General features: G+C 71.5%; 109 protein-coding genes and 2 pseudogenes (1 of these 111 running past the window's edge). 45 read left to right on the top strand and 66 right to left on the bottom strand.

Annotation, left to right across the window (positions count from 1 at the left end; all coding sequences use genetic code 11):
- The 12 genes from PSH03_RS09365 to PSH03_RS09310 all read right to left on the bottom strand — a co-directional run.
- Positions 1-975, bottom strand: partial view of a hypothetical protein gene (locus PSH03_RS09365; protein ID WP_238688871.1) — the 5' portion only. It extends 384 nt beyond the left edge of the window; the window shows 975 of its 1,359 coding nt (coding positions 1-975); it begins with the start codon at positions 973-975; its stop codon lies off the left edge, out of view.
- The gene (locus tag PSH03_RS09360; protein ID WP_238688870.1) at positions 972-1,940 is read right to left on the bottom strand and encodes an alpha-ketoacid dehydrogenase subunit beta; all 969 of its coding nucleotides are present in this window, start codon (positions 1,938-1,940) and stop codon (positions 972-974) included. The genes PSH03_RS09365 and PSH03_RS09360 overlap by 4 nt, the downstream gene beginning before the upstream one ends.
- 1 nt (position 1,941) lies before the next feature.
- Positions 1,942-2,916, bottom strand: a complete 975-nt coding sequence (locus PSH03_RS09355) for a thiamine pyrophosphate-dependent dehydrogenase E1 component subunit alpha (protein ID WP_210784838.1) — start codon at positions 2,914-2,916, stop codon at positions 1,942-1,944.
- Positions 2,913-3,704 (bottom strand): DUF3050 domain-containing protein, encoded by a 792-nt coding sequence (locus tag PSH03_RS09350; protein ID WP_210784837.1) that lies wholly within the window; start codon positions 3,702-3,704, stop codon positions 2,913-2,915. Before PSH03_RS09350 ends, PSH03_RS09355 begins: the two co-directional genes overlap by 4 nt.
- A gap of 1 nt (position 3,705) precedes the next feature.
- Entirely contained in the window at positions 3,706-4,635 is a 930-nt protein-coding gene (locus tag PSH03_RS09345) for a phytanoyl-CoA dioxygenase family protein (RefSeq protein WP_210784836.1), read from the bottom strand.
- Positions 4,632-5,723: a 4-hydroxyphenylpyruvate dioxygenase gene (gene hppD, locus PSH03_RS09340; protein WP_210784835.1), complete on the bottom strand. Its 1,092-nt coding sequence runs from the start codon at positions 5,721-5,723 to the stop codon at positions 4,632-4,634. Before hppD ends, PSH03_RS09345 begins: the two co-directional genes overlap by 4 nt.
- A 75-nt stretch (positions 5,724-5,798) precedes the next feature.
- Entirely contained in the window at positions 5,799-7,037 is a 1,239-nt protein-coding gene (locus tag PSH03_RS09335; protein ID WP_238688869.1) for a beta-ketoacyl-[acyl-carrier-protein] synthase family protein, read from the bottom strand.
- Between the two features lie 22 nt (positions 7,038-7,059).
- Complete coding sequence (locus PSH03_RS09330) at positions 7,060-8,676, bottom strand: class I adenylate-forming enzyme family protein (protein WP_238688868.1); 1,617 nt, start codon at positions 8,674-8,676, stop codon at positions 7,060-7,062.
- On the bottom strand, positions 8,673-9,110 hold the full coding sequence (locus tag PSH03_RS09325; protein WP_238688867.1) for a beta-ketoacyl synthase chain length factor: 438 nt from the start codon (positions 9,108-9,110) through the stop codon (positions 8,673-8,675). Before PSH03_RS09325 ends, PSH03_RS09330 begins: the two co-directional genes overlap by 4 nt.
- Positions 9,111-9,295: 185 nt before the next feature.
- The gene (locus PSH03_RS09320) at positions 9,296-10,399 is read right to left on the bottom strand and encodes a beta-ketoacyl synthase N-terminal-like domain-containing protein (RefSeq protein ID WP_238688866.1); all 1,104 of its coding nucleotides are present in this window, start codon (positions 10,397-10,399) and stop codon (positions 9,296-9,298) included.
- Positions 10,392-10,637 (bottom strand): acyl carrier protein, encoded by a 246-nt coding sequence (locus PSH03_RS09315; RefSeq protein ID WP_210781760.1) that lies wholly within the window; start codon positions 10,635-10,637, stop codon positions 10,392-10,394. Before PSH03_RS09315 ends, PSH03_RS09320 begins: the two co-directional genes overlap by 8 nt.
- Positions 10,637-10,903 carry an acyl carrier protein gene (locus PSH03_RS09310; protein ID WP_210781759.1) on the bottom strand — a complete coding sequence of 89 codons (267 nt, stop codon included), beginning with the start codon at positions 10,901-10,903 and terminating at the stop codon, positions 10,637-10,639. The genes PSH03_RS09315 and PSH03_RS09310 overlap by 1 nt, the downstream gene beginning before the upstream one ends.
- A 15-nt stretch (positions 10,904-10,918) precedes the next feature.
- Between PSH03_RS09310 and PSH03_RS09305 the strand changes: the two genes are divergently transcribed.
- Complete coding sequence (locus PSH03_RS09305; protein ID WP_238688865.1) at positions 10,919-11,605, top strand: 4'-phosphopantetheinyl transferase family protein; 687 nt, start codon at positions 10,919-10,921, stop codon at positions 11,603-11,605.
- On the opposite strand, the gene PSH03_RS09300 is transcribed toward PSH03_RS09305, so the two are convergent.
- A complete protein-coding gene (locus PSH03_RS09300; RefSeq protein ID WP_238688864.1) occupies positions 11,533-12,918 on the bottom strand; it encodes a class I adenylate-forming enzyme family protein in 1,386 nt (461 codons plus the stop codon). The genes PSH03_RS09305 and PSH03_RS09300 overlap by 73 nt on opposite strands.
- 609 nt (positions 12,919-13,527) lie before the next feature.
- On the opposite strand from PSH03_RS09300, the gene PSH03_RS09295 reads away from it, so the two are divergent.
- Positions 13,528-14,037: a hypothetical protein gene (locus tag PSH03_RS09295; RefSeq protein ID WP_210781757.1), complete on the top strand. Its 510-nt coding sequence runs from the start codon at positions 13,528-13,530 to the stop codon at positions 14,035-14,037.
- Positions 14,038-14,301: 264 nt separating this feature from the next.
- Here the strand turns inward: PSH03_RS09295 and PSH03_RS09290 are convergent, their stop codons facing one another.
- From PSH03_RS09290 to PSH03_RS09250, 9 genes are read right to left on the bottom strand one after another with little or no spacing between them, the layout of a single operon-like run.
- Positions 14,302-14,619 carry an antibiotic biosynthesis monooxygenase family protein gene (locus PSH03_RS09290; protein ID WP_210781756.1) on the bottom strand — a complete coding sequence of 106 codons (318 nt, stop codon included), beginning with the start codon at positions 14,617-14,619 and terminating at the stop codon, positions 14,302-14,304.
- On the bottom strand, positions 14,616-15,890 hold the full coding sequence (locus tag PSH03_RS09285) for a beta-ketoacyl synthase N-terminal-like domain-containing protein (RefSeq protein WP_238688863.1): 1,275 nt from the start codon (positions 15,888-15,890) through the stop codon (positions 14,616-14,618). The genes PSH03_RS09290 and PSH03_RS09285 overlap by 4 nt, the downstream gene beginning before the upstream one ends.
- Positions 15,887-17,161: a beta-ketoacyl-[acyl-carrier-protein] synthase family protein gene (locus PSH03_RS09280; protein WP_238688862.1), complete on the bottom strand. Its 1,275-nt coding sequence runs from the start codon at positions 17,159-17,161 to the stop codon at positions 15,887-15,889. The genes PSH03_RS09285 and PSH03_RS09280 overlap by 4 nt, the downstream gene beginning before the upstream one ends.
- The gene (locus PSH03_RS09275) at positions 17,158-17,562 is read right to left on the bottom strand and encodes a cupin domain-containing protein (protein WP_112587250.1); all 405 of its coding nucleotides are present in this window, start codon (positions 17,560-17,562) and stop codon (positions 17,158-17,160) included. The genes PSH03_RS09280 and PSH03_RS09275 overlap by 4 nt, the downstream gene beginning before the upstream one ends.
- Positions 17,555-18,310: an SRPBCC family protein gene (locus PSH03_RS09270; RefSeq protein ID WP_210781753.1), complete on the bottom strand. Its 756-nt coding sequence runs from the start codon at positions 18,308-18,310 to the stop codon at positions 17,555-17,557. The genes PSH03_RS09275 and PSH03_RS09270 overlap by 8 nt, the downstream gene beginning before the upstream one ends.
- A complete protein-coding gene (locus tag PSH03_RS09265) occupies positions 18,307-19,737 on the bottom strand; it encodes an acetyl-CoA carboxylase biotin carboxylase subunit (protein ID WP_238688861.1) in 1,431 nt (476 codons plus the stop codon). Before PSH03_RS09265 ends, PSH03_RS09270 begins: the two co-directional genes overlap by 4 nt.
- A gap of 19 nt (positions 19,738-19,756) precedes the next feature.
- Positions 19,757-20,275: an acetyl-CoA carboxylase biotin carboxyl carrier protein gene (locus PSH03_RS09260; protein ID WP_210781751.1), complete on the bottom strand. Its 519-nt coding sequence runs from the start codon at positions 20,273-20,275 to the stop codon at positions 19,757-19,759.
- Positions 20,272-22,020: an acetyl-CoA carboxylase carboxyltransferase subunit alpha gene (locus PSH03_RS09255; protein ID WP_210781750.1), complete on the bottom strand. Its 1,749-nt coding sequence runs from the start codon at positions 22,018-22,020 to the stop codon at positions 20,272-20,274. Before PSH03_RS09255 ends, PSH03_RS09260 begins: the two co-directional genes overlap by 4 nt.
- Positions 22,017-22,355 (bottom strand): TcmI family type II polyketide cyclase, encoded by a 339-nt coding sequence (locus tag PSH03_RS09250; RefSeq protein WP_091408771.1) that lies wholly within the window; start codon positions 22,353-22,355, stop codon positions 22,017-22,019. Before PSH03_RS09250 ends, PSH03_RS09255 begins: the two co-directional genes overlap by 4 nt.
- Positions 22,356-22,779: 424 nt before the next feature.
- Here PSH03_RS09250 and PSH03_RS09245 point away from each other — a divergent pair, with 424 nt between their 5' ends.
- The 4 genes and pseudogenes from PSH03_RS09245 to PSH03_RS33000 all read left to right on the top strand — a co-directional run bounded on the left by PSH03_RS09245 (position 22,780) and on the right by PSH03_RS33000 (position 26,882).
- Complete coding sequence (locus PSH03_RS09245) at positions 22,780-23,577, top strand: AfsR/SARP family transcriptional regulator (protein ID WP_238688860.1); 798 nt, start codon at positions 22,780-22,782, stop codon at positions 23,575-23,577.
- Between the two features lie 129 nt (positions 23,578-23,706).
- Positions 23,707-24,054 (top strand): annotated as a pseudogene (locus PSH03_RS09240) (TcmI family type II polyketide cyclase); the annotation flags it as partial.
- A 94-nt stretch (positions 24,055-24,148) separates the two neighbouring features.
- The gene (locus PSH03_RS09235) at positions 24,149-25,498 is read left to right on the top strand and encodes an FAD-dependent oxidoreductase (protein WP_238688859.1); all 1,350 of its coding nucleotides are present in this window, start codon (positions 24,149-24,151) and stop codon (positions 25,496-25,498) included.
- 277 nt (positions 25,499-25,775) lie between these two features.
- Positions 25,776-26,882, top strand: coding sequence for a helix-hairpin-helix domain-containing protein (locus PSH03_RS33000; protein WP_238688858.1), 1,107 nt, complete (start codon positions 25,776-25,778; stop codon positions 26,880-26,882).
- 155 nt (positions 26,883-27,037) lie between these two features.
- Here the strand turns inward: PSH03_RS33000 and PSH03_RS09225 are convergent, their stop codons facing one another.
- Positions 27,038-27,754 (bottom strand): isocitrate lyase/PEP mutase family protein, encoded by a 717-nt coding sequence (locus tag PSH03_RS09225; protein WP_238688857.1) that lies wholly within the window; start codon positions 27,752-27,754, stop codon positions 27,038-27,040.
- 183 nt (positions 27,755-27,937) lie between these two features.
- Between PSH03_RS09225 and PSH03_RS09220 the strand changes: the two genes are divergently transcribed.
- Positions 27,938-28,528 carry a TetR/AcrR family transcriptional regulator gene (locus PSH03_RS09220; RefSeq protein WP_210781745.1) on the top strand — a complete coding sequence of 197 codons (591 nt, stop codon included), beginning with the start codon at positions 27,938-27,940 and terminating at the stop codon, positions 28,526-28,528.
- 26 nt (positions 28,529-28,554) lie between these two features.
- Here PSH03_RS09220 and PSH03_RS09215 read toward each other — a convergent pair whose 3' ends face one another.
- Positions 28,555-28,857: a GNAT family N-acetyltransferase gene (locus PSH03_RS09215; protein ID WP_238688856.1), complete on the bottom strand. Its 303-nt coding sequence runs from the start codon at positions 28,855-28,857 to the stop codon at positions 28,555-28,557.
- A 158-nt stretch (positions 28,858-29,015) separates the two neighbouring features.
- Between PSH03_RS09215 and PSH03_RS09210 the strand changes: the two genes are divergently transcribed.
- The 3 genes from PSH03_RS09210 (at position 29,016) to PSH03_RS09200 (ending at position 33,194) form a co-directional block, all read left to right on the top strand.
- Positions 29,016-29,711 carry a DUF1223 domain-containing protein gene (locus tag PSH03_RS09210; protein ID WP_238688855.1) on the top strand — a complete coding sequence of 232 codons (696 nt, stop codon included), beginning with the start codon at positions 29,016-29,018 and terminating at the stop codon, positions 29,709-29,711.
- Positions 29,712-29,752: 41 nt separating this feature from the next.
- Positions 29,753-30,169 carry an MmcQ/YjbR family DNA-binding protein gene (locus tag PSH03_RS09205; protein ID WP_238688854.1) on the top strand — a complete coding sequence of 139 codons (417 nt, stop codon included), beginning with the start codon at positions 29,753-29,755 and terminating at the stop codon, positions 30,167-30,169.
- A 157-nt stretch (positions 30,170-30,326) separates the two neighbouring features.
- Positions 30,327-33,194, top strand: coding sequence for a glycosyl hydrolase (locus PSH03_RS09200; RefSeq protein ID WP_238688853.1), 2,868 nt, complete (start codon positions 30,327-30,329; stop codon positions 33,192-33,194).
- Between the two features lie 45 nt (positions 33,195-33,239).
- Here the strand turns inward: PSH03_RS09200 and PSH03_RS09195 are convergent, their stop codons facing one another.
- Positions 33,240-34,607, bottom strand: coding sequence for an endo-1,4-beta-xylanase (locus tag PSH03_RS09195; protein WP_238688852.1), 1,368 nt, complete (start codon positions 34,605-34,607; stop codon positions 33,240-33,242).
- A gap of 339 nt (positions 34,608-34,946) precedes the next feature.
- A complete protein-coding gene (locus PSH03_RS09190; protein ID WP_210781739.1) occupies positions 34,947-36,722 on the bottom strand; it encodes a family 43 glycosylhydrolase in 1,776 nt (591 codons plus the stop codon).
- 690 nt (positions 36,723-37,412) lie between these two features.
- Between PSH03_RS09190 and PSH03_RS09185 the strand changes: the two genes are divergently transcribed.
- From PSH03_RS09185 to PSH03_RS09175, 3 genes are all read left to right on the top strand, one after another.
- Positions 37,413-39,746 (top strand): beta-L-arabinofuranosidase domain-containing protein, encoded by a 2,334-nt coding sequence (locus PSH03_RS09185; RefSeq protein WP_238688851.1) that lies wholly within the window; start codon positions 37,413-37,415, stop codon positions 39,744-39,746.
- Positions 39,747-39,905: 159 nt separating this feature from the next.
- Entirely contained in the window at positions 39,906-40,844 is a 939-nt protein-coding gene (locus tag PSH03_RS09180; RefSeq protein ID WP_238688850.1) for an NHL repeat-containing protein, read from the top strand.
- Positions 40,845-40,977: 133 nt separating this feature from the next.
- Positions 40,978-41,847: an endonuclease/exonuclease/phosphatase family protein gene (locus PSH03_RS09175; protein ID WP_238688849.1), complete on the top strand. Its 870-nt coding sequence runs from the start codon at positions 40,978-40,980 to the stop codon at positions 41,845-41,847.
- Positions 41,848-41,924: 77 nt separating this feature from the next.
- Here the strand turns inward: PSH03_RS09175 and PSH03_RS09170 are convergent, their stop codons facing one another.
- Positions 41,925-42,809: an MHYT domain-containing protein gene (locus PSH03_RS09170; RefSeq protein WP_210781735.1), complete on the bottom strand. Its 885-nt coding sequence runs from the start codon at positions 42,807-42,809 to the stop codon at positions 41,925-41,927.
- Between the two features lie 166 nt (positions 42,810-42,975).
- Positions 42,976-45,777 (bottom strand): DEAD/DEAH box helicase, encoded by a 2,802-nt coding sequence (locus tag PSH03_RS09165; protein ID WP_210781734.1) that lies wholly within the window; start codon positions 45,775-45,777, stop codon positions 42,976-42,978.
- An 86-nt stretch (positions 45,778-45,863) separates the two neighbouring features.
- Here PSH03_RS09165 and PSH03_RS09160 point away from each other — a divergent pair, with 86 nt between their 5' ends.
- Both PSH03_RS09160 and PSH03_RS09155 read left to right on the top strand, forming a co-directional pair.
- On the top strand, positions 45,864-46,634 hold the full coding sequence (locus PSH03_RS09160) for an HAD family hydrolase (protein ID WP_210781733.1): 771 nt from the start codon (positions 45,864-45,866) through the stop codon (positions 46,632-46,634).
- A gap of 67 nt (positions 46,635-46,701) precedes the next feature.
- Complete coding sequence (locus PSH03_RS09155; protein WP_238688848.1) at positions 46,702-47,619, top strand: EamA family transporter; 918 nt, start codon at positions 46,702-46,704, stop codon at positions 47,617-47,619.
- Here the strand turns inward: PSH03_RS09155 and PSH03_RS09150 are convergent.
- The 6 genes from PSH03_RS09150 to PSH03_RS09125 all read right to left on the bottom strand — a co-directional run bounded on the left by PSH03_RS09150 (position 47,582) and on the right by PSH03_RS09125 (position 52,395).
- The gene (locus tag PSH03_RS09150) at positions 47,582-48,505 is read right to left on the bottom strand and encodes a diacylglycerol kinase (RefSeq protein ID WP_210781732.1); all 924 of its coding nucleotides are present in this window, start codon (positions 48,503-48,505) and stop codon (positions 47,582-47,584) included. The two genes, PSH03_RS09155 and PSH03_RS09150, sit on opposite strands and share 38 nt — an antisense overlap.
- Before the next feature lie 137 nt (positions 48,506-48,642).
- Positions 48,643-49,596 carry a twin-arginine translocase subunit TatC gene (tatC, locus tag PSH03_RS09145; RefSeq protein WP_210781731.1) on the bottom strand — a complete coding sequence of 318 codons (954 nt, stop codon included), beginning with the start codon at positions 49,594-49,596 and terminating at the stop codon, positions 48,643-48,645.
- An 18-nt stretch (positions 49,597-49,614) separates the two neighbouring features.
- The gene (tatA, locus tag PSH03_RS09140; protein WP_124855346.1) at positions 49,615-49,929 is read right to left on the bottom strand and encodes a Sec-independent protein translocase subunit TatA; all 315 of its coding nucleotides are present in this window, start codon (positions 49,927-49,929) and stop codon (positions 49,615-49,617) included.
- Positions 49,930-50,088: 159 nt separating this feature from the next.
- A complete protein-coding gene (locus tag PSH03_RS09135) occupies positions 50,089-50,334 on the bottom strand; it encodes a hypothetical protein (protein ID WP_210781729.1) in 246 nt (81 codons plus the stop codon).
- Positions 50,335-50,344: 10 nt separating this feature from the next.
- Positions 50,345-51,400, bottom strand: a complete 1,056-nt coding sequence (locus PSH03_RS09130; protein WP_210781728.1) for a helix-turn-helix transcriptional regulator — start codon at positions 51,398-51,400, stop codon at positions 50,345-50,347.
- Positions 51,397-52,395 carry a helix-turn-helix transcriptional regulator gene (locus PSH03_RS09125; protein ID WP_210781727.1) on the bottom strand — a complete coding sequence of 333 codons (999 nt, stop codon included), beginning with the start codon at positions 52,393-52,395 and terminating at the stop codon, positions 51,397-51,399. Before PSH03_RS09125 ends, PSH03_RS09130 begins: the two co-directional genes overlap by 4 nt.
- 117 nt (positions 52,396-52,512) lie before the next feature.
- Here PSH03_RS09125 and PSH03_RS09120 point away from each other — a divergent pair, with 117 nt between their 5' ends.
- Together PSH03_RS09120 and PSH03_RS09115 are read left to right on the top strand one after the other, a co-directional pair.
- Positions 52,513-53,517, top strand: a complete 1,005-nt coding sequence (locus PSH03_RS09120) for a cation diffusion facilitator family transporter (RefSeq protein ID WP_238688847.1) — start codon at positions 52,513-52,515, stop codon at positions 53,515-53,517.
- Between the two features lie 48 nt (positions 53,518-53,565).
- Positions 53,566-54,651, top strand: a complete 1,086-nt coding sequence (locus PSH03_RS09115) for a DUF3866 family protein (RefSeq protein ID WP_238688846.1) — start codon at positions 53,566-53,568, stop codon at positions 54,649-54,651.
- Positions 54,652-54,779: 128 nt separating this feature from the next.
- Here PSH03_RS09115 and PSH03_RS09110 read toward each other — a convergent pair whose 3' ends face one another.
- The 4 genes from PSH03_RS09110 to rfbA all read right to left on the bottom strand — a co-directional run bounded on the left by PSH03_RS09110 (position 54,780) and on the right by rfbA (position 57,999).
- Entirely contained in the window at positions 54,780-54,983 is a 204-nt protein-coding gene (locus PSH03_RS09110; protein WP_210781724.1) for a hypothetical protein, read from the bottom strand.
- Positions 54,984-55,061: 78 nt separating this feature from the next.
- A complete protein-coding gene (pafA, locus tag PSH03_RS09105) occupies positions 55,062-56,420 on the bottom strand; it encodes a Pup--protein ligase (protein ID WP_210781723.1) in 1,359 nt (452 codons plus the stop codon).
- 68 nt (positions 56,421-56,488) lie between these two features.
- On the bottom strand, positions 56,489-57,112 hold the full coding sequence (gene rfbC, locus PSH03_RS09100) for a dTDP-4-dehydrorhamnose 3,5-epimerase (RefSeq protein WP_238688845.1): 624 nt from the start codon (positions 57,110-57,112) through the stop codon (positions 56,489-56,491).
- Positions 57,109-57,999, bottom strand: coding sequence for a glucose-1-phosphate thymidylyltransferase RfbA (rfbA, locus tag PSH03_RS09095; RefSeq protein ID WP_210781721.1), 891 nt, complete (start codon positions 57,997-57,999; stop codon positions 57,109-57,111). Before rfbA ends, rfbC begins: the two co-directional genes overlap by 4 nt.
- Positions 58,000-58,084: 85 nt before the next feature.
- On the opposite strand from rfbA, the gene rfbB reads away from it, so the two are divergent.
- The 6 genes from rfbB to PSH03_RS09065 are packed head-to-tail and all read left to right on the top strand — an operon-like array spanning position 58,085 to position 63,364.
- Positions 58,085-59,086: a dTDP-glucose 4,6-dehydratase gene (gene rfbB / locus PSH03_RS09090; protein ID WP_210781720.1), complete on the top strand. Its 1,002-nt coding sequence runs from the start codon at positions 58,085-58,087 to the stop codon at positions 59,084-59,086.
- Complete coding sequence (gene rfbD, locus PSH03_RS09085) at positions 59,083-59,970, top strand: dTDP-4-dehydrorhamnose reductase (protein WP_238688844.1); 888 nt, start codon at positions 59,083-59,085, stop codon at positions 59,968-59,970. The genes rfbB and rfbD overlap by 4 nt, the downstream gene beginning before the upstream one ends.
- Complete coding sequence (locus tag PSH03_RS09080; protein ID WP_112587313.1) at positions 59,967-60,338, top strand: DUF2304 domain-containing protein; 372 nt, start codon at positions 59,967-59,969, stop codon at positions 60,336-60,338. Before rfbD ends, PSH03_RS09080 begins: the two co-directional genes overlap by 4 nt.
- A complete protein-coding gene (locus PSH03_RS09075) occupies positions 60,331-61,032 on the top strand; it encodes a glycosyltransferase family 2 protein (protein WP_210781718.1) in 702 nt (233 codons plus the stop codon). Before PSH03_RS09080 ends, PSH03_RS09075 begins: the two co-directional genes overlap by 8 nt.
- Complete coding sequence (locus tag PSH03_RS09070) at positions 61,029-62,339, top strand: lipopolysaccharide biosynthesis protein (protein ID WP_238688843.1); 1,311 nt, start codon at positions 61,029-61,031, stop codon at positions 62,337-62,339. Before PSH03_RS09075 ends, PSH03_RS09070 begins: the two co-directional genes overlap by 4 nt.
- Positions 62,336-63,364: a glycosyltransferase family 2 protein gene (locus PSH03_RS09065; protein ID WP_238688842.1), complete on the top strand. Its 1,029-nt coding sequence runs from the start codon at positions 62,336-62,338 to the stop codon at positions 63,362-63,364. Before PSH03_RS09070 ends, PSH03_RS09065 begins: the two co-directional genes overlap by 4 nt.
- Positions 63,365-63,412: 48 nt before the next feature.
- Here the strand turns inward: PSH03_RS09065 and prcA are convergent, their stop codons facing one another.
- The 7 genes from prcA to PSH03_RS09030 all read right to left on the bottom strand — a co-directional run bounded on the left by prcA (position 63,413) and on the right by PSH03_RS09030 (position 69,641).
- Positions 63,413-64,252 (bottom strand): proteasome subunit alpha, encoded by an 840-nt coding sequence (gene prcA / locus PSH03_RS09060; RefSeq protein ID WP_210781715.1) that lies wholly within the window; start codon positions 64,250-64,252, stop codon positions 63,413-63,415.
- Positions 64,253-64,310: 58 nt separating this feature from the next.
- Entirely contained in the window at positions 64,311-65,150 is an 840-nt protein-coding gene (gene prcB, locus PSH03_RS09055) for a proteasome subunit beta (protein WP_210781714.1), read from the bottom strand.
- Positions 65,069-65,770, bottom strand: a complete 702-nt coding sequence (locus tag PSH03_RS09050) for an endonuclease VII domain-containing protein (protein WP_238688841.1) — start codon at positions 65,768-65,770, stop codon at positions 65,069-65,071. The genes prcB and PSH03_RS09050 overlap by 82 nt, the downstream gene beginning before the upstream one ends.
- A gap of 7 nt (positions 65,771-65,777) precedes the next feature.
- Positions 65,778-65,993 (bottom strand): ubiquitin-like protein Pup, encoded by a 216-nt coding sequence (locus PSH03_RS09045; protein WP_088948111.1) that lies wholly within the window; start codon positions 65,991-65,993, stop codon positions 65,778-65,780.
- A 130-nt stretch (positions 65,994-66,123) separates the two neighbouring features.
- Positions 66,124-66,291 carry a hypothetical protein gene (locus PSH03_RS09040; protein ID WP_238688840.1) on the bottom strand — a complete coding sequence of 56 codons (168 nt, stop codon included), beginning with the start codon at positions 66,289-66,291 and terminating at the stop codon, positions 66,124-66,126.
- A 226-nt stretch (positions 66,292-66,517) separates the two neighbouring features.
- The gene (dop, locus tag PSH03_RS09035; RefSeq protein ID WP_357518515.1) at positions 66,518-68,035 is read right to left on the bottom strand and encodes a depupylase/deamidase Dop; all 1,518 of its coding nucleotides are present in this window, start codon (positions 68,033-68,035) and stop codon (positions 66,518-66,520) included.
- A gap of 37 nt (positions 68,036-68,072) precedes the next feature.
- Entirely contained in the window at positions 68,073-69,641 is a 1,569-nt protein-coding gene (locus PSH03_RS09030; RefSeq protein WP_238688839.1) for a DUF2142 domain-containing protein, read from the bottom strand.
- Here PSH03_RS09030 and PSH03_RS32805 point away from each other — a divergent pair.
- Positions 69,531-70,205: a GtrA family protein gene (locus tag PSH03_RS32805; RefSeq protein WP_308194363.1), complete on the top strand. Its 675-nt coding sequence runs from the start codon at positions 69,531-69,533 to the stop codon at positions 70,203-70,205. The genes PSH03_RS09030 and PSH03_RS32805 overlap by 111 nt on opposite strands.
- A gap of 65 nt (positions 70,206-70,270) precedes the next feature.
- On the opposite strand, the gene arc is transcribed toward PSH03_RS32805, so the two are convergent.
- Complete coding sequence (arc, locus tag PSH03_RS09020; RefSeq protein WP_210781710.1) at positions 70,271-72,055, bottom strand: proteasome ATPase; 1,785 nt, start codon at positions 72,053-72,055, stop codon at positions 70,271-70,273.
- Between the two features lie 178 nt (positions 72,056-72,233).
- Here arc and PSH03_RS09015 point away from each other — a divergent pair, with 178 nt between their 5' ends.
- Positions 72,234-72,527: a ferredoxin gene (locus PSH03_RS09015; RefSeq protein ID WP_091408893.1), complete on the top strand. Its 294-nt coding sequence runs from the start codon at positions 72,234-72,236 to the stop codon at positions 72,525-72,527.
- A gap of 49 nt (positions 72,528-72,576) precedes the next feature.
- Here PSH03_RS09015 and PSH03_RS09010 read toward each other — a convergent pair whose 3' ends face one another.
- From PSH03_RS09010 to PSH03_RS09000, 3 genes are read right to left on the bottom strand one after another with little or no spacing between them, the layout of a single operon-like run.
- Positions 72,577-73,149, bottom strand: a complete 573-nt coding sequence (locus PSH03_RS09010; RefSeq protein ID WP_091408625.1) for a hypothetical protein — start codon at positions 73,147-73,149, stop codon at positions 72,577-72,579.
- A 46-nt stretch (positions 73,150-73,195) separates the two neighbouring features.
- The gene (locus PSH03_RS09005) at positions 73,196-74,197 is read right to left on the bottom strand and encodes a tRNA (adenine-N1)-methyltransferase (RefSeq protein ID WP_372494722.1); all 1,002 of its coding nucleotides are present in this window, start codon (positions 74,195-74,197) and stop codon (positions 73,196-73,198) included.
- Positions 74,194-75,285, bottom strand: coding sequence for a site-2 protease family protein (locus tag PSH03_RS09000; RefSeq protein ID WP_372494731.1), 1,092 nt, complete (start codon positions 75,283-75,285; stop codon positions 74,194-74,196). Before PSH03_RS09000 ends, PSH03_RS09005 begins: the two co-directional genes overlap by 4 nt.
- Before the next feature lie 140 nt (positions 75,286-75,425).
- Between PSH03_RS09000 and PSH03_RS08995 the strand changes: the two genes are divergently transcribed.
- From PSH03_RS08995 to PSH03_RS08975, 5 genes are all read left to right on the top strand, one after another.
- A complete protein-coding gene (locus tag PSH03_RS08995) occupies positions 75,426-76,340 on the top strand; it encodes a RecB family exonuclease (protein ID WP_210781708.1) in 915 nt (304 codons plus the stop codon).
- Between the two features lie 210 nt (positions 76,341-76,550).
- Positions 76,551-77,237, top strand: coding sequence for a response regulator (locus tag PSH03_RS08990; RefSeq protein WP_210781707.1), 687 nt, complete (start codon positions 76,551-76,553; stop codon positions 77,235-77,237).
- 355 nt (positions 77,238-77,592) lie between these two features.
- Positions 77,593-78,360, top strand: a complete 768-nt coding sequence (locus PSH03_RS08985) for an ABC transporter ATP-binding protein (RefSeq protein WP_210781706.1) — start codon at positions 77,593-77,595, stop codon at positions 78,358-78,360.
- Complete coding sequence (locus PSH03_RS08980) at positions 78,360-80,915, top strand: ABC transporter permease (protein WP_238688838.1); 2,556 nt, start codon at positions 78,360-78,362, stop codon at positions 80,913-80,915. Before PSH03_RS08985 ends, PSH03_RS08980 begins: the two co-directional genes overlap by 1 nt.
- Before the next feature lie 156 nt (positions 80,916-81,071).
- Positions 81,072-81,449 (top strand): carboxymuconolactone decarboxylase family protein, encoded by a 378-nt coding sequence (locus PSH03_RS08975; protein ID WP_238688837.1) that lies wholly within the window; start codon positions 81,072-81,074, stop codon positions 81,447-81,449.
- Between the two features lie 48 nt (positions 81,450-81,497).
- Here PSH03_RS08975 and PSH03_RS08970 read toward each other — a convergent pair whose 3' ends face one another.
- Together PSH03_RS08970 and PSH03_RS08965 are read right to left on the bottom strand one after the other, a co-directional pair.
- On the bottom strand, positions 81,498-82,154 hold the full coding sequence (locus PSH03_RS08970; RefSeq protein WP_238688984.1) for an HAD family hydrolase: 657 nt from the start codon (positions 82,152-82,154) through the stop codon (positions 81,498-81,500).
- Positions 82,155-82,275: 121 nt separating this feature from the next.
- Positions 82,276-83,019, bottom strand: a complete 744-nt coding sequence (locus PSH03_RS08965; protein WP_238688836.1) for a neutral zinc metallopeptidase — start codon at positions 83,017-83,019, stop codon at positions 82,276-82,278.
- 117 nt (positions 83,020-83,136) lie between these two features.
- On the opposite strand from PSH03_RS08965, the gene PSH03_RS08960 reads away from it, so the two are divergent.
- Positions 83,137-83,376, top strand: coding sequence for a hypothetical protein (locus PSH03_RS08960; RefSeq protein WP_238688835.1), 240 nt, complete (start codon positions 83,137-83,139; stop codon positions 83,374-83,376).
- A gap of 6 nt (positions 83,377-83,382) precedes the next feature.
- Here the strand turns inward: PSH03_RS08960 and PSH03_RS08955 are convergent, their stop codons facing one another.
- On the bottom strand, positions 83,383-83,592 hold the full coding sequence (locus PSH03_RS08955) for a hypothetical protein (protein ID WP_238688834.1): 210 nt from the start codon (positions 83,590-83,592) through the stop codon (positions 83,383-83,385).
- Positions 83,593-83,797: 205 nt separating this feature from the next.
- On the opposite strand from PSH03_RS08955, the gene PSH03_RS08950 reads away from it, so the two are divergent.
- Together PSH03_RS08950 and PSH03_RS08945 are read left to right on the top strand one after the other, a co-directional pair.
- Positions 83,798-84,190 carry a YciI family protein gene (locus PSH03_RS08950; RefSeq protein WP_238661275.1) on the top strand — a complete coding sequence of 131 codons (393 nt, stop codon included), beginning with the start codon at positions 83,798-83,800 and terminating at the stop codon, positions 84,188-84,190.
- 4 nt (positions 84,191-84,194) lie between these two features.
- Positions 84,195-85,451, top strand: a complete 1,257-nt coding sequence (locus tag PSH03_RS08945) for an RNA polymerase sigma factor (RefSeq protein ID WP_372494730.1) — start codon at positions 84,195-84,197, stop codon at positions 85,449-85,451.
- Between the two features lie 78 nt (positions 85,452-85,529).
- Here PSH03_RS08945 and PSH03_RS08940 read toward each other — a convergent pair whose 3' ends face one another.
- Positions 85,530-86,630 carry a calcium:cation antiporter gene (locus tag PSH03_RS08940; RefSeq protein ID WP_210781698.1) on the bottom strand — a complete coding sequence of 367 codons (1,101 nt, stop codon included), beginning with the start codon at positions 86,628-86,630 and terminating at the stop codon, positions 85,530-85,532.
- A 110-nt stretch (positions 86,631-86,740) separates the two neighbouring features.
- Between PSH03_RS08940 and PSH03_RS08935 the strand changes: the two genes are divergently transcribed.
- The gene (locus PSH03_RS08935; protein WP_238688832.1) at positions 86,741-87,103 is read left to right on the top strand and encodes an ArsR/SmtB family transcription factor; all 363 of its coding nucleotides are present in this window, start codon (positions 86,741-86,743) and stop codon (positions 87,101-87,103) included.
- Positions 87,100-87,603 (top strand): SRPBCC family protein, encoded by a 504-nt coding sequence (locus PSH03_RS08930; protein WP_210781696.1) that lies wholly within the window; start codon positions 87,100-87,102, stop codon positions 87,601-87,603. Before PSH03_RS08935 ends, PSH03_RS08930 begins: the two co-directional genes overlap by 4 nt.
- Here PSH03_RS08930 and mug read toward each other — a convergent pair.
- Complete coding sequence (gene mug, locus PSH03_RS08925; protein WP_210781695.1) at positions 87,600-88,169, bottom strand: G/U mismatch-specific DNA glycosylase; 570 nt, start codon at positions 88,167-88,169, stop codon at positions 87,600-87,602. The two genes, PSH03_RS08930 and mug, sit on opposite strands and share 4 nt — an antisense overlap.
- Positions 88,170-88,231: 62 nt before the next feature.
- Here mug and PSH03_RS08920 point away from each other — a divergent pair, with 62 nt between their 5' ends.
- The 5 genes from PSH03_RS08920 to PSH03_RS08900 all read left to right on the top strand — a co-directional run bounded on the left by PSH03_RS08920 (position 88,232) and on the right by PSH03_RS08900 (position 95,162).
- Positions 88,232-88,975: an SAM-dependent methyltransferase gene (locus PSH03_RS08920; protein WP_238688831.1), complete on the top strand. Its 744-nt coding sequence runs from the start codon at positions 88,232-88,234 to the stop codon at positions 88,973-88,975.
- A 37-nt stretch (positions 88,976-89,012) separates the two neighbouring features.
- The gene (locus PSH03_RS08915; RefSeq protein WP_238688830.1) at positions 89,013-89,822 is read left to right on the top strand and encodes a CPBP family intramembrane glutamic endopeptidase; all 810 of its coding nucleotides are present in this window, start codon (positions 89,013-89,015) and stop codon (positions 89,820-89,822) included.
- A gap of 113 nt (positions 89,823-89,935) precedes the next feature.
- Positions 89,936-90,649, top strand: coding sequence for an alpha/beta fold hydrolase (locus PSH03_RS08910; protein WP_210781692.1), 714 nt, complete (start codon positions 89,936-89,938; stop codon positions 90,647-90,649).
- A 406-nt stretch (positions 90,650-91,055) separates the two neighbouring features.
- Positions 91,056-92,243 (top strand): ThuA domain-containing protein, encoded by a 1,188-nt coding sequence (locus tag PSH03_RS08905; protein WP_372494720.1) that lies wholly within the window; start codon positions 91,056-91,058, stop codon positions 92,241-92,243.
- An 87-nt stretch (positions 92,244-92,330) separates the two neighbouring features.
- A complete protein-coding gene (locus PSH03_RS08900; RefSeq protein WP_210781690.1) occupies positions 92,331-95,162 on the top strand; it encodes a PQQ-dependent sugar dehydrogenase in 2,832 nt (943 codons plus the stop codon).
- Between the two features lie 44 nt (positions 95,163-95,206).
- On the opposite strand, the gene PSH03_RS08895 is transcribed toward PSH03_RS08900, so the two are convergent.
- Positions 95,207-95,974, bottom strand: a complete 768-nt coding sequence (locus PSH03_RS08895) for a helix-turn-helix domain-containing protein (RefSeq protein ID WP_210781689.1) — start codon at positions 95,972-95,974, stop codon at positions 95,207-95,209.
- Between the two features lie 81 nt (positions 95,975-96,055).
- Here PSH03_RS08895 and PSH03_RS08890 point away from each other — a divergent pair, with 81 nt between their 5' ends.
- On the top strand, positions 96,056-96,442 hold the full coding sequence (locus PSH03_RS08890) for a nuclear transport factor 2 family protein (RefSeq protein ID WP_210781688.1): 387 nt from the start codon (positions 96,056-96,058) through the stop codon (positions 96,440-96,442).
- On the opposite strand, the gene PSH03_RS08885 is transcribed toward PSH03_RS08890, so the two are convergent.
- The 3 genes from PSH03_RS08885 to PSH03_RS33155 form a co-directional block, all read right to left on the bottom strand.
- Entirely contained in the window at positions 96,439-97,383 is a 945-nt protein-coding gene (locus PSH03_RS08885; protein WP_210781687.1) for an acyltransferase domain-containing protein, read from the bottom strand. The two genes, PSH03_RS08890 and PSH03_RS08885, sit on opposite strands and share 4 nt — an antisense overlap.
- A gap of 29 nt (positions 97,384-97,412) precedes the next feature.
- Positions 97,413-97,997, bottom strand: coding sequence for a hypothetical protein (locus PSH03_RS08880; protein ID WP_238688829.1), 585 nt, complete (start codon positions 97,995-97,997; stop codon positions 97,413-97,415).
- 120 nt (positions 97,998-98,117) lie between these two features.
- Positions 98,118-98,234, bottom strand: a complete 117-nt coding sequence (locus PSH03_RS33155; RefSeq protein WP_441005696.1) for a VOC family protein — start codon at positions 98,232-98,234, stop codon at positions 98,118-98,120.
- A gap of 82 nt (positions 98,235-98,316) precedes the next feature.
- Here PSH03_RS33155 and PSH03_RS08875 point away from each other — a divergent pair, with 82 nt between their 5' ends.
- Positions 98,317-99,237, top strand: coding sequence for an NAD-dependent epimerase/dehydratase family protein (locus PSH03_RS08875; RefSeq protein ID WP_238688828.1), 921 nt, complete (start codon positions 98,317-98,319; stop codon positions 99,235-99,237).
- A gap of 83 nt (positions 99,238-99,320) precedes the next feature.
- Here PSH03_RS08875 and PSH03_RS08870 read toward each other — a convergent pair whose 3' ends face one another.
- A complete protein-coding gene (locus PSH03_RS08870; RefSeq protein WP_238688827.1) occupies positions 99,321-99,761 on the bottom strand; it encodes a VOC family protein in 441 nt (146 codons plus the stop codon).
- A 195-nt stretch (positions 99,762-99,956) separates the two neighbouring features.
- Here PSH03_RS08870 and PSH03_RS08865 point away from each other — a divergent pair, with 195 nt between their 5' ends.
- On the top strand, positions 99,957-101,465 hold the full coding sequence (locus PSH03_RS08865; RefSeq protein ID WP_238688826.1) for a cellulose binding domain-containing protein: 1,509 nt from the start codon (positions 99,957-99,959) through the stop codon (positions 101,463-101,465).
- A 57-nt stretch (positions 101,466-101,522) separates the two neighbouring features.
- Here the strand turns inward: PSH03_RS08865 and PSH03_RS08860 are convergent, their stop codons facing one another.
- The 3 genes and pseudogenes from PSH03_RS08860 to metH form a co-directional block, all read right to left on the bottom strand.
- Positions 101,523-103,163 (bottom strand): hypothetical protein, encoded by a 1,641-nt coding sequence (locus tag PSH03_RS08860; RefSeq protein ID WP_238688825.1) that lies wholly within the window; start codon positions 103,161-103,163, stop codon positions 101,523-101,525.
- 580 nt (positions 103,164-103,743) lie between these two features.
- A pseudogene (locus tag PSH03_RS32995) lies at positions 103,744-103,950 on the bottom strand (helix-turn-helix domain-containing protein); the annotation flags it as partial.
- Positions 103,951-104,394: 444 nt separating this feature from the next.
- A complete protein-coding gene (gene metH / locus PSH03_RS08855) occupies positions 104,395-107,895 on the bottom strand; it encodes a methionine synthase (protein ID WP_247668985.1) in 3,501 nt (1,166 codons plus the stop codon).
- A gap of 276 nt (positions 107,896-108,171) precedes the next feature.
- Between metH and PSH03_RS08850 the strand changes: the two genes are divergently transcribed.
- Both PSH03_RS08850 and PSH03_RS08845 read left to right on the top strand, forming a co-directional pair.
- A complete protein-coding gene (locus PSH03_RS08850) occupies positions 108,172-109,041 on the top strand; it encodes a PAC2 family protein (protein WP_030332815.1) in 870 nt (289 codons plus the stop codon).
- Positions 109,042-109,164: 123 nt separating this feature from the next.
- Positions 109,165-109,956 carry a GntR family transcriptional regulator gene (locus PSH03_RS08845; RefSeq protein ID WP_091408867.1) on the top strand — a complete coding sequence of 264 codons (792 nt, stop codon included), beginning with the start codon at positions 109,165-109,167 and terminating at the stop codon, positions 109,954-109,956.
- A gap of 314 nt (positions 109,957-110,270) precedes the next feature.
- On the opposite strand, the gene mshC is transcribed toward PSH03_RS08845, so the two are convergent.
- The 4 genes from mshC to PSH03_RS08825 form a co-directional block, all read right to left on the bottom strand.
- Entirely contained in the window at positions 110,271-111,509 is a 1,239-nt protein-coding gene (gene mshC / locus PSH03_RS08840) for a cysteine--1-D-myo-inosityl 2-amino-2-deoxy-alpha-D-glucopyranoside ligase (protein WP_238688824.1), read from the bottom strand.
- A 66-nt stretch (positions 111,510-111,575) separates the two neighbouring features.
- Positions 111,576-112,394 (bottom strand): SCO1664 family protein, encoded by an 819-nt coding sequence (locus tag PSH03_RS08835; protein WP_238688823.1) that lies wholly within the window; start codon positions 112,392-112,394, stop codon positions 111,576-111,578.
- Entirely contained in the window at positions 112,391-112,975 is a 585-nt protein-coding gene (locus PSH03_RS08830; RefSeq protein WP_179778971.1) for a DUF3090 domain-containing protein, read from the bottom strand. The genes PSH03_RS08835 and PSH03_RS08830 overlap by 4 nt, the downstream gene beginning before the upstream one ends.
- A gap of 157 nt (positions 112,976-113,132) precedes the next feature.
- On the bottom strand, positions 113,133-113,837 hold the full coding sequence (locus PSH03_RS08825) for an MSMEG_4193 family putative phosphomutase (RefSeq protein WP_238688822.1): 705 nt from the start codon (positions 113,835-113,837) through the stop codon (positions 113,133-113,135).
- Positions 113,838-113,876: the final 39 nt, after the last annotated feature.

Raw genomic sequence — 113,876 nt, 5'->3', positions numbered from 1 at the left:
CGTGTACGGCACGTGCCGGCGGATCAGTGCCTGGTCGTCGGCGGGCAGCCCGGCCACGTCCTCCCACAGCCAGGCGAACGTGGTCTTGTTGCCGAGCAGCCAGGCCGCCGCCGACACGAACATCGGCAGGGTGCCGGCGGCGAGGGCCACGGCCACCGCGTCCAGACCGGCGGTCGGGGTGACCCGGTTGGGCACGAACAACCGGAACAGCGCGTCGACCGGGGCGCCGTCGACGACCAGACGGTTGTCGGCGTCCACTGTGGCGGTGGCGACCGGGGCGATGACCAGGTCGATGCCGAAGTCCCGGGCCCGTACGGCGAGGGGGTCGAGGATCCGGATGAACGTCTGCGGGTCGTCGAGGCCCGGGTAGTCGCCGTCGAAGTCCATCAGCAGCGCCACCCGGGCGCCCTCGGGCAGCCGCAGCTCCTCGCGGATCGCGACGAACCGCTGGTCCAGCAGCGACGGCGCGGCCCGCACCGGCAGGTCGTCGAGGATGCCGTGCTCCCGGTAGAGGCCCTCGTACCGCTGGATGACGGTGTCGGCGTCGAACCCACCGCCGAGGCTGCTGTCGATGTTGTACTCGACGAACTTCGGCACCCCGGCGGAGAAGATCACGTCCGGGCGGTACGCGGCCAGCAGCGCCTCGGTCAGCGGCTCGGCCTCGTCCAGCAGCCGGGTCTCCCCCGCCGGTACGCCGAGCAGCCGGCGCAGCTCGCCGGCGGTGCCGGCCCGCCGACGGCAGGCGTCGAGGATGAGCTGGGCGAGCCGGTCGCAGACCTCGTTGAGTTCCCGCCAGGCGTCGGCGGTGAGCACCGGGGGTCGGGCCAACCGCCACTGCTTGTTGTAGGTGGCCCGGCCGTGGAAGAGCTGCTCCCAGGCCGCCGCCCCACTGGCCACCATGGCCCGACGGCCCGGCTCCGGAAGGTCGGTCCAGGCCCGGTCGGCCGCCGGCCACGGATAGTTCGGGTCGATCATGATCCGTCCTTCACGGTCAGGTGGATGGCGGTGGCGAGCTGGTCCCGGCCGGGTTGGACGGCCCGGTCCAGTGCCGGGGCGAACGGCAGCACCGCCCCGTCCGGGCGGGTGACCCGGCGCGGCGGCGCGAGCAACCGGACCCGCTCCACCACGCTCGCGATGATCTCGGCGGCCATTCCGCAGGAACGGTTGCCGTCGTCGAGCACCACGAGGCGTCCGGTGCGGGCCACCGACTCGGTGAGACCGTCGATGTCGAACGGGTACAGGGTGCGCGGGTCGAACACCTCCACCGAGACCTGGTCGGCCAACTCCTCGGCGACGGCGAGCGCGTCGTGCACCAGGTGCCCGATCGCGACCACCGTCACGTCGTCGCCGAAGCGGTGGATCCGGCCCCGGCCCAGCGGCACCGGCGTCAGGTCGTCGACGTCGTCGCGCAGGTCCATCGCGCCGGCCGGCGCGAACACCACCACCGGGTCGTCGTGGCGGATCGCGGTGACCAGCAGCCCGTACGCGTCGGCCGGGGTGGCCGGCACGACGGTGACCACGCCGACGTGGGAGAAGAGGCTGTACGGGTGGTCGGAGTGCTGCCCGGCCCACCCGGTACGCGAGCCGGAGCCGGGCACCAGGTAGGTGACGGGGACACTGCACTGCCCGCCGGTCATCAACGGGAACTTGTGCGCGTGGTTGACGATCTGCTCGAAGACCAGGAACAGCAGCGACGGGATCTGGAACTCGACCACCGGCCGCAGCCCGGCCAGCGCGGCACCGGTGGCGAAGCTGGTGAACGCCTGCTCCGACAGGGGGGTGTCGCGGACCCGTTCGGCGCCGAACCGCTTGGCCAGCCCGGTGGTCACCAGCGACGCCCCGACCCGAACGTCCTCGCCGAGCAGGAACACCGCCTCGTCACGGGCCAACTCGTCACCGAGGGCCCGGGTCAGCGCCCGGCGGTACGACAGTCGGGGCACCTCAGCCACCTCCGGTGCGGGCGGTCAGGCCGCTGGCGTACAGGTAGGTCAACGCCTCGGCCGGGTCGGGTTCCGGGCTGTCCAGGGCGAACCGCACCGCCGCGTCGAGGGTCGCCTCGACCTCGGCGTCCACGGCGGCGCGATCGGCGTCGGCGAGGCGTTCACCCTGGATGCGCACCGGGTCACGGACCCGACCACGGGTCACCTCGTCGGGTGGGCGATAGTCGTCGAGGCGTACCGCGTGTTCGAAGGTGTGGTGGACGTCGAAGCGGTAGGTCCGGGCCTCGATCAGCTCGGGGCCGCCGCCGGCGCGCATCCGGTCGACGGCGGCGCACGCGGCGACGCGTACCGTCTCGGGGTCCTGGCCGTCGACGCGCACGGCCGGGATGTCGAACGCGGCGGCCCGCCCGGCGATGCTGCCGGCCACCGCGCCGGCGACCGGCATGGTGGTGGCGTAACCGTTGTTCTCGCAGACGAACAGCACCGGCACCCGCCAGAGCGCGGCCAGGTTGAACGCCTCCAGCAGCATCCCCTCGTTGACCGCGCCGTCGCCGAAGAAGCTCACCCCGACGGTGTCGCGGCCCCGGCGGCGGTGGGCCCAGACCGCGCCCGTGATGATCGCCCCGGAGGCGCCGACGATCGCGTTGGCGCCGAGCACGCCGATACTCAGGTCGGCGGCGTGCATCGAACCGCCCCGGCCGGCGTTGAGGCCGGTGACCCGGCCGCACAACTCGGCGAGCATCCGGGCCGGGTCGGCCCCGCGGGCCAGGACGTGCCCGTGCCCCCGATGGGTGCCGGCGAGCACGTCGTCGGCGCCCAGCGCGGCGCAGACGCCGGCGGCGATCCCCTCCTGACCGAGGTACGGGTGGATGCCGCCGACGATCTGCCCGCCGTGGACCAGCTCCACCGCCCGTTCCTCGAACCGGCGGATCAGCCGGACCGTGCGGTAGAGCCGGACCGGGTCGGCGTCGGTCACGCGGGCCCCTTGATGGCGGCCAGGATGTCGTCCCAGAGCCGGGCCCTGGCGGCGAGGGCGGTGTTGACCGTGTCGGCGCACTCCTGCCACTTGGTGTCGTCGTCGCCGCACAGGTCGGCGAGCATCTGCATGGCCATCGGGGTGTGCTGCTCGCCGTCGACCTCGATGTGCCGCTCCAGGTAGTCGACGAACGTGTGCAGCCGGTTGCTGTGCTCGTTGACCGAGACGACCTGGGTGAACATGTCCGGGATCAGGTCCTCCCGGCCGAACGCGAAGGCCGCCGCCTGGCAGTGCACCGGGGTGGACTCGATGATCTGCCAGGTGGTCGCGGCGAACCTCGCCGACGCGGCCGGCACCCCGGCCTCGGCGAGCGCCTCGGTGACCGGCCGGCCGGCGCGCAGCAGGTCGATGAGCGCGTTCACCGCCGTGGTGTCCGCGCCGGCCTCGGCCATGCCCTGCACGTACAGCTCGAAGTGGCTGATGTAGCCGCCGCCCAGCTCGTCGCTCTCCTCGACCATGACGATGTCGTTGATGAGGCGGCGGCTGCCGGTCGGGCCGGTCGGGATCCACGGCACGCTGACGCAGGTCAGCTGTCGTTGCAGCGACTTCAGCAGGGACATGAAGTCCCAGACCGCGAAGACGTGGTGCCGCATGAAGGTGACCAGCGCCTCGTGGGTGTCGAGGTTGGCGTAGAGCGGGTGTTTGACCACGGCGTCGCGCCTGTCGGTCACCGCCCGCTCCAACCGCTCGATGCCCGGGTGCGTCTTACCCCAGTCGTACCGTGACATGTCAGCCTCCCTGCTGGGCGCGGTGGCGCCAGATGATCGGGCAGTAGTCCGGGTCCGCGTAGTCCGGCCGCCCGTCGTGGGTGCGGCGGACCAGCACGTCGTGGTTGTACGCGGCGAGCGTGCCGTCGGAGAGCGGATACTCCCGCCAGGCGTTGTCGCCGTCCTGCAGGTGCAGCGAGATCGCCTGTCGGGGGCGACCGCTGACGTTGGGGCCGCTGCCGTGGTAGGTGCGGCAGTGGTGGAAGCTCACGTGTCCCTTGGGGATCACCATCGGGATCTTGCGGATCTCCGCGCCGTTGTACGCGGCGTTCTCGGCCAGCATCTCCTCCAGCTGGCTGCGCTCCCGGTCGGCGAAGTGGCGCACCACCGTGTCGTCCGCGCCGATCTCCTTCCACCGGTGCGAACCGTCGACCATGGTGATGGTGCCCATCTCCTCCCCGCAGTCGTGGAAGGGGATGAACGCGGTGAGCATCTTCTCCGACGACGAGGACGCCCAGTAGTGCTTGTCGAAGTGCCAGGGCACTATGTTGCTCGGTTCGCCGGAGATCGGCGGCTTGTAGATCAGAGTGGACTGGAAGACCCGGATCTCGTCGGCCTGGGCGAGCCGGGCGGCGACCGCGCCGAGCAGCGGCTTGCGCAGGATCGCGCCGAGCCCGTCGTGTTCGTGGTGGACGTAGTCGTTGTGCCGCTGCACCGGGCCCTTCGATGGCTCCCAGTAGGCCAGCTTCGGTGGGCGTACCGGCAGCCGCCGGTCCCGCTCCCCGTCGTAGTAGCGCTGCGTGGCGGCGGCGAGGGCGTCCACCTCGTCGTCGGTGAGCACCTTTTTCGACAGGTACCAGCCGTGCTCGGCGTAGTGCCGCACGTCGTCGTCGGACGGCAGCAGCGCCCGCTCCTCGGCGGTCAACGTCGGCTCGTACTCCGTGACGGTCATGCCCCCACCCCCTGTGGTGTGGCCGCCACGGCGGCCAGTTCCCGCTCCTTGGCCTCGTAGAGCGCCTTGATGTTGCCGCTGCCGAAGCCGCGCGCGCCGCGTCGCTCGATCAGCTCCAGGAAGAGCGTGCGACGCACGTGCATCGACTCGGCGAAGATCTGCAACAGCTGGCCGTCGTGGTCGGAGTCGACGAGCACACCCAGCTCGCGCAGCCGGTGCAGTGGGGCGTCGATCCGACCGACCCGCGCCTCCAGGGCGTCGTAGTAGCTGGCGGGGGTGCCGGCGAAGCGCACCCCGCGCCGGCCCAGCGCCTCGACCGCGCCGACGATGTCGTCGGTGCGCAGCCCCAGGTGCTGCACTCCCCCACCGGCGTGCTGGTCGAGGAACGCGTCGATCTGCCCAGGCCGCCGGGTGCGGTCCGGTTCGAGCAACACCACTGTGACCCGCCCGGACGGGCTCTGCACCACCTTGGAGTTCATTCCCTGTCCGTCGACCTCGATGTGCTCCTCGAAGATCTGCGCGAAGCCGAACAGCGCCTCGAAGTGCCGGACCGTCTCGTCGAGCTGGCCGGGCGGCACGCAGACCGCCAGGTGGTCGATCTCGGCGAGCACCGGCGGATGACCGTCCGTCGTGGACGCCGCCGCGGTGATGGCGCCGGGCAGGAACTCGCCCCCCTCGCCCCGGCGCTGCACCAGCCGGTGCCGCACGTCGGCGAAACCGTCCACCTCGGCGATCACCACCTCGGCGTCCGCGCCGGTGCGGGTGGTCGGCGGCGTCACCCCGGTCGCGCCCCGGGCCACCAGCTCGGCGTACGCGGCCGGCACGTCGTCGACCTCGACCGCGACGACCCCGATGCCGTCACCGTGGCGTTGCACGTACCGCGACGCCGGATGCTCGGCGCTCAGCCCGGAGGTGAGCAGCAACCGGATGTCGCCGTGGCAGAGCAGCAGCGAGCGCTGCCCCGCCAGCCCGGTCTCCGGACCACCCTGGCCACAGATCTCGAAGCCGACGGCGGTGCTGAAGTAGAAGGCCGCCTGTCGGGCGTCCCCCACGTAGAGTTCGATGTGATCGATACCACGGATGTCCATGTCCCCTGAAACCCTTCCCACCCGATTCCCCTGCTTGCCCCGTCCGGGCACAACCCGCCCGGAATGCCGCCTCGATCACCCCCTCGGCTCGGCGACCCGGGCCAGCAGCAGGCTCACGTTCTGGCCGCCGAACCCGAACGAGTTGGTGACCGCGTACTCCAGGTCCGCCTTGCGGGGCGTGCCACGGACGTGGTCCGCCGGGCAGGCCGGATCCGGGTCGTCGAGGTGGTACGTCGGCGGCAGCAGCCCCCGACCGAGCGCCAACGCGGTGGCCGCCGCCTCCAGCACCCCGGAGGCACCGAGCAGGTGACCGGTGAGCGCCTTGGTGGAGCTGACCGGCACACCGCCGACGCCGAAGACGTCGGCCAGCGCGGTGGCCTCCGCGATGTCACCGAGCTTCGTGCCGGTGCCGTGCGCGTTGACGTAACCGACCGCCGCCGCCGGCACACCGGCGCTGCGCAGCGCCCGGCGGATGCACGCCGCCGCGCCGGCGCCGTCCGGGCGGGGGGCCGTCGGGTGGTACGCGTCCGTCGTCGCGCCGTGCCCGGCCACCTCGGCATACCCGGCGACGCCGCGCGCCGCGGCGTGCTCGGCGCGTTCGAGCACCAGCAGCGCGGCACCCTCGGACAGGACGAACCCGCTGCGGGAGGTGTCGAACGGCCGACTCGCCCGCCCCGGGTCGGTGCCGGCGCGCGCCAACGCCCGCGCGTTGCCGAAGGTGTCGGCGAAGGTCGGGAAGAGCGGAGCCTCGCTGGCCCCACAGAGCACCACGTCGACCTCTCCGGTCGCGATGAGCCGCGCCCCGTCGGCGACCGCCTGGGCGCCGGAGGCGCAGGCCGTGCCCACCGACGAGCTGTAGCCTCGGATGCCGTGCGCGATGGCGATCCGCGCCGCCGGCATGTTCGGCAGGATCCCGGTGAGCAGGTACGGGCTGACCGCCGCCCGACCCCGGGCCGCCCGGGCCAGCACCTGCGACTCCAGGGTGGCCATCCCGCCGACCCCACCGACGATCACACCGATCCGGTCGGGGTCGACGTCGCGGCCCACCTCGATGCCGGCATCGGTGAGAGCGTCGACGGCGGCGAGCAGGGCGAGGACGACGATCCGGTCCAGCACCCGGGCCTCCGGCCCGGACGCGACGGTACGTGGGTCGATGTCGGGCAGCAGACCGGCCACGTCCAGCGACCTGCTCGCCGGGTGCCCCTCGGGCGGGCGGGTCAGCCCGGACCGGCCGGTGGTCAGCGCGTCGAAGGTTTCCTCGACACCCCGCCCGACCGGTGTGAACAGACCCATCCCCGTTATCAACGCGGTCACGCCGCCGCTCCGCTTCGCTCGCTCATGACGTGGCCTCGGTGAGGTAGCGCTCGCGCAGGACCACCTTGCGGACCTTGCCGGTCACGGTGACCGGGATGTCGGCGGAGCGCACCGGCACGACCCGGCGCAGCGTGGCGCCGACGTCCGGGCCGAGGGCGGCGCGGACCCGCTCGGTGCGGTCCTCGTCCTCGTCGGCGCCGGCGGCCAACTCCAGCAGCACGTCGGTGACGACAGCGCCGGCCTCGGCGACGATCACCACAGTGCAGTCGGTGACGTCCGGGCAGGCGGCGAGGATGCGCTCCTCGGACAGCGCGGTGTAGAAGCGCCGCCCGTCACCGGCGTCGACCGAGTCCACCGCCCGGTCCAGGTGGTAGTAGCGGCCGTCGGTGTCGGCGCGGACCAGGTCACCGGTGAGGTACCAGCCGCGCTGGCGGAAGCGGTAGGTGGTGACCGAGTCGTTCCAGTAGCCCCGGAACAGCGACGGCGAGTCGATGCCCAGGAAACCCACCTCGCCGACCGGCACCGGCTCGCCGTCGGCGTCGAGCACCGCGACCTTGGCGAACCGGTACGGGCGGCCGATGCAGCGGCCGTACCGGTCGGTGTCGGCGCGGTGGGTGATGTGGAACATCGAGTGCCCCATCTCGCTGGAGCCCAACCCGTCGATGAAGACCGAGCCGGGCACCTTCGCCACCCCGTCGCGGGTGACGGTGTCGTGCCAACCGACAGCGACCAGGCGGCGGATGTGCGGCTCGTGCGAGGCGTCGCCGGTGTTGAACCACAGCCGCACCGAGTCCAGGTCGTACCCGGACAGGTCGAAGCGGGCCAGCTCCGCCCAGGTGACCGAGAAACCGAACACCCCGTCGGGGCGCCAGCGTTGGATGGCGTCCAGCACCCGCTCGCCGCCCTGCTCGGAGAGCAGGAACATCTGCGCGCGGTTGCCCAGCGCCTGGTTGACCATCAGCACCGTGGCGGTGTGCGGTGCGGGCAGCGCGTTGAGGATCCGGGTGGTGCCCTGCGCCTGCGGCATGGTGAGCAGGTGCCGGGTGGCCGCGAAGAGGCTGGCGTGCGAGTGCAGCACCGCCTTGGGCACCCCGGTCGTCCCGGAGGTGTGGGTGATCACGATCGGGTCGTCCGGGTGGTGCCGGTAGTGCGCCGGGGCCGTGGCCGGGTCGCCCGTGCCTGCCTGCGCGGGGGTGCCGAGCAGCGGTACGCCCAGGTCGTGCCCGGCCAGCAATGCGGTGTGCGCGTCGTCGGCCAGCACACCGACGCCCCGCAGGCGGCGGATGTACTCGGCGGCGATCTCCGGGCGGAGTTTGCCGTTCATCAGCGCCGGGATCGCCCCGAGCCGGGCCAGCGCCAGGTAACTGAGCACCATGTCGGCGGCGGCGGTGGCCCAGACCGCGACCGGGTCGCGGGGGCGTACCCCCTGTTCGTGCAGCCAGGCGGCGCGGGCGGCGACCCGCTCGTCGAGCCGCCCCAGCGTCAGTGGCGTCTCGGCGGGGTGCCCGTCGACTGCGGTGTCGAAGGTCAGGCCGGGCCCGTCCGGGTCGGCGTCGTGCGCCAGCACCCGGGCCAGGACGTTGCCCGCACCCAGCTCGGTGTCGGCGGCCAGTGCGCCGCGCAGTCCTCGTGTCCTCATGGTCGTGCTCCTCCCCCCAGCAGCACCGCGACCGCCTCGGTCGGCCCGTCGGGTGCCTGTTCGATCAGGATCAGCAACACCTCGTCGGCGTCGCCGTCGTCGCGCAGCAGGTCGGCCTCGGCGACGCCGTCGGTGTACGGGTCGCCGGTCGGGCTGAGGCAGACCACCGGGCCGCGTAGGTCCCAGCGAGCCGCGAGGTGCCCGGCGACGCTGTTGGGCACGGACTGGAAGAAGAACAGCGGGCCGATCCGCCCGCCGGTCTCGACGGTGGCCCGTACGTGCTGCGCGCTGGCGAGGTCACCGCTGGCGCTGACCAGCACGATCCCCGTCCGCACCCCGGCGGGCACTCCCGCCGGCCCGTACGCCAGTCGCAGACACCGTTCCGCGACGGCCACCACCACCGGCGCGAAGTCCGAGTGCACAAACCCCGGCACCCCCGCCGCGCCGCCCCCGCCCTCCCCACCCTCAGGCCAGAAAGCCCGAGCCCTCTCCCCGCCCCTCTCCCCGCCCCTCTCCCCGGCCCTCTCCCCCGCCGATCTTGCGGTTTCGGTCGTCGTTTCGTGTGCTTGGTCGGAATCGTCGGGGCAGAAAGTGCAAGATCGCGGGGAGTGGGGGGCGGTCATCCGACGCCGACCAGGAGAGCGGTGTTGGCGCCGCCGAAGGCGGCGTTGAGGGTCAGGGCGTGGGTGGCTTCCGTCTTTTGGGGGCGGTCCTTGACCACGTTCAGGGGGCAGGAGTCGTCGGGCGCCAGCCAGCCGGCGTTGACCGGCAGTACGCCGTGGCGCAGCGCGAGCACTGTGACCACCAGTTCGAGCAATCCGGACGCCTCCAGCGCGTGCCCGTGCACCGACTTGGTCGAGCTGACCGGGACCCGGGTGCCATGCCCGCCGAGAGCCCGACGCAGGGCGGCCGCCTCGGCGGCGTCGCTCTGTGCGGTACCGGTGGCGTTGGCGTTGACATAGCCGACGGACTGCGGTGGCAGCCCGGCCCGGCGCAGCGCCGCGTCGACCGCGCGGGCCAGCCCGGTGCCACCGGGCTCCGGCTGGCAGGGATGGAACGCGTCACCGGCCCGTCCCCAACCGGCCACTGTGGCCACCGGATCGACACCGCGTCGTCGGACGGTGCTCGACTCCAGCACCACCGCGGCCACGCCGTCACCCAGCAGCAACCCGCGGCGGCCGGCGCTGAACGGGCGGACCGCCCCGTCGACCGCGAGGGCGCGGCCGGCGTCGAAGAGCGCGAACTGGTCCGACTCCACCAGGTAGCCGGCCGCGACCACCACCCGCTCGACGTCACCCCGGGTGATCCGGGCGGCGGCGTCGGCCACCGCCGTGCTCGCCGACACGCAGGCGCTGGTGTAGACCCGGGTGTGACCCGAGAGCCCACATCGAGCCGCGAGCTGACCGGCCAGCACGGCCGGCACCGGGCCCGAGACTGGGCCGCCATGTACGGCGAGCAGCAGGGCGCACCCGGTGCGCTGCGCGCGGTCCAGGCCGGCCGCCCGACAGGCCGCGTCGATAGCGGCGGCCAACTCGTCGGGGAGTGTGCCGACCTCGGGCAGGGTTGCCGCCACGGTGACCCGGCGGGCGGCGGTGTCGAATCGGCCCACCGGTCCGAACGCCGGCACCCCGGCCAGCACACCGGCGAGCTGCGCGTCGGCGCCCCGCCCCAGGGCGCTGACCGCGTACACACCGGTGAGCTGGGCGACGCGCGCCTCAACCATCTGCGGAGGCGGTCAGCGACGCCCGGAACACCACCAGGGCGTCGTCGACGGTGCGGATGCCGGCCAGTTCGTCGTCGGTGAGGTCGAGCCGGCATTCGTAGCGCTGCTCGACGAGGTGCACCAGCCAGGCAAGCTCCATCGAGCCGATCCGGTCGGACACCTCGGCAGCCGGTTTCGCGGTGAGTTCGGCGAGCATGGTCATCAGGTCAGCTCGCCCCAGATCGGGCTGACCGCTCATCAGGCTTTGTCGCTCGTCGCCTCGGTGACGCGGCTGGCGACCATTGTGGTGAACTCGCCGACCGTCATGAGGGCCAGCTGCTCCGACTCGTCGTCGGCGAACGTCAGGCCATACCGGTCCTCGACCCGGACGGACAGGTCGGCCAGGGCGAGAGACTCCAGGTCGACGCCGGACGGGCCGAGCGTGGTGTCGTCGTCGAGCCCCTCGACGTCGTAGTTCATGTCGGCGAGCTGCTCGACGACGAAGGCACGGACCTCGGCTCTCATGGATACCCTCTCTGCGTGGCTCAGCTGACGGTGTCCGGTCGCGACACCGTCTACGTGTGGGTCGGCCGGGACACCGGCGGTCAGCCGGATCCGGCCGCTGTGCTGGTGCGGCGGGCGGGTGCTCTGCTGCTCGGTCGCGCGGACAGCGAGGTGGTGCTGACGCACGACCGCGAGGGACGGCCGGTCGTGCGGGTCGACGAGGTGGCCGGGTCGGTCGAGTTGGCGGTCAGCGTCAGCCGCACCGCCGGACTGGTGGTGATCGCGGCCCGTCGGGCCGGCGCGGTCGGTGTGGACGTGGAGCGGATCCGCCCGCTGCCGGCGCTCGCGCTGGCCCGCCGCTGGTTCCCGCCCGGCGAGCTGGCCTGGTTGGGCGATCGACCCGAGGCCGGCCGGACGGTGGACTTCCTGCGGCTGTGGACCGCGAAGGAGGCGGTCGGCAAGGCGCTCGGGCGGGGGTTGCGTGACGGCGGGCTGCACCGGCTGATGCCGCCGCCGGGGCTGCCGTTGCGGCCGGTGCCCGGCGTCGAGCACCTGCGGGTCGGTCACCCGCGGCTGGGCGAGGGCCTCGTCCTGGCGGTCGCCGCGCGGGCGAGCGCGCAGGTCGACGTCGAGGTGGTGCAGCGGCCCGGTCATCGGGTGACCGCCGAGCGCAGCGCGTCGGTCGAGCGGACCAGCTTGCCGGTGGTGGTACGGGGCAACTGATCGAGCAGGTGCAATGCCCGGGGCCGTTTGTAGCCGGCCAACCGCTCGGCGAGCAGCTTGTCCAGCGTCTCCTCCGACAGCGGGCCGTCGGGTTGGACGTACGCGGTGATGCCGTCGTCCCAGACCACCACGGCGGCGGCCACCCCGGTCAGCTCGGCGACGGTGGCCTCCACCTCGGTCAGGTCGACCTTCATCCCGCCGACGGAGACCTGCGAGTCGAGTCGACCGCGCACCGTGACCAGGCCGGTGTCCTCATCGACGGTGCCGGCGTCGCGGGTGTGCAGCCAGCCGTCGGACCAGCGGGTCGGGTCGCTCAGGCCGACGTACGGCGACGCCGGGCAGGACACCCACAGCTCACCGCCGGACTCGCGGACCTCGATTCCGGGCACGGGGGAGATCGACGGTCGGTGCGACCCGTACAGGTCGGTGCCGATCACCCCGACCTCGGTCATCCCGTACATGTTGCCCAGCGGCACCCCGTACCGGTCGGTGAACGCCCGCGCGACGGCGGCCGGGACCAGCTCACCCCCGGTGGTCATCCGCCGCAACTGCGGCAGTGGACCGGTCGGGCGGGTGGAGGCGAGCAGTCCGATGTGGAACGGCACACCGAGGACGGTGGCCGGTGTGCTGCCGGCGCTGATCGCGGCCAGCACGGCGTCGCCGCTGAGCCGCTCCGGCGGCACCAGCTCCACCCCGGCGTGCAGCCCGTAGAGCAGGCCACCGACCAGGCCGAGCACGTGCACCATCGAGGGCAGCAGGATGATCCGCTCGCCGGGCAGCGCCACCCCGTCGATCCGGGTGTAGCGGTGCACTTCGGCGACCAGGTCGGCGGCGGTGCGGCCGATCACCTTGGACGGGCCGGTGGAGCCGGAGCTGAGCTGGATCACGGCGTGGCCGCTGACCGCGGGACGGTCGGCGTACCGGGTGACGCCCTCGGTGACGTCGACGAAGATCTTCAGCGCGCCGCCACCGGTGCGCACCGGTGCGACCACGACCTGCGGGGTCAACCGGGCCAGCGCCCGGTCCACCTCGTGGTCGGTGAGTCGGTGGTCGAGCAGGATCGCCTGCCCCCCGCAGCGCCAGGTGGCCAGCAGATTCACCACGTACGCCAGCGACGGCGGCAGCCGCAGCGCCGCAGCGCCACCGGGGCGCAGTCCGGCGGCGGTCAACCGGTCCTGCGCGGCGGTGACCAACCGGTGCAGGGTGGCCCGGTCGACGGGCTCGGGCAGACGGAGACAAACGTCGGTCGGGTGGCCGGCGAAGAGGACTTCGTCCACCCAGCCGGGGTCGGTCGCCGTAGGATCTTCTGCCATCGCTGCCGTTCACCGCCCAGCATGAAAGAGGGCGAATCCGCCCATCACGTACGCCTGTCGGGGTGCTGCGGGGAACCATACGACGCCCGCAGGACCATTGCTAGATGCGAATGGATGGATCAAAAGCAGCGGCCAGCCGGATTGCCCACAGCCCGTTCGGCGGACAGGATCGGGCGGGCGACTTGGCAGAGCGTCACCGAGACATGACCCCTCGTACAACCGTCGCGCGGTGCCAGCCGGACGGCCGATGGCGTCGCCGTTGTCGGCCGAGCCCGACGACTCTCGGGCGCTAGTGCGTTGTCCATGAACGTTCACCGGGCCTGAGCGGTCAGGCGGCCTTGAGCCGTGGCCGGCCCGTCCGCAGCGGACGCCAGCACCATTGGGGCCGATCCCGCACCAGGGCCGCCTGACGCTCAAACGTGCCGGGCGGCGTGTGCCGTCCGTTTGCGCTCCCGGGGGTAACGGGGTTCTCGTCGGCAGACGCGAACGCGCGTTCGGGACCGTTCGGGCCCGTTCGGAATCGTTCGGAATCGTTGCCGGGATGACCGCCCCTACCGATGATGAGTGAGTTCGCGACGAGTTAGCGCAAACGATGAGGCGGAGGTGCACGTGAAGAGAGCATTTGCCATTACGGCGGTAGTCCTCGCCATTCTGCTGGGCGGACAGGGTCCCGCCCTGGCCGCAGATTTCGCGAAGTCGTTCGAGGACGACATCTCTACCTTCACCTACGAGTCAGGCGGCGAGTCCTGTTCGGAGAGCTGGGCGCTCGTTCCGAGCGTCGGATGGGTCATGACCGCCAAGGGCTGCTTCACCAGGTACGGCGACGTCTGGCGTATCCAGGACAGCTTCGCCGATGGAAGCCAAACCTTCATCTACTGGGAGAACTGGCTCAAGGACGGCTCCACGTGGCGGCCATATCGTCACGGCGAGTGCAACAACAATTTGAGCTCCCCGAGCTGGGGCAGGTGCAACAAGGACTATTACGAGTCCGCCAGCAACAATAACTACGGCGACAAGGGCAGCCGAATTCGCTTTCAGACCTGTCGTCGATCCCCCGGTGACAACATATGCACCCCCTCCACCATCGAGGAAGCACCCTGGATCCAGAACAACAGCTGATCGCTGAGGTAGCAGCGAGTGCCGTACCGCGTGGCCAGACGGAGCGGTCGTGCCCCGAGCATGATCGAGCGTCGCCATGCGGTACGGCGTTCGCTGACGATTCTCACCACCTCATCCGTACGCACGCCACCCGGCGTGTCACCGACCCTGCGGATGCAGGGCCACCGCGGCGATCTTGCACTTTCGGTGGTTTAAATGCGTTAAATGCCCCCCCATGTCGCGACAGTAAGAGCAAGATCGCGGAAAGCGGGGCGAGCGCGGACCTCAGGCCAGGGCCGGGGTCTGGGCGTGGATGTGGAAGCGCAGCGAACGGGCGTCGGTGAAGCACTCCCGCATCGGGCGCACCAACTCCCGGTGCTCCGGGCTGTGCTCCCAGTCCTCGAAGTCGGCCAGGCTCGCCCACTCACTGGTGATCAACCATTGCTCCGGATCGGTCGACGACCGGCACACCTGGTCGACCAGGTGCCCCGGCACGCCGCCGGCGACCAGGTGCCGCACCTTCTCGTACGCGGCGAGGAACTGCTCGGTGCGCGGCACCGGCACCCGTACCAGAAAGACCACCCGGGCCCGTTTGTCGCTCATGACGCCTCTCCCATCGTCGGCACGGCCCCGCGCAGGACCAGCGCGCTGTTGAACCCGTCGAAGCCTCGTGCGCAGATCAGAGCGAGACGGCTTCGCGGTCGGCGGTGCTCGCGCAGGAAGTCCAGCTCGCAGCCCTCGGCCACCTCGTCCGGTCCCGCCGACGCGGGCAACGTGTCGTGGGCGAAGGCGAGCAACGCGGTGGCCACGTCCAACGCCGAGCCGCCCTGGTACGCCCGACCGGTCAGCGGTTTCTGCGTGGTAACCGGGGGCGGCCGGTCGGCGAACACGGCCCGTAGCGCCTCGGCCTCGCTGCGGTCGTAGCGGGGCACGCCGAGAGCGTCCGGCAGCACCACGTCGATTCCTGCGGCGGCGACGCCCGCCCGGTCCAGGGCCAGCCGCATCGCCCGCGCGTACTGGGCCGGGTCGCCGCTGCTCTCCGCCGTGGTGTGCGCGGCGTCGTGGGTGGAGCCCCACCCGCTCACCTCGCCGTAGACCCGGGCACCCCGCGCCAGGGCGTGCCCCAACTCCTCCACCACGAACACCGCTCCACCCTCGGCCGGCAGGTAACCGCTGGCCGTGGCGTCGAACGGCCGGTACGCCCGCTCCGGGTCGGCCACGTCACTGAGCAGCCCCGAGCGCAGCTGGCAGGCGAGCGCGTACGGGCTCAACGGGCACTCGGTGGCCCCGGCGATCACGACCGGGGTGCCCCGGCGCACCGCGCGGGCGGCGTGCGCCAAACTGTCCAGCCCGCCGGCCGACTCCGCGACCAGCACCCCGCTCGGGCCCTTGAACTGGTGGTGGATGGAGAGCTGCCCGACGCTGGCCGCGTAGAACCAGGCGATCGACTGGTACGCCCCGACCGTCCGCGACGTGCCGCCCCACAGCCGTTGCAGTTCCCGCTGGCCGAACAGGTTTCCCCCGGACGAGCTGGCCAGGGTCACCGCGTAGCCGTACGGGTCGGGGGCCCGGTCGGGCAGACCGGCGTCGGCCAGCGCCAGCCGGGTGGCGGCGAAGCCGAGGTGCGTCCAGCGGTCGGTCTGCACCAACTGGCGACTGTCGGCGTAGGAGTCGGCGGTGAAGCCGGGCACCTCCCCGCCGAAGCGGGTCGGATAGCCGGCCGGGTCGAACAACGTGATCGGCCCGGTCCGGCGGGTGCCGGCGAGGACCGTGCGCCAGTGCGCGTCCGCGCCGATGCCGCTCGGTGCGACCACCCCGATGCCGGTCACCACCGCCCGGGCCGTCGCGCCGCCACTGTGCGACGGGGCGCTCACGCCGCCACCGCGCCGAGCATCCGACGGAAGACCATCGCCGACTGGAACCCGCCGAACCCGCTGCCGACCGAGAGGGCCACGTCCACCGGGACCTCCCGTGCCTCATTGGGTACGTAGTCCAGGTCGCACTCCGGGTCCCTGGTGCTCCAGTTCGCCGTCGGTGGCACCACACCGAACTCGATGGCGAGGGCGCACGCCGCCATCTCGATCGACCCGATCGCGCCGAGCGAGTGCCCGACCATCGACTTGATCGAGCTGATCGGTACCCGGTACGCGGCCTGGCCCAGCGCCCGCTTGAACGCGGCCGTCTCGTGCCGGTCGTTCTGCCGGGTGCCCGAGCCGTGCGCGCTGATGTAGGAGACCTGCTCGGGCAGGATCCGGCCCTGCCGGAGCGCGTCGGTGACGGCGAGGCCCATCTCCAGCCCGTCCGGCCGCAGCCCGGTCATGTGGAAGCCGTTGCTGCGGCTGGCGTAGCCGGCAACCTCGCAGTAGATGTGCGCTCCCCGCCGCCGGGCGTGTCCGGCCTCCTCCAGCACCAGCACCGCCCCGCCCTCGGCCAGCACGAACCCGTGCCGGTCGGCGTCGAACGGGCGGGAGGCGTGCTCCGGGTCGTCGTTGTCCGGGCTGGTCGCCTTGATCGCGTCGAACGAGGCGACAGTGACCGGCGAGATCGGCGAGTCGGACGCGCCGGCCAGCATCACGTCCGCCTCACCGTCCACGATCATCTGGTGGGCGTACCCGATGGCGTCGATGCCGGAGGTGCAGCCGGTGGACACCACCTGGGCCGGGCCGTGCAGCCCGTGCCGGCAGGCCACGTCCGCCGCGAGGCTGCTGGGCACCAGCGCCTGATAGAGGTACGGGCCACCGCGGTTCCCGTCCACCAGCCACCGTCGGCCGTGCTCGCTCACTGTGACGTACTCCTGCTCCAACGCCATCGTGCCGCCCACCGCCGTGCCCAGCACCACCCCGGCCCGGTCCCGTTCCGCGTCGGTGAGCACCAACTGGGCGTCGGCCACCGCCTCCGCGGAGCAGGCCAGCGCGAACTGCACGTACCGGTCGGCCCGGCGTCGCTCGGCCTCGCTGAGCCCCGCCGCGACCGGGTCGAAGTCGCACTCCGCCGCGATCTGCGACCGGAACGCCGACGGGTCGAAGAAACTGATCCGCCGGGTGGCGGTCCGCCCCTCGGTGATGGTCTTCCAGAAGCGGTCCCGGCTGGCGCCGCCCGGGGCGACCACACCGATCCCGGTCACCACCGTGCGGCGCCCGGTCATGACCCGCCCCGTTGCTCGACCAGCTCGGTGTCGACGTGGCCCAGTTCGGGCCGGGGGGCGAGCGGGCCCAGGTGGAAGACCACCTCGGCCGGTTCGACGCCGGTGTTGCGCAGCCGGTGCCGCACGTTCACCGGTACGAACAGCCCCTCACCGGCGGCCAGCAGCGTCGGCTGGTCGTCCAGGTCGACGGTGATCGCGCCCCGCACCAGGTACAGGAACTCCTCGCTGTACGGGTGGTAGTGCTCGGCGATCCGCTCCCCCGGCTCGAGCGTTGCCACCCCGAGGAAACCCGAGGTGCTGCCGACGGTGCGGGGGCCGAGCAGCACCCGCAGCTCACCGCCGCGCCGGCGGTCGGCGGGTACGTCCCGGGCGGCGATCGGGCGGGTGCTCAGGTCACTCATCGTCGGCTCCCGTCGGTGCGTCGCTGGCGGTCGGGCTGCCCTGGTCGGCACGCTGCCAGGCGATCCGCTCCACCCGGTCCTTGATCACCGCGAGTTGGATCACGCTGTTGGTGTTGATCCGCTCGGTCATCGCGGCGTTGTCGACCGGCGCGGTCGGCTTCATCGCGAAGTCCTGCGTCCAGGTCATCCGGGTGCCACCGGCCTCCTCGGTGTAGCGCCAGTGGATGCGCATGTGCTCGAACGGCCCGGTCTCCACCCGGTGCGCCCGGACCTGCCTGCTCACCGGGTCGGCGGTGCGCTCGCTGACCCAGCTCCAGGACACCCCGTTCTCGTCGGGGTACATGGTGAGGCGGAACCGCACCGTGTGCCCCTCGCGGTGCAGGATCTCCACCACTGCGTACTCGGTGAACAGCTCGGTCCAGTTCGCCACGTCGTTGGTGACCTCCCAGACCAGCCCCAGCGGCGCGTCGATGACCACGCTGTTCTCGGTGTGCCCGGGTGGGTCGGCGCGGCGGGCGACCAGGTCGGCCACCGCCGGGATGCTCAACTGCCCGGCCTGCTCGGGGATGGCCACCTGCCAGCGGTCGGCGACGACAGCCGACAGTTCCAGCAGGGCGAGCGAGTCCATGCCCAGCTCCTCCAGCGACGCGGCGGGCGCCCGGGCCGCGGCGTCGGCGTCCAGCCCGCAGTGCGCCACCAGGATGTCGGTGATCTCGGCGGTCATCGGGCGACCATGGGTGACGGTCATCGGGTCCTCCTGTGGGTTGCGTCGGGATCTGCGGCGGGCGCGGTGCGCGGTGCGGGAGTGGCCGTCGGCCCCGGCGCGGGCGCGGCGAGCAGGCGGTCGACCAGGCCGGTGGTGTAGCGGCCCTTGCGGAATGCGGCGTCGTCGAGCACCCGGCGGACGAACGGGATGGTGGTGCGCACGCCCGGACCGGCGATGTCGAACTCGTCCAGGGCACGTTCCAGCCGGTTGAGGGCCAACTCCCGGTCGGGCGCCCAGACGATCACCTTGGCGAGCAGCGAGTCGTACCAGGGGCCGACCAGGTAACCGGCGCTGGCGTGGGTGTCCACCCGGGTGAACGGGCCGCCGGGTGGGGTGAACCGCTCCAACCGGCCGGGGGTGGGGGCGAAGCCGCGCGCGGGGTCCTCGGTGTTGACCCGGCACTCCACAGCGACGCCGTGCAGACGGATCTCCTCCTGCCGCCACCGCAGCGGCACCCCGGCGGCGATGTGAAGTTGCTCGTGCACCAGGTCGATGCCGGTGACCATCTCGGTCACCGGATGCTCCACCTGGATCCGGCAGTTGATCTCCAGGAAGTGGAACTTCTCCTCGGCGTCGACCAGGAACTCCAGCGTGCCGGCGCCGACGAAACCGACCTGGAGCGCACCCCGCAGGGCGGTCTCGGCGATGGTGTCGAGAACGGCGGCGGGCAGCGCCGGGGCGGGCGCCTCCTCGACCAGTTTCTGGTGCCGGCGCTGCACCGAGCAGTCCCGGGTGCCCAGGTGGATCCCGTTGCCGTGGGCGTCGCAGAGCACCTGCACCTCGACATGGCGCGCCTCGGTGAGGTACCGCTCGACGTACACCCGGTCGTCGCCGAAGGCGGCCTGCGCGGCGGCCCGGGTCCGGGTGTACGCGCGGCGCAGCTCGCCCGGGGTGTGCACCACTGTCATCCCCCGGCCCCCGCCACCGGCGGCGGCCTTCACGATCACCGGGTAGCCGACAGCGTCGGCCACCTCGGCCGCCGCGGCGGCGGTCGGCACCGGCGCGACACTGCCCGGCGACAGCGGCAGGCCGGCACGGCTCATCAGTGCCCGGGCCGAGGACTTGTCGGCCAGCGCGGCCATCACCGCCGGTGGCGGGCCGATGAACGTCAGCCCGTTGTCGGCGCAGATCTCGGCGAAGTCGGCGTCCTCGGAGAGGAAGCCGTAGCCGGGGTGCACGGCCTGCGCCCCCACCTGTCGGGCCGCCTCCACGATGGCCGCGGCGTTGAGGTAGCTGCGCCGACTCGACGCCGGTCCGATTCGGACGGCCTGGTCGGCGAGGCGGACCACCGCCGAGTCGGCGTCGGCGGCGGAGTAGACCACCGCCGTTCGCACGCCGAGCTCCTTGCAGGCGCGCAGCACCCGCAGCGCGATCTCGCCCCGGTTGGCGATCAGCACGGTCTCGAACATGGTCAACCACCCCGCGCCGTCACGCCGGGTCCAGTTCGACGAGCGGCTGGTCGTACTCGACCGGCTGGCCGTCCTCGAGGAGGATCGCGGCCACCCGGCCGGCCCGGTCGGCGGTCACCTCGTTCATCAGCTTCATCGCCTCGACGATGGCCACCGGCTGGCCGGGGCGGACCAGGTCGCCCACCGCGACGAACGGCCGCGCGCCGGGCTCCGGCGCCCGGTAGAAGGTGCCGACGATCGGTGCCCGCACCGCGGCGCGCCCAGGCACCGGCGGCCGGAGCACCGCAGGTGGGGCGTCGGCCGCCGGTGCCGCCTCGGCGCGCGGTAGCGGTACGTCCGGTCGGGTCGCGTCCTCGGGGTGCCACTCGACCTCCAGCACCGCCGGCCCGCTGCGCAGCCGGATCCGCCGCACCGGCCCGGCCAGCTCGGCGATCAGGTGCTGCGCCTGCCGCCGCAGCCCGGCCAGCGCCTCCTCGCCGTCCACCCCGACGTCGTCGGACGCGTCGACTGTCGACAGCGCCCCTTCGCCGGCGGTCATCGCAGGCCCGCGCGAGCGCCGACGCGGTTCGCGCCGAACCGTCGGAAGCGTTGCCGACGCAGGCGGACCAGCATGGCCGGCGGCACGTCCAGCAGCGGCAGAAGGTTGGCCAGCAGGGCCGCACGCAGGCGGTGGGCGGTCTCCGCCGGGTCGTCGTGCGCGGCACTCGACGGCTCCGACACGACCTCGTCGACCACCCCGAGCCGGCGCAGGTCGGGCGCGGTCAGCCGCAACGCGCGAGCCGCCTGCGGGGCCGCGGACCGGTCCGGCCAGAGGATCGCCGCACACCCCTCGGGGCTTATCACCGAGTAGACGGCGTTCTCCAGCATCAGCACCCGGTCGGCCACCGCCAGCGCCAGCGCGCCGCCGCTGCCGCCCTCGCCGGTGATGACCGCGAGCACGGGGGTGGGCAGCACGGTGAGGGTGAGGATGTTCTCGGCGATGGCCGCCGCCTGGCCCTGCTCCTCGGCGCTCACCCCGGGGTCGGCGCCGGGGGTGTCCACCAGGGTGACCACTGGCAGGCCGAGGCGGGCCGCGAGGCGCATGAGCCGCAGCGCCTTGCGGTGCCCGGCGGGGCTGGCCATGCCGAAGTTGCGGGCGACCAGCTCGGCGGTGGTGTGCCCCTTCTGGTGACCGATGACCATCACGTGCCGACCGGCCAACCGCGCCACCCCACCCACGACGGCCGGGCAGTCCGCGCCGAGCCGATCGCCGTGCAGCTCCACGAACCCGTCGAAGACCGAGTCCAGGTAGTCCAGTGTGGTGGGCCGTCCGGGGTGCCGCGCCATCCGGACGGTGTCCCACGCGTCGCGTACCGCCGGGGTGCCGGCGTCCCCCTCGGCCGCCGGGTCCGTCGGCCGCGCCAGGGCCGCGCCGTCGTCGGCGAGGCGCTCGCGGTGCGACGCCGGCTCCTGCCGGGGTACGGGCGAACGCGCCGGACGGCCGACGCGGGTCGCGGCGAGCAGCGCCGTCAGCCGTCCGCGCAGTGACCGGCGCTGCACCACCATGTCGACCTGCCCGTGTCGGAGCAGGAAGTCGGCGGTCTGGAAGCCCTCCGGCAGGGCCCGTCCGGTGATCTGGCGGATCACCCGAGGGCCGGCGAAGCCCATCCGCGCACCACTCTCGGCGAGCACCAGGTCGGTGTTGGTGGCGAACGAGGCGGCCACCCCGCCGTACGTCGGGTCGGTGAGGACGCTCACGGTGAGCAGCCCCGCCTCGCGCAACGCGGCGATGGCCTGACTGACGGTCGCCATCTGCATCAACGACAGCGCGCCCTCCTGCATCCGCGCCCCGCCGGAGGCGGTGATCAGGACGAGCGGCGTGCGGTCGTCCAGTGCCCGTTCGGCCGCCCGGGTGATCAGCTCGCCCACCGCGCAGCCCAGGCTGCCCCCGAGGAAGCGGAAGTCCATCACCGCCAGGACCACCGGGTGCCCACCGATGGTGGCAGTGGCGCAGACGACCCCCTCGGCAAGACCGGTGCTGGCCCGCGCGCCGGTGAGCCGGTGCGGGTACGGCAGCACGTCGACGAAGTCGAGCGGGTCCGCCTCCGGCAACCGGTCGGGCAGCAGGCACAGCGAACCCGGGTCGACCAGTTGGCGCAGGCGTTCCGGCGCGCCGAGTCGGGCATGCTCCCCGCATTCCGGGCAGACGTCGAGGTTGCGGCGCAGCCGTTTGCGGTAGAGCAGGCTGGCGCAGCCGGCGCAGCGGGACCAGAGCTGCTCCTCGCGCGGCGCGGTGGCCGTCACGACCGCCGCCCGGTGTCCGGGGCGTCGAACCGGTAGAAGCACCGCGCCATCGCGTCGCGCGGCGAGCGCCAGGTCGACAGGTACGGCGACACGTACGGGCGTAGGCGGTCACTGACCCGGATGAACTCGGGGTGGTCACGAGCTGCCTCCACCGCGCCCTCCGCCGGCTGCGCGGTCTCGAGCAGGTGCACGTAGAGGTCGTGTAGTCGGTACAGCGAGCGGTGCCGGACACCGACCAGGCGCGGCAGCTCCGTCGCGTCCGACTCGGCGAAGATCTCGGCGACCCGCTCCTCGGCGGTCGGATCGACCTTCGCGACGATCAGCGATCGGTCCATACTGGGCCTCCCCCCACAGCGTCCGGCCGGCGACGGGTGGCCCCCGGACGCGCTGGACGACTGCCGCCACGATGCGCCGATCCTCGTCACGGCGGCGTCACCGCGCCGGGTCGGTCAGCGACGGATGATGGTGACGCTGCGTTGACGCAACCTGTGTATCAGCTATGCGTCCGGTCCACTTCACGCGATAATGTTTATGCAGTTCAGAACCGATCTCGGGTTGACTGTCGGCAATAGAAGGTCCACCCTGACATTGACGCAACGTGACCGTTATTGATAATCTTCAGCGTGGTCAGTTCGGCGGCCTCGGCGGGCGGGGCCGCGCCCGGCCACGCCGTGATCGGCGGGGTCGACAGTGGCGTCGAGGCAACCGATCCGGGACACAGCAGACAGTCGGGACGAGCGTTCCGCAGGGGGTGCCGCCGTGGCCGCTGATCCGTCCGTGCCGACCGCCGGAGACCCGCCCGAGAAGGGCGTCTCACTGCATCTGCTCGGCGGCTTCCGACTCCTCCGGGAGGCGGTGCCGATCGTGGTGCCGCGCGGGCTGCAACGGGTGATCGCGCTGATCGGGCTCCGCCCCGGCGCCACCCGCAGCCAGCTCGCCGGGCTGCTCTGGCCCGACGCGTCGGAGGAACGGGCGCTGTCCTCACTGCGTACCGCCCTGTGGCGGCTGCGACAGGACCCGTGCTGCCCGATGACAGTGGCCAGCGACACCGTACGCCTCGGCCCGGCGGTCCGGCTCGACGTGGACGACCTGGTCGGCACCGCGGCCCGGGTCCGGGACGGCGACGACCCACGCACCGCGGCCGGTGCGCTCGCCGCCGGGCGGCACGACCTCCTGCCCGGCTGGTACGACGACTGGGTGCTGCTGGACCGGGAACGCCTGCGCCAACTCCGCCTGCACATGCTGGAACAGGTGGCCGGGCACCACCTGGCCGCGGGACGGCACGGCGAGGCCCTCGAGGCCGCGTTGGAGGCGATGGCCGCCGAGCCGTTACGGGAGACACCACACCGACTGGTGGTCCGCATCCACCTGGCCGAGGGCAACGCCTTCGAAGCCGTGCACGCCTTCTACGTCTACCGGGACCTGTTGCGTCGGGAGCTGCGGCTGGAGCCGAGCCCGGCCATGAGCGCCCTGCTCGACGACACCCTCGCCCCGATCCGCCAGGCCAGCCGCGAGGCCATCACCGACCGCCCGTCACCCGCCGCTCGGCGTACCTGACGACGGCGCCCGTCACCGCCCGGTCGGCGTACGTGACGGTGATGTGACAGGCGCTGCGGCACGGTGGGCGCACGGAGCACGTGGCACCGATCCCCGAGGGGTCGGAAGGCCACCGGCGGAAGGGGTCCCATGAGTCGTCTACTGATCGTCAGCCGGATCATCCCGGGAGCGGAGGGGCGGGTCGCGCAGATCTTCGCCGAGTCCGACGCCACCGAACTGCCCAGCCTGACCGGTGTCACGCACCGATCCCTCTACTGCCTGCACGACCTGTGCGTACACCTGCTGGAGACCTCGGACGACGTCGACCCGGACGCGCTCGCGGCGGCCCGCAACCACCCGCTCTTCCGACAGGTCAACGAGCGGCTCTCCGCGCACACGTCGCCGTACCTGCCGACCTGGCGTTCCCCCCGGGACGCGATCGCCGGCTGCTTCTACCGCTGGGACGCGCCCGACGCGCCCGCTCCACGCCCGGCCGGCACCGACGTGCCTGCGGCGCGCCCGGCCAGCACCGAGGCGCCCGCTGCGCGCCCGGCCGTTTCCGAGGCGCCCGCCGCGCACCCGGCCGGCTGACATGTCCGCCGCGCCGCCGCACGTCCTGATCATCGGCGCGGGCACGGGCGGGCTGTGCCTGGCCCACGGCCTGCGCCGCGCCGGGATCAGCGTCGCCGTCTACGAACGGCACCGCGACCGCGCCGAGGGGCTGCTCGGCTACCGGGTCGGCATCGGCCCCACCGGTAGCCGGGCGCTGCGGGAGTGTCTGCCTCCGGAGCTGTTCGCCACCTTCCTGGCCACCTGCGCCCGGCCGCCGCACTACTTCAACGTCGTCACCCAGGGACTCCGCCAGACCGCGTCGTTCGCGCTGCGGCCGAGCGCCGACCCGGTACGCACCGAACACTCGGTGGCCCGGATGGTGCTGCGCCAGGTGCTGCTGACCGGCCTGGAGGACGTGGTGCACTTCGACAAGACCTTCACCCGGTACGAGCAGCGCGACGACGGCACTGTCACCGCGCACTTCGCCGACGGCACCAGCGCCACCGGCGACCTGCTGGTGGCGGCCGACGGCACCCATTCCGCCGTACGCCGCCAGTACCTGCCGCACGCCGTCACCCGCGACGCCGGGACGATCAACATCGCCACCCGGATCCCGCTGACCCCGCACACCCGCGGTCTCGTTCCGGAGCGGGTCCAGCAGGGCATCTCGCTGATCTTCGGCGTCGGCGGGATGATGGGCGTGCTGCACGTCATGGAGTTCAAGTGGGACGCCGAACGCGCGATCAAGCCCGGCGTCAGCGAGCCCGACGCCGCCCTGCTCCGAGACTGGCCCGGGCTGGCCCACGACACCACCACCGACAACATCAACCTGATCATCTGGAGCGCGGCCAACCGGTTCCCGACCGACATCATGGAACGCCGCGGTGAGGATCTGGTGCAGGTCGCCCTGGATCTCACCGCGAACTGGCACCCGCACCTACGGGAACTGCTCGCCCACGCGGACCCGGCCAGCGCCCTACCGATCAAAGTGTCCACGTCCGAGCCGGTGCCGCCCTGGAAGAGCAGCACCGTCACCATGCTCGGCGACGCCATCCACACCATGACCCCGGGTCGGGGCGTGGGCGCGAACACCGCGCTGCGTGACGCCCGTCTGCTCTGCGCACAGCTCAGCCGCGCCACCGCCGGCGACAAGACGCTGCTCCAGGCGGTCGCCGACTACGAGGCCGTGATGGCGCCGTACGGCTTCGCCCGGGTCGCCGAATCGCTGAACCGCAGCGGCACCAGCGGTGACGACCGGATGTACCGGCCGGTGGTGGGTCGGCTCGCGTTGCTCGGCGCGCGCGGCTACTTCGGAGTGACCAGCCGGGTACCACGGCTCCGTCGCAAGTTCGTCGACGACTTCCACACCTACGAGGGCGACCGGGACTGAACTCCGCATCGCCCGACCCGGGCTCGGCGTTCAACGCCGGGCCCGGGTCTTTTCGTGTCCGGACCTCACCCGGTCCCGGTGTCATCCGGGTAGCGGTCTTCTCGGGTCGGTTTCGGGTGATCGGGCGACGCTGTGTCACCCGGCAGGCACCGGCTGAGGTGGCTGTCCCACCCGTAACGCTGACGGCCGATCCTGCCTGTCGTCCGCAATACGCGTGTGCGAAGCTGCGGCGAGTTTTTCTCGTGACTTTTCCAACGACCTGAGAGGGAGGTTCGCCGTGGCGTGGTCTTTCGGACACTCGCTGATAGTGGTACTGGCACTGTTGCTGGGCTTGGCCGCCGGGTGGCTGCTGCGCGGCCGACGGGGCGTACCGGGCAATTCGATTGTGGATGGTGACCCCGTCGCCGGTCTGGCCGTGATCACCACGCCCACGCCGGCTGCCACCACCGACGAGGCCCGGCCTGCGGCCGCCGTCGACCCGGCACCCACCGCGGTCGCCGACGAGCCGGTGCCGGTCGACACGGTCAGCGCGCCAGCCGCGCTGACCGAACCGGACGGTCCCACCCCGGTGCCCGTGCCGGCAGACGCTCCGAGCAGCCTCGACCCGGCGGACATGGCGCTGACCGAGGACCCGCCGACCGTACCGGCCACCGAGCAGTCCGACGCCGCTGAGCTGCGGCAGGAGCCGGCCCTGGACTCGGCCCCCGAGCCGGTCACTGTCGACGACCAGCCCGCCCCGGCGACCGTGGTCGCTCCCCGCCAGCCCGCGGACGACCTCCCGCCGGTCGGCGCGGCACCGCTCGACACGACGCCGCTCGACACGACGCCGCTCGACACCACGCCCGCCGAGGACGTGCCGGCCTCCGTCGGTCCGGCCGAGGACGCGGAGACCAAGGCCACGGCGGTCGACGCCACGCCGGCAGAGGCGGTGGCGAGCGCAGGACCGTCCGATGCCGAGCCGGCGCAGGCCGACTCCGTGAACGCTGAGCCGGCGCAGGCCGACTCCGTGAACGCCGAGCCTGCGGGCGCCGAGCGGTCGACGGTGGCCGCGCCTCCGGTCCGTCCGACCACCGCCGCGACCCCTCCGGTCCGTTCGGCCGCCGACACGGCGATCAGCAGCGTCGACGCCGACCCGACGGGCCCGGCCGACGACTTCCGTCGGATCCAGGGGATCGGGCCGAAGATGGCGGCCGCGTTGCAGGACGCTGGCGTGCGCACGTACGGCCAGCTCGGCGAGTTGGACGAGCCGGCGCTGCGCGACCTGATCCGGGCCGCCGGCCTGCGCGCCGCACCTGGGCTGGCCAGTTGGCCGCAGCAGGCACGCGTGCTCGCCGGCGCCGGCGACGAGATGGCAGCGGTGCTGCCGAGCGGCAACCAGGCCTGACCGCCTGCAAACGAGCCCCCGGCGTGCCGTCCACCGCGACGGCACCCCGGGGGCTCGGCGGTAGCTGCCGAAACTCCTCCGACGCCCACCGCGCCGAGTGATCGACTCGGCATTGGTGTCGGGTGCGGCGGATGCCACCGGGGCGGCGCCCAGCCTCAGGCGCGCAGCTTGGCCGCGAGGTCGCCGATCGACGCCATCGCGTACCGCTGCATTCCTGGACCGAAGGTGATGCGTGTGGCGCCCTGCCGGCCCAGCTCGGCCACGGACTCCCGGTCCGGTCCGGCGGCCATGTTGATCGGTCCGGAGATGCCCTCCCGCAGCTGCGGGAGCACCTGCGGCGGCGCCAGGATCGGGTAGACGCAGTCGGCGCCGGCAGCGACGTACAGGCGAGCGCGTTCCACCGCGTCGGCCGGGTCACCCGTTCCGAACAGGAAGGTGTCGACGCGGGCGTTGACGAAGAGAGCGTCGCCCGCCTCCGCGCGCACCTCGGCCAGCCAGTCGGCGTGCCGCCGGGGGTCCTTGAGGGTGGCGTCCCGCTCCGAGTCCTCCAGGTTGCAGCCGACGGCGCCGGCCTCCAACAGCCGTCCGACCAGCTCGCGGGGGGCGAGGCCGTAACCGCCCTCGACGTCGGCGGACACCGGAACGGACACGGCGCGGACGATGCGCGCGACCGCCGCGAACATCTCGTCCGGCGGGGTCGAGCCGTCCTCGTAGCCGAGCGAGGCGGCGACACCCGCGCTCGGGGTCGCGAGCGCCGGGTAACCGGCGTCGGCCAGCACCCGGGCGCTGGCCGCGTCCCAGGGGCCCGGCAGGACGAGCGGGTCACCGACGGCGCGGTCGTGGTGCAGGGCACGGAAGGTGGAGGCTGTCATCGTTGTGGTCTCCCGACGGGGCTGCGGAGGGCAGGGCTCGGGCGGTGTACCCGCCGTCGGAGTCAAGCACGACGCCGGTGATGTACGAGGCCGCGGGCTTGTCCCCCGCTGGTCTGATTATGGATCGTTCGGTCCACCATACGTTTGGTGGACCGGACGGTCAAAAATTGCTACGCTGGTCAGATGGCCAGACCACGGCAGTTCGACGAGGAGCAGGTGATCCGCGCCGTCCGGGACCAGTTCTGGGACGCCGGCTACGCGGCGACCTCACTGGAGGACCTGGTGCGCGTCAGCGGGCTGGGCAAGGGCAGCCTCTACGGCGCCTTCGGCGACAAACACCGGCTGTTCCTGCGGGCGCTGCGGGAATACACCGACACCAGCGGCGGCTACCTGCGCGAGATGCTCACCTCCGCTCCCCGCGCCCTGGACGCGCTGCGCGCGTTCGTCATGGCGCCGGTGAACGACCCGGGTGGTGCCGCCGCCCGGCGCGGCTGCCTCATGGCCAACAGCACCTACGAACTCGCCACCAGCGACCCCGACGTCCTCGCCGAGGCGCGGCGCACCTACGAGGCGACGACCGCCCTGGTCGCCGAGAGCGTCGGGCGGGCCCAGGACGAGGGCGACCTGCCGCGCGACGTCGACCCGGTCGGGACGGCGCGCGCCCTGCTCGCCGCGCAGCAGGGCCTGGTGTTCATGGGGCGGACGGGGCTGGACATCGACACCCTGACCGCCACGGCCGGCACCCTCGCCGCCAAGCTCCTACCGGACGCCTGACACCAACACCACCGACCGGGGCACGGTTATTTGATCTTGCGGGTGGACCGGACCACGATGCTCTCGTACTCGGGGTGCTTGACCACCCAGTCGGCGATGAACGGGCAGATCGGCACGACGGTCCGGCCGCGGCTCCGCGCGTCGTCCAGCACGGCCCGCGCCAGCGTCGACCCGACGCCCTTGCCCTCGTACGCCGGATCGACCTCGGTGTGGGTGTAGGCGATGATCGGCCCGGTCAGCTGGTAGGTGACGAACCCGACGACCGCGCCCGCCTCGTCGCGCGCCTCGAAACGCTCCCGCGTCGGCGCGTCTGTCACGGTGAACTGCACCCGACCATCCAACCACCCGGCCCGGCAGCGCTCGCTGCGAGGCCGGCCGGGGACGTGACCCCACGCGCATTGTCTCGGCCGAAACGGGAAACGCAACGCCGCCGGGCAGCGGGAGTACGCGACGCCGCCGGGCACACCGTGGGAGGAGACACGCCACCATGACGAACCCATCGACGGACGGCGGCTTCGCCGTCGTGGAGATGTTCACGTCCCAGGGCTGCAACAGTTGCCCTCCCGCGGAGGAGTTGCTGAGCGAGATCGAGCGCGACGCCCGGGAGCGGGGACAGAACGTCTTCGCCCTCGGATTCCACGTCGACTACTGGGACGACCTCGGCTGGCCCGACCAGTTCGCGGACGCGGCGTACACCGCGCGGCAGGAGTCGTACGCCCGCGCGTTCGGCACCCGAGGTCTGTACACCCCGCAGATGGTCGTCAACGGCACCGTCGAGTTCGTCGGTTCCGATCGCCGCCGGGCGGCCGCCGCGATCATGTCCGCCATGGCCTCGACCCCCGCCACACCACTGGCGCTCTCCATCGCCAACCTGGGCAATGACCGCGTGATGGTGGACTACCGGACCGAACAGCCGCCGCAGCGCGCGGTATTGCACGTGGCGGTCGTGGAACGGGAGCTGACCAGCGACATCGCCCGGGGGGAGAACGCCGGGCGGACGCTGCGGCAGGACAACGTCGTACGCGCCTTCAGGTCGGTGGGCCTGGACGCCGAGCGGGGGCAGGTGGAGCTGGCGACACCACCGGGTCTCGACCCGCGACGCGCCAGCGTGGTCGGCTATGTCCAGGAGAACGGCGAACGGGCGATCGTCGGCGCCACGGCCACCGAGCTGTCCACCGCGTAATCTCAGCCCCATGCGGATGGTGCGGGGTGCGAGGGAATTCGGTGGCTGACGCGGACGACGTACGCCGGGTGGCGTTGGCCCTGCCGCACGCGGTGGAGATCGCCAGTGACGGCTTCGACTTCCGGGTGGCCGACAAGGGCTTCGTCTGGTCCTATCCGGAGCGGACACCGGGCAAGCCTCGGGTGATCCGGCTCGACGTCGCGGTGCTGTTCGTGGGCGACGAGGCCGAGAAGCAGGCTCTCCTGCTCGGGGAGCCCGAGATCTTCTTCACCACGCCCGGCTACCAATGCCTGCCCCTGGTGCTGCTGCGCCTGGCGGCGGTCGACCTGGACCGGTTGACCGAGCTGGTGACCGACGCGTGGCGGATGCGCGTGCCGCACGCGCTGTTGAACGAAGGCGAGCCACCGGGCGACCGTGCGGGCGAAGCGCTGGGCGACCGTGCGGGCGCCGGCAAATAGCGACATCAGCACGCAACGGGTTGGACACATTGACGGGGATCTCGGTACTCCATTACGGTGGCCGAGAGAGCGCTCTCTCACCCGACCTTCCCCCCAATTCAGACGCAAAGCGCTGGACCCGGCAAGGGCCGCACCCGGCGCGCGCGATGGAGGCACGATGAAACCTCCCGTCCCCCACCGCCGATGGGCCCTGGCCGCCGCCACCGCGCTGGCCCTGGTCGTCGGCGGCCTCGCCATCCCCGTCACCCCCGCGGCCGTGGCCGCACCCGTCGGCGCCGGCAGCTACACCACCACCCCGGTCGGCCCGCTTCCCAGCGGCTGCGGCGCGATGTCCAGCAACCCCCGGCAGTTCGCCACCGCCAACGCGCCCGCCGGGCCGATCCCCACCAACGACTGGTGGTCCTCGCTGCTGTGGAAGCGCACCGACTGCTCGTTCAGTGAGCCGCTGCACGCCCACCCGATCTCGTACGACACCTTCGGCGACGGGCTCGGCTTCTCCGCCAACTCCACGCCCTCCATCAGCGGCACCGCCACCGGCGTCGGTGAGTTCCACTACCCGTACGTGCAGGACATCCGGGTCGGTGTGGCCGGGCTCGCCGCACCACTGGTGAAGGTCGACGGCTGGACCGACTGGACGGTCAGCCCGCACTGGAGCGACGGCACGCGCACCATGCGCGCGACCATCGGCCACGGTCTGCCCTTCGCGTACTTCCAGACCACCGGCGGGAACGCGCAGATCAGCACCGCCGGCACCCCCGACGTCTGGTCCAACAGCGGCGCGACCATCGGCTTCCGGGTCAACGGCCACGACTACGTCGGGTACGCGCCCGGCGGTGCCAGCTGGACCGTCGCGTCCGGCCGGATCTCCTCCACCCTGGCCGGTCGGGGTTACTTCTCCGTCGCGCTGCTGCCGCCGACGGCCAGCGCGACCGAGCGCGCCGCGCTGGCCGCGACCTACGGTCAGTACGCGCACGCGCACGTGACCGGCACCCAGGTGTCGTACGCGTACAACCCGGCGACCAGCGGCCTGACCACCACGTACGCGTTCACCACGACCGCCCGGGAGGGCACCGCCACGCAGACCGTGGTCAGCCTCTACCCGCACCAGTGGAAGTCGCTGAGCGGTTCCACCGCCATCACGCCGACCTACCCGTCGGCGCGTGGCCGGATGAAGGTGCTCACCGGCGTCAACCAGTTCCGCACCGCCATGAAGTTCCAGGGCATCCTGCCGGAACTGCCGGCCGTCGGCGACGGCAGCGGTGGTGACCTGTCGACGCTCACCGGGCACCTGGCCGCCGCCCGCGCCAACCCGATGGACCAACGCGGCAACGACACCTACTGGACCGGCAAGGGGCTCGGCCGCGCCGCGCGGATCGCCGAGATCGCCGATCAGGTCAACGACACCGCGACGCGCGACAGCGCGCTGAACGCGATCCGCAGCACGCTCACCGACTGGTTCACCGCGTCCAGCGGCAAGACCAGCCGGGTTTTCTACTACGACAACAACTGGGGCACCCTGATCGGCTACCCGGCGTCGTACGGGTCGGACCAGGAGCTCAACGACCACCACTTCCACTACGGCTACTACATCGCCGCCGCCGCGACGCTGGCGAAGTTCGACCCGGCCTGGGCGGCCACCAGCCGCTACGGCGGCATGGTCGACCTGCTGATCCGCGACGCCAACAACTACCGCCGCGGCGACACCCAGTTTCCGTACCTGCGCGACTTCGACATCTACGCCGGGCACGACTGGGCGTCCGGGCACGGCTCGTTCGGCTCCGGCAACAACCAGGAGTCCTCGTCGGAGGGGATGAACTTCGCGAGCGCCCTCATCCAGTGGGGGCAGACGACGGGTAACACCGCCGTCCGCGACGCCGGCGTCTTCCTCTACACCACCCAGGCCGCCGCCATCCAGGAGTACTGGTTCGACGTCAGCGACCAGAACTTCCCCGCCGCCTTCGGGCACTCGACGGTCGGCATGGTCTGGGGTGACGGCGGCGCGTACGCCACCTGGTTCAGTGGCGAGCCGGAAATGATCCAGGGCATCAACCTGCTGCCGATCACCGGTGGACACCTCTATCTCGGCAACAACCCGGCGTACGTGCGGACGAACTACGCCGAACTGGTCCGCAACAACGGCGGGCAACCGACGGTGTGGCAGGACATCCTCTGGCAGTTCCAGGCCCTCGGCGACCCCGACGCGGCGCTGGCGAACCTCCGCGCGAACCCGGGCTACACCCCGGAGGAGGGAGAGAGTCGGGCGCACACGTTCCACTGGATCCGTAACCTCGCCGCCCTCGGCAATGTCGACACGACGGTGACCGGCAACCATCCGCTGTCCGCGGTCTTCTCCCGCAACGGGGCCCGCACCTACGTGGCGTCGAACCCGACGGCGACGCCGATCACCGTGACGTTCTCCAACGGCACCACGCTCACCGTGGGCGCCGGCAAGACGGCCACCACCGGGGCGTACACCTGGAGTGGTGGCAACGCGGCCGGCGGCGTCCCCCCGACGACGCCGACGGACCCCCCGCCGACGACCGACCCGCCGACGACCCCGGGCACCCCGACGCGGTACCTGCTGCCCGGGGGTGGGTTGGGCGCCGCCGGTAGCGCGGCCACGACGACTGTCGCGGCGGCGAACGGCAACCACGACGGTACGCCCACCAACGCCCGGGTCTTCACGGCGACCGGCCTCAACCTCGCCTACGCCGGCGGGCAGACGGCGTTCGACCTGTTCGTGGACGCCGGGACGGCGGTTGGCAACGGCGTACAGGTGCGGATCTCCTACGACCTCACCGGCAACGGCAGTTGGGAACGGGTGGAGACACTGCGCTACTTCGCCACCGACCCGGTCACCGGCTACGAGCACTACACGCAGAACGCCGGCCTCTCCTCGGCCACCGGCACGTTGGGCGCGCTGAGCAACGGCACGGTCCGGGTGGAGGTCTGGTCGGCGATCGGCAACAACCCGACCACGCTGGGCATCGGCAACCAGTCGGTGCTGCGGCTTCCGTACTCCTGATCGACAGGGCACGGCACGACATGACGTCGGCCGGTCATCGGATGATCACGAGGCGGTGCAGGTCGGCGTGACGCCGGAGGCGCTGCCGGTGCCCTGGAATCCGAACTCGGTGACCTGGCCCGCGCCGAGGCGGCCGTTGTAGTTCACGTTGGTGAACCGCACAGTGCCGGTGGAGCCACTGGCCGTCGCGCTCCAGGTGTTTGTGACGCTGGCACCACTCGGGAGCGTGAAGCCGACGTTCCACCCGCTCGTGCCGGCGGAGCCGGCGGTCACCTTCACGGTGGCCACGAATCCACCGGTCCACGAGTTCAGTGACACCGATGCCGAACAACCAACCGTTGGCGGGTCCGTCGGCGGGTCCGTCGGCGGATCGGTCGGCGGGTCCGTCGGCGGATCGCTGGGGATGGCGGGGCCGGCGTTGAGGGCGTTCAGAACATTCGTGTACGCGGCCTTCTTGTTGCCGTTGCAGTCGAACAGCAGAGCGTTGTCGGAACCACGCCACGAGTCGCAGTCCCGTACACCCCACACCGTGATGCCGGTGCAGCGCGAGACGTTCATGCAGGCGCGGGTGACGGCGCCGTAGATGTTGGCCTGGTTGCCGCCGGTCATCACGTCCAGCTCGGTGATCTGCACATCCACACCGAGATCGGCGAACCGCTGGAGGTTGGCCTGGTAGTCACCGGCCAGCGAGGTGCCCAGGTGCGACTGGAAGCCCACGCAGTCGATCGGCACGCCACGGGACCTGAAGTCCCGCACCATGTTGTAGATGCCCGTCGACTTCGCGTTGATCCCGTCGGTGTTGTAGTCGTTGTAACACAACTTCGCGCCCGGATCCGCAGCCCGCGCCGCCCGGAACGCCGCCTCGATCCAGTCGTTGCCGGTGCGCTGCAGGTTCGAGTCACGACGCCCACCGCTACCACCGTCGGCGAACGCCTCGTTCACCACATCCCACGAGTGGATCTTCCCTCGGAAATGCGTCGCCACCTGGGTGACGTGGTTGATGGCCGCGTTGCGCAACGCGCTGCCCGACATGCCCTGCGCCCAGCCCGGCTGCTGCTGATGCCACAGCAACGCATGGCCCCGCACGCTCATACCGTTGGCCTGCGCGTGACTGACCAGACGATCACCACCGGTGTAGCTGAACCGACCCTGCTGCGGCTCGGTGGCGTCCCACTTCATCTCGTTCTCGGCCACGACACTGTTGAACTCACGGTTCAGAATCGTCGCGTACACGCTGGTGGAGAGCTTGCCGGTTGCCACGGCCGCGCCGAAGTAACGGCCCTTCTCGGCCGCCGATGCCCGCAGGGTCGTGCCGGCGCTGGCCGTGGAGGTCAGGGTCATCGTCATAGCGGCGGCGAGGGCGCCGGTAACGGCGACGGTCACCGCCGCTCGCAGGGCTCTTCTGTGATTCATGCGGATTCCTTCTCTGTGGTGGTGCAGCGATGGAGACGCACGCCCGAATCCGCTCCTGCGACATGGGGACGTCAGCAACGGTCGCCGTCGCGGCAGCGATGCGGGGAGTCCTGACCCGACGTCCGGCATGCCCTGGGCGGACGTCGCGGGTCGAGGTGCCACAGCAGGTTCGCCCGGTGAACCACAGGTGCGGCTGCCCTCAACCATCGACTGTGAGCGATAACATGCCGTTCGTCAAGTCGTAACCAACCGCGCCGGGCAACCTGTCGCTCCGTCGCAGTGGTGGGGCACGCCGCCGTGCTGCCGGAGCCGCGCCGAGCACGGCTCCGGCAGCAACCGTCACTGGAACGAGGCGTCGTCGACGAGGAGGCTGTCGGTGCCCTCAGCCGTCTCCACGTAGAAGGCGGCGCTGGTCAGGGTGCCGCTCCACGAAACGGTCGTGGTGCCGGTGAGCACTGTCCAGCCGTTGACGTTCACCCCCACCGCCGGGGTCAGCTGGAGGTAGTTCGTCGTGCCGTTCGCGGTCAGCGACAGCGTCGCCTTCGCCGACGGGGTGCCGCTCTGCGCTCGTACCCAGACGTTTGTGGTGTAGCTCTTGCCATTGGTGAGTTTGCTGGTCACGTCCTGACTGGGGCCGTTCCAGGCACCGGTCCGGCCGGTGATCGACAGCGATCCGCTGCCACCGTGCGCGACCGCGGTGTTCCTGGCTAGCGTTCCGCTGCCGTGCACACCCCAGCCCGTCGTGCCGTTCTCCACGTCGCCGTTGGTGATCAGGTTGGCGCTGCCGCCGCCGGTGCCGCCGAACTGCCACCAGTTGATGTTGAGCAGGTTGCCGCTGCCGCCGGCGAACCGCAGGTAGAGATCATGGGTGCCGGTCGCTCCGCTCACCGCGCAGGTGCTGGTGGTCCAGGTCTGCCAGCCGCCGGTGCCACCCACCGTGCAGGTGCCCACGGTGGGGCCGTTGGCGCTGTCGAGGCGTACCTCGATCCGGCCGCCGCTGGTGGCCGACGCGACCCGGGCGCTGAACGAGGTCGCACCCGCGCCGAAGGCGACGCCCTTGACCTTGATGTAGTCGCCGTTCTCGATCCAACCGACGTTCATCCCGCCCTCGCTGGACGCCTCGGTCTCGATCCCCGAGCCCCACGCGATCGTCTCGGCCTCCTGTCGCACGTACGGGTTCAGCGTGCCCACCTGTGGCGCACCGGCGTTCGTCATCGTGATCGTCGGGAACAGGCCATTGCTGGTGTAACTGAACTTCTCCACCGCGACCGAGCGGGTGTAACCACTACCACCCGGCAATGCTCCGTTGTGGTAGAAGAAATACGAACCACCTTGGAAATCAATCACACCCGCGTGATTGGTGAAGCTGGCACCCTGCCGCGGCATGATCGTTCCCCGATATGTCCACGGCCCCGTCGGCCCGGTGGCCGTGGAGTACGCGATGAACTCCGAGCAGCACTCCGCCGCGAACACGTTGTAGTACAACCCGTTGCGCTTGAAAACCCACGGCCCCTCCTCATACAGGGTCGGCCGACTCGCATTACCGTTACGGGTACCGAACCCCGCCGTCGTGAGTGGAATACGTGTCGCGCTGCCGGAGAACGAAATCATGTCCGGGTTCAACTTCACGTACCACAGACCCGGGTTACCCCAGTACAGATACGCCTGTCCGTCGTCGTCGATGAACGCGTGCGGGTCGATTTCGTTGTTGCCGACCAATGGTCGACCGAGCGCGTCGCGGAACGGTCCGGTCGGGCTGTCGGCCACCCCGACGCCGATGACCATCTGCCCGTTGGAGCGCTGGCGCACCGGCACGTACCAGTAGAACTTCCCGTTACGCGGAACGACGTGCCCGGCCCACGCGTTGGCATCCGCCCACGCGAACGTCGCCAGATTCATCGGCGATCCGTGATCGGTCCAGTTCACCATGTCGGCGGACGAGTAGACCCGCCACTCGCGCATTGTGAAATAGGTGGAACCGTCCTCGTCGTGTCCGGTGTAGAGGTAGACCCTGCCGTTGTGCACCATCGGCGCCGGGTCGGCGGTGTAGATGTTCTGGACGATGGGGTTGTCGGCCTTGGCCGTACCCGGGATCAGTGCGAATAGACAGGCCATGCTTGCCAGCCAGGCGATGGCGCGCCTGGTCCGGCGAGCGGCCCGGGTTGTGGTCCGATCCTTCACGTTCACGATTACTCCCACAGAGAGTGCGCCGTGCGCGATGTTTGACTGGGCGTGCCACCGCCGTCCTGGCGGCCACTCGAACGGGCTTTGTCGTTCGCTCGCGGGCAGCACGGCCGGCGGCCGTGTTAGCGCTAACAGCTTTCCGTGAATGCCCCCTCCCCCTTCTGACCTGGAATTTTGTGAGGCGCGGGATGACAGTCGTAACCACGTCGCAGCATTGAGGTATCGACTATGACATCGAAGATTTACGATGCACGGTACTGAGCGACCGGAGGGGCGTCAACGGAGGGGAAGTTGCCGCCAACCGTCACGCACGGTAATGACTCGGTGATGGCGAGCCCGGTGATGTCCTTGTCGGACCACGGCCGCCACCGGACCCGGTGGGCCCGGGCCAGCTCGTCGCGGGAACGGGTCGGCGAGGTGCCCCGGGGGTTGCGGGCATGTTAACGACGAACTATGTTAGCGATCACATCGATGTGCCGCGATAAGCGCAGGGGTGGGCACCCGGCGTCCACGGCGACCACGTCCCACCCACCACACCGCACCCGGCGTCGGCCCCCTTGCGCCGACGACCCACCGCCGTCGATGGCGGCCCCGACGTACCCGGCCACCTGGAGGTTCCCCATGCCACCCCTGCCCCTCAGCCGCCGCCACCTGCTTCAGGCCGCCGGAGCCACCGTGGTGGTCTCCGCGACCGGCGTCGCCGTCGCCCCCGGGAGCGCCTCCGCGGCCGTCGTGCCCCCCGCCCGGTCCGACATCGGCGTCTCGGCGTACGCATTCGACCCGGGTCAGGTACGACTCAGCTCCGGCCGTTGGATGGACAACCAGACCCGGACGCTGAACTACCTGCGGTTCGTCGACGTCGACCGGATGCTCTACAACTTCCGCGCCAACCACCGGCTGTCCACCAACGGCGCCGCCACCAACGGGGGCTGGGACGCGCCGAACTTCCCGTTCCGGACCCACATGCAGGGCCACTTCCTGAGCGCGTGGGCGTACGCGTACGCGGTGCTGGGCGACACCACCTGCCGGGACAAGGCCAACTACATGGTGGCCGAGTTGGCCAAGTGCCAGGCCAACAACTCCGCCGCCGGGTTCGGCGCGGGTTACCTCTCCGGTTTCCCGGAGTCCGACTTCACAGCGCTCGAGGCACGGACGCTCTCCAACGGCAACGTGCCCTACTACTGCATCCACAAGACCCTCGCCGGCCTGCTCGACGTCTGGCGCTACACCGGAAACACCCAGGCCCGTACGGTGCTGCTGTCCCTCGCCGGCTGGGTCGACACCCGGACGAGCCGGCTGAGCTCCAGCCAGATGCAGTCGATGCTGGGCACCGAGTTCGGGGGCATGAACGACGTGCTCACCGACATCTACCAGCAGACCGGTGACTCCCGCTGGCTCACCGCCGCCCAGCGGTTCGACCACGCCGCCGTGTTCGACCCGCTGGCCAACAACCAGGACCAGCTCAACGGCCGGCACGCCAACACGCAGGTGCCCAAGTGGATCGGCGCGGCCCGGGAGTTCAAGGCCACCGGGACCACCCGTTACCGGAACATCGCCAGCAACGCGTGGAACATCACCGTCGGCGCGCACACCTACGTCATCGGCGGCAACAGTCAGGCCGAGCACTTCCGGCCGCCGAACGCCATCGCCGGCTACCTCAGCAACGACACCTGCGAGCAGTGCAACACGTTCAACATGCTCAAGCTGACGCGCGAGCTGTGGCTGCTCGACCCGAACCGGGCGGACTACTTCGACTTCTACGAGCGCGCGCTGATCAACCACCTGATCGGCGGGCAGAACCCGGCCGACAGCCACGGTCACATCACCTACTTCACCCCGCTGCGGCCGGGCGGACGCCGTGGTGTGGGCCCGGCGTGGGGTGGCGGCACCTGGAGCACCGACTACAACTCGTTCTGGTGCTGCCAGGGCACCGGCCTGGAGATCAACACGAGGTTGATGGACTCCATCTACTTCTACAACGGCACCACACTGAGCGTGAACCTGTTCACGCCGTCGGTGCTGAACTGGACGCAGCGCGGCATCACTGTCACCCAGACCACCAGCTTCCCGGTCAGTGACACCACAACGCTGACCCTGTCCGGCTCGATGAGCGGGTCGTGGAGCATCCGGGTGCGGATCCCGTCCTGGACCAGCGGCGCGACGATCGCCGTCAACGGCACTGTGGAGAACGTCGCCACCACACCGGGCAGCTACGCCACTGTCACGCGCACCTGGGCCGCGGGCGACACCATCACCGTGCGGCTGCCGATGCAGGTCGCCGTCAAGGCCGCCAACGACAACGCCAACGTCGGCGCGGTCACGTACGGCCCGACGGTGCTGGCCGGCAACTACGGCAACACGGCCCTGAGCACCCTGCCCACCCTCACCGCCTCCTCGGTCACCCGGACCAGCACCAGCTCGCTCGCATTCACCGCCAGCGCCAACGGGTCCACCGTGAACCTCGCCCCCTTCTACGACGCCCACGGCTACAACTACACGGTCTACTGGAACACCACCGGCAGCGGCGGCCCCACCGGCAGCTACCGCCTGGTCAACGTCGGCACCGGGCTGGTCCTCGGTGTCCAGAACATGTCCACCGCCGACGGTGGTCTGGCCGTGCAGTGGGGCGACAGCGGCACGGCGGACCACAACTGGGTGGTCATCACCGACGGCAACGCGGTCCGGTTCCGCAACGTCCACAGCGGCAAGGTCCTGGGCGTGGAGAACATGTCCACCGCCGACAACGCCCGGGTCCTGCAGTGGGCCGACAACGGCACCGCCGATCACCGCTGGATCCTGGTGGACAACGGCGACGGCACCTACAAGATCCGCAACGTCAACAGCAACAAACTGCTCGGGATCCTGAACGGGTCGACCGCCTGGGGAGCGCAGGCCGTACAGGATCCGGACAACGGCAGCGCGGACAACCGGTGGAGGCTGGTCCGCAACGCCTGATTCCGCCCCGCTCGACGGGCTCACCGGCGCGGTCACCCGAAGGCCGCGCCGGTGACGCCGAGCGGGCGCCCGCCAGCGGTCGTACAGTGGGGAGGGTCCTGGCCCCAGTGAACGTGGCGGACGTGTCGGCTCGTGCCGCTTCCGCCCGGAAGGAGCACAGTGAACCGCCCCCTCCGCACCACGCTCGGCGGCGCGTTGACCGCCGTCATGCTGGCCACCGTCGCCGTCGCGCCGGCGCAGGCGCACCCCGCGAACCGGCCGCCGACCGTCCTCGCCCTCCCCGACGGGTTCCAGCCCGAGGGCATCGCCACCGCCGGCCGGTACGCCTACTTCGGCTCCCGCGCAACCGGTGCCATCCAGCGCGTCGACCTGGTCACCGGCCGGGGCACGACGATCGGCGCGGCCACCGGCACGCCGTCGCTCGGCCTCAAGGTCGACCCACGTGGCCGGCTCTTCGTCTCCGGTGGCACGGCTGGCGACGCTCGGGTGCTCGACACCCGCACCGGCGAGGTGCTGGCCCGCTACCAGTTCGCCACCGCCCCGACGTTCGTCAACGACGTCGTGCTGACCCGCGACGCGGCGTACTTCACCGACTCGAACCGGCCGGTGCTCTACCGGCTGCCGCTCGGTCGCCGTGGGGCGCTGCCGCCCGCCGACGCCTTCACCACGATCACGTTGACCGGCGCGTACGAGCAGGTCGGCACGGGGGTGAATCTCAACGGCATCGCCACCACACCGGACGGCCGGGCGCTGATCGTCGTCCAGTCCACCACCGGCACGCTGTACCGGGTCGACCCGGCGACCGGGGCGAGCACCGTCGTGGACGTGCCGGGCCACACCTTCACCAACGGCGATGGCCTCCTCCTGCTCGGCCGCACCCTCTACGTCGTGCAGAACCGCCTCAACCAGATCGCGGTGGTCCGGCTGAACCACGCCGGCACCGCCGGAGCGCTCACCAGCATCATCACCGATCCGAACTTCGACGTGCCCACCACAGTGGCCAAGGCGCTGGGTCGGCTCTACCTGCCCAACGCCCGGTTCACCACACCGCCGACCCCCACCACGCCCTACACGGCCGTCGCGGTCCGCGCCCACTGAGCGACCCGAGGGGGTACGCGCCGCGCGGGTGCCCCCTCGGCCCACCGCTCTGGATCTGAATCGCCGATTCGGCCGGCACTAGGATCACTGGCACCTCGGCGATGACTGTCGCCTCATGCACCCCGGAGTCCGTGTGGCCACCCGTCCGTACCGGTTCCTGCGCCGAACCCTGGCCGTGGTCTGCCTGCTCGTCGCCGCCGCACTGCCGGCCAACCGGCCGGCCGCATCGCCGGTCGCCGCGGACGCCACGCAGCCCACGGTCCTACGGATGCTCCAGCTGAACCTCTGCAACAGTGGCCGCGCCGGCTGCTACACCGGCCGAGCGATGACCAGGGCCGCCGAGGTGATCAGCATCGAGGCACCCGACCTGGTAACCCTCAACGAGATCTGCGCGGGTGACCTGTCCGCCCTGCACGGCGTCTTTCAAACCGTCCACCCTGGGCGGACCGTCGTGGCCGCGTTCCAGGCCGCCGGCGACCGCCCGAGCGGCGACGACACCCGCTGTCGCAACGGCCAACGGTTCGGCATCGGGCTGCTGACCCACCTGCGGACGCCGGCCACCCCGAACACCGTGTACGCCGGAACCCACCCGACGCAGGACCTCGCGGACCCCGAGGAACGAGCCTGGCTCTGCGTCGACGTCGACGGCGCCCTGCTCGCCTGCACCACGCACCTGTCGGCCACCGGCTACCGCGTCGCGCTCACCCAGTGCGCGCACCTGCTCGACACCATCCTGCCGACGATCGGCCGCGACGCCGGATACGAGCCCACGGTGCTGGGTGGCGACCTCAACCTGCGCGCCGGCCATGACCCCGACGTGCGGTCCTGCACCCCGGCGGGCCATCAGCGGGTCGACGACGGCCGACTGCAACACGTCACGGCGACCACCGACATCACGCTCTGCTGCCGCAGCCTGGTGCCCATGCACGGGACGACCGACCACCCCGGGCTGCTGGTCACCCTCGCGATCGACAGGAGCCGACCCGGCCGGCCGCCGGCCTGATCCGCCTCCTCAGCGGGCGCGGAGGCGGCCGGATCTACGAGGCCACCAGCAACGCGGCGCGGGCCGACCGCACGGCGTCAGCGCGGCGGCGTGTCCCGGCGGGACGGGAACGGAGTGCCGGGCTGGCCGAGGGTGGAGCGGGCGCGTAACCCGACCGGGTCGGGAGCAGCGGTGGGCGCCGGGGCCGCCGGCTCCGAGAGCCGCCGCTCGTCCAGGTACGCGGTGGCGGCCCGGTCGTCATCGGTCGGAGCGGCGAGCAGCGCGTAGAGCAGACCGACGACCCCGAAGACCACCGCCAGCACGATCGGCACCAGCAGGGTGCTCACCCCGGCGCCGGTCACCTCACCCGTCCGTTCGTGGCGGTGCACCGACAGGGCGCTCATGCCGGTGAAGTGCATCCCGTTCACGGCGATCCCCATGACCAGCGCGGAGGCGAAGATCGCCAACCCCCGCCGGACGGTCATCGCGAGCCACAGCGCGACGGTGGACGCCACCACGGCGATGACCACCGAGAGCACGACCCGGCCCGTGTCGTAGCCGAGGCTGCCGTTGAGGCGCATGGCGGCCATGCCGGTGTAGTGCATGGAGGCCACGCCGGCGCCGGTGAAGATACCTGCGGCGATCAGGCGTACCGGATTCAGCCGGCCGGTGCCCACGATGGCCAGGCCGATACCGACCGCCACCACGGCGATGGCCGTGCTGGCCGCGGTCAGCGGCACGTCGTAACGGATCCGGGTGTTCTCCACGGCGAAGCCGAGCATGGCCATGAAGTGCATCGCCCAGATGGCGGTGCCGCCCAGCGCCCAGGCCGACAGCAGACCCCACCACGCCCGCTGGCCGTTCGTGCGGGCCGTGCGGATGCGCCCGGCGCAGACCAGACCGAGGATCGAACCGAGCACGGACAGCGCGTAGCTCAGCGCGGGCGTGATCCAACCGTACTCAAAGTGATTGATCTCCGCCACGGCGGCTTTCTCCCCATTCGTTACCGACGCGTCAACAAGACGCCTCGGCAATGATCAGGGGTGCTGTGATCAGGCGCAACAGTGCCCCCCGGGCTAATCGCGGGGTGCCGCGGCGGTGACCGTCCGCTGCGTCGATTCGGCCGCCAAAAATGACTGAGCGTAATTGTCAGGCTGACGTGTGGTACGCGAGAACACCTCGATTGACTGCCGCTATAGCCTGTCGGGCCGTCGACCGCAGCTCCGTTGTGGCACCGCCAGAGTCGGCAATCTGACCGAGCAGGTCGACGACCTGTCGGGCCCACCGGACGAAGTCACCGGCGGGCATCTCACCATCGATCTCGTGACCGCTGCCGAGCACCTTGGCCAGCGCCTCGCCCCTGGCCCACCGGTAGACGGGCCAGGCGAAACCGAGATCCGGCTCCCGGGTCGCCGTCAGCCCCCGCGCCGCCTCGTCGGCCTCGATCTCCCCCCACAGCTTCAACGTCTCGTCCACCGCGTCGGCCACCGGCCCGCGCGGCAGCGACGCCCGCTCGTCGACATCGCGGCGCGCCTCGAACACCACCACTGACACCGCGGCGGCCAACTCGGCCGGGGACAACCCGTTCCACACCCCCCGGCGCAGGCACTCGGCGACCAGCAGATCCGCCTCGGTCCAGATCCGGCCCAGCATCCGACCGGCGTCGGTGACCGCGCCGTCGCGGGCGAGGTAGCCACGCTCGGTCAGCAGCGCCACGATCCGGTCGAACGTTCGCGCGAGGGAACCCGTACGACCACTGACGCGCTCGCGCAGCTCCTCGGTGTCGCGCTCCAGCCGCCGACGCCGCTCCGCCCAGCGGGCGTGCTCCTCCCGCTCCGGGCAGGCGTGGCAGGGGTGGTGACGCAGCTCGGTGCGGAGCTGGGTGATCTGGTGGTCCTCGCCGGTCACCTGCCGGGAACGGCCCCCGCGTCGGCCACCGTGCCGATCCAGACCGGTGCCGCTGACCTCGGCGGCGAGATCCCGCCGGGCACCCGGAGACCGGTGGTTGAAGTGCTTGGGCACCCGGATCCGGGCCAACACCTCGGCCGGGGTGGTGAAGTCACCGGGGCTGACCCGCCCGGCCCACCGGTCCTGGGTGAGCACCAGCGGCCGGGGCTCACCGAACCCACCGGTCGCCGGGTCCAGCACCACGGCCAGCCCGGCCCGCCGGCCCGACGGCACCCGGATCACGTCGCCGACCCGCAGCCGCTCCAACGACGCCACCGCCGCGGCCTTGCGCTGGGTCTGCCCCTGCCGGGCGATCGCCTTCTCCCGGTCGGCGATCGCCACCCGCAGCGCGAAGTACTCGTCGAAGTCGCCGTGATGGCAGGCGGCCTCCGCGCCGTACGCCTCGATGGTCTCGGTGTTGCGCTGCACCTGCCGGGCCAGGCCGACCACCGACCGGTCCGCCTGGAACTGGGCGAACGAGGACTCCAGCAGCGCCCGAGCCGGCTCCGCGCCGACGGTGCCGACCAGGTTCACCGCCATGTTGTACGACGGCCGGAAACTGGAGCGCAGCGGATAGGTGCGGGTGGACGCCAGCCCGGCCACCTGCCGTGGGTCGGTCTCCGGGGACCACACCACGACGGCGTGCCCCTCCACATCGATGCCTCGGCGGCCGGCACGCCCGGTGAGCTGGGTGTACTCCCCCGGGGTCAGGTCGACGTGCGCCTCGCCGTTGTACTTGACCAGCCGTTCCAGCACCACGCAGCGGGCCGGCATGTTGATGCCCAACGCCAGCGTCTCGGTGGCGAAGACCGCCTTGACCAGGCCGCGGACGAACAACTCCTCGACGATCTCCTTGAACACGGGCAGCATGCCGGCGTGGTGGGCGGCCAGGCCGCGTTCCAGGCCGTCCAGCCACTCCCAGTAGCCCAGGACCGACAGGTCCTCGCCGGGAATGGCGGTGACCCGCGACTCGACGACCCGGCGGATCTCGGCCCGCTCCTCCGCCGAGGTGAGCCGCAGCCCGGCGGCGAGACACTGCTGCACCGCGGCGGCGCAACCGGCCCGGCTGAAGATGAACAGGATCGCCGGTAGCAGACCCTCCCGGTCCAGCCGGTCGACGATGTCCGGGCGTAACGGGCCACGCCAGCGCGGGCCACGCCGGCCGGCACCGGGCCCCGCGCTGCGCCCCTCACCCAACTCCAGCCGCCGCGCGGTCTCCCGGGTGTAGCGCAGCAACTCCGGGTGCACGTCGTGCTTACGGGCGGCGTCGGCGTCGTGGAACAGGTCGAACATCCGCTTGCCGACCAGCATGTGCTGCCACAACGGCACCGGCCGGTGCTCGCTGACCACCACGGCGGTCTCGCCGCGCACGGTGACCAGCCAGTCGGCGAACTCCTCGGCGTTGGAGACGGTCGCCGACAACGAGACCAGGGTGACAGAGGCGGGCAGGTGAATGATCACCTCTTCCCAGACCCCACCGCGGAACCGGTCGGCCAGGTAGTGCACCTCGTCCATCACCACGTACGCGAGGCCCTGCAGCGTGCTGGAGCCCGCGTAGAGCATGTTGCGCAGCACCTCGGTGGTCATCACCACCACCGGCGCGTCGCCGTTGATCGCGTTGTCGCCGGTCAGCAGGCCGACCTGCTCGGCGCCGTACCGGGCGACCAGATCGTGGTACTTCTGGTTGGACAGCGCCTTGATCGGCGTGGTGTAGAAGCACTTGCGCCGCGCCGGTGGGGTCGTCGCGTCGACGTCGGGCACCGGGTCGTCGGGCCGCCCCCGCAACGCCAGGTGGACGGCGAACTCCCCCACCACCGTCTTACCGGCGCCGGTGGGAGCGCAGACCAGCACACCGCTGCCCCGCTCCAACGACTGGCACGCCTCCCGCTGGAAGTCGTCGAGGTCGAACCCCAACTCGAGGGCGAACTCGTCCAACGCCGGAAACTGTGCGGCTTGTGCGGCCTTGCGGCGCGCCGCTGCGTACCGCTCGGCGGGGCTCGACATGGCACCAAGATTAGTGCGTGCCGAGTCATGTCACCCCACAAGGCCGTCCGGAGGCACGGTCGGGGGCGGTCGGTAGGGTGCACGGCGTGCCGGACCATGCCGAACCGCCCCAGACCAGTCCGCCGGGCACCGCTGAGGCGCCCGCCGCCCGCCGGGCGTCCCGACGCCCTGTCAAGGCGGTGCTCTTCGACTTCCACGGCACCCTCGCCCAGGTGGAGGACCCCCAGCGGTGGGTGCTGGAGGCCGCGGCGGCCTGCGGCGTCACCCTGGACCGGGTCCGCGCCACCTCGCTGGCCGACCGCCTGCTGACCGCCGGCCGCGCCGGCGGGCCACTGCCGGCACGGGTGCCGCCCCGACTCGCCGAACTGTGGGCCGACCGGGACCTCTACCAACACGCCCACCGGGGCGCGTACACCGGGCTGGCCGAGACCGTCGACGCCGGCATCGACGGCTTCGCCGACGCGCTCTACGAGCGGCTGCTGACCACGGAGGGTTGGCTGCCGTACGCCGACACCGCGCCCACGCTGACCGCGCTGCGCGACGCCGGGGTGCCGGTGGCGGTGGTCAGCAACATCGGCTTCGACCTGCGGCCGCACTTCGACACCTGGGGGCTGACCGACCTGGTCGGCGCGTTCGTGCTCTCCTACGAGGTGGGGCGCTGCAAACCCGACCCGGCGATCTTCTGGCGTGCCTGCGGCATGCTGGGCGTCGACCCGGAGCAGACCCTGATGGTCGGTGACTCCCCGGCGGACGCGGGCGCGGTGGCCGCCGGCTGCTCGGTGCTGGTGCTCCCGGCGGCCGAGCCGGGCCGGGAGAACGGGCTGGGCGCTGTGCTCGACCTCGCCCTGCCAGGCTGACCGGCGGTTGCCTCGGCCACGCCGGTGGACACCGCCGCAGGTTGGCCAGGGCGGACGCCCTACCGTCGTGCCCGTGACCGAGATCCTGCTGCCCACGACGGCGCCGGCCGACACGCCACCCGCCCGACGCGGTGGCGTCACCGCCGTGGGGCTGGTGCTCGGCGGGGCCCTGTCGGTGCAGTTCGGCTCCGCCGTGGCCGCGTTGCTCTTCCCGCGTACCGGGGTGGCCGGCGCGGTGACCCTGCGGCTGACCATCTCGGCGGTGCTGTTACTCGTCGTGTGCCGGCCCCGACTGCGCGGACACGACCGGTCGGCCTGGCTCGCGGCCGGCGCGTTCGGGCTCGCGCTGGCCGGCATGAACTCGCTGTTCTACCAGGCCATCGAACGCATCCCGTTGGGCCCGGCGGTGACGCTCGAGGTGCTCGGCCCCCTCGCCCTGTCGGTGTTCTCCGCCCGCCGACTGGCCAGCTGGGGCTGGGCGGGTCTCGCACTGGCCGGGGTCGCGCTGCTCGGGCAGGGCGGCTTCGACCGGCTGGACCCGGTCGGAGTGGCCTTCGCGTTCGGCGCGGGCGCCATGTGGGCCGCGTACATCGTGCTGAGCGCCCGGGTCGGCGGCCGCTTCCCCGGCGCGGACGGGCTGGCCCTGGCGCTGGCCGTCGCCGCGCTGGTCACCCTGCCGCTGGGCATCGTCGACGGCGGCGCGGTACTGCTCGACCCGCCGGTGCTGGCGCTCGGCGCCGCCCTCGCGGTGCTCGCCTCCGGGCTGCCCTACACCCTGGAACTGCTGGCGCTACGGCGGATGCCCACCGCCACCTTCGCGGTGCTGATGAGCCTCGGCCCGGCCGTCGCCACGCTCGCCGGGTGGCTGGTGCTGCGGCAGGCGCTGACAGTGCTGGAATGCGCCGCCATCGTGCTGGTCATCGCCGCCAGCATCGGCGCGGTACGGGTCAACGCAGCAGCCGCAGGGCACCCGGAACCGCGCTGATCGTCACCGGCAGCCTCAGGGAGCGTTCCCCGTCGGCGTACGAGGTGATGCCCTCGGCGGCCAACTCCACGGTGCGGGCCCGGAAACTGCGCACCAGCGGGTGGCTGACGTGGGTGCCCTGGTAGATGCGCGGCTTCACCCGGACCAGGGTCCGCCGGTTGACCCGACCCGCCACCACCACGTCGAGCAGTCCGTCGGTCGGGTCCGCGTCGGGGCAGATCCGCATCCCACCGCCGTACGTGGGACAGTTGCCCACCGCCACGAGCACCGCGTCCAGGTCGTGTGACACCCCGTCGAGGCGCAGCGTGTAGCGGCGTGGGCGTAGCCGGGCCAGCTCGACCAGGATCGCCAGATCATATCGGCGCGGGCCACGGGGCCAGCGCATCCGGTTGGCCCGCTCGTTGACGATCGCGTCGAACCCGGCCGCGAGGACCGCCCCGTACCAGCGCTCGACGCCGTCGACCCCGACCATCCGGGCCAGGTCGACCGGTTGACTGCGACCGTCACGCACCGCCTCGGCGATCACCGCCGCCGCGGCGAGAGGGTCGGCCGGGAAGCCGGTGTCCAGGGCGAAGTCGTTGCCGGTGCCGGCCGGGATCGGGCCGAACGGCACGGCGGTCCCGGCGACCGCCTGCAACGCCCGGTGCACGGTGCCGTCCCCACCGACCGCCACGAGCGCGCCAGCACCGTCGGCGACGGCGGTCCGGCACGCCGCCTCCGCCTCGGCGGGGCTCGACGCCGGCAGCAACCGGATCGGCCGCCCGGCGGCGGCCAAGCCGTCCAGCAACCGGGGCAGCAACGCGCGGTGCCGTCCACGGCCGGCGGTCGGGTTGGCGAGCACGGCGACCGGGCCGGGCAGGTGATCGTCTGCGGTCACGGGCAGCACCGTACCGGTCGGACACCCGCCGTTCACCAGGGGCGGGTGCCGTCACCATCAGTTGCGCCGCCGACGCGCCAGGTGACGCGACGACGCCGCCCCCGGTGAACGGGGACGGCGTCGGTGGACCGGTCGGCGCGGGGCCGTCAGGTCATGTCGTCGTAGCGGCGTTCGATCGGCGCCGGTGGGGCGACCGGTTCGGGTACGCCGATCGGCGCTGCCGAGTCGACCCGCTGCCCCGCCACGACCGGGTCCGCGTCGAACTCCAACGGCGACACCTCGTCGTCGTCGATGCCGGCGTAGACCTCCTTGCCCCGCCCACGCCGCCGATCGTTGAGGAACGCGACACCGACCGCGGCGAAGTAGAGCGCGGACAGGCAGAGCGCCAGAGCGGTCATCCCGAACGGATCAGGGGTGGGAGTGACCACGGCGGCGAAGGCGAAGAACACGAAGATCGCCACCCGCCACCAGCTGAGCAACCGTTTCGCGCTGGCGATGCCCACGAAGTTGAGCATCAGCACGATCAACGGGAACTCGAAGGCCACCCCGAACAACAGGATCAGGTTGGTGACGAAGGAGATGTACCGGGTGACTTCCAGGGTGGTCGAGATGTCGTCGCCGGACACGTTCATCAGGAACTCGAGGCCCTTGGCGGTGACGAAGAACGCCAGCACCGCGCCGGCTGCGAAGAGCGGCGCCGCCAAGGCGGTGAAGGCGTAGGCGTAGCGCCGCTCGTGCCGGTGCAGACCAGGCGCGATGAACGCCCAGAGTTGATAGAGCCAGATCGGCGCCGCGATGATCAGGCCCACCCACAGGCCGATCTTCAGGTTCAGCAGGAACAGGTCGGCCGGGCCGAGCTGAACGAAGAGGCACTTGTTGGTCTCCGGGTCGACCGACCCCGGCAGGTCGCAGTACGGCTTCGACAGCAGGATCCGGACCGGCTCGGCCAACCAGATGCCGAAGCCGAAGCCGATCATGATCGCGAGCGACGCGCGGAAGAGCCGGTTGCGCAGTTCGCGAACGTGCTCGATGAGCGTCATCGAGCCGTCGGCGGCCCGCTCGAAGGTGCTCGAGCCGCGTTTACGCAGTGCGAAGGCCACGGGAGTGGGGCCCTTCGGTCAGTTGTCGCGGACGCGGTGCACCGGGTCGACGACCGGCTGCTGCGGCGGCGCCTGCTGGTACGGGGCCTGCTGCGGCTGGCCAGCGTACGGCGCCTGCTGCCCGGCGTGCGGCGGCAGCGGCTGGTAGCCGGCCTGCGCGTCGGCCTTCTCGGCGAGGTCGCGGTCGTCGTCCTGCAGGCTCTTGGTCTCGGCCTTGATGATCCGCAGCGACCGACCCAGCGAACGGGCCGCGTCGGGGAGCCGCTTCGCACCGAAGAGCAGGATCAGCACAACCACGAGAACAGCGATGTGCCACGGCTTGAGGGCACCCATGAGAAGCTCCAGTCGCTCTGTGTCCGGGGGGTGGTACGCAGCCCATCGTACGTGCGGATCGGCTGCCCGCCACCCACTGGGTGGTGGTGGTCTGGGCGGGAGGGTGAAGTCTTGACCAACCCGCGATGATCCGTCAACCGCCGCCGGCTGCGTGCCCGATCAGCCGCGCTTGGCCTTGATCACCGCGAGTCGCCGGGAGGTGGTGTCGAGCCGACGTTGGACTTCCTCGGCACGCTGTTGCAGCGCCTCGGCGGTGTCCCGCAGCGCCTCGGCCTCGACGGCCCGCCGCTGCAACGCCACGGCGGCGCGGCGCAGTCGGGGCAGCCGGGCGAGCACCGGGCGCACGGCCAACGCGAGCGCCACGAGGGGTAGCAGCACCACCGCGAGCACGATCCAGATCAGCACGGCGGTCAGCCTACTGGGTGCGGCCGGCCACCGCCGGGTCACCCGACGGCGCGCGCGCCGGGTCGACCGCGGGCGGCCGGGGCACGGCCGTGGGCGCGGGCACGGCGTACGCGTCCAGCGCGGCGGCCGCCGTCGCCCGCACCTGCTCGGCCAACTCGACCGGGGCGACCACAGTCACCTCCGGGCCGAGGCCCAGCACGAACCGGCGGGCCCACCCCAGGTCGGTGACCCGCAGGGAGACGAGCCACTGGTCGCCGTCGCCGGCCTCCACCCGCTCGCACGGGTAGTACTCGGTGATCCACCGCTCGCCCCGGCCGATGCGCAGGGTGATCAACGGCAGGTCGGCCGAGGGGCGGAACACGCCCTCGGTGAGGTCGTGCGGGACGGCCTGCGGCGGCACCGTGGCCGGCTCGTCCAACTCGGTGACCGCGTCGATGCGGTCGGCGCGGAACAGCCGGACGGCCTCCGCACGCCGACACCACGCCTCCACGTACGCCCGGCCGCCGACCATGAGCATCCGCAGCGGGTCGATGACGCGTTCGGTGGTCTCGTCCCGGGCGGCGGTGTAGTAGGTGATCCGCAGGGCCTTGCCGCCCTCCACGGCGGCGCGCAGCGCCTCGACCCGCCGGGTGTCCCCGGGCAACCGGACCGCCACCGGCGCGCCCACCAGGTCGCCCGCGGCCTCGATCTTGGCGAGGGCCCGCTCGACGGCCTCCCGGTTGGCCACCCCGGGCGTCTCGGCCAACATCCGCAGCGCCACCACCAGCGCGAGGGCCTCGTCGGGGGTCAGCCGCAACGGCCGGTCGATGCCGGCGTCGTAGGTGATGGTCACCCGGTCACCGTCGAACGCCATGTCGATCAGGTCACCGGGGCCGTACCCGGGCAGCCCGCACACCCAGAGCAGCTCCAGGTCCTCCCGGAGCTGGCGCTCGGTGACGCCCAGGTCACCGGCCGCCTCGGCGATCTCGATGCCGGGCCGGGCCAGCAGGTAGGGCACCAGGTTGAGCAGTCGGGCCAGCCGGTCGGCGGACGCGCGGGAACCGTTGCGGGCGGCCGGGCGGGTCACCGGGCACCCTCGCTGACGGCCAGCTCGTCGTGGCGCACGGCGATCTCCTTGAGTCGTTGGATGACCGCCTCGCGGACCTCCGGTGGGTCGAGGACCCGCACGTCCGGGCCGTAGCCGACGAGATGACCGGCCAGCCCGTCCGGGTCGGCGTACGGCAGGACCAGGCGGTCGCCGTCCGGCCCGGCGGTCACCTCCACCGCCCAGCGGCGCAGCCCGGCGGCCCGCCCGGGCGCGGCCAGCACTGTGGCCCGACCGGTGCGCTCCACCGGACCCGACCAGCGGGCCACGTGGCTGATCAGGTCGACGTTGGCCGGCGGCTCGTACGCGCCGGGGGCGCCGGTCACCCGGACCGCGCCGACGACCCGGGACAACCGGAAGCAGCGGGTCGCCTCCCGGTCCTGGTCGTGGCCGACCACATACCACCGTCCGCGCCAGCAGACCACGCCCCACGGTTGCAGCCGCCGCCGGCTGGGCGCGTCGCGGTCGGGCACCCGGTAGTCGAACCCCACCTCGCGGCGGTCCCGGGCGGCGGCGGTCAGCGGCGCGAACGCCGGGTCGACAGTGACCATCGGCTCCAGGCCGAGGGTCGCCTGCGGGTCCACGTCCACCCCGGCGGCACGCAGCTTGGCCAGCCCGGACGACGCGGCGGCGGCCAACCCGGCGTGCTGCCACAGCCGGGCGGCGATGCCGACCGCTGCTGCCTCGTCCGGTTCGAGGAGGATGTCGGGCAGCGCGTACTCGCGGTGGGCGATCCGGTAGCCGGGCTCGGCGTCGAAGGCGCTCGCCGTGCCGGTCTCCAGTGGCACACCCAGCTCACGCAGCTCGGCCTTGTCCCGCTCGAACTTGCGCTGGAACGCCTCGTGGTCGCGCGCGTCGTCCGGATCGTGCTCGTAACCGGGCACGGTCGCGGCGATCTGCGCGGCGGTCAGGAACCGTCGCGTGGACAGGAGGCAGATCACCAGGTTGACCAGGCGTTCGGTGCGGGTCCGCGACACGCGGTAGACGCTAGCAGCCGACCCGCCCACACCGTGCACCCACGCGGGCGTGCCGCACACTTGTTCGGATCGGGCCTCCTCCGGCGCGTCGCCGTCGGCGGTCATAGGGTGATCCTCATGTCGCAGGCGGAGGCCAGGCCCGAGAGTGAGAGCGTCGGCACGGTCGTCGTCGCCGGCGCCGCCAACCTCGCCATCGCGGTCGCCAAGCTGATCGCCGGGCTGATCTCCGGATCAGCCGCGATGCTCTCCGAGGCGGCGCACTCGATCGCCGACACGACCACCGAGGTGCTGCTCTTCCAGGCGCTGCGCCGCGGCGCCCGCCCGGCCGACCAGCGACACCCCTTCGGGTACGGCAAGGAAAGCTACGTCTGGGCGTTCTTCGCCGCCATGTTCACGTTCGTCGCCGGCGCCGGTTTCGCCGTCACCCACGGCGTCACCACGATCCTGGTGCACGAGCACAGCGGCGACTACCTCATCTCGTACATCGTGCTCGGGGTGTCGTTCGTCATCGAGTCGATCTCACTGTCCCGGGCGGTGCGGCAGGTCCGCCGCGAGTCGCGACGCTGGCGGACCACGCCCCGGCGGTTCCTGCGGCTGACCGCCGACACCACGGTCAAGGCGGTCTTCCTGGAGGACAGCGCGGCCCTGATCGGCCTGGTGCTGGCCGGGCTCGGCGTCGGCCTGTCGCACGCCACCGGCGACGAGGTGTGGGACGGCGTCGCGTCGATCCTGATCGGGCTCCTGCTGCTGACCGTCGCCGGGGTCCTCGCCGGCAACAACCTGTCGCTGCTGGTCGGCCGGGCCGTCCCGGAGCGGCTGCGCCACGAGATCGAGCGGGATCTGGCCGGGCTGCCCGAGGTGGAGCGCATCGACACCCTGTTGACCATGCAGCTCGGCCCACAGGACATCCTGGTCGCCGCGAAGGTCGACTTCCGCGACGAGGCCACCGGCGCGCAGATCGAGGCCAGCGCCGACGAGGCCGAGCGGCGGCTCACCGACCGGTACCCGGAGATCCGCTTCGTCTTCCTCGACCCGACCCGTTCGATGCCGGGCGCCACCGGCACCGCCCGGCACACCCAGGCCGGGCCGAGCCCGGACGCCGGTGGCCCCGAGCCGACCTGACCACACCCGGGCGCGGGCCGCCACGCCCGCGCGGCTAGCGTGCCCGTCATGGTGCGATGGCGTACGGGGACGGTGGCGACGCTGCGACGGCAGTGGACCGGGGCGGTGGAGCTGGACGTCGACCTGCCCGACGGCACGCGGATGCGGGCGCTGGCCTACCCGGAGCTGGTCGGCACGCCCGAGCCCGGCGACCGGGTGCTGCTCAACGCCGGCGCGCTGCTGATGGGGTTGGGCACCGGCGGGTACGCCCTGGTGGTCGCCCTGCCGGACCGGCTGCCGCCGGACCCGCCGGACGTCGCCGACACCCGCGACGCCGGGCACCTCGTCAAGGCCCGCTACACGCCGTTGCAGCCGATCCTCCTCGGCGTCGACGAGGAGGCCTCTCCGCACCGCGACGTGCTGGCCGACGCGGACGACCTGGGCGGCCTGCCGGTGGTCACCGCCGACCTGCACTCGGCGCTCCCGGCGATCCTGGCCGGCATCCGGGCCGACGCCCCGCAGGCGCGGGTGGCGTACCTGCTCACCGACGGCGGGGCGCTGCCCGCCTGGTTCTCCCGCACCCTCGACGGGCTGCGGGCCGAACTGGCCGGCACGGTCACCGTCGGGCAGGCGTTCGGTGGCGACCTGGAGGCCACCACCCTGCACGGTGGTCTGCTCGCCGCCCGGTACGTGCTCCACGCGGACGTGGCGATCGTGGCTCAGGGACCGGGCAACCTGGGCACCGGAACCCGATGGGGCTTCTCCGGCGTCGCCGTCGGCGAGGCCGTCAACGCGATCGCCACGCTGGGTGGGAAGCCGGTCGGCTCGTTGCGCATCTCCGAGGCCGACCCCCGCCCCCGACACCGGGGCGTGTCACACCACAGCCTCACCGCGTACGGCCGGGTGGCGCTCGCCCCGGCGGAGCTGGTGGTGCCCGAGGACCTGGCGCCGCCCCTCGCGGCCGAGGTGCACGCGGCGCTGGTGCCCCTGGCGACCCGGCACCGGATCGTCCGGGTGCCCACCGGCGGTCTCGACGCCGCGCTGCGGGCCAGCGCCGTACCCCTGTCCACCATGGGCCGTGGCCTCGACGCCGACCACGCGTACTTCCTGGCGGCAGCCGCCGCCGGCCGCCACGCGGTAACCCTCCTCCCCTAACCCCCGACCCAGCCCTCGGGCCGGGCCCTCACCCGGTTGATCATGAAGTTGTTGCCCGCCGCCTCGGCGTGTCATGGCAATAACTTCATGATCAACGCGAGCTGGGGTGGGGTGGGGGTGCTGGGGGGTTAGGCCAGGAAGATCAGGGCTAGCCAGCCGCCCACGATGAGCACCAGCGCCAGGGCCAGCACCCACGTCGGCACCGTGTATTCACCGCGCCGGTTACGGTCGATCTCGGCGCGGATCTTCTCCCGCCGGCGTTCGATCCAGTTCTGCCGCTCGGTGCCGCGCTCGGAGCGCTCGGAGCGGTCGGATGGTCCAGAAGTCGTCATGGCGCGCTCAGCTTAACCGCTCGGTGCGCCGGGCTGACCGGCCCCGTCGGCGCAGCGCACCGACGGGGCCGGAACCGGTCACATGCTGGCGATCAGTCGCTCCACCCGCTCGTCGTACGCCCGGAACGGGTCCTTGCAGAGCACTGTGCGCTGCGCCTGGTCGTTGAGCTTCAGGTGCACCCAGTCGACTGTGAAGTCGCGGCGCTTCTCCTGGGCGTGCCTGATGAACTCGCCCCGCAGCCGGGCCCGGGTGGTCTGCGGCGGGGTCTCCTTGGCCTCGAAGATCTCCGGATCGGTGGCCACCCGGTCGACGTCGCCGCGGCGCTCCAGGAGCCCGTAGAGGCCCCGGCCGCGGCGCACGTCGTGGTAGGCCAGATCCATCTGCGCCACCCGGGGGTGCGACAGCGGCAGGTCGTGCTTGCGCTGGTAGCGCTCGATCAGCCGCAGCTTGCTGACCCAGTCGATCTCCCGGGAGACCGGCTCCAGATCGCCGCTCTCCACCGCGTTGAGCACCCGGCCCCACAGCTCGACGACCCGCTTGGCGGCCTGGTCGCCGCCGCGTCGCTCGACGAACTCGGTGGCCTTGGCGAGGTACTCCTGCTGGATGTCCAGGGCGCTGACCTCCTTGCCGTTGGCCAGCCGCACCTTGCGCCGGCCGGTGATGTCGTGCGACACCTCCCGGATGGCCCGGATCGGGTTCTCCAGGGACAGGTCGCGCATCACCACCCCGGCCTCGATCATCCGCAGCACGATGTCGGCGGTGCCGACCTTGAGCAGCGTGGTGACCTCGTTCATGTTGGAGTCGCCGACGATCACGTGCAGCCGCCGGTAGCGCTCGGCGTCAGCGTGCGGCTCGTCGCGGGTGTTGATGATCGGGCGGCTGCGGGTGGTCGCCGAGGAGACGCCCTCCCAGATGTGCTCGGCCCGCTGCGAGAGGCAGTAGACCGCGCCGCGTGGGGTTTGCAGAACCTTGCCGGCCCCGCAGATCAACTGCCGGGTGACCAGGAACGGGATGAGCACGTCGGCGAGCCGGCCGAACTCGCCGTGCCGGGAGACCAGGTAGTTCTCGTGGCAGCCGTACGAGTTGCCGGCCGAATCGGTGTTGTTCTTGAACAGGTAGATCTCACCCGCGATGCCCTCGTCGTGCAGCCGCTTCTCCGCGTCGACGAGCAGCCCTTCCAGGATCCGCTCGCCGGCCCGGTCGTGGGCGACGAGATCGGTCACCGAGTCGCACTCCGGTGTCGCGTACTCCGGATGCGACCCGACGTCCAGGTAGAGCCGGGCCCCATTGCGCAGGAAGACATTGCTCGACCGGCCCCAGGACACCACGCGACGGAACAGATACCGCGCGACCTCGTCCGGGGACAGCCGCCGCTGCCCGCGATAGGTGCAGGTGACGCCGTACTCGGTCTCGAGGCCGAAGATTCGCCGCTCCATGGTGTGACATTAGCCGCCCGGAGGCCCGGTTCGTCACTGTCAGACCACAGGTCGTGCCCCGAGCGCGGTCACATACCGGTTGAGTGCGACATTCCGTCCGGACCGAGACTCGCCACGAACCGCCGGCAGCTGTCGTACTCCGGAAGCAGGCCCCGCTCGCGGGCCTGCGCCAGAGTCGGCGCCGCGTCGTCGCGCGCGGACAGCAATGGAACGTCGGCGGGCCACTCGATGCCCAACTCCTCGTCCAGCGGGTGCACCGCGTGCTCGCCGGTCGGGTTGTAGGTGGCCGAGCAGAGATAGCTCAACGTCGCGTCGTCGGTCAACGCGCAGAACCCGTGCCCCAGCCCTTCGCTGAGGTAGACCGCCCGACGGTCGGTGTCGTCCAGCCGGACGCCCTCCCAACGACCGAAGGTCGGCGAGCCCACCCGCAGGTCCACGATCACGTCGAGGACCGCGCCCCGCACACAGGTGACGTACTTGGCCTGCCCGGGCGGGACGTCGGCGAAGTGGACGCCGCGCACCACGCCACGCGCGGACACCGACAGGTTGGCCTGGGCCAGTCGCAGCGGATGCCCCACCACCTCGGCGAGCGTGTCGAAGCGGTACCACTCCATGAACATGCCGCGCGGGTCGCCGTGCTGCTGGGGGGTGATCTCCCAGGCGCCCTTGATGCTCAGCTCCCGGATCTTCACCAGGAACCCCGATCGTCGCCGGCCTTGTCGCTGAGCAGACCGAGCAGGTAGTTGCCGTAACCGCTCTTGGTCAGCGGCTCGGCGAGCGCGCGCAGTTGCGCGTCGTCGATCAGGCCAGCCCGCCAGGCGACCTCCTCGACGCAACCGATCTTGAGACCCTGCCGCTCCTCGACCACCCGGACGAACTCGGCGGCCTGCATCATCGAGGTGAACGTGCCGGTGTCCAGCCAGGCGGTGCCCCGATCCAGCACCGTGACCGCCAGCTCTCCGGTCTCCCGGTACACCTCGTTGACCGCCGTGATCTCCAGCTCGCCGCGCGCGCTCGGGGTGAGCTTGCGGGCGATGTCCACCACCCGGTTGTCGTAGAAGTAGAGGCCGGGCACCGCGTAGCGGGACTTCGGCCGGGCCGGCTTCTCCTCGATCGAGAGCACCCGGCCATCGGCGTCGAAGTCGACGACGCCGTACTCCTGCGGGTTGGCCACCTGATAGGCGAAGACCCGCCCGCCGACCGGGTCACCGTGGTCGGCGAGCTGCCGACCCAGACCCACGCCGTGGAAGATGTTGTCGCCGAGGACCAACGCCACCGACTCGGTGCCGATGAAGTCCGCGCCGAGGATGAACGCCTGCGCGATGCCCTCCGGGCGCTCCTGACTGACGTACTCCAGCCGCAGCCCGAACTGGCTGCCGTCGCCGAGCAGCCGACGGAACTGGTCCTGGTCGTCCGGAGTCGTGATCACCAGGATCTCCCGGACCCCGGACATCACCAGGGTGGAGAGCGGGTAATAGATCATCGGCTTGTCGAAGACCGGCATCAGCTGCTTCGAGACCGCCCGGGTGATCGGCCAGAGCCGGGACCCGGTGCCGCCGGCAAGTAGGATTCCGCGCATCGGGGAAGCCTAACCGCACCCGGACAACGTGTGCGGGGGTCGCGTACCAGGGGCCGCGCCGCCCGTCGCGTATACTTCCGGACCCGTGAGGATCCTCGTCACCGGCGGAGCCGGATTCATCGGGTCGGAGTACGTTCGCCTACTGCTGGGCAAGCCCCTCGGCAGTGCGGACGGCGTGCCGCCGCTCGAGCCGGCCGTCGTGACCGTGCTGGACAAGCTGACCTACTCGGGCAACCTGGCCAACCTCGAGCCCGTCCGCGACGACCCGCGACTGCGGTTCGTGCAGGGCGACATCTGCGACCCGGTGGTGGTCGACGAGGTGGTGGCCGAGCACGACGTGATCGTGCACTTCGCCGCCGAGTCACACGTCGACCGCTCGATCGCCGGCGCCGCGCCGTTCGTCACCACCAACGTGCTGGGCACCCAGACGCTGCTCGACGCGGCGCTGCGCCACGGCACCGGCCGGTTCGTGCACGTCTCCACCGACGAGGTCTACGGCTCGATCGACGAGGGTTCCTGGACCGAGGCCTGGCCGCTCGCCCCCAACTCGCCGTACTCGGCATCCAAGGCCGGCTCCGACCTGCTCGCGCTGTCGTACCACCGCACGCACGGCATGGACGTGGTCGTCACCCGCTGCTCCAACAACTACGGCCCGTACCAGTTCCCCGAGAAGGTCATCCCGCTGTTCGTCAGCAACCTGCTCGACGGTGGCACCGTCCCCCTCTACGGCGACGGCGGCAATATCCGTGACTGGCTGCACGTGCACGACCACTGCCGGGGCATCGCCCTCGTCCAGCAGAAGGGCCGCGCCGGTGAGGTCTACAACATCGGCGGCGGCACCGAGTTGACCAACAAGGAACTCACCGGCCTGCTCCTGGACGCCTGCGGCGCCGGGTGGGACCGGGTCGTCCCGGTCACCGACCGCAAGGGCCACGACCGCCGGTACTCCCTCGACATCACCAAGATCAGCGAAGAGCTCGGCTACCACCCCAGCATCGCCCTGGACCAGGGCCTCGCTGACACCGTCCGCTGGTACCGGGACAACCGCAACTGGTGGGAACCCCTCAAGTCCGCGCCGACCGCATGACCCGACTCCTCGTCACCGGCGCGGGCGGGATGCTCGGCCGGGACCTGGTCACCGTGCTGGGCGCCCGGCCCGACCTCAAGGTGACCGCCGCCACCCGCGCCGACCTGGACGTCACCGACCGGGCGGCGGTCCACGCCGCCGTCGCCGGACACGACCTGGTGATCAACGCGGCCGCGTGGACCAACGTCGACGCCGCCGAGGCCGACGAGGCCGCGGCGACCGCCGTCAACGGCCACGCCGTGGCCAACCTGGCCGCGGCGTGCGCCACCGGCGGAACCCGGCTCATCCAGGTCTCCACCGACTACGTCCTCGCCGGCAACGCGGGCACCCCGTACCCGGAGGACGCGCCCACCGCGCCGGTCAACGCCTACGGCCGCGGCAAGCTGGTCGGCGAACAGGCCGTCGCGCGGCTGCTGCCCGACACCGGGTACGTCGTGCGCACCGCCTGGCTCTACGGCGCACACGGCCCGAACTTCGTGGCCACCATGCTCCGACTCGCCACCCAGCGCGAACACCTCGACGTGGTCGACGACCAACACGGCCAACCCACCTGGTCGTACGCGCTCGCCGAGCGGCTCGTCGCGCTCGCCGACGCGGCGCTGGCCGGTCACGCGACACCCGGCGTCTACCACGGCACCTGCGCCGGGCAGACGACCTGGTACGGGCTCGCCCGCGCCACGTTCACCCTGGCCGGACTGGACCCGGACCGGATCCGACCCACCACCAGCGACCGGTATCCGCGTCCCGCCCCCCGGCCTGCGTACAGTGTGCTAGGGCACAGCCGCTGGGCAGCCGTGGGTCTACCCCCGCTTCCAGACTGGCACAGCGCCCTGGTTGACGCGTTCCACTCCCCCGCTCCACCCGCCCCGTGGAAGGTCGCATGAAGCTCACCCTCGTCACCGGCCTGACCGGCCTGCTGCTCCTCGGCACCATCGTCGAGCTGTTGCGCCGCCGTCAGCTGCGCGAGAAGTACGGCATGCTCTGGCTCGCCGTACTGATCATCGTGATTCCGCTGTCCCTTTTCCCCCGGCTGCTCGACAACGTCGCCGAACTCCTCGGCGTCGCCTCCGGTGTCAGCCTGGTGCTCTTCCTCGGCATCGTCTTCCTGCTGCTGGTGTGCGTACACCTCAGCTGGGAGGTCAGCGCCCTGGAAGAAGAGACCCGCACCCTGGCCGAAGACTTCGCCCTGCTCCGCGCTGAGATCGACGCGGACCGGGCAGCCCGAGACGAACTGGTGTCGACCGATGGTTAACGGCAAGCGCACATTGATCATCATTCCGGCTCTCAACGAGTCGGGCTCGATCGCCGACGTCGTCGGTGAGGTCCGTGGCGAACTGCCCGGCGTCGACGTGCTCGTCGTCGACGACGGCTCCACCGATCGCACCGCCGCCGTCGCCGCGGCCGCCGGCGCCCTGGTCGCCAAACTGCCGTACAACCTCGGTGTCGGTGGGGCCATGCGCCTCGGTTACCGCTACGCCCGTGACCACGACTACGAGGTCGCCATCCAGATCGACGCCGACGGCCAGCACGACCCCCGGTACGTGCCGAAGCTCGTCGACCTGCTCGAGGACAACGACCTCGTCATCGGCGCCCGCTTCGCCGGTGAAGGCGACTACAACGTCCGCGGCCCCCGCCGCTGGGCGATGGTGATGCTCTCCGCCGTGCTGTCCCGGGTCGCCCGCACCAAGCTCACCGACACCACCTCCGGCTTCCGGGCCGCCAACCGGCGGGTCATCGAGATGTTCGCCGGCTGGTACCCGGCCGAGTACCTCGGCGACACGGTGGAGACCCTGGTGCACACCGCCCGCCGCGGCTACCGCATCCGCCAGGTGCCGGTCGCCATGCGCAAGCGGATGGCGGGCACACCCAGCCACTCCCCCGCCAAGGCGATGGTCTACCTCGGCCGCGCGTTCGCCGTTCTCACGCTGGCGCTCATCCGCCGGTGATCCGACGGCTACTGAGCCTGGTCCCGCCCGGCACCGTCGCTGTCGGTGCCGGGCTGGCCCTTCTCGGGCTCGCCTCCTACGTTCACCTCGCCGTCGCCGGCCACAGCCTCAACCAGGCCGACTACTCGTCCCTGTCGGTGCTCTGGTCGATCGTGTTCACCCTCGGCATCGGCGTGTTCATGCCGATCGAGCAGGAGGTCGCCCGGGTCGTCGCCGCCCGACACAGCCAGGGGCTGCCGCCCGGGCCGGTACTGGCCCGCGGCGTCACCGTCGCCGCCGTGATGCTCGCGGTGCTGGTGCTGGCCGTCACCATCGGCCGTCAGCCGCTCGCCGACAAGCTCTTCGCCGGCGACGGCAACCTGGTCACCGTGCTGATCGGCGCACTCGCCGCGATGGCCGTCGCCTACGCCACCCGCGGCGTCCTCTCCGGCCTGCAACTGTTCCCCTGGTACGGCGCTCAACTCGGGATCGACGGCGGCCTGCGGATCATCATGGTCGCCCTGCTCGGGCTGGCCGGAGTGACGTCGCCCGTCTGGTACGGGCTCGTGCTCGTCGCCGCCCCACTGGTCAGCGTCCTGCTCACCCTGCCGCCGGTGCTGCGCGCCATCGGCGGAGGCCCGCCGGTGGCCTGGGCCACCCTGCTACGCGGCCTCGGCCTGCTCACCGCCTCCAGCCTGCTCTCCCAGGTCGTGGTGAACATCGGCGTGATCAACGTGCAGCTACTCGCCCCCTCCGACGCGGCAGCCGCCGGCGCACTGCTCTCCGCCCTCGTGCTGGTCCGCATTCCCCTGTTCGTCTTCGGTTCCCTCCAGGCGTCACTGCTGCCTGGCCTGGCCACCACCGCCACCACCGGCGACCAGGCCGGCTTCCACGGCCTGCTGCGCCGGGCGCTCGGCATCGTCACCGCGCTCGGCCTCACCGGCGCCCTCGGCGCCGTGCTGCTCGGCCCATGGTTGGTCGGCACCCTCTTCGACGCACCCGGCGTTCTCGGCCACGGCGACTTCGCCTGGTTGGCGGCCGCCACGCTCGCCTACCTGTGGGCGATGGTGCTCGGTCAGGCCCTCCTCGCCCTCGACCGGCACCGCGCCCAGGCCCTCGCCTGGACCGCCGGCGTCGCCGCCCTGATCGCCGTGACGCTGATCCCGGCTCCGGTCACCCTGCGAGTCGAACTGGCCTACACCATCGGCTCCGTCATCGTGGCCGCCACCATGGCGATGCTGCTGCGCGGCGGCTTCCGCCGACCCACCACCCCCGCCCGGCCGCTCGCCGAGGCCGTCGCCCCTGCCGCATCCGGAGGCATCCGATGACCCGACCCCGGGTGAGCGCCGTCATGCTCGCCTACGGCCCGGAGCCCTACCTCGTCGACGCCGCCCAGGCGGTGCTGGCCAGCACCGACGTGGAGATCGACCTCATCGTCGTCGACAACGGCTGCACCGGGGACGGCATCGACATCGTCAAGGGCCTCCCCGGGGTACGGGTGATCCGACCGGAGGAGAACACCGGCTACTCCGGCGGCTGCCGCGTCGGCGCGGCCGAGGCCACCGGTGACTGGCTCGCGTTCGTCAACTCCGACGCCGTCGTCGCACCCGACGCCCTGGCCAAGACCACAGCCGTAGCCGCCGAAGCGGGCGTAGGCGCGGCCATGGCCTCCATCCGGCTGGCCGACACCCCCGAGCTGATCAACACCAGCGGCAACCCGCTGCACTTCACCGGCCTCTCCTGGGCCGGCGGCAACGGCGAACCGGCCACCAACCACGCCGAGCGGCGGGCCGTACCCTCCCTCAGCGGCTGCTGCTTCGTGATCAGCCGGCAGCTCTGGCGCGAACTCGACGGCTTCGCCGCCGAATACTTCGCGTACCACGAGGACACCGAACTCAGCCTGCGACTGTGGCAGCGCGGGCTACGACTGGAGTACGTGCCGGACGCCGTCGTGCGTCACCACTACGAGTTCTCCCGCAACGCCCTGAAGCTCTACCTGGTCGAGCGGAACCGACTGGTCACCCTGCTCACCGCCTACGAGGCGCGGACACTCGTGGTGCTCGCCCCGGCGCTGCTACTCACCGAGGCCGCCATGCTCACCGCCGCGGTCGTCGGCGGCTGGTCCCGGCAGAAGCTGCGGGGTTGGGGCTGGTTGTGGCGCAACCGCGACTGGGTTCGCGGCCGTCGACGGCAGCTACAGGCCGAACGGCGGGTGCCGGACGGGGTCATCGCGGAGCTGATGACCGGTCGGGTCACGCCCTCCGGTGTGCCGACCACCCCCGGCCTGGGCGCGTTCAACGCCGTCGCCGGCGGCTACTGGGCCCTGGCCCGGCCCCTGCTGCGCCGAGGATGACCGCTGGTGCCGGCCCCGAACACGGGCCCGGCACCAGCGGGCGAAACCCTAGCGCTCGCCGCCCTCCGCGGGCCGGTCCTCCAGGTCCGCGGAACCGGCCGAGCTCGTCGGCTTGTGCCCCTCCGTGGTCGGCACGACCGGCTCGGCGGGACCGCCCGCCGCATCCGCCGCCTGCCCCTCGGCCGCCGCATCCCCGTCCAACAGAGCCGTCAGCGCGGCACCGGTGATCCGCCGGAACGTCCGTCCGATCCGCTGACGGTCCAGGACCGCCACCTCGAGCTGGTTCGCGGCGATCGTCCGGGCGGCACCGCCCTCACCACCGACGGTGCTCAACGCCTGCACCGCCACCCTGACCGCCTCGGCCAGGGACATGTCCGCCCGATGCTGCGACTTCAACACGCCGGTGATCGCCTCGGCCTGACCACCCATGGCCATCCGTCCCGGCTCGTCGTTCACCGAACCGTCATAGGTCAGCCGGTACAGCTCGTCCGCCTCCGGGGTGGCACCGACCTCCGCCACGCAGATCTCCACCTCGAACGGCTTCGACTGCTCGGTGAAGATGGCACCCAGGGTCTGCGCGAACGCGTTGGCCAGGGCGCGACCAGTGACGTCACGCCGGTCGTAGCTGAGCCCGTTCAGGTCGGCCATCCGGACACCGGCGCGGCGTAGGTTCTCGAACTCGTTGTACCGGCCGACCGCGGCGAATCCGATCCGGTCGTAGATCTCGCTGACCTTGTGCAGGGCGCTGGAAAGGTTCTCCGCGACGAAGAGGACCCCGCCGGAGTAGCTGAGGACCACCGCGCTGCGACCCCGAGCGATGCCCTTGCGGGCCAACTCGGAGCGGTCGCGCATGATCTGTTCGGGAGAGGCGTAGAACTGCATGGCCACGTCGGCGGTTCTCCTTACGGCGCTGTGCTGACGACTGCTGACTGATGAGGTGCGGGTCTCAACCGCCCGGGTTCTCCATCCGGCCGGCAACCACACCCTCGGCGATCGCCGCCGTCTCGGTGTCGGTCAACCGGCGGGTGCCCTCGGCGGTCGCGGTCATCACCACGGGGTAGATCCGGCGGGTCAGATCCGGCCCACCGGTCGCGGTGTCGTCGTCGGCGGCGTCGTAGAGCGCCTCGACCGCCAGCCGCGTGGCGTCGTCCACCGACAACCCGGCCCGGAACCGCTTCTTCAACGCGGACTTCGCGAACAGCGACCCGGACCCGATCGCGTCGTAGCCGGTCTCCTCGTACGGGCCACCGGTCACGTCGAAGCTGAAGATCCGACCGGCGCGCGCCGGATCGGCGGCGGCCAGGTCGAACCCGGCGAAGAGCGGCACCACTGCCAACCCCTGCATGGCCGCCCCCAGATTGCCCCGGATCATCGAGGCCAACCGGTTGGCCTTACCGTCCAACGAGAGCATCGCGCCCTCGATCTTCTCGTAGTGCTCCAGCTCCACCTGGAACAGTCGCATCAACTCGATGCCGATACCGGCGGTGCCCGCGATACCGACCAGCGAGTACGCGTCGGCGGGGTGCACCTTCTCGATGTCGCGCTGAGCGATCAGGTTGCCCATGGTGGCCCGTCGGTCGCCCGCCATCACCACACCCTCGGCGGCCGCGATGGCCACGATGGTGGTCGCGTGCGGCGCCAGGTCGGCGGCCATGCCCGGCGGCAGCGGTCGCCGACCGGGCAACATCTCGGGGGCCACCCGACTCAGAAACGTCGTGAAGGAGGACGTCCCCGCGTTGGTGAACACATCTGGAAGACGCCCGGATGGATCAAAGCCCGCTGCCACGTGGTTCCTCTCAGGTACGTGATCGCCCTGGCCAGCCTCATGGGACTGTCACGGAACTGGCCAAGACCACCGTTGCAGTTGAAGCAGAGTATCCCGCGCACCCATCCGGTGCGATGATCGTGGTCCAGATGTTGCGGGTCGGTGCCGCCACAGATCGCGCAGACCCCGCCCTGCTCGGCCAGGAGCTCCTGAAACTCCTTCTCACCCACGCCGTACCGCCGCCGCAGGTGGTACTCGCGAGTTCCGCCATGCAGGCGAAGCTTGCTCTCCTTGCCCTTCGCGTTGTGGCAAGGCTTGCAGTATCGGCCGTAACCTCCACAGCCGGAGCGGTTCCGCGGAAAGTCATCGAGGGGCTTGGTGGCACCGCAGTCGGGGCATCGCCGGTGGCCCGCTGGCACCAGCGGCAGTTGACGCACGTCCCTACCCTGCTGCTCCTTCAGGCGCTTGGCGTAGCTCGCCTTCGACCGAATGTTGAAGCAGGGCTTGCAGTAGCTGCCGCGACCGTCCGGTCGTCTGCTGTTGGCGCAAAATTGATCAAGGGGCAGCCACTCGCCGCAGTCGCGGCAGCGGCGGTGGCCATCCCGATCATCCAGAGGACGAGGCATGTCCGTTTTAGGCATTTACGCCCTACTCGCCCCCTTTTTGCACATAGCCTCTCACGAATTCCTCTGCGTTTTCTTCCAGGACGGAGTCGATCTCGTCGAGGAGGTCGTCGACGTCCTCGGTGATCTCGGCGTGCCGCTCGGCCACCTCGGGGTTGGCCTCGGTGGTGACGTCCTCGATTTCCTCGCCCTGACGGGACTTGCCGGACTGCGACTGGCCGCCGCTGTCATGAGTGGCCATGGCTGTCTCCTCCACGATCGTCTGGGATGAAATCTACCCCGCGCAGACGACAGAAAGCCCTCACGTCCGCCGTGTTCGGGTCGGGGGCGTTCGTTTGCGCCGAAGCGGTCAGCCCCGAGGAGCCGACGCGTCAGCCGGGGCCGGGACCGGGACCGGCTCGGGCTCGGGCTGCCCCCTTTTCCCACGCCTCCGCCAGTGGTGCCCCGCGCCGCAGGCGGGGCGTCCAGTCCCTGAACCGCAACACCTGCTTCTCCACCAGCTGCCGGGACAGGAACGCCAGGACGACGGTGAAGACCATGACCACAGCGAAGTGGGCGAGCACCCCCGGGCCGAACAGGGACCCTCCAGGGTCTGCGGCAGGTCACGACGAGCGAGCACGGCGATGACGTCGCTGATGGGCAGCTTGTCACCGTAGAGGTCCGCCACAGCGCCCACCACGAACATGAAGCGGAACCGCAGGAACCAGATCACGGCTCGGGGACGGCCTGGCATGCCAGAGTGATTCCCGGTGGAGGCACCGGACCTCAGCCCCCGGTCAGTGTCTCCAACAGGTCCTTGGCGCTGGCGCAGCGGTCGAACAGCGCCCCGACGTGTGCACGGGTGCCCCGCTCCGGTTCCATCATCGGCACCCGGACCAACGACTCCCGACCCACATCGAAGATCACCGAGTCCCAGCTCGCGGCGACCACCTCGGAGGCGTACTGGGCGAGGCAGCGACCGCGGAAGTAGGCCCGGGTGTCCTCCGGCGGCTCGGTCATCGCGGTGCGCGTCTCGTCGTCGGTGAGCAGCGTCTTCATCGCCCCCCGGCTGACCAGCCGGTGGTAGAGGCCCTTCTCCGGCCGGACGTCGGAATATTGCAGGTCGACGAGTTGGAGCTTGTGCGAGCCCCAGCCGAGCTTCTCCCGCTCCCGGTAGCCCTCCAGCAGCCGCAACTTGGCCACCCAGTCCAGCTCGTCGGCGCAGAGCATCGGATCCCGGCCGAGCCGGTCCAGGACGCTCTCCCACCGGTCGAGCACGTCGATGGTCTGCTCGTCGGCGTCGGTGCCGTACCGGTCGTCGACAAAGGACCGGACCCGCTCCAGGTACGCCCACTGCAGGTCGAGGGCGGTGAGCCGACGGCCGTCGCGCAGTCGCATGCGGTGCGTCAGGGCGGGGTCGTGGCTGACGGCGCGCAGCTCGCTGACCGGGTCGGCGATGCCGAGGTCGGCGCCAAGGGCCTTCTCCTCGATCATGGTGAGGATCAGCGCGGTGGTGCCGACCTTGAGGTAGGTGGAGATCTCGGAGAGGTTGGCGTCGCCGATGATGACGTGCAGCCGGCGGTACTTGTCGGCGTCGGCGTGCGGCTCGTCCCGGGTGTTGATGATCGGCCGCTTGAGGGTGGTCTCGAGGCCAACCTCGACCTCGAAGAAGTCGGCGCGCTGGGAGATCTGGAAGCCGCTCTGGCCGCCGTCCTGGCCGATGCCGACCCGGCCGGCGCCGCAGACGATCTGCCGGGTGACGAAGAACGGCGTCAGGTACGCCACGATGTCGGCGAACGGCGTCTGCCGGCGCATCAGGTAGTTCTCGTGGGCGCCGTAGCTGGCGCCCTTGTTGTCGGTGTTGTTCTTGTAGAGGTGGATCGGCTGAGTGCCCGGGATGGTGGCGGCCCGGCGGGACGCCTCGGCCATCACCCTCTCCCCGGCCTTGTCCCAGCGCACGATGTCCCTGGGGGTGGTGACCTCGGGGGTGGAGTATTCGGGGTGAGCGTGGTCCACGTAGAGCCGTGCGCCGTTGGTGAGTATCACGTTGGCCAGGCCGAGGTCTTCGTCCGCGAGGGCCTCGGCGGGATCGTACGCGGCACCGGAGTAGGTGAAGCCCCGGGCGTCGCGCAGCGGCGACTCTTCCTCGTAGTCCCACCGGGCCCGGCCGCCCCGGTTGAGTTCCGGACGTGCCCCGTAGGCGTTGACCACCTGCGATGAGGTGACCATCGGGTTGGCTCCGGCCTGCCCGGGCACGGAGATGCCGTATTCGACCTCGGTGCCCATGATCCGTCTTACGCTCATCGACCTACCCGCTTCGCTCGCCCGACCCGGTCCCCCGTCAGGTCGAGCGTAGTCCGCCCTGAGCACCTGCACTCTGTAGGTGAGTGCCGGCGGGCCGGAACAGTTCGCTGGATTCGGTGTCGGAATACTCGGCGGGCGGCGTCGGGTCGTCGGTCGCGGCGGAGCGGGTGGTCCAGACGAGCCACCCGAACAGCACCAGGCCGACGCTGGCGCTCAGCAGCGGGATCACCGAGCCGACCACCGGGTGCCAATCGCCGGCGAGGGGGTTGAGGCTGCTCAGCCCGATGTTGGCGGGCAGGCCGTTCTGCCAGCGGACCATCGTGTACGCCAGGCAGAAGAGCTGGATCGGCAGGAGGAGCAGCACGGCGAGTCGGGTGAACGAGCGGGCCCGGGCGACCTCGAAGCCGCGTTGTTCGGCGATCCACGCGGCGTAGAGCAGGACGCCGACCAGCATGGGCAGCATGTAGCGGCCCTGGGTGACGAAGCCGCTCTCGTTGACCAGGGCGATCTGCATGAGGGAGGGGACGGCGACGCCGCCGCCGAGCAGCACGAGCAGGCGCCACCGGTCGAGCGTGCTGCCCCAGACGACCCCGATGAGCAGCAGCGCTCCGGCGACGAGCTGCCAGATCAGGTACGGCGGGGCGGGCATCCGGGTGTCCAGCCAGGAGGTGACCCCGACGATCTGGTCGAGGTATCCCCGCCACCGGTCGGCCTCGCGTAGGGCCGCCTGCCCGTAGGTGAGCCGGTCGGCGGAGTAGTTGCCGAGGTCGGAGGTCTGTTGGCGGACGGACCAGGCGAGCACGGCGAGGGTGGACAGGACGATGCCACCTGCCCAGAGCTGCGCGGCCCGGTCACGCAGCAGGCCGAGGAGGTTGCTGCGGCGCAGCGGGAAGGCGAACGCGAGGAAGGCGGTCGCCAGCCAGAGCGGGCCGGTCTGGCGTAGGACCGCGAGGAGCAACGCGCTGATCCCGACGAGGACGATGAGGCCGCGCCGTGGGCCGGGTGGGCCGAGTAGCAGGGGGATGACGGCGCTGAAGAAGGCGATGCCGGCGGCGATTTCCAGGCCGTTCGGGTTGACCGCGCTGGCCATGTGCACGGCCATCGGCGTGGTGACGACGAGCAGGGCACCCATCATGAGACCGCGGCGGGATCGGTTGCGGATCACGACGTACGCGCAGGCGAGCAGCGCGGCGCAGCACAGGGCGCTGATCATGCGGGCGAGCAGGACGCCGGACCAGCCGGGCCAGAGCACTGTGGGTGCGCCGACGAGGGCGTAGTAGGCGGGGAAGTAACGACCGGCCCCGGTGCCGGCGCGGGTCGGTGTGTCGTCGCTACCGGGGGGCTGGGCGCAGGCCGCCGAGACTTCCTTCTTGAACTGCCAGCACTGCTCGCGGACGAGCCCGCCGGGGACGGTCTGGAAGGCGCCGGTGCCCTTCTTCGCCTCGGCGGGCGGGGGCGCGATCTGCCCGGCGGCGACGCCGGCCGCTCGGACGATGTGCTCTCGCTCGTCCGGGGTGCCGTCGTAGGGGGCGGCCATCGACCAGGCGAAGATGATCAGGAAGAATGCGGCGAAGGCGAGGGCCCAGTGCCGTCGGCCTGTGCTCATGGTGGCCGCCGGGCTTCCGCCGGTGGCCGGCGGCGTCACTCTTCCGGGATCAGGCACGTCAACCTCGCGGCTCGCGCGGGCAGGCCCCGCTGGGTGGATGGACAGACGATAGACTCCCTCGTCGTCCTCACCGCTCCGGGTCCCCCCTTGGAGAACTCTTTGCTGTCACCTGTTGCCGATTCCGTCCGCCACCTGTCCCGACACAGTGCTGTGCGGTTCTTGGTCGTCGGGGGTCTGAGCGTTGCCGTGGACACGGGGTCACTCTTCGTGTACCACGGAGTTCTCCGGATTGTCCTGCCGGTTGCGGCCGGCATGTCGTTCCTGACCTCGTTCTGGGTCAACTTCGGACTGAACCGGGCCTGGTCGTTCGGCTCGTCCGCGCAGATGGTGCCGCAGGTGGGGCGCTACTTCGCGCTGGTCCTCGCGAACCTGACCGCCAACGTGGTGCTGGTGTCCGCGTTGACCTGGGCGGGCACGCCGTACCTGCTGGCGAAGCTGCTGGTGACGGCGTCGCTGTCGGCGGCGAACTACGTGGTGTCGAAGCGGTGGATCTTCGCTGCCTGACCGACGCCCTGACATACCCGCAGCGAGGGTGCCCACCGGAATGGTGGGCACCCTCGCTGTTGGGGTCAGAGGTACTGGCCGGTGTTGCTGGCGGTCTCGATGGACCGGCCGGCCTCGGCGCCCTTGCCGCCGGAGACGAGCGTGCGGATGTAGACGATCCGCTCACCCTTCTTGCCGGAGATGCGCGCCCAGTCGTCGGGGTTTGTGGTGTTGGGGAGATCTTCGTTCTCGCGGAACTCGTCGACGCAGGCGTCGAGCAGGTGCTGCAGGCGCAGCCCCTTGCGACCCGAGGTGAGGAACTCCTTGATGGCCATCTTCTTGCTCCGGTCGACGATGTTCTGGATCATCGCGCCGGAGTTGAAGTCCTTGAAGTAGAGGACTTCCTTGTCACCGTTGGCGTAGGTGACCTCGAGGAATCGGTTCTCCTCGGTTTCCGAGTACATCCGCAGCACCACGGCGTCGATCATCGCCGCGACGGTGGCCTGGGGGTCGCTGCCGTGTTCGGCCAGGTCGTCCGGGTGCAGGGGCAGCCCGGAGAGGATGTACTTGGAGAAGATGTCCTTGGCCGCCTCGGCGTCCGGTCGCTCGATCTTGATCTTCACGTCGAGGCGACCGGGGCGCAGGATCGCCGGGTCGATCATGTCTTCCCGGTTGGAGGCGCCGATGACGATGACGTTCTCCAGCCCCTCCACGCCGTCGATCTCGCTGAGCAGCTGCGGGACGATGGTGTTCTCCACGTCGGAGGAGACACCGGAGCCGCGGGTCCGGAAGATCGAGTCCATCTCGTCGAAGAACACGATCACCGGCGTGCCCTCGCCGGCCTTCTCCCGGGCGCGCTGGAAGATCAGCCGGATGTGCCGCTCGGTCTCACCGACGTACTTGTTGAGCAGCTCCGGGCCCTTGATGTTGAGGAAGAAGCTGGTGTGCTTCTCCTTGCCCTGCCGCTCGGCGATCTTCTTGGCCAGCGAGTTGGCCACCGCCTTGGCGATGAGCGTCTTGCCACAGCCGGGCGGGCCGTAGAGCAGGATGCCCTTGGGCGGGCGGAGCTGGTGCTCACGGAACAGGTCCGCGTGCAGGAACGGCAACTCCACCGCGTCGCGGATCTGCTCGATCTGCGACTGGAGGCCACCGATGTCGCCGTAGTCGACGTCGGGCACCTCCTCCAGGACCAGCTCCTCGACCTCGCTCTTCGGGATCCGCTCGTACGCGTACGCCGAGCGGGGCTCGATCATGAGCGAGTCGCCGGCCCGGATCGCCGAGCCGATGAGCGTCTCGGCGAGATGCACGATGCGCTCCTCGTCGGAGTGGGAGACCACCAGCGCCCGGTCGCCCGGCCCGCCGTTCGGCCCCTCCAGGATCTCCTTGAGCATCACCACTTCGCCAACCCGCTCGTAACCGAACGCGTCGACGATGTTGAGCGCGTCGTTGAGCAGGACCTCCTGGCCGCGCCGCAGGTCACCCACGTCGAGCGAGGGCGAGACCGCGACCCGCAGTTTGCGGCCACCGGTGAAGACGTCCACCGTGCCGTCCTCGTGCTTGGCCAGGAAGACTCCGTAACCGCTCGGCGGTTGCGCGAGCCGGTCGATCTCCTCCTTGAGCGTCACGATCTGCGTGCGAGCTTCCTTGAGGGTGCTCACCAGCCGGTCGTTGTTCTCGGTCAGCCGCGCCAACTGTGCCTGGGTGGCCGCCAGCCGCTCTTCGAGCTGCCGGACGTGTCGGGGGCTTTCGGTCAACTTGCGCCGCACCAGGGCGAGTTCCTCTTGCAGGAACGCGACCTGCGTGGAGAGATCGTGGGCTTCCTTCTCCCACCGTGCGGCGCGCGAGTCCGCGTCGTCGCTACGTGCTGCCACGTCCCACCTCCCCGGGGGGCTTGAACGTTCTGCCCTAACACTAGCCGCTATGAGGCCGATTCGGTCCCACGCAACACCCTCGTCACCGAACCTTGATCGCCAAGGGTGGCCTGACGGGCCGTTACCGGCGTTCGGGTACCGTCGGAGCGTGGCACGGGAGAACATGGGGGGTGCACAGGTGGCCGAGGTCGCGACCGACGAACTGCAGGTCTGGGTCGACCAGGACCTCTGCACGGGCGACGGGCTCTGCGTGCAGTACGCGCCGGAGGTGTTCGAGTTCGACATCGACGGTCTGGCCTACGTCAAGGGCGTCGACGGTGAGCTGCGGATGGCACCGGGCAGCCGGGTCGACGTCCCCGCGCACCTGCGACTCGAGGTGATCGACTCCGCGAAGGAGTGCCCGGGCGACTGCATCCACGTGGTGCGCGGCGACGGCGTCGAGGTCGCCGGCCCGGACGCCGAGGAAGACTGACCCACGGCCCGGGCCGCGACGGCCCGGCCGGGCCAGTTCGGGGTACGCCTCAGAGCATCGGACGGCCGACCACCGAGGCGACCAACCGCGCGAACTCCTCCAACCGGGCGATCTGCCCGGCCCCGCCGTCGTCGAGGGTCTTGCCGAAGCGCAACGCGTCGTGCCGAGGGGTGCCGGCCATCTCCTCGCTCGGCGGCGCCTCGTCCAACGACGTGAGCAGCAGGTAGACGTCGATGCTGTCGACCCGGATCTCGCCGCTCTCGGCACGGTTGAGCCGCCGCCGGCAGCCCACCTCGGTGACAGTGGAGACCGGCACCACCCGCAGCGACGACGTCATCGAGCCCGGCGGGCCCTCCTCCGGCGGTACGTCCTCGCCGTGCCAGAGGATGAGCCGGCTGCCGTCGCAGACCACTACCTCCTGCCACACCCCGTTGACCTCGTTGACGAAGCGTTCCAGGGTGAAGCCGAGCACCGACGCGCCGCGCAGCACGCCGCCGAGCGCCTCCAGGGCGACGTCCGGGTCGCGCAGGTAGGCCCGCGCCGCCGACTCCAGATCCTGGTAGGGCGACCAGTCGGGAAAGACCGCGGGGAGGTCCCCACCGCCGTAGCCCGGTCGGCTCATGCCAGCGTCTCCCCCTGCTCGGCGCTGCCGACACCCAGCTCGATGGTCACGGCCTGTCCATCTCCCCCGCACCGTTGGGTTGCGCGCCCGCGGCCTGCGCGGCGGCGGCCTGTCGGGCCGCCTCCGCCTCGCGCAGGTCCTGGCGGCGCTGGGCGTACGCCTCGGTGCCCTTGCTGGGCTTGCGCCGGCGCGGCGGCGCGGTGACCCCCGGGGCCAGCTTGCGCGCGGACACCAGGAAGGCGGTGTGCGCGATCATCCGGTGGTCCGGACGGACGGCGAGGCCCTCGGCGTGCCAGTCGCGCACCAGGGACTCCCAGGCCCGTGGCTCGGTCCAGCCGCCGCGCTCGCGCAGCGCCTCCACCAGCTCGGAGAGCTGCGGTGTGGTGGCGACGTAGCCGATGAACACTCCACCGGGCACCAGCGCCCGCTCGACCATGTCGAGGGTCTCCCAGGGGGTCAGCATGTCCAGGATGATCCGGTCGAAGCCGGTCTCCCGGCACTGCGCGACGTCGCCGACGTGCAGGTTCCACGAGGGGTGCGGCCCGTTGAAGAACGCCTCGACGTTGCGCTTGGCGATCTGGGCGAAGTCGTCGCGCAGTTCGAACGAGTGCAGCTCGCCCTCGGTGCCGACGGCGCGCAGCAGGGAGCAGCTCAACGCGCCGGAGCCGGCGCCGGCCTCGAGGACCTTCGCGCCGGGGAAGATGTCGCCCATCGCCACGATCTGCGCCGAGTCCTTGGGGTAGATCACCTGGGCGCCGCGCGGCATGGACAGCACGTAGTCCGACAGGAGCGGCCGCAGGGCCAGGAACGCGGTGCCGCCACCGGCGGTGGTCACCACGCTGCCGTCGGGAAGCCCGATCAGCGCGTCGTGCGCCAGGATGCCGCGGTGGGTGTGGAACTCCTTGCCGGGCTCCAGCGTCACTGTGTGCATCCGCCCCTTGGGGTCGGTCAGCTGGACCCGGTCGCCGGGCCGGAACGGCCCACGGTGCACGGGGGTCAGCGCCCGGTTGGCGGGGTCGGCGGCGACGGTGGAGGGAGTTGCGGTCACGGTGTCATCTTCCGGTTGGGTTCGAGGAGCTGTGCCAGGTCCGCGATGTGCAGAATGCCGACGACATCTTCGCCTGACGTCACCACGTACTGTGCGCCCGGGTAGGTCTGTACGGCCTCCATCACCCGCTCGCCGTCCCACCCGACCGACAACGTGGGAAGGGTGCCCAGCGACCGGGCGACGGCGTCCACCGCCAGCCACGGTCGGCGCTCGGCCGGCACCGCGTCGGCGGCGGCCGGGTCGACCAGCGCCACCGGTCGACCCGTGGAGTCGGTGACCAGCAGCGCGGCGCCGGGCTGCCCGCTCTCGGCGCGCCGGCGCTGGGCCTCGGCCAGTGGCGTACCGGTGGCCACCGGCCAGACCGGACGGGCCAGCCGGGCGAGGTCGATCAGCGGGAACCGGCGGCTGACCCGGGCGGCCCGGATCGACTGGCCGGCGCCACGCCAGAGGGTGACGGCGACCAGCAGCATCAGCGGCAGCGCCAGCGGCGCCAGCCGCCGCTCGACGGTGAGAAGCAGGACCAGGGCCGCGGTGCCGACGGCGACGACCCGGCCGGCCCACCCGGCGACCTCGGTGCCGAGGTGCCGGTCGCGGGTCAGCCCCCACACTGCGGCGCGCAGCGCCCGGCCGCCGTCGAGCGGCAGCCCGGGCAGGCTGTTGAACAGCGCCACGATGACGTTGCTGACCGCGAGCTGGAAGGCGAGCTGGTGGGCCACGGTCCCCTCGGGCAGAGCGAGCGTGGCGGCGACCGCCAGGACGCCGAGCACCGCGGAGACCGCCGGGCCGGCCAGCGAGACCAGCAGGTCGACGCGGGGCGACGGGGCGTCCCGGTCCATCTCGGTGTAACCGCCGAGCAGCTCCAGGGTGATCCCGCGCACACCGATGCCGTACCGCCGGGCGGTGAGGGCGTGGCCCAGCTCGTGCAGCAGCACCGAGCCGAGCAGCGACACGACGAACCCGAAGCCGATCAGGTAGCCGCTGAGCTGCGGCAGGTCCAGTTGTCGGCGGGCGAACTCGCCGTACAGCACCGCGATGAGCACCGCGAGCAGGACCATGGAGCCGTTGAGGTACAGCGGCACCCCGAACACCTTGCCGACGTTCAGGCCGAGACGTCGGTCCGGTCGGCGCGGCGGCCTGGTTGTCTGCTCCATCGCCACGATGCTACGGACCGTCGCTGTGTGGGGCGGGCGGCGGTCGGTGTCACACCGGTGCCCTAACCTTTGCCGACATGACGGCGGAATCGGTCACCACCTCCCAGCCCTCCCCCGCGGCGCAGGCGCCGCCGACGGTGCGGGCCTCGCTGTCGCCGTCACGGGCGGCGGATTTCAAGACCTGCCCGCTGCTCTACCGGTTCCGCAGCATCGACCGGCTGCCCGAGCGCACCACCATCGAGCAGGCCCGGGGCACGTTGGTGCACGCGGTGCTGGAGCGCCTGTTCGACCTGCCGGCCACCGGCCGCACACCGGAGGCAGCCGGCGACCTGGTGGCCCCCCAGTGGGACCGGCTGGTCACCGAGCAGCCGGAGCTGGCCGGGATCTTCGACGGCGCGGAGCCGGCCGGCCCGGTGGAGTTCCTCCGCTCCGCCGCCGGGCTGCTGCAGGGTTACTTCGCGGTGGAGGATCCGACCCGGCTGGAGCCGGCCGAACGCGAGAGCCTGATCTCCGCGGTCGTCGACGAGGAGTTGCTGATCCGGGGCTACCTCGACCGGCTCGACGTCGCTCCGGACGGCGCGCTGCGGGTGGTCGACTACAAGACCGGGGGCGCTCCGCGGGAGGCGTTCGAGGCGCGGGCGCTGTTCCAGCTGAAGTTCTACGCCCTGGTGCTGTGGCGCACCCGGGGCGTGGTGCCCCGGGTGCTGCGGCTGCTCTATCTACGCGACGCCGAGGTGTTGGACTACACCCCTGACGCCGACGAGCTGGTCCGCTTCGAGCGCACCGTGGTGGCGCTGTGGCGGGCCATCGAGCAGGCCACCGCCCGGCAGGATTTCCGCCCCCGGCCGAGCCGGCTCTGCGACTGGTGCAGCCACCAGGCGCTCTGTCCCAGCTTCGGCGGCACCCCGCCGCCGTTCCCGGTCGCCGCCGTGAGCGCCGACCCCCTGCGCGACTCCCGGTCCACCCCGGTGGCGCCGGGCGCCGACGAGTGACGGCCTCCTGACCGACGCGTACGCCCGGGCGCGGCGATTCAGGCCGCCGGGACCGCCTGCCGCACGCCGACGCCGGAGACCCGACCGCAACGGTGCCGACGCGGTCGGGACAGGGCGACCGGCCGGCCTCTACGGTGATCCGCGACGCACCTGCTCCGGTACGCGAGGATGACCGGTGCGCGCCACGTTGTCGGCGGGACGGGAGACGAGATGATCCATCAGGCGCCCTCGGCGCGGCCGGTGCGGATCCTGCTCGCCGACGACCAGCCGCTGCTGCGGACCGGGTTCCGGATGGTGCTGGGCGCCGAGCGCGACCTGGACGTGGTGGCGGAGGCCGGTGACGGCGTGGAGGCGGTGGAGCTGTCCCGCCGGCTGCTGCCCGACGTCGTACTGATGGACATCCGGATGCCCCGGATGGACGGGGTGGCGGCGACCCGGGCCATCGTCGACGCCCGGCTGCCGGTACGGGTGCTGGTGCTCACCACCTTCGACCTGGACGAGTACGTGGTGGGCGCGTTGCGGGCCGGCGCCAGCGGGTTCCTGGCCAAGGACGTGCCGGCCGAGGATCTGATCGCGGCGATCCGCACTGTCGCCGGCGGGGACGCGGTGGTGACACCTCGGATCCTGCGGCGACTGCTGGACCGCTTCGCCGAACTGCTGCCCGATCCGGCGGCGACGCCGTCGGCGGCGCTCGACGCGCTCACCGACCGGGAGCGCGAGGTGCTCGTGCAGGTCGCCCGGGGGCTGTCCAACGCCGAGATCGCGACGGTCCTGTCAGTGAGCGAAACCACCATCAAGACGCACGTCGGGCATGTGCTGACCAAGCTGCGGCTGCGCGACCGGGTGCAGGCGGTGGTGCTGGCGTACGAGTCGGGGCTGGTCCGCCCCCGGGCGTAGTTCCGCCGGCCCGGGTACCTCACCCGGCGTACTCGAAGATCCCTCCGTGGGGGGACGGCTGCCGTTGCCGTCGTCACCTACCGTGACCGGAGATGGCTCGGTTCGGTTGACCCTCCTGTGGCGTCAGGTGCAAGTGTCGGTGCTGCCGCCCGCCGCCGTGGGAAAAAACGGTCGACCGGCCGTCGACTCAGGGGCAACCCTGATGCGACATGGGGGTGCACCCGCAGCGGGAAATCCGCGCCGGGTCCCCCCAGGGTTGGACGGGGCGGGCGGGTGCAGCACCGATGATTGAACAGTCGCGCCGGACCATCGGGGGGCGGCGTGCATTTTCGGACAGACGGAAGAGGTAGATGACGTGACCGCGACGGTAGGCCAGCAGGCGCAGGCCGCGGCCCGGGCGAACGACGTGTGGAAGGTGTACGGCAGCGGCGAGGCTCAGGTCATCGCGCTGCGGGGGGTCAGCGCGGAGTTCGAACGTGGCCGCTTCACCGCGATCATGGGCCCGTCGGGTTCCGGTAAGTCGACGCTGATGCACTGCCTGGCCGGCCTGGACTCGGTGACCCGGGGGACGGTGTCGATCGGTGAGACGACTGTCACGGGGCTGGGCGACGCGGGGTTGACGAAGCTGCGCCGCGACAAGGTGGGCTTCATCTTCCAGCAGTTCAACCTGCTGCCGACGCTGACGGCCAAGGAGAACATCCTGCTGCCGCTGTCGATCGCCGGGCGCAAGCCGGACCCGGCCTGGTACGACACGGTGATCGAGACGGTGGGTCTGAAGGACCGGCTGGACCACCGGCCGGCGCAGCTCTCCGGTGGGCAGCAGCAGCGGGTGGCGTGCGCCCGGGCGCTGGTTTCCCGCCCCGAGGTGATCTTCGCGGACGAGCCGACCGGCAACCTGGACTCGCGCTCCGGCGCGGAGGTGCTCAACTTCCTGCGTAACTCGGTTCGGGAGCACGGCCAGACCATCGTCATGGTCACCCACGATCCGACGGCCGCCGCGTACGCCGACCGGGTGGTCTTCCTCGCCGACGGCGAGATCGTCTCGGAGCTGATCGAGCCGACCGCCGAGACGGTGCTGGACACCATGAAGAAGCTGGACACCGCGGCCGAGGTGGGCAACTGATGTTCCGCGCGACGCTGAAGAGTCTGCTGGCCCGTAAGGTCCGGCTGATCCTGTCCGGCCTGGCGGTGGTGCTCGGGGTGATGTTCGTCTCCGGCGCGTTCGTGCTCACCGACACGCTGGGTCGCTCCTTCGACTCGGTCTTCGCCGACGGTTTCTCCGAGATCGACGTGAACGTCGCGGCGAAGCCGAAGGTGCAGGTCAACGAGTTGGAGGGCGAGCAGACCGTCGCCCCGCTGCCGGCCGCCCTGGTGGACCGGGTGAAGCAGGTGCCGGGGGCGGCCTCGGCGACCGGCGTGGTCAACGCCGACGGCGCCCGGGTGATCGGCAGCAACGGCAAGGTCGTCACCTCGTTCGGTCCGCCGCAGTTGGGCGAGAACTGGACCGGCGAGAGCGAGTTGCTGAAGCTGCGTGAGGGGCGCGCGCCGCAGGCCGAGGACGAGATCGTCATCAACAAGGCGTTGGCCACGGCCGCGAAGGTGCGGGTCGGCCAGAAGGTCGGCGTGCTGACCGCGTTCGAGTCGAAGAAGCGGGACTTCACACTGGTCGGCGTCTTCGGTTACAGCGGTGACCGGGACTCGATCGGCGGGGTCAACGAGGTCTTCTTCACCACGCCGGTGGCGCAGCGGCTGATGCTGGGCGAGCCGGACGTGTTCAACAGCATCACCGTGCAGGCCGCCGACGGGGTCTCCGACGAGAAGCTGCGCGACGACGTGGCGCGCACTCTGGGCGCGGACTTCGAGGTGAAGACCGGCGAGCAGGTGGCCGCGGACGCCTCGGCCAGCCTGAAGGAGGGCCTGTCCTTCTTCAACAAGATCCTGCTCGGCTTCGCCGCGGTGGCGCTGCTGGTGGGCACCTTCCTGATCCTCAACACCTTCTCGATCATCGTGGCGCAGCGGACCCGGGAGTTGGCGCTGATGCGCGCCATCGGGGCCAGCGGGCGGCAGATCATCGGTTCGGTGGTGCTGGAGGCCATCGCGGTGGGGTTGATCGCGTCGGTGCTCGGCCTCGCCGCCGGCATCGGGGTGGGCGCGCTGCTGGCGTTCCTGTTCGGCAAGCTCGCCGGTGGGCTCACACTGGCCGGCATCGGCGTGCCGGCGGCCGCGGTGATCGGTTCGTTCGCCGTCGGTTTGGTGATCACCGTGGTGGCGGCGTTGCTGCCGGCGCTGCGGGCGTCCCGGATCCCGCCGATCGCGGCCATGCAGGACGTGGCCACCCCGGACCGGCCGTTGACCAAGATCACGGTGGCCGGGTCGCTGGTCACCGGAGTCGGCGCGGTGCTGCTGTTCCTCGGGCTCAGCGGCAACGCCGGGGGTCAGACGCTGTCGACCATCCTCGGTGGGGTGCTGTTCGCCTTCATCGGGGTGGCGCTGCTGACTCCGCTGATCAGCCGGCCGGTGGTGAGCCTGCTCGGGGCGATCTTCTCCTGGTCGGTGCCGGGCAAGCTGGGCCGGCTCAACTCGGGGCGCAACCCACGTCGTACGGCGATCACGGCCGCCGCGCTGATGGTCGGCATCGCGCTGGTCACCGGCGTCACGGTGATCCTCGACTCGGCCAAGGGCAGCATCAGCGCGCTCGCCCAGGACACCATCAAGGCCGAGCTGGTGATCGCCGGCCAGCAGGGCGGCCCGCGTCCGCCGACCTTCGACCCGGGTGTGCTGGACCAGGCCAAGGCCCTGCCCGGTGTGCGGTTGGTCGACGGCGAGTACGGCGACATGGGGCGGATCGACGGCGAGAGCACCTGGGTCGCGGCGAGTAGCGACGTCGCGTCGCTGCGGCAGATCTTCGGGGCGAAGCCGGTTGCCGGGGACATCGACCGGCTCGGGCCGACCCAGATGCTCGCCAGCTCGGACACTGCCACGTCCCGTGGCTGGTCGGTGGGCTCCACTGTCAACGTGCAGCTGACCCGGGGCGAGGCACGCACCTACACGATCAGCGGCATCTACGAGTCGTCGCAGCTGACCAACCCGGTCACGCTGCCGGCGACCGCGGCGAAGGACTTCGCCATCCCGCAGCCCATCCAGGGCTTCATCCAGCTGGATCCGGGCACCCGGGTGTCCGACGTCCAGCCGCAGGTGGAGGCGTTGCTCGCGGACAGCCCCGAGGTGTCGGTGGCCGACCGGGACGCGTTCATCAAGCAGCAGACCAGTTCGCTCGACGGGCTGCTCACGATGATCCAGATCCTGCTCGCGCTGGCCATCGTGATCGCCGTACTGGGCATCATCAACACCCTGGCCCTGTCGGTGCTGGAGCGGACCCGCGAGTTGGGCCTGCTCCGGGCGATCGGCCTGCGCCGGTCCCAGACCATGGGCATGATCACCGTGGAGGCCGTGGTGATCTCGGTGTTCGGCGCGCTGCTCGGCGTGGTGGTGGGCACCGGCCTCGGCGCGGCCGTGGTCGAGGCCCTCAAGGACGAGGGCATCACCGACCTGATCCTGCCGTGGGGACAGATGGGTGTCTTCCTCGGTCTCGCCGCCATCATCGGCGTGGTGGCCGCGGTGCTCCCGGCCGTCCGGGCGGCCCGGATCAACGTCCTGGGCGCCATCGCCCACGACTGATCGGCACTGCCGAGGCCCCCGGTCGCCATCCGCGACCGGGGACCTCGGCGTGTCCCATTCCCCCTCGGCCGCCCGTGCGCGACTGCCAGGCTGGTGCTGCCGGCAGGGCGCCGGCCCGCCCCGCGAGCGGGCGGCCGCAGAGCCGGGGCCGGTGACATGACCGATCAGGACGCGTACCAGCGGGCACTCGACAACGCCGAGCGGCTGCTCGGGCAGCCGTTGGCCCTGCCGCTCGGCGAGGGTGAGCCGTCGGTGGGGCACGACTTCCGTCGTCTCGCCACCGTGCAGACCTTCGGCGCGGCCTGGCCCCGGGAGGGCCTTGACCTGCGCAGCCGGTGCCTGGTCTCGGTGGCGATCGCGGCCGCCCTCGGCACCCACGAGCCGCTGCGCGGGCAGCTGCGCATCGCGCTGACCTCGGGCGTGACCCCGGAGGAGATCGTCGAGCTGTTCATCCACCTGGCCGCGTACGCGGGGGCGGCGCGGGCGTTCGACAGCTACCAGGTGGTCGTCTCGGTCTTCGCCGAGCGCCACTGAACCCGGCCGGTCGGGACAGCCGAGCGCCGCCGGCCCGCGCCGGGCGGGTCAGCCGGTCGCCGCGGCCCGGTCGGTCAGCAGCGCCGCGAGCAGCGTCAGGTCCACGCCGGTTAGGCTCTCCACCTGGCGTACGCCGACAGTGCTCGGCAACGCCACCTCGGCCGGTACGGCCAGGACCCCAGCACCCGAGGCGAGCGCGCTGGCGACCCCGGTCGGTGAGTCCTCGATCGCCACACAACGCTCGATCGGCACACCCAGCAGCCGGGCGGCGGTCAGGTACGGCTCGGGGTGCGGCTTGGCGGCCACCACCTCGTCGCCGGCGACCACAGTGTCGAAGTTGTCCCGACCGAGGGTGTCCAGGGCGATCTCGACCAGCGCCCGAGGGCTGGAGGTGACCAGCGCGGTGGGGATTCCCGCCGCGCGGACCGCGCGCAACAGGTCGAACGCGCCCGGCCGCCAGCGCAGACCGGTGCGGAACAGCTCCAGGATCCGGGCGTTGATCCACGCCGCGCTGATCTCCGGATCCCGTTCGGGCTGCCCCAGGTCGTCGTGCAGGATGCGCATCGACTCGGCCATGGCGGTGCCGATGATCGACTGGCGGGCGTCGACGGAGAGTTCCCCGCCGTACTCCTTGGCGAGTTCCTGCAACGCGACGTCCCACAGCTTCTCGCTGTCGACCAACGTGCCGTCCATGTCGAAGAGCACAGCGGCGGGGTGATGGCTGCTCAGCGGAACCTCCAGGGTCGTGACCGACACCGGCGATCCTGCCAGCAGCCGCCGGGGCCGGTGGCGGCAACGGGCGCCAGGGTGATCCGGGCAACCCCGTTCAGCCCAGGTCGCACTCCTTCAGGGAACCCTCGTACCCCCGGAAGAACATGTCGGTGCGCTGCTCGGCGGTGCCGTGCGCCCCTTCCGCGAACCACGGCTGGTCCGGGTCGTCGCCGACCGCCGCCACCCCCTCGCGGAACTCGTCCAGGTCGCCCTCGGCGAGGGTCAGGGCCCGCGAGCGCACCGAGTCGCCGAGGTACGCCCCGGCCATGCAGTCGGCCTGCAACTCCTGCTGGATGGTGAAGCTGTAGTTGATGCCGAGCCGCACCTGGATGGCGTGCGCGTACTCGTGCCCGAGCAGGTAGAACACGAACGCGTCGCCGACCTGGCGGAACGCCGCCACCGACCAGGCGACGTCGTACGCGATGAAGTCGCCCTGCGAGCAGTAGACGGCGTTGTTGCGGGGCAACGACTGGCCGCCGCAGGACACCTCGCCGTCGCGCTGGTACGGGATGATCCGCCGGATCGGTCGGAACCGCTGCCCGGATTCCTTGAACTGGGCCGCCCAGTACCGCTCGGCGACCGCCTGCGCGTCGGCGACGTCCTGCTCGAACTCGGCGACGCTGGTGGTGCTGTCGGCCCGGGTGGTGCTCGGTCCCGGTGACGCTGCCGACGGGGTCGCCCCGGGACGCTCGGCCTCCGGCTCGGCCAGACCACCGCCGGCGCAGGCGAGGGAGACCAGGGCGGCGATCAGCAGACCCGCCACCGGGCCTCGCGCGTCGCGTCCGAACCGTGCCCCCACTGTGCCTCCCCAGACATCGGTGCTCGGCCTGGTACTAGTACCCCGACGATAGGACCGAAACGCCCGTCACCGGTTTCACGTACGGCACGGCCGGACGGTTCACGGCCCTGAGCCCGGATGGGCTGTCGCGCGGCGGGCCCGGGTGGGCGCGGGGCACCGCTGTCGTCGCTGTGGCCGCACCGACCGTTGGACCGGATCCGCTTCGACCTGACTCCCGGGCTGCCCGGCGGGGACTGCACGCTGCGCTGGACGCTCACCACCGACGGGGAGCTGCCGAGCGAGAGCACCCTCGGCCACCTACGCCACCGCCTCAACTACCTGATCAACGGCCGGCTGCGCCGCTCGTACGGCCAGTAGGGTCGCTCATCCGCCCGACTCCCGACCGCGCTGCCACGTGTCACCCTGGTCACCGTGCCGCTCGGCCTCGTACCGCTGCTGGCGCACCCGAGCGTCCCGCCCAGCCCGAGAGTCGTCGCCCCCGACCTCACCGACCCGCCCCCGCCGCACCACAACGCCAAACGCCACCCCGGCCACAAGAACGAAAACACCCACCACCACCCACACCACCGTCATCCCACCAACCTAGGCCCCACCCACCACCCCCTGCGCTCCGGTGATCAAGAGGTTCGCGTCGTCCCGTCCGGCGTGTCGTGACAGAAACCTCTTGATCAACAGATCAGGTGGGGTTGGCGTGTCCGGGACCGGGGTTGGGGTTCGACGTTTCCTGTGGGCACCGGGGTGGTGCTCTGGCAGGAGGAGGGGAAGAACCGTGAAGTACATGATTTTGCTCTATGGGTCGCAGCAGGACTACGACGTGCTGTCCGGGCGGGCTTCCGACCGGCCGGCGATGTCGGCCGAGCAGATCGCGGCGATGCACAAGCACATGGAGACCTTCCACCAGGCGCTGGCCGAGTCCGGGGAGTTGGTCGACGCCCGAGGGCTGAGCGAGCCGGTGCACGCCCGCCGGGTGCAGGTGCGCGAGGGGGCACCAGTGGTCACCGACGGCCCGTACCCGGAGACGCAGGAGGTCCTCGCCGGTTACACCATCGTGGAGTGCGCCAGCTTCGACCGGGCCACCGAGATCGCCGCCGGCCTGGTCGACCCGGACGCCCCCGGTGGGTACGTGGACGTGCGGCCGGTGCTCGACGGTGTCGAGGACCTGGCCGGCTGACCCGGTGCCGGAGACTCCCGCCGAGGACCTGCTGCGCGAGCTGGCGCCGCGGGTCCTCGGGGCGCTGGTCCGCCGCTACGGGCACTTCGACACGGCCGAGGACGCGGTGCAGGAGGCGCTGATCGCCGCGGCGGAGGGTTGGCCGCGCGACGGCGTACCGGAGAATCCGCGTGGCTGGCTGATCACCGTGGCGTCCCGTCGGCTGACCGACCTGCTGCGTCGCGAGCAGGCCCGGATGCGGCGGGAGGACACTGTGGCCCGCTGGGTGCTGCCGGAGCAGTGGCGCGCCCCCGCCGCCGACCATCCAGCGGCGGACGCCGACGACACGCTCATCCTGTTGTTCCTGTGCTGCCACCCGGCGCTGTCGGCGGCGTCGCAGATCGCGCTCACCCTGCGGGCGGTGGGCGGGCTGAGCACCGCCGAGGTGGCGCGCGCGTTCCTGGTGCCGGAGGCGACGATGACCCGGCGGATCAGTCGGGGTAAGCAGCGGATCCGTGACAGCGGGCTGCGGTTCGCGCCGCCCACCGGCCCGGAGCGTGCCGACCGGCTCGCCGCCGTGCTGCACGTGCTCTACCTGATCTTCACGGAGGGGTACGCCCGCACCGCCGGGCCCGGGTTGCTGCGCGCCGACCTGACCGCCGAGGCGATCCGACTGACCCGGCTGGTGCGCCGGCTGGTGCCCGAGGACCCCGAGGTCACCGGGCTGCTCGCGTTGATGCTGCTCACCGATGCCCGCGCGCCGGCGCGGATCGGCCCGCACGGTGAGCTGGTGCCGATGGCCGAGCAGGACCGCTCCCGGTGGCGGGCCGAGCAGATCGCCGAGGGGGTCGAGCTGATCACCGGGGCGCTGCCGCACGGGGTGGTCGGGGCGTACCAGCTCCAGGCGGCCATCGCGGCCGTGCACGACGAGGCGCCCAGCGCGGCGGCCACCGACTGGGCGCAGATCACCGCGCTGTACGAGGTGCTCCTCGGGATGTCCGACAACCCGGTGGTGGCGCTCAACCACGCGGTGGCGGTGGCCATGAGCCGGGGCGCGCCGGCCGGGTTGGCGCTGCTCGCCGACCTGGCCGACGACCCCCGTCTCGCCGACGACCCTCGACTGCCGGCCGCCCGCGCCCACCTGTGGGAGCTGGAGGGTGAGCGGGTCGCGGCGCGGGAGGCGTACCGGATGGCAGCGGCGCGCTCGACGAACCTGGCGCAGCAGCGCTACCTGAACGCCCGCGCGGAGCGTCTCGCGGGCGACCCGCCGCCCACCGGCTGACCCGCACGGGCCGTGCGGGTCGCGGGCTGAGCCGACAGGCCACGCGGGGTCACGGGCCGAGCCGGCGGGCCGTGCGGGTCACGGGCTGGCGGCCAGGAAGACGAAGGCGGCCATCAGCACCAGGTGCACGCCGCCCTGCAACACGTTGGCCCGGCCGGGCACCACGGTGAGGACGGCGGTCACGGCGGTGAGCGCGAGCAGGGCGAGCTGGGTGCCGCCGAGGCCGAGCAGCAGCGGGCCGTCCAACCAGATCGAGGCGATCGCGATGGCCGGGATGGTCAGACCGATGCTGGCCATCGCCGAGCCGAGCGCGAGGTTCAGGCTGATCTGCACGCGGTCGCGGCGGGCGGCGCGAGCGGCGGCCAGGGTCTCCGGCAGCAGCACGAGCAGGGCGATGATCACGCCGACGAACGCGTGCGGGAGGTTCGCCGCGGCGACGCCGGCCTCGATGGTCGGCGAGACGGTCTTGGCGTCGCCGACCACCGCGACCAGCGCCACCAGCAGCAGCCCCAAGCTCATCAGCGCCGCGCGGGTGGTGGGCGGCTTGGCGTGCTCCTCCGCGTCGATCACCTGGCCCCGGCTGTCGACCGGCAGGAAGTAGTCGCGGTGCCGGCCGGTCTGTACGAGCACGAACAGCCCGTAGAGCGCCAGCGAGGCGACGGCGGCGAAGGCGAGCTGGGCCGGGCTGAACTCCGGGCCGGGCCGGGCCGTGGTGAAGGTCGGGATGACCAGACTCAGGGTGGCCAGGGTGATCACGGTGGCCAGGGCTCCGCCGGTGCCCTCCGGGTTGAACACCGCGACACGACGGCGCAGCGCCCCGAGCAGCAGGGACAGGCCGAGTATCCCGTTACAGGTGATCATGACGGCGGCGAAGACGGTGTCCCGGGCGAGCGACTGGGTCTTCTCCGGGCCGCTGATCATCAGCGTGACGATGAGGGCGACCTCGATCACGGTGACCGCGACGGCGAGCACCAGCGACCCGTACGGCTCCCCCACCCGGTGGGCGACCACCTCCGCGTGGTGCACTGCCGCGAGCACGGCACCTCCGAGCAGCACCGCGACCACCACGATGATCGGGCCGGGCAGGCTCCGCCCCCAGGTGACCATCAATACCAGGACGGCGAGCACGGGTACGACGAAGGTCCAGTCGGTCCAGCGGGAGCGAAGCAGGGCGGCCATGCCGTAAAGAGTGCCAGGTCAGGTGATCATGTGCCCACCACCGACCACTGATCCGCGGTGTCGACGGTCCACAACCGGCAAACCCGTAACCGATGGGTTACGCTTCCTGGGTGGATGAGGTGGCCGTCGCGATCGCCGACCCGGTACGCCGGCACATCCTGACCATGTTGCGCGCCGAACCCCTCTCCGCCGGCGACATCGCCCAGCGGTTCACGATCAGCCGGCCCGCCATCAGCCGCCACCTGCGGGTGCTGCGCGACTGCGGGCTGGTCCGTGACGAGCTGGTCGGACGGCGGAGGATCTACCGGCTCGACCCGGGCCCGCTCGCCCCGCTGCTCGACTGGCTCACCGGGCTCACCACAGTCGACCGGTGGGGCCGGCACCTCGACGCGTTGGAGACCGAGGTCTATCGCACCCGCCGAGAGCGCCGCAGCCGCGGCCCGGCGGAGCACCGAAGGGAGCACACGGCATGACCCGCACACCCGCCGGACGCCTGTTTCAGACCGACACCGGCCACGATCTCGTCCTCACCCGGACCTTCCGCGCCCCGGCGGCCGACGTCTGGGCCAGCCTGACCGAGCCGGACCGTACGGCCCGCTGGTTCGGCCCGTGGGAGGGCGACGCCGGGCCCGGACGGACCATCCGGGTCCAGATGGCGTACGAGGAGCAGCAGCCCTGGTGTGACGTACGCATCGACGCGTGCGAACCGCAGCGGCGTCTCGCCGTGTCGATGGTCGACGACTACGGCAGCTGGCTGCTGGAGCTGTCGCTGACCGAGACCGACGGCACCACCGAGCTGCGGTTCGTGCAGCACCTGAGCAGCGTGGAGGGCATCGCCGAGGTGGGCGCCGGTTGGGAGTACTACCTGGACCTGCTGGTCGCCTCCCGGGACGGTTCGCCCCGCCCGGAGTTCGACGAGTACCACCCGGCCATGCAGCCCTACTACCAGGGGCTGGTCGCCACGGCCGGCTAGCGGTCCAGCTCCCGCCGCAGCTTGGCGAACTCGGCGGTCAACGCCGGCAGCGGGAAGTGCGCGTTCAGGCCGCTGGGGTTCGGCAGCACCCAGACCTGGGCCGGCCCCAGCCGGTCCGGTCGCGGGCCCAGCCCGGCCTTCGGCCGAGCGAAGGCGATCCGGTACGCGGTCACCCCGAGGATCGCCACCCACTGCGGCCGGTGGCGCTCGACCTTCACCGCCAACCCGGTGACCCCGGCCACCAACTCCTCCGAGGTCAGCTCGTCGGCGCGGGCGGTGGCCCGGTTGCTCAGGCTGGTGATGCCCAGGCCCTGCCGCAGCAGTTCGTCGCGTTCCCACGAGTGCAGCTGGCGGTCGGTGAAGCCGGCCCCGTGCAGGGCCGGCCAGAATCGGCTGCCCCGGCGGGCGAACGGCTCCCCCACGGCGGCCGAGTAGAGGCCGGGGTTGTAGCCGCAGAACAGCACGCGCAGCCCGGGGCCGATGATGTCCGGCAGACCCCGACCGGCCGCCGCCGCCACCTCCTGCGGGGTCGGCCGCCGCGCCGGCCCCGCAGGCTCCGCGTCCATTCCACCGATCCTGCCGTACGCCCGGGTGCCGGACCCGACACACGGCTTGGGACCCTCAACGGATGCAGTCAACCGACCACCTCGCCGCCAGCCGTTACGCGCGAATGCGCTGGAACACGCCGCTCTCGCCGGAGCACGCCGCGTTGCTGCTGCAACGGCTCGACGTCCGCCCCGGCGCGCGGGTGCTCGACCTCGGCTGTGGCTGGGGTGAGCTGCTGCTGCGGGCGGTCGCCGCCGGCGGTGTCTCCGGCCCGGTCGCGACCCGCGGCGTCGGCGTCGACACCGACGAGGCAGCGCTCGCCCGAGGGCGGCGGCTGGCCGCGGGGCGGTCGCTGAACCGGCACGTCGCCTTCGTGATGGGGGAAGCGGCGGCCTGGCAGGAGCCGGCCGACCGGGTCCTCTGCATCGGCTCGGCACACGCCTTCGGCGGCACCGAGGCCGCCCTCGACGCCCTCGCCGCCGTGGTCCGGCCCGGTGGGCGGCTGCTGTTCGGCGACGCGTACTGGGATCGGTCCCCCACCGCGGAAATCGCCGAGGTCTTCGGCCCGGAGGTCCCGACCCTGCCCGGGCTGGTCGAGGCCGCCCGCCGGCGGGGCTGGCGGTTGCTGCACCTGAGCACCGCCGACCAGCGGGAATGGGACGACTTCGAGTCCACCTGGCTCGCCGGACGGCAGGAGTGGCTGCTGGCGTACCCGGAGGACCCCCGTGCGGCCGAGGTCCGCGCGGAACTCGACGACCGGTTGCGCCAGTACGTCGGCGGTTACCGGGGTGTCCTCGGCCTCGGCTATCTCGTCCTGGGGCGCTGACCGTCCGCCCTTGACGCCGCCGGCTACGCTGCGCGTGGTGAGCGCCGGATCTCGTCTCGCCCTGCCCTGGCGGATCCTCGTCGTGGCCACCGCCGCAGTGCTGGTCTGGCTGTTGCTGGGCGCCCCTCTCGACAGTGACTACGACCGGCCCACCCACACGATCGGGGCGGTCCTCACCACCGCTGTCGTCGTACCCCTGGTGGTCGTCGCCCGTCGCGTCCTGGACCGACGGCCCTGGGCCGGCCTCGGGTTGCCGTCGCTGCGCGCCGGCTGGCGGCGTCTGCTGTTCGGCATGGCCTGCTGGCTCGTTCCCGCCGCGGCGGGGTTCGCGCTCTGCCTCGGTCTCGGCTGGGTCGAGATCAGTGTCCGGACGTCCGTCGGGGACGTGCTGCGGGTGGCGGCGCTGCTGGTCGTGCTCGTCTTCTTGAAGGAGGCGCTGCCGGAGGAGCTGGTCTTCCGCGGGTACCTGCAACACCACCTCGCCACCCGGCTGCCCGCCTGGCAGGCCGTCGTCGGGCAGGCAGTGCTGTTCACAGTGTTCGGGTTCCTCATCGGGGCGGCCAGATCCGTCGACCGACTGGCGCTCTTCCTCGTCTTCGCGCTGCTGCTGGGCGCCTTCCGTGCCGCCACCGGTGACATCTGGGCCGGCATCGGCCTGCACGTCGCGTTCCAGACGGTCGCTCAGCTGTTCGGCGACGTCGGGGCGGTCTTCGACGTGGCCGGCGCGAACGTCCTGGGAGTCGTCGCCATGGGGGCCATCCCGTTCTCGGTCAGCTGGTTGGTCCTGCGACACCACTACCGGGACCGCCTGAACTGGCGCGCCCTCGCACCGGAAACGGTGCGTTGAGGGGCTGAAGCCTGGGCGTTCGGCCCACCGCCCCGACCGGCGTGGGGAAGAGTGGCGGGCGAGAGCTGTCGTCGACGAGCGAGCGACGGCACGGCGTCGTGCGGAGGTTTCGGATGAGCGACACGTCTTCGGCCAAGCCCGCCCGCAACGTGGTCCTGGTCCACGGCGCGTACGCCGACGGCTCGTCCTGGTCCGACGTCATCCCGCTGCTGCAGCGGGCCGGGCTGACGGTCACCGCGGTCCAGAACCCGCTGACCTCCCTGGCCGACGACGTCGCGGCAACCAACCGCGCCCTCGACCGCCAGGACGGGCCGACGGTGCTGGTGGGCCACTCCTGGGCCGGCACGATCATCAGCGAGGCCGGCAACCACCCGAGGGTCACCGCCCTGGTGTACGTGGCGGCCCGCGCGCCGGACGCCGGCGAGGACTACACCGCGCTCGCGGCGAAATATCCCACGCCGCCGGCGAACGCCGGCCTCGTGCACCACGACGGGTACGCGCAGCTCAGCGAGAGCGCTTTCCTGAACGACTTCGCCGGTGGAATCGAGGAGACCCGCGCCCGTGCCCTGTACGCGGTGCAGGGCCCGATCGCCAAGGACCTCTTCGGGGGCCGGACGACGACGGCCGCCTGGCGGGACCGGCAGTGCTATTACTCGATCTCCACACAGGACCGCACCACAGCGCCGGAGCTGGAGCGGTTTCTGGCCGATCGGATGAACGCGACGACCATCGAGGTCGAATCATCGCATCTGGCCATGGTCACCCACCCGGAGACGATCGCCGATCTCATTCTGATGGCGACCCGGGGCACCCGCAGCCCCGCGTAGGGCGGCGAGGCTGGCCGCGCGACGGCCAGCCGGCAGCGCCACGAGTTGCCCGGGCGAGCCGTGCTCGATCTTCGTCGGCGACCATGGCATCGAGCATACGTCATACGTCTCACCTCAACACGGCCGCCGGCACGGCACTGGCGCGCTCGGACCGGAGCACCTGGGCTTGACGGGGCGTAGACATCGGAGGTTTACTGCGTCAACGATGCCAGTCGATGAATTCTGATCGTCCAATGTGGGTGGTCCACGTCATCGGCTGGTTTCAGCGACCGACCCCTGCACCCCCCACCACCCCGCAGCACCTCAGCCGAGCATCGGCGGCCCGGCTTCGGCACCACCGCCATCGCGGCCTCCGGCCTGCCCGTGTGCACAGCCTGAGGTCGACGCTCAGCAGAGGAGCAAGACCATGCGTTCCCGTCCCCGCCTGTTGGCACTCGTCACCGGCCTGGCCGTCATGCTGGCCAGCCTGGTCGCACTGCCGACCCCCGCCTCGGCGGCACCCCTGACCAAGGTCCTGGTGTTCAGCAAGACCGCCGGCTTCCGGCACTCGTCCATCCCCAACGGCATCGCCGCGATCCAGCAGCTCGGCTCGGCCAACGGCTTCACAGTGACCTCGACCGAGGACGCCGCGCAGTTCACCACCTCCGACCTGGCCCAGTACCAGGCGGTGGTCTTCATGTCGACCACCGGCGACGTCCTCAACGCCAGCCAGCAGAGCGCGTTCGAGTCGTACATCGCCGCCGGTGGTGGCTACGTCGGCGTGCACGCCGCGGCCGACACCGAGTACAGCTGGCCGTGGTACGGCTCGCTGGTCGGAGCATGGTTCGACTCGCACCCGGCGATCCAGAACGCCACGGTGAAGATCGAGGACCAGACCAACCCCTCGACCGCCCACCTCGGCACCACCTGGGTCCGCTCCGACGAGTGGTACAACTACCGCACCAACCCCCGGTCCAGCGCCCGGGTGCTGGCCAGCCTCGACGAGTCGTCCTACAGCGGCGGCAACATGGGCGGCGACCACCCGATCACCTGGTGCAAGGCGTACGGCGGCGGGCGTGCCTGGTACACGGGCCTCGGACACACCGAGGCGTCGTACACCGACCCGAATTTCACCCGGATGCTGCTCGGCGGCCTCCAGGTCGCCGCGGGCTCCGTGACGGCTGACTGCTCGCCGCGCACCACGACCCCGCCGCCCACCGCCAGCGGCTCCACCCTGCGGGCCCGCGCCAACAACCAGTACGTCAGCGCGCCCAACGCCTCCACCCCGCTGATCGCCAACAAGACCTCGGTGAACACCACCGAGCGGTTCGACCTGGTGAACCTCGCCAACGGCAACGTGGCGCTGCGCGCCAAGGGCAACGGGCAGTTCGTCGCCGCCGAGAACGCCGGTGCCGCCGCGCTGATCGCCAACCGGGCCACCGCCGGCGCCTGGGAGACCTTCCAGCTGGTCCGCAACTCCGACGGCACGGTGAGCCTGCGGGCCACCGTGAACAACCGTTACGTCGCCGCCGACAACGCAGGCGGGTCCCCGCTGATCGCCAACCGGACCTCCATCGGCCAGTGGGAGAAGTTCGACCTGGTCACCACCAACTGACCTGGTCCCCCCGCTCGTCTCCACCACCCCACCTGGTCGTGGTGCGCCCCCGCGCGCCCGTCCACCGGTCGTCGAGAAAGGACGATCATGCTCTCGTACCCCCGGCGCTGGCCCCGGGCGCTCTTCGCGGCGGTCCTCACCGTCGCGAGCGCGGCCCTCGCTGTGGCTGCACCGTCCACCGCCCAGGCGGCGGTGATCCCCGCCTCCGACTATCAGCAGGTCAAGCTCGCCACCGGCTCGGGCGAGCTCGGTGAGGCCATGTCCCTGGCCGTCCTGCCCAACCGCTCGGTGCTGCACACCGCCCGAAACGGTGTCCTGCGGGTGACCGACGTGGCCGGCAACACAAAGGTCTCCGGCACCCTGTCGGTCTACACCCACGACGAGGAGGGGTTGCAGGGCGTCGCCGTCGACCCCAACTTCGCCAGCAACCGGTGGATCTACCTGTACTACTCCCCCACGCTGAGCACCCCGTCCGGGGACGCCCCGACCACCGGCTCGCAGTCTGACTGGGACCGGTGGAAGGGGCACCTGCGGTTGTCGCGGTTCACCCTCAACAGCGACGACACGCTCAACCTGGGCAGCGAGAAGATCGTGCTCCAGGTCGCCAACGACCGTGGGCAGTGCTGCCACGTCGGCGGTGACCTGGACTTCGACGCCGCCGGCAACCTGTACCTGACCACCGGCGACGACACCAACCCGTTCGAGTCGTCCGGCTACGCGCCACTTGACGAACGGACCAACCGCAACCCGCAGTTCGACGCCCAGCGCTCGGCGGGCAACACGAACGACCTGCGGGGCAAGGTGCTACGGATCAAGCCGCAGGCGGACGGCACGTACACGATCCCGTCGGGCAACATGTTCGCGCCCGGCACGTCGGGCACCCGCCCGGAGATCTACGCGATGGGTCTGCGCAACCCGTTCCGGATGAGCGTCGACAAGGCGACCGGCGTGGTCTACCTCGGTGACTACGGCCCCGACGCCGGGTCCACGAACTCCAGCCGGGGCCCTCAGGGTCAGGTCGAGTTCAACCGCATCGCGGCGCCGGGCAACTACGGCTGGCCGTACTGCACCGGCAGCAACACCAGCACGGAAACATACAATGAATACACCTTCCCGTCCGGGCCGTCGCAGTCCAAGTACAACTGCACGGGCGGGCCGACCAACAACTCGTTCCGCAACACCGGGCTCGGCACGTTGCCCGCGGCGAAGCCGGCCTGGATCAAGTACGCGGGCGACTCCGGTTCGCCGTCGGAGTTCGGCAGCGGCTCGGAGTCGCCGATGGGCGGGCCGGTCTACCGGTACAACGCCTCGCTCAACTCCAGCATCAAGTTCCCGCCGTCGCTGGACGGCCAGTTCTTCGCCGGCGAGTACGGCCGCCGCTGGATCAAGGCCATCAAGGTCAACTCCGACGGCTCACGCGGGGAGATCTCCAACTTCCCGTGGACCGGCACCCAGGTCATGGACATGGCCTTCGGCCCGGACGGCGCCCTGTACGTGCTGGACTACGGCACCGGCTCGAACAATCAGGCGCTCTTCCGGATCGAGTACATCGGTGGTGGCAACCGCAGCCCGATCGCGGTCGCCTCGGCGAACCCGACGTCGGGGGCCAACCCGTTGACTGTCAACTTCTCGTCGGCCGGCAGCTCCGACCCCGAGGGCGGCGCGCTCAGCTACCTGTGGACCTTCGGTGACGGCACCACGTCGACGGCGGCCAACCCCACCAAGACGTACACCACCAACGGCTCGTACAGCCCCACCCTGAAGGTCACCGACCCGACCGGCCTGTCCGGCACGGCGAGCCTGATCGTCACAGTGGGCAACACCGCGCCGACGGTGTCACTCACCGCGCCCACCGACGGGCAGCTGTTCAGCTTCGGTGACACGGTGCCGTACCAGATCTCGGTGAGCGACCCGCAGGACGGCACGATCGACTGCTCCAAGGTGAGCCTGACGTACGCGCTGGGCCACGACAGCCACGCCCACCAGATCACCTCGAAGACCGGGTGCAGCGGCACGATCACCTTGCCGACCGACGGTGAGCACGACTCGGCCGCAAACATCTACGGGGTCTTCGACGCCGCGTACACCGACAACGGTGGGCTGACCACGCACAGCATCAAGACGCTGCAACCGAAGCACCGCCAGGGTGAGCACTTCGGCGCCCAGTCCGGTGTCCAGGCCACCGACCACACCAACGCCGAGGGTGGCCGCACGGCCGGGTTCATCGAGAACAACGACTGGATCTCCTACCAGCCGTACAACCTGGCCAACGCCAACCGCATCACCGTAAGGGCGTCGTCGGCCGGCGCCGGTGGCACCATCGAGGTCCGGGCCGGGTCGGCCACCGGCACCCTGCTGGGCACCGTCACGGTTCCGGTGACCGGCAACTGGGAGACCTTCGTCGAGGCGTCCGCCACGATCAGCAACCCGCCCACCGCGTCGACGACGCTGTACCTGGTGTTCAAGGGTGGGTCCGGCTACCTGTTCGATGTCGACGCTTTCACCTTCGCCACCGGCACCGGTAGCAGCGCGCCGGCGACCACCTTGCGGGCGCAGGTCAACAACCAGTACGTGTCGGCGGTCGGCAGCACCGCGTTGATCGCCAACAAGGCCAGCGTCGGTACGACCGAGCAGTTCGACCGGGTGGACGCCGGCAACGGTGCCATCGCCCTGCGGTCGCGCGCCAACGGGCTCTACGTCTCCGCCGAGAACGCGGGCGCGGAGCCGTTGATCGCCAACCGCACCTCTGTGGGGGCGTGGGAGACCTTCCAGCTCATCAACAACTCCGACGGGACGGTCAGCCTGCGCGCCACGATCAACAACCAGATCGTCGCCGCCGAAAACGCCGGGGCCGGGTCACTGATCGCGAACCGGACGTCGGTCGGGTCCTGGGAGAGGTTCGTCCTGACCACGGGCTGACGAACGAGTGGTGGGCCCGGCCTGGGCGGCGACCAGGCCGGGCCCTACCGTGTGAAGTAGGCGGCGCTCTGCGGATCGGCCGGATAGTAGGACTCCACAGCGATCTCCTCGATGGTGATGTCCATCGGGGTGCCGAACGTGGTGATGGTCGAGAACAGCCGCAGCTCGCGTCCACCGATCCGCAGGATCATCGGGATCACCACGTCGGCGTCGACCCGTTGGTCCGGTGGCTCCTCGGGCAGCGGGCTCAGCAGTTCTTCGTAGAGCGCCGCGAGTTCCGCGTCGGGCGCTGCGGCGAGCTGGCGTGAGATCCGGCTGCGGAACACCGCCCGCACGTCCGCCAGGTTGACGACCAGAGGGGCGAGCCCGCGCGGGTGCAGGCCCAGCCGAACCAGGTTCACCGGCGGTCGCAACAGGTCGGGTGCCACGTACGCGAAGAACGGGTCGACCGCGCGGTTGGTCAGCACGATGTTCCACCGGCGGTCGAAGACCAGCGCCGGATACGGCTCGTGCGCCTGGAGCACCCTGCGGACCGCGTCGAGGGCACCCGACAGTGCGGCGTCGTCGAGCGGGCGCTGCGCGTACCGGGGCGCGAAGCCGGCGGCGAGCAACAGCTGGTTGCGATCACGCAGTGGCACGTGGAGCTGGTCGGCGAGCCGGAGGATCATGTCGGCGCTCGGCGTGGACTTGCCGGTCTCGACCAGGCTGACGTGCCGAGCCGAGACATCCGCGGCGATCGCCAGGTCGAGCTGGCTGAGCCCTCGGCGCTTGCGCCACCGCCGCAGGAGTTCTCCGACCGCATACACGATCATGAGCCTACTCATCGTCGCCCGGGACACCATGAAGTGCGATGTCATCGACAAGCACACGAGGCCGGGGAAACACTTGCGGCCATGAGCACCGAGAACAAGAGCATCGTCGGTCGTGCGTTGGCGGGGCTGGTCGACACCGGCGACGTCGACACGCTCGCGTCGTACCTGAGCGAGGACTTCACCCATCACCGGTCGGATTCGACGACCTCGACCAGGGCGCAGTGGCTCGCCGCGGTCCGCGCCGCGCTGGGCCCGACCGCCGGCATGCGGGTCGACATCCTGCACCTACTGGCCGACGGTGACCACGTCGTGGTGCACTCGCGACGCCGACTCCCCGACGGGGGGCCGGAGATCGTGGTCGTCGACGTCCTGCGGATCGCCGACGGACTGATCGCGGAGGTGTGGGAAGTCATCGAACCGGCCGCCCAGGCGGCCGCCAACGGCGCGTGGTGGGACGCGAGTGCCTAGATCGGGAAGCGGCCGTGGCGCCAGTGCCAGTGACCGCCGGCCCGCAGGTGGTCGATGATCGCGCGTTGGAGCACCGTGCGGCGCGGCAGCTCGCCGAGCGGGGTGGTCAGGGTCCGGAACCCGAACCGCAACACCTCGATGTCGGCGTCCGGCCCCGCCGACTCGTCGTAGGGCTCCAGCTCGAACCGGCGCTGGAACCGCACGATGTTGGAGTCCTCCGGTAGGTACTCCCGCAGCTGCGGGTCGAGGAGCCACGAGGCGCAGGAGAACGCGGTGTAGCGCTCGTCGGGGAAATGCCGGGGGAAGAACGCGCGGGCCTCGTCGAGGGACGCCTCGACCGCCTCCGGGGTCAACGGCCCCGAATCGGGGACGTGCAGGCCGATGGCGTCGTCGCCACGCTGGTGCTGTAGCCGGCCCAGCTCGTAGACGCTGCCGCGCGAGTGCAGCGTCAGCCAGCTCTGCATGATCGGCCAACCCTCGCCGCGCATCCGCCGGTCGATGGCGAGGTTGCGGCCCAGGTCAGCCAGGGTCACCCAGGTCACGGCATCGGGGATGCCGTGGTCGCGGTGGTACCCGTGCACCACGTCGACCAGGGCCAGGTACGCGTACACGTAGAGATGGCGCCAGGCCGGGCCTCGGTCTCGGGGCAGCTCCGGGCCGGGCGACAGCCAGTCGTAGCCCGCGAGGTCGGCGCGGACCAGGGCGATCGAGCGGTCGAGCAGCCAGCGCAACTCCGGAATCCAGAGCGGAGAGTCGGGGTCGGGCCAGCCCGCCATGATCTCCGCGGCGTCGTCCGGCGGCACGGCGAGCCGGTCGAGGAGCGCGGACGCGTCGGCCTTGGCCGGCAACGGAGCTGACGGCCCGTCACCGGCGAGCCGGTGCACGCGCTCGACCTCCTCGACGGGCACCCCGAGCCGGGCGGCGGTGTCGTCCAGATCCACGCCGACGACCATACCGGCCGGCGGGTTTCTCAGGAGTCCGCCGGCACCCCGGCATCGAGCTGCCCGATCATCGGCGCGAGGAGATCGTTGAGCTCCCGGGCCGCCACCGCCACGGCCCGGCGCGCCGCCGCGGCGACCTCGTCGTCCGGACCGTCGGGCGTGGGCGGCAGGTCATCCAACGGGACCGGCGCCTCCACCTGAAGCAACGCGCGCAGATACGGGCGGCGCGTCTGGTCCTGCTCGGTGGGCGTGGTGAACTGGCCGAACAGCTGGGGCCAGTTCTGCCAACCACGATCGCGCTGCCACTGCTTGGTCCAGGTCAGCTCGGCCGGCCAGCGGGAGGCCAGTGTCACCTCGCAGACCAGGCTGCCGTCCCACGGGCTACGCGCGCAGGTCGCCGAGATGATCCGCCGGTGCCAGCGCACGAAGCCCGGCGACAGCTCGGTGGCCAGCCGCCAGGCGGTCACCGCGAACGCCACGGGCGCGAAGTCACCCCAGGTGTCGGCGAACTCGTCGATCCGACGAAACACCTCGGCCTCGTACCGGCCGCGCCCGTCGGTGCCGTGCTCACGGTCGAACTGCTCGTCCAGCCAGAAGGCGCGCGGCTCCGGCATTCTCAACCCCGTTTCACAGCGATGGTGTTGCGTACCTCGAACCTATGCGAATGTCGGGGTTGCGGACGCCATCCTCGCCCGTTGTCAACCTGCCGCTCCGGCGAGGTGCCGGCACCCCGCTCAGCCGACGAAGACGCAGAAGGGATGCCCGGCCAGGTCGGCGTACACGCGCAGCGGCTCCTCCGGGTCGTTGATGCGGTCGTACAACACGACCGCCGAGGCGCAGCACGCGCTCATGCTGGACCAGCACCCCCTCGACGCCCTTGCCGCAGCGACGGGCGGCTTGACAAAGGGCGGGTTCCAGAGTGGACGATGCACCGTGCGAATTCTTGTGGTGGGTGGCAGCGGCCTGATCGGCGCTCACGTCGTGGACGTTCTTCGGGAGCGTGGCCATGCCGCGACCACCGTGGCGCGTACCGCGCGACCCGACGTCGACCACCTGCTCGATGTCGGGTCCGCCTCGATCGAGGACCTGCGGCCGCTGCTCGCCGGTCACGACGGCGTCGTGTACGCCACCCGCACCGAGGAGCAACGACCGCTGCCCAAACCGATCTACCCCGAGTTCCGCCGCGACAACGTCGACCCGGTGGTACGCCTGTTCACCGCCGCCCGCCTCGAAGGTCTCACCCGGGGCGTCGTGATGGGCTCCTACTACACCTACTTCGACCGGCTCCACCCGCAGTGGCGCCTCGCCGAACGGCACACGTACATCCGGTGCCGCCTGGAGCAGGCCCGGGAGGGGCGGGCGGCTGCCGGCGAGGGTCTGCCGGTCGCCGTACTCGAACTGCCGTTCGTCTTCGGTCGGGCCGGCGACCGACTGCCCAACTGGGCCGGTCCGCTGGACCGGTGGGCCCGCTCGCGTACCCCTCTGGTCGCCCCGACCGGCGGCAGCGCCGCGGCCTCCGCCCGCAGCGTGGCCGAGGTCGCGGTCGACGCCCTGGAGCAGGCCAGCGGTGCGGACATCCCGGTCGCCGACGAGAACCTCACCTGGACCGACATGATCGGGCGCATCGCCGAGGCGGTGGGCCGATCCCGCCGGGTCGCGCGGATGCCGTCCGGCGCCGCGAAGGCCGCGCTGCGACTGGGCGGCGCGCTACAGTCCCTCGGGCGCAAGGAGTCGGGCGTCAACCCCAGCTACCTCGCCGACCTCCTGCTCGCGAACCTGTTCATCGAACCGACGAGCGGCCGCCCGCTGGACCCGGCGCTGCGCGAAACCTTCCCGCGCGGCGCGGGAGCCTAGCGGGGCCCAATATCCGCGCAACTGTCTCCATCGCGCACGAGGCCCCCGTATCCGCGAAGTAGGGGGCCGACCCACGGCGGCCGTCAGCGGAGCTGTTCGGCCAGGCCGACGATGATGCCCTCCGGGCCACGGACGTAGCAGAGCCGGTAGGCGTCCTCGTATCGCTCCAACTCCCCGACGAGTTCGGCGCCGTGGCCGCGCAGCCGGGTGATCACGTCCTCGATGTCGTCGACGGCGAACATGATGCGGCGAATGCCCAGCGTGTTCGCCGGCGCGTCCTTCGGTTCCCCGCCGATCGCCGCCGGTCGGTGGAACATCGCCAGCTCGACCTTGCCGTGGCCGTCCGGGGTCCGCAGCATCGCGACCTCCTGCCGGACGTCGTCGATGCCGATGACACGCTCGACCCACCGCCCCTCTACCGGCCCCCGCCCCTCCAACTCCATGCCGAGTTCGACGAAGAACGCGATGACCGCGTCGAGGTCCTCGACAACGATGAGGACGTTGTCCATCCGCTGGATCGCCATGCTGGATCTCCCTGCTCTGGTGCGCTCACGGTGACCGCATCCTCCCCGAGGACGGAGCCACCCGACCGTTCTCGACATGAAGAACGGGCTGTTTGCGGCAGGACGGCCCGGCCAGCCGGCAGGACCGCCGGCATGTTGACTCCTGCCGGGCGTCCTGCCTGTCTCCCGGCAGCGAACGTTGCTTGACTCAGCGGCATGACATCAATACGGAAAGCGATCACCCGTACGGTGGTCGTCGGGGCACTGGTCGGCGCAACGGCGCTCACCGGTCCCGCCTCCGCGTACGCGGAGTCCGGTCAACCGGGGGCCGCCGGTGCCGCCGAGTCCCTCCTCGACCTCATCCCGGCACAGACCCTGGACCAGATGGTCGCCCAGGCCCCACTGGTCGACGCGGCCAATGTCATCCGCACCGCTGTGGAACGCGCGCCGGCCCGCGGCTATGCCGGCATCGGCCTGGTCGACGACCACGTCACCCTGTGGTGGAAGGGTGTGCCGCCCACCGACATCGCCGCAGCCGTCACCGCTGCCCGCCGCGCCGCGCCGGTCGAGGTGGCCAACGCCACCTACTCCCGCGCCGAACTGCGCAAGGCGGCTGCCGCCCTCACCCCGGTGGTGAAGGCCGACCCGGCGGACGCCAGCCACTCGGTCCGGCTGCGCACCGACGGCACCGGCATCGAGATCGGCGTGGACTACACCGCGGGCGCCAAGCTGCCGAAGCTGCCGGCCACCGGCGTGCGTACCAGCTTCGTCAGGAGCGACCGGATGGTCGAACGGTCGCGGGCCAACGATGCCGCGCCGTTCGACGGCGGGGCGTCCATCGGGGTCACCATACCCTGGTGCACCGCAGGCTTCGGCGTACGCGACGTGGACACCGACGCCGGTTACCTCCTCACCGCCGAACACTGCGGTGCCATCGGCTCACCCTGGCACGTCGGCTTGTCCACCGGCACCGGCACGCTGGTCGGCTACGCGGTCGACAGCAACGACGACCACGACACGATGATCATTTCGACGTCGACGCCCGGCGACCACCTCTACGTCGGCGGTCAGCATGACGAGGTCCGCGCCCAGGTGGTCGGCTGGACCGAGGTCTTCCCCGGCCAGCTGCTGTGCCAGTCCGGGTACACCTCCGCGGGTGAGGTCGGCGGTCCGGTCTGCAACCTGCGGGTCGACTTCCACTACGACGACATCGAGGACCTCGTCGAGGCCACCCAGCTCGACGGCCAGGAGGCCGCCCGGGGCGGCGACAGTGGCGGCCCGGTCTACTCCGTCAACGCCAACGGCACGGTGCTCGCCGCCGGCACCACCACCCGATCGGCCGGTCGGGGCTTCGGCTTCCAGGACTTCGCCACCGCCCGCGACGACTACGGCAACATCGTGCCGGCGACGACGATCGCCAGCACCTGCCGGGTCTCCTTCGTCGTCACCAACTCGTGGGGCACCGGCTACAGCGCCAGCGTCACCGTCTACAACGACGGCCCGGCCACCAACAGCTGGTCGTTGGGCTTTGCCTTCCCGGGTGGACAACTCATCCAGGGCCACTGGAACGGCATCTTCCAGCAGACCGGCGCAGCGGTGACTGTGACCAACGAGAACCACAACGCCAGCATCCCGACCGGCGGCGCCGTCAACTTCGGCTTCACCGCGAACGGCTCCCCCGCCACCCCGTCCCCGTTCACCCTCAACGGCACCACCTGCAACTGACCCTGTCCACCGACACCGGACCCCGCCGCATCGCCGGCGGGGCCCGGTGCGTGTCGGTCAGAACCCGGCCAGTTCCCGTCGCAGGGTGGCGCGCAGGGTCCGCACCTCCGGTGCGTCGAGTTCGCCGCACCGGTCGAGCGCCCGCTCGCGCAGCCGGCGGGCGTCGGCGGCCCCGCCCGCAGCCGATCCGGCCAGCGCCGCGAGCGCGTACAGGGTCTGCGCCTCCCACCACGGGCAGGACAGCGCGGTATACAGGGCCAGCGCCGCCCCCAGCGCTTCGGCCGCCGCGTCGACCTCACCCAACGCCCGGAGCGCGAGTCCGTACCGGTGGATGGCGTTGGCCTCGCTGAACGTCGCGCCGCAGCTGTGGAACAGCCGCCGGGCGTCGGCGTACTCGTCGGCGGCGGCCCGCCACTGGCCCATCCCGGCCAGGTCCGCCCCGAGACTCATCATCGCCCCGGCCCTCGCCACCACCGCGCCGGTACGGCTGAGGCCGCTGCCGCGGCCGTAGAACGCCAGCACGTCGCGGTGCAGGTCGGCTGCTTCGGCGAACCGGCCGAGCGCGGCCAGCGCTCCGCCCTGCACGCTCGCCGCGCCGTGCTCGCCGAGGGCGTACCCGATCTCGCGAAACAGGCCGACGGCCCGGCGGCAATGGTCGACGGCTAGCACACCGCTGCCGATCCGAATGAAGATCGCGGCGGTGTAGGTCAGCGCCCACGCCTCCTCCCGGCGGTCCCCGATCAGCCGGGCCAACTCCAGCGCCCGGTCCAGGGCAGCCAGCCCATCGGTGTTGCGGTCCCGGCAGAAGTACCGGGCCCAGCCCAGGAAGTTCAGCAGGACCGCCTCGTCGCGAGGGCTACCGGCGGCCCGGGCCGCGGCCACTCCCAGCGAGAAGATCTCGTCCCAGGAGTGCCGGTGACTGTTGGCGTCCGAGTACCAGTGCAGATCCCTGGTGACCGCGACCACGTCGGCGTGCCGACCGCGCCGCGCCGCGTCGCGCAGCGCCGCCAGCCAGTTGCCGGACTCCCGATCCAACCAGTACGCCGCCGCCCGATCGTCGTCGAACGGGGAATCGACCCGACAGGCGACCGGTTCGAACATCAAGCCGGCCTGCCGGGTACGCCGCAGCAGCCAGCCGACCATCTGATCGTGCGCCTCCGTCCGGCAGACCTGTTGTTCCTCGGCGTCGAGGCGTTCCTGGGCGTAGAGCCGGACCAGGTCGTGAAACTGGTACCGGTCCCCCAGGGTCAGGAGAACACCAGCCTCGACCAACTCCTCCAGGGCCGCCGCCGCGGTCTCCTCGGCGGTGCCGGCCACGGCGGCGACCAGCGCGGGTTCGAAGTCGGTGCCGGGAATCAGCGAGGCCCGCCGGAACACTCGCGCGGTCATCGGGTCCAATTGCCGATAGGAGACCTCGAACGCGGATCGGACGCCCAGGTCTCCAGCGGTCAACACGGTGAGGCGCCGACGCTGGTCGTGGAGCAGGTCCACCAGCCAACCGACCGACCATTGCGGTCGGCTGACGAGGCGGTTGCCGGCGATCCGGACGGCCAGCGGCAGCCGGCCGCAGAGTTTGACCAGTTGGTCGGCCGCGACCGGCTCGGCGGCGATCCGGTCGGCACCGACGATCGCCGCGAGCAGCAGTCGACCGGCTGCCGGGGGTGAGCAGGTCGAGCGGCAGGCGGACCGCACCGGCAAGGCCAGTCAGTGGACGCCGGCAGGTGACCAGCGCGAGGCATCCCCGCCCGGCCGGCAGCAGTGGGCGTACCTGTGCCTCGCTTGCGGCATTGTCCAGGACCACCAGCAGCGGCCGGTCCCGGGTGAGGGTGCGGAACAGGCCACCCCGCTCGGCCAGCGACACCGGCACCCGGCTGTCCGGCACCCCGAGCGACCGCAGCAGTCCGGCCAGCGCCTCGGCCGGATCGACCGGGCCGTCCGGTGAGACGCCCTGCAGGTCGACGAAGAGCTGTCCGCCGGCGAAGGCCGGGCTGAGTCGATGTCCAGCGGCGACGGCGAGGCTGGTCTTGCCGATCCCCGGCGGCCCGTGCAGCACCACCACCGAGGCGGTGTCCGGCCGCCCTGCGGTGACGTCGGCGGCCAGCGCCGCGAGCCGTTCCAGGATCTCCGCCCGGCCGGCCAGGTCCGGAACGGCGGCGGGCAGTTCCCCGGGTACGACCATCGCCGCTCGGTCGTACGGCGCCTCCGCGCGGTCGCCCGGCGCCTCCGCGCGGTCGTGCGGTTGCCTCTCGACCCGGGCCAGGGCGACGAAACGGTCGCGGTCCGCCCCGGCCAGCCGCAGGGCGTCGGCGAGCAGCACCACCGTCCGTCGTTGCGGGCTGCGCACCCGGCCGCGCTCCATCTCCCGGATGCCGCGGACACTGGAACCGGCCGACTCGGCAAGCTCCTCCTGGGTCAGCCGCCGCTCCAAGCGGAGGGTCCTGAGGAGGCCTCCGAACTGGTCACGCCGCACCTGACTCTTGGGCATGTTCCCCCAACCACCCAACGGCCGCACTTACGTAGCGTGAGTCGATGCTCGCATATGCGTGACGGATTACCGGCCACTGTGCACCGAGTGTGAGTATCGCCATGGCGAATCCTCGACGAGCCATCGGAAGCCAGGTTGCGCTCGGCCGGCCACAGTTCACACCCACGGATCTCCCGAGCCAGGCGCAAGCTATCGGCCCTCAGTTCTATCTGGACCGACCAACCAGGACGGTGCCGCCGGAGTCCGCTCCTGGTCGCGGCCGCGCTGCTGCCCGCCCTGTTGGTCTTCCTGAGGAGGCGCTCACCCCACCACGACTGGAGGCGGGCCGCCGAAATCAGGTCCCGGTCGAGCTGATGCGCTTCGCCTACACGCTGGCTGCCCCACCAAGGGCTTTGCTGATCGCCGGCGCCGACCAACAGGTGCGGTTCAGGGCGCCTGAGCCTGTCACTTGGCGTTGAAGTAGTTGGCCTCCGGGTGGTGGACCACTATCGCGTCGGTGGCCTGCTCCGGCATGAGCTGGAACTCCTCGGACAACTCGACCCCGATCCGGTCCGCACCGAGCAGATCCATGATCTTCGCCCGGTCTTCCAGGTCGGGGCAGGCCGGGTAGCCGAACGCGTACCGGCAACCCCGGTAGTCGTTGTGCAGGATGCCGGCCAGGTCCGCCGGGTCGTCGTGCCCCAGCGGACGACCGTCAGGCAGGGTCATCTCGGCGCGGATGCGCTGGTGCCAGTACTCGGCGAGGGCCTCGGTGAGCTGCACGGAGAGGCCGTGCACCTCCAGGTAGTCGCGGTACTCGTTGCGGGCGAACAGCTTCGCCGCGTACTCGCTGACCGGCTGACCGACGGTGACCAGTTGCAACGCGACCACATCGAGCTGGTCGCCCTGTGGCTTGAAGAAGTCCGCCAGGCAGAGCCGCCGCTCCTGCCGCTGGCGCGGGAAGGAGAACCGGGCGCGCTCCGCGTGCCCGTTCTCGTCGAGCACCACCAGGTCATTGCCCTCGGAGTACGCGGGGAAGTAGCCGTACACCACGGCTGCCTCAAGGACCTGGTCGGCGATCAGCCGGTCCAGCCAGTACCGCAGCCGCGGGCGGCCCTCGGTCTCGACCAGCTCCTCGTAGGAGGGTCCGCTGCCGCTCCGGGCGCCGCGCAGCCCCCACTGCCCGGAGAAGGTGGCCCGCTCGTCGAGCAGCGCGGCGTAGTCGGCCATCGGCACGCCCTTGACCACGCGGGTGCCGAAGAACGGCGGGGTGGGCACCGACACGTCGGCGGCCACGTCGGAGCGGACCGAGGAGTCGTGCAGCTCCGGCAGCGACGTGGTGACCATTGAGCGCTGCCGTTCCCGGCGCGCCCGCCGGGCCGCGAGGGCCGCCTCCCGCTCCGGGTCGATCACCGGGGCGCCGCCGCGCTTGGCGGTCATCACCCTGTCCATCAGGGACAGACCCTCGAACGCGTCCCGCGCGTAGTGCACCTGCCCGGGGAACGTCGACCGCAGGTCGTCCTCGACGTACGCGCGGGTCAGCGCCGCCCCACCCAGCAGGACCGGCCAGCGCTCCGCCACCCCGCGGGTGGCCATCTCGGCCAGGTTCTCCTTCATGATGACAGTGCTCTTGACCAGCAGCCCGGACATGCCGATCGCGTCGGCGCGGTGCTGCTCGGCGGCGTCCAGGATGGCGCTGATCGGCTGCTTGATGCCGATGTTCACCACCTCGTAGCCGTTGTTGGACAGGATGATGTCGACCAGGTTCTTGCCGATGTCGTGCACGTCGCCGCGCACTGTGGCGAGCACGATGCGGCCCTTGCCGCCGTCCTCGAGGGTCTCCATGTGCGGTTCCAGGTAGGCCACCGCGGTCTTCATCACCTCGGCGGACTGGAGCACGAACGGCAGCTGCATCTGGCCGGAGCCGAACAGCTCGCCGACCACCTTCATGCCGTCCAGCAGGATGTCGTTGATGATCGACAGTGGGGACCGGCCACCGGCCATCGCCTCGTCGAGGTCGGCCTCCAGGCCGTTGCGCTCACCGTCGATGATCCGCCGCTTGAGCCGCTCGTCCAACGGCAGCGCGGCCAACTCCTGTGCCCGGCTGGCCCGTGCGCTGGTCACGTCGACGCCCTCGAAGAGCTCCAGGAAGCGCTGCAACGGGTCATAGCCCTCGCGGCGCCGGTCGTAGACCATGTCGAGGGCGACCTCGCGCTGCTCGTCGGGAATCTTCGACATCGGCAGGATCTTGCTGGCGTGCACGATCGCGGAGGTCAGGCCGGCCTGCACGCACTCGTGCAGGAACACCGAGTTGAGCACCTGCCGGGCCGCCGGGTTGAGCCCGAAGGAGATGTTCGAGATGCCGAGGGTGAAGTTGATCCCTGGGTAACGCCGGGCGATTTCCCGGATCGCCTCGATGGTCTCCAGTCCGTCGCGGCGGGTCTCCTCCTGCCCGGTGGCGATCGGGAAGGTCAGCGTGTCGATCAGGATGTCGGACAGGTCCATCCCCCACCGGCCGGTCAGGTCGTCGATGGTGCGCGAGGCGATGCGGACCTTGTCCGCCGCGGTGCGCGCCTGCCCTTCCTCGTCGATGCACATCACGACTACTGCGGCACCGTGCTCCCGGATCACCGGCATCACCCGCCCGTACCGGGACTCGGGGCCGTCGCCATCCTCGAAGTTCACCGAGTTGACCACGCATCGGCCACCGAGCATCTCCAGCCCGGCCTCGATCACCGCCGGCTCGGTGGAGTCCAACATGATCGGCAGGGTCGACGCGGTGGCGAACCGCCCGGCCAGCTCGCGCATGTCCTGCGTGCCGTCGCGGCCGACGTAGTCCACACACAGGTCGAGCAGGTGCGAGCCGTCGCGTGCCTGACTGCGGGCGATCTCCACACAGGCCCGCCAGTCGCCGGCGAGCATCGCCTCCCGGAACGCCTTCGAGCCGTTGGCGTTGGTCCGCTCCCCCACCATCAGCACCGACGCGTCCTGGGCGAACGGCACCGGGTGGTAGACCGAGGAGACGCCCGCCTCGTGCCGGGGCTCGCGGGCCGGGGCGGTGACGCCGTGCAGCCGCTCGGACAGCACCCGGATGTGTTCCGGGGTGGTGCCGCAGCAGCCACCGACCAGCCCCACGCCGTACTCGGTGATGAACCGCTCCAGGGCCTCGGCCAGCTCTACGGGAGTCAGCGGGAAGTACGCCCCGTCGGCGGTCAGCACCGGCAGGCCGGCGTTCGGCATTACCGACAGCGGGATGCGGGAGTGCTGCGACAGGTAGCGCAGGTGCTCGCTCATCTCGGCCGGGCCGGTCGAGCAGTTGAGCCCGATCAGGTCCACACCGAGCGGCTCGATCGCGGCGAGGGCCGCCCCGATCTCGCTGCCGACCAGCATGGTGCCGGTGGTCTCCACCGCCACGTGACAGATGATCGGCACCGACTGGCCCAGCTCGGCCATGGCCCGCTTCGACCCGACCACTGCCGCCTTGACCTGGAGCAGGTCCTGGCAGGTCTCGATGATCAGCGCGTCCGCGCCGCCGACGATCAGACCCGCGGCGTTCTCCTGGTAGGCGTCGCGCAGGGTCGAGTAGGCGGCGTGCCCGAGGGTGGGCAGCTTGGTGCCCGGCCCGATCGAGCCGAGCACGAACCGGGGCCGCTCCGGGGTGCTGGCCGCGTCGGCGGCCTCCCGAGCGATCCGGGCGCCCGCCTCGGACAACTCGCGGATGCGGTGCGGGATGTCGTACTCGGCGAGGTTGGCGAGGTTGGCCCCGAAGGTGTTGGTCTCCACGCAGTCGGCACCGACGGCCAGGTAGGCGTCGTGCACCCCGCGTACCACGTCCGGGCGGGTGACGTTGAGGATCTCGTTGCACCCCTCCAGCCCGTCGAAGTCGTCGAGCGTGAGGTCCGCGGCCTGAAGCATCGTGCCCATCGCGCCGTCGGCGAGGAGAATGCGATCAGCCAGCACATCCATCAATGAAGTCCGCACCCGTTCAGGTTAGTGCGATCCGGCCGGACTCCACGACTCTCCTCGAGCGATCCCCTATTGTGTCACGGGGATCACCCTGTCTGGTTCGTTCGGGTATGACCTGCTGCCGGAGCGGCCGACCGGCGCGGCCGGCGGGCCGCACCCTCGCCCTGCACGTAGGCTGACGGACGTGAAGGACAACAGGGACGCCGCCGGGCCACACGGTATGACGACCGGGCGCGGTCCCGACGCCAGCCGCGACGAGCAGGGTGAGGTGACGGCGTGACCGAGTTCGACGGACTGCCGGTGCTGCGGTCCCCGGTGGCGATCGCCGCGTTCGAGGGCTGGAATGACGCCGCCGACGCGTCCACCGCCGCGGTCGAGCACCTGGAGCAGGTCTGGAACGCCCGGCAGATCGCCGAGCTGGATCCGGAGGACTTCTACGACTTCCAGGTCAGCCGGCCCACCATCACGATGGCCGACGGGGAGACCCGGCGGGTGGAGTGGCCGACGACCCGGTTCATGGTGGCCAGCCCGGAGGGCACCGACCGCGACGTGGTGCTGATCCGCGGCATCGAGCCGAGCATGCGCTGGCGGACGTTCTGCGAGCAGGTTCTGGAGATCTGCCACAGCCTGGAGGTGGAACGGGTGGTGCTGCTCGGCGCCTTGCTGGCCGACGTGCCGTACACCCGGCCGCTGCCGATCAGCGGCAGCGCCTCCGACGCGCAGGCCGCCGAGCGCTACCAGCTCACTCCCACCCGGTACGACGGGCCGACCGGCATCGTCGGCGTGCTGCACGACGCCTGCACCCGCGCCGAGGTGGACGCCGTCTCGTTCTGGGTGCACGTGCCGCACTACGCAAACAACCCGCCCTGCCCGAAGGCCACCCTCGCCCTGCTGCACCGGGTCGAGGAGGTCGTCGACCTGCCGGTGCCGATGGCCGACCTGGCCGAGGAGTCCGCCGAGTGGGAGCAGCGGGTGCGCAGCGCCGCGGAGCAGGACGCCGAGCTGGGCGAGTACGTCCGCGAGCTGGAAGAAAGGGTCGGCGACGAGGGAATCACCCCGTTGACCGGTGACGAGATCGCCCAGGAGTTCGAGAAGTACCTGCGCCGCCGGGGCGGTTCGGCCGGCCCCACCGCCGGCTCCTGGTAGCACTGTTTCGTTGCGGGCCTTCGGACCTTCTGTGGTCCGGGGGCCCGTTTTCGCGTGTCCGGGGTGGCGCCGTCACACTCGCTGGGGCATCCTAGGAACCTAGATGTGATCAAGGAGGCGGGTGTGCAGATCAATCCCGGGGCCGCCGAGTTCCCGCACCGACAGATCGCCGCGCAGCTCAAGGCCCAGGTCCGCCGGGGCGACTGGGGGCCGGGCGAGCGGCTACCGTCCATCCCGGCCATCGCCGAGATGTTCGGCGTCGCCAAGCAGACAGTGCAACGCGCCGTGGACCAACTGCGGGTCGAGGGCATCCTGATCACCAAACCCGGCTCCGGCACGTACGTCCGGGGCACCCGCCGCCGCCTCAACCGCCTCTCCCGAGGCCGGTACGGCGGCTTCCGCGGCTACCACACCGACCTGGCCGCCCGATATCGCCAACAGCTCGTCTCCGTGGGGCACGCCCCCGCCCCCGCCGAGGTGGCCGACGCCTTCGGCGTGTCCGACGGCACCAACCTGCTCTGCCGCCGGCACCTCGTCCGCACCGACGACTCCCCCGTCGAGGTGGGCGCCTCCTGGTTCCTGCCCCGCGACACCGCAGGCACCTCGCTGGAGCGCACCGAGGCGTTCGGCCGGCCGCTCTACCAGGAGGCCGAGGAAGCGACCGGACGGCGGTACGTCTCGGCCACCGACACGATCAGCGCCCGCCAGCCGAGCCGGGAGGAGGCCGAGACCCTCCAGATCCGGCCGGACACCCCGGTGCTGCACCTGCTGCACGTCGCGTACGACGCGCACCGCAAGCCGATCGAGGTGTCCCAGGCGACCTGGCCCGGCCCCATGACCACCCTCACCGAGGAATACAAGATCCCCGGCCCGACCCCCGACCCGGAACCCGACCCCGGCCTGGTCCTGGGCTAACCCGCCCCTGCCCTGCCCTGCCCGGCCCGGCGATCTTGCACTTCCTGTCACCCGTTTGCCCCCGATTGGCACCTTTCGTAACGTCAAAAAGTGCAAGATCGGCGGCGAGGTGTGGGGCGCGGCCCGACGGGGTCATGCCGCACCCAGAGCGCTCCGTCGATCATGGAGTTGTGGCGCCTCGCACAAGGTGCACCGCACCCCGTACCGGCCACCACAACTCCATGATCGACGCAGGCCAACGGACGACACAGGCCAACGGACGACGCAGGCCAGCGGACGGCGCCAGCCAACGGAAGACGCAGGCCTGCGAGGGGCTAGAGGCGGATGCCCAGGAGGGCGTCTACGGTGTTCGCGAAGAGGGCGGGCGCTTCGGGGTCGTCGGTGGCACCGGCGAGGGTCGCCTCGGCCCAGCGGTCGGCTGCGGCCAGGGCGCCGGGGGTGTCCAGGTCGTCGGCCAGGCGTGCGCGTACCTCGGCCAGCAGCTCGACCCCGGACGGCCCGGCGGGCGCGGCGGCGGCCCGCCGCCAACGGTCCAGGCGCTCGTGCGCGGCGGTGAGCAGGTCGTCGGTCCAGGTGCGGTCGCTGCGGTAGTGCCCGGAGATCAGCGCCAGCCGGATCGCCATCGGGTCGACCTTGTCGGCGCGCAGCCGGGACACGAAGACCAGGTTGCCGCGGGACTTGGACATCTTCTCGCCGTCCAGACCGATCATGCCGGCGTGGACGTAGTGCTCGGCGAACGGCGCCTGGCCGGTGAGCCGCTCGGCGTGCGCGGCGGAGGCCTCGTGGTGCGGGAACAGCAGGTCGTTGCCGCCGCCCTGCACGTCGATCCGGTCGCCGAGCAGGTTGAGCGCAATCACCGCGCACTCGATGTGCCAGCCGGGGCGGCCCGGGCCCAGCTCGCCGCCCGGCCAGGACGGCTCGCCCTCGCGGGCGCCGCGCCACAGCAGCGGGTCCAGTGGGTCCCGCTTGCCGGCCCGGTCGGGGTCGCCGCCGCGCTCGGGGAAGATCTCCAGCATCTGCTCGCGGGTCAGGTTCGACTCGTAGCCGAAGCGGGGCGTGGCGGAGATGTCGAAGTAGACGTCCCCGGTGCCGTCGTCGAGCCGGTACGCGGCGCCGTCCTTGAGCAGCACCTCTACCTTGTCGGCGATGTCCGGGATCGACTCGACCGCACCCACGTAGTGCGCCGGCGGGATGATCCGCAGCGCCTCCATGTCCTCCCGGAACAGCGCCGTCTCGCGCATCGCCAGGACCACCCAGTCCTCGCCGTCGCGGGCGGCCCGCTCCAGCAGCGGGTCGTCGATGTCGGTGACGTTCTGCACGTAGCGCACCGGGCGGCCGGCGTCGCGCCACATCCGCTGCACCAGGTCGAACGTGATCATGGTGGCGGCGTGGCCGAGGTGGGTGGCGTCGTACGGGGTGATGCCGCAGACGTACATGCTGCCCGCGTCGGCCGGCTCACTCGGATGGACACCCTGCCGCGCCGAGTCGTACAACGCCAGTGGCTCGCCCCTGCCCGGCAGCCGTGGCACCTCGTGTCCCGCCCAAGACTCCATGGGATCAGCCTAGCCAGCCCGGCGACAACGCCGGAGCACCCCACGGGTGATCAAGATGACAGCGGGTCACATGGGCGGCCAGGGCATCGCCGGCCAGTCCTCCGGAGGCTGGGGGAAGCAGCCGGTCTCGCGCAGTCGGTCGACCCGGGCGGCCACCTCGGCCACCTCGCTGATGGTCAGATGGTCGGCCAGCTCGGCACCGAGTGCGCCGGCGACCTGCCCGGCCAGCGCGTCGAGCATCTCCACGGCGTCCGCGGGCAGCCGCTTACCGGCCCAGCCCCAGAGCACAGTGCGTAGCTTGTCCTCCACGTGGAAGCTCACCCCGTGGTCCACGCCGTAGATCCGGTCGTCGGCACCGATGAGCACGTGACCGCCCTTACGGTCGGCGTTGTTGAGCACCGCGTCGAGCACCGCGAGCCGGGCCAGCCGCGGGTCGTCGGCGTGGGCGAGGGCGTACGCGGCGCCGTCGTCGTCCCGCGCGGCGGCGATCGGGATCCAGCGTGGCGGCAACTCCCCGGCGGGCAGGAAACCGACAAGTGGTTCGGCGTCCTCCGGCTCGTCGATCCACAGCTGGCAGGAGCCGGAGCCGAACGGGCCGTCCCGCAGCACTGTGGGCGGCACCAGGTCCCATCCGGTGGCCCGGGAGACCAGGTACGCCGAGACCTCCCGACCGGCCAGGGTGCCGTCGGGGAAGTCCCAGAGTGGGCGCTCGCCCCGGACCGGCTTGTAGACGCAGCGGGCGGTCAACCCGTCCAGGGTCAGGATGCCGCGCAGCGTCGTGTTCGACGCGTCGACCAGCCGACCCTCCAGGTCGAGGACGCCGTCACGCAGTAGCCGCAGCGCGGCGTCGCCGTCCTGGCGAGGCTGGAGGCCGGACGAGGTCACCGGTGATAACCGTTGTGCCGCGGGCAGAGGTGCCCGGCGGGGTCCAACGGTTGGCCGCAGAGCGGGCACGGTGGCCGGCCCGCGTTGACCACTCGCCGGGCCCGCTCGATGAACTGGCGGGTCGCCTGCGGGGTGAGCCGGACCCGGAGCCGGTCCAGGTCCTCGTCGGGCTCGTCGTCCTCGTCGTCGTCCTCGTCCTCGTCGTCCTCGTCGCCGAGCTCGACCTCGGGCTCCACCTCGCCCGCCGCGATCGCCTCGATCACCACTGTCGCCGTGTCCACGTCGAAGGCCAGCCCGAGCGTCCCGACCCGGAACTCCTCGTCGACGGGAGTGTCCAGTGGCTCGTTGTCGCCGATCACCGGCGCCAGCTCGGGCAGGTCCACCCCGAAGCGACGCTGCGCCTCGGTGAGCAGTTCCTCAAGCTTCTCGGCGAGCAGGGAAACCTGGACCTTCTCCAGCGCGACGCTGACCAGCCTGCCGCCGCCGCGGGCCTGCAGGAAGAACGTGCGCTCCCCCGGCGGCCCGACAGTCCCGGCGACGAACCGCTCCGGCGGTTCGAAGGCGTGCACCTGGTGGGTCATACCCACGACCCTATCCGGCCCGCCTTGGCGTCGCGCACCCCACCGACGCGAATCGCCGCAGCGGCGGCGCGCCCGGCGTACCAGGGGCTAAACCCGGGCGTGGCGGCCTTTCCGGCGTGCGCTGACGCCCCGGCCGCAGGCGGTGTCGTGACGCGCCTCACCGCGACGCACCCGCTCCACCGCCGACGGCCGCGTCCGAGTCGGCCACCCGGTTCGCGCGCCGACGCCGCTTGGCCGGCGGTGGCACCAGCGTCGCCAGGTCGCCACCGGTGTCGTTGAGTCGCACCAGAAACGGACGCAGCGGCGTGAACCGGATCGCCGTCACCGACGCCGGGTCGGCCACGATCCGCTGAAAGGCATCCAGGTGTACGCCGAGCGCGTCCGCCACGATGGCCTTGATCACATCGCCGTGGCTGCACGCCAACCAGACCGCCTCGGGCCCGTGCTCGGCGGTCACCTGGGCGTCCCAGGAACGCACCGCCGCCACGGCACGTGCCGCCATCGCGGCCATCGCCTCGCCACCCGGGAAGACCGCCGCGCTGGGGTGCTGCTGGACGACCGGCCAGAGCGGCTCCTTGGCGAGTTTCTTCAGCGGCTGCCCCTCCCAGCTGCCGTAGTCGCACTCGATCAGCCCGTCCTCGACCACCGGGGCGGCCTGCGGGAGCGCCAGCTCCAGGGTCTGCCGGCAGCGGATGAGCGGGCTGGTCACCACAGCGGCCAGCGGCACCGCCCGCAACCGCTCGCCGACCGCGGTGGCCTGGGCGCGCCCGGTGTCGTCCAACTCGACCGGTTGCCGACCGGCCAGGCCGCCATCGGCGTTCGCCGTGGTTCGGCCGTGTCGCAGAAGCAGAAGGGTCGCCACGGGACCACCCTATGACCTGGGCCCCGCGCCGGGCCGTCG

Source organism: Micromonospora salmantinae, from assembly GCF_022230905.1.
GTDB lineage: Bacteria > Actinomycetota > Actinomycetes > Mycobacteriales > Micromonosporaceae > Micromonospora > Micromonospora salmantinae.
This window is presented reverse-complemented; position numbering and strand designations above follow the sequence as displayed.

Bases quoted from the DNA above. Each gene is read 5' to 3' on its own strand.
- mug (WP_210781695.1), bottom strand. From the start codon at position 88,169: ATGGACGCGGAGCCTGCGGGGCCGGCGCGGCGGCCGACCCCGCAGGAG.
- PSH03_RS08910 (WP_210781692.1), top strand. From the start codon at position 89,936: ATGAGCGACACGTCTTCGGCCAAGCCCGCCCGCAACGTGGTCCTGGTC.
- PSH03_RS08905 (WP_372494720.1), top strand. From the start codon at position 91,056: ATGCGTTCCCGTCCCCGCCTGTTGGCACTCGTCACCGGCCTGGCCGTC.
- PSH03_RS09195 (WP_238688852.1), bottom strand. From the start codon at position 34,607: ATGAATCACAGAAGAGCCCTGCGAGCGGCGGTGACCGTCGCCGTTACC.
- PSH03_RS09115 (WP_238688846.1), top strand. From the start codon at position 53,566: ATGGTGCGATGGCGTACGGGGACGGTGGCGACGCTGCGACGGCAGTGG.
- PSH03_RS09040 (WP_238688840.1), bottom strand. From the start codon at position 66,291: ATGGTCTTCACCGTCGTCCTGGCGTTCCTGTCCCGGCAGCTGGTGGAG.
- PSH03_RS33155 (WP_441005696.1), bottom strand. From the start codon at position 98,234: ATGAGCGCGTGCTGCGCCTCGGCGGTCGTGTTGTACGACCGCATCAAC.
- PSH03_RS09080 (WP_112587313.1), top strand. From the start codon at position 59,967: ATGAAGCTCACCCTCGTCACCGGCCTGACCGGCCTGCTGCTCCTCGGC.
- PSH03_RS09200 (WP_238688853.1), top strand. From the start codon at position 30,327: ATGAAACCTCCCGTCCCCCACCGCCGATGGGCCCTGGCCGCCGCCACC.
- PSH03_RS09165 (WP_210781734.1), bottom strand. From the start codon at position 45,777: ATGTCGAGCCCCGCCGAGCGGTACGCAGCGGCGCGCCGCAAGGCCGCA.
- PSH03_RS09210 (WP_238688855.1), top strand. From the start codon at position 29,016: ATGACGAACCCATCGACGGACGGCGGCTTCGCCGTCGTGGAGATGTTC.
- PSH03_RS08880 (WP_238688829.1), bottom strand. From the start codon at position 97,997: ATGCCGGAGCCGCGCGCCTTCTGGCTGGACGAGCAGTTCGACCGTGAG.
- PSH03_RS08975 (WP_238688837.1), top strand. From the start codon at position 81,072: ATGACCGATCAGGACGCGTACCAGCGGGCACTCGACAACGCCGAGCGG.
- PSH03_RS08990 (WP_210781707.1), top strand. From the start codon at position 76,551: ATGATCCATCAGGCGCCCTCGGCGCGGCCGGTGCGGATCCTGCTCGCC.
- PSH03_RS09265 (WP_238688861.1), bottom strand. From the start codon at position 19,737: ATGTTCGAGACCGTGCTGATCGCCAACCGGGGCGAGATCGCGCTGCGG.
- PSH03_RS08980 (WP_238688838.1), top strand. From the start codon at position 78,360: ATGTTCCGCGCGACGCTGAAGAGTCTGCTGGCCCGTAAGGTCCGGCTG.
- PSH03_RS09185 (WP_238688851.1), top strand. From the start codon at position 37,413: ATGCCACCCCTGCCCCTCAGCCGCCGCCACCTGCTTCAGGCCGCCGGA.
- PSH03_RS09110 (WP_210781724.1), bottom strand. From the start codon at position 54,983: ATGACGACTTCTGGACCATCCGACCGCTCCGAGCGCTCCGAGCGCGGC.
- PSH03_RS09275 (WP_112587250.1), bottom strand. From the start codon at position 17,562: ATGAGTGACCTGAGCACCCGCCCGATCGCCGCCCGGGACGTACCCGCC.
- PSH03_RS09350 (WP_210784837.1), bottom strand. From the start codon at position 3,704: ATGTCACGGTACGACTGGGGTAAGACGCACCCGGGCATCGAGCGGTTG.
- PSH03_RS09030 (WP_238688839.1), bottom strand. From the start codon at position 69,641: ATGAGCACAGGCCGACGGCACTGGGCCCTCGCCTTCGCCGCATTCTTC.
- rfbD (WP_238688844.1), top strand. From the start codon at position 59,083: ATGACCCGACTCCTCGTCACCGGCGCGGGCGGGATGCTCGGCCGGGAC.
- PSH03_RS09075 (WP_210781718.1), top strand. From the start codon at position 60,331: ATGGTTAACGGCAAGCGCACATTGATCATCATTCCGGCTCTCAACGAG.
- PSH03_RS09235 (WP_238688859.1), top strand. From the start codon at position 24,149: ATGTCCGCCGCGCCGCCGCACGTCCTGATCATCGGCGCGGGCACGGGC.
- PSH03_RS09250 (WP_091408771.1), bottom strand. From the start codon at position 22,355: ATGGACCGATCGCTGATCGTCGCGAAGGTCGATCCGACCGCCGAGGAG.
- PSH03_RS09050 (WP_238688841.1), bottom strand. From the start codon at position 65,770: ATGCCTAAAACGGACATGCCTCGTCCTCTGGATGATCGGGATGGCCAC.
- PSH03_RS09225 (WP_238688857.1), bottom strand. From the start codon at position 27,754: ATGACAGCCTCCACCTTCCGTGCCCTGCACCACGACCGCGCCGTCGGT.
- pafA (WP_210781723.1), bottom strand. From the start codon at position 56,420: ATGGAGCGGCGAATCTTCGGCCTCGAGACCGAGTACGGCGTCACCTGC.
- PSH03_RS08895 (WP_210781689.1), bottom strand. From the start codon at position 95,974: ATGATCGTGTATGCGGTCGGAGAACTCCTGCGGCGGTGGCGCAAGCGC.
- PSH03_RS08995 (WP_210781708.1), top strand. From the start codon at position 75,426: ATGACGGCGGAATCGGTCACCACCTCCCAGCCCTCCCCCGCGGCGCAG.
- PSH03_RS09260 (WP_210781751.1), bottom strand. From the start codon at position 20,275: ATGACCGCCGGCGAAGGGGCGCTGTCGACAGTCGACGCGTCCGACGAC.
- PSH03_RS08900 (WP_210781690.1), top strand. From the start codon at position 92,331: ATGCTCTCGTACCCCCGGCGCTGGCCCCGGGCGCTCTTCGCGGCGGTC.
- PSH03_RS08870 (WP_238688827.1), bottom strand. From the start codon at position 99,761: ATGGCGATCCAGCGGATGGACAACGTCCTCATCGTTGTCGAGGACCTC.
- PSH03_RS08830 (WP_179778971.1), bottom strand. From the start codon at position 112,975: ATGACCCACCAGGTGCACGCCTTCGAACCGCCGGAGCGGTTCGTCGCC.
- PSH03_RS09315 (WP_210781760.1), bottom strand. From the start codon at position 10,637: ATGAGCGGTCAGCCCGATCTGGGGCGAGCTGACCTGATGACCATGCTC.
- PSH03_RS08920 (WP_238688831.1), top strand. From the start codon at position 88,232: ATGCAGTCAACCGACCACCTCGCCGCCAGCCGTTACGCGCGAATGCGC.
- metH (WP_247668985.1), bottom strand. From the start codon at position 107,895: ATGGATGTGCTGGCTGATCGCATTCTCCTCGCCGACGGCGCGATGGGC.
- PSH03_RS09290 (WP_210781756.1), bottom strand. From the start codon at position 14,619: ATGAGCGACAAACGGGCCCGGGTGGTCTTTCTGGTACGGGTGCCGGTG.
- PSH03_RS09280 (WP_238688862.1), bottom strand. From the start codon at position 17,161: ATGACCGGGCGCCGCACGGTGGTGACCGGGATCGGTGTGGTCGCCCCG.
- PSH03_RS08955 (WP_238688834.1), bottom strand. From the start codon at position 83,592: ATGACGGTGGTGTGGGTGGTGGTGGGTGTTTTCGTTCTTGTGGCCGGG.
- PSH03_RS09345 (WP_210784836.1), bottom strand. From the start codon at position 4,635: ATGACCGTCACGGAGTACGAGCCGACGTTGACCGCCGAGGAGCGGGCG.
- PSH03_RS08930 (WP_210781696.1), top strand. From the start codon at position 87,100: ATGACCCGCACACCCGCCGGACGCCTGTTTCAGACCGACACCGGCCAC.
- PSH03_RS09320 (WP_238688866.1), bottom strand. From the start codon at position 10,399: ATGGTTGAGGCGCGCGTCGCCCAGCTCACCGGTGTGTACGCGGTCAGC.
- PSH03_RS09120 (WP_238688847.1), top strand. From the start codon at position 52,513: ATGTCGCAGGCGGAGGCCAGGCCCGAGAGTGAGAGCGTCGGCACGGTC.
- PSH03_RS08890 (WP_210781688.1), top strand. From the start codon at position 96,056: ATGAGCACCGAGAACAAGAGCATCGTCGGTCGTGCGTTGGCGGGGCTG.
- PSH03_RS08950 (WP_238661275.1), top strand. From the start codon at position 83,798: ATGATTTTGCTCTATGGGTCGCAGCAGGACTACGACGTGCTGTCCGGG.
- PSH03_RS09330 (WP_238688868.1), bottom strand. From the start codon at position 8,676: ATGAGGACACGAGGACTGCGCGGCGCACTGGCCGCCGACACCGAGCTG.
- PSH03_RS09300 (WP_238688864.1), bottom strand. From the start codon at position 12,918: ATGGCAGAAGATCCTACGGCGACCGACCCCGGCTGGGTGGACGAAGTC.
- dop (WP_357518515.1), bottom strand. From the start codon at position 68,035: ATGAGCGTAAGACGGATCATGGGCACCGAGGTCGAATACGGCATCTCC.
- hppD (WP_210784835.1), bottom strand. From the start codon at position 5,723: ATGGACATCCGTGGTATCGATCACATCGAACTCTACGTGGGGGACGCC.
- PSH03_RS09045 (WP_088948111.1), bottom strand. From the start codon at position 65,993: ATGGCCACTCATGACAGCGGCGGCCAGTCGCAGTCCGGCAAGTCCCGT.
- mshC (WP_238688824.1), bottom strand. From the start codon at position 111,509: ATGGAGTCTTGGGCGGGACACGAGGTGCCACGGCTGCCGGGCAGGGGC.
- rfbA (WP_210781721.1), bottom strand. From the start codon at position 57,999: ATGCGCGGAATCCTACTTGCCGGCGGCACCGGGTCCCGGCTCTGGCCG.
- PSH03_RS09190 (WP_210781739.1), bottom strand. From the start codon at position 36,722: ATGGCCTGTCTATTCGCACTGATCCCGGGTACGGCCAAGGCCGACAAC.
- tatA (WP_124855346.1), bottom strand. From the start codon at position 49,929: ATGGGTGCCCTCAAGCCGTGGCACATCGCTGTTCTCGTGGTTGTGCTG.
- PSH03_RS09220 (WP_210781745.1), top strand. From the start codon at position 27,938: ATGGCCAGACCACGGCAGTTCGACGAGGAGCAGGTGATCCGCGCCGTC.
- PSH03_RS09270 (WP_210781753.1), bottom strand. From the start codon at position 18,310: ATGACCGTCACCCATGGTCGCCCGATGACCGCCGAGATCACCGACATC.
- PSH03_RS09065 (WP_238688842.1), top strand. From the start codon at position 62,336: ATGACCCGACCCCGGGTGAGCGCCGTCATGCTCGCCTACGGCCCGGAG.
- PSH03_RS08865 (WP_238688826.1), top strand. From the start codon at position 99,957: ATGACATCAATACGGAAAGCGATCACCCGTACGGTGGTCGTCGGGGCA.
- PSH03_RS08960 (WP_238688835.1), top strand. From the start codon at position 83,137: ATGGGCTGTCGCGCGGCGGGCCCGGGTGGGCGCGGGGCACCGCTGTCG.
- PSH03_RS09010 (WP_091408625.1), bottom strand. From the start codon at position 73,149: ATGAGCCGACCGGGCTACGGCGGTGGGGACCTCCCCGCGGTCTTTCCC.
- PSH03_RS09310 (WP_210781759.1), bottom strand. From the start codon at position 10,903: ATGAGAGCCGAGGTCCGTGCCTTCGTCGTCGAGCAGCTCGCCGACATG.
- PSH03_RS08940 (WP_210781698.1), bottom strand. From the start codon at position 86,630: ATGGCCGCCCTGCTTCGCTCCCGCTGGACCGACTGGACCTTCGTCGTA.